The sequence below is a fragment of the Burkholderia pyrrocinia genome (genome assembly GCF_018417535.1).
GTDB classification, from domain to species: domain Bacteria; phylum Pseudomonadota; class Gammaproteobacteria; order Burkholderiales; family Burkholderiaceae; genus Burkholderia; species Burkholderia pyrrocinia_E.
The window spans coordinates 2,739,356-2,854,698 of record NZ_CP070978.1 but is presented as its reverse complement, the minus strand read 5'-3'; the positions used below and the strand labels follow the sequence as shown (position 1 = coordinate 2,854,698).

Below are 115,343 nucleotides of genomic sequence, written 5' to 3'. Positions count from 1 at the left end.
GCGCAACGCGGACGATGCGCACCAGGCTGCGGCGGTACATGCCGATATTGGTCTGCGTCGCCTGCGGGGTGCAGGCATAGTCGGCCACCACGGCCCGCTCGGCGGCGCCGAGGCCCGCGAGTGAGGCAGCATCGGCGTGCCCTGCCCGCGTGACCATCTCGACAAGACCATCGTCGCTGAGAATCCGCCGCCACGTATCCCATACCAGCCTGGCATCCATCACGCCTCCCGTGTTCGAAGAGTCTGGTCGCTCGCGGCAACGGCGATCGCTTGCTCGCAGGGGCCTACTTGATCGCCAGGAACCCCTCGAAACACAGATACTTCATGACGGTCGTGATATCGACGAACCCCGCGCGCTTGAGCAGCCCGAGGTTGCCTTCCGTGGAGAACGGCTCGAGCACGCTCTTGAGGCTCGCTGTCTTGTTCAGGATCTCGTCGGCCGAGAACCCTTCGCGCCGCTTGTAGTCGTTGTAGAGCGACACGACCATGTCCTGGAACCGCGCATCCGGCGCGCGAACCTTCTCGAACAGGATGAAGGCGCCGCCCCAGTTCAGGCGCTCGTAGATGCGGTTGAATACTTCCTGCCGGTCTTTCGGCGGGATGAACTGGATGCAGTAGAAGGACACGATCAGGTCCGACTTCTCGAAGCCGTACAAGCGCGCGTCGCCGACTTCAAGCGCGATGTTGGGCACCTCCACGCAGTGCTGCCGCGCCTTGGCGATCATCGACTCGACCGGATCGATGCCGACCCACGTGATGCCCGGCTTCGACGCATGATGTTCCGCCAGCTTCCGCAGCAGCTGGCCCGTGGACACGCCGATCTCGTAGCAGATGCTGTCGCCGTGGCAGAAGAAATCGCTGAGCTGGCAAACCAGGTCGTGCCCCGCATCGTAGTACGGCACCGACCGGCGGACGTGATCGACGAACGTTTCGGCGACGTTGCCGGAGAACGTCCAGTTCGCCGGTGCGACGTCGATATCGTGGCCAACTTTCACGCTGCCTCCTGTTGTGTGGTTCGGCGGCTGGCGGGGCCATAGGCGCGGTCCCACGCAGCGCGTCCGCGCGCCAGATCGGCAAGGATGACGTCGATGGAGCGGGCGACGTCGAGCGTCTCTTCGCGGCTGCGCAGCGCCTCGGCTTCGTACTCGAGGATCACCGCGCCGGGGCGCGCGCGCGACAGCACGTCGTCGAGCAGGTCCCATACGGGCTCGACGACCTGGGTGTCGTGCAGGTCGTGGTACTGGTTGTCGAACCAGCGGCCGCCGGCCATGTGGATGCAGATAACACGGTCCATCGGGATCGTGTCGAGGAAACGCGCGATCGAATAACCGCTGGCGCCGTGGTTTTGCGCGTTCGCATAGAGGTTGTGCAGGTCGAGGTGCAAATAGGTGCCTGACAGCTCGACGACGCGGGCGAGGAACTCCCCCTCCTCCATGTCGCTTCCGGGGCATACCCGGTAGTAGGCCGCGTTCTCGTGCGCGAGCGGGACGCCATACAGGTCTTGCAGCGCGCGCGCCCGGTTGGCAATCCGAACGACCTCGTCGCGCGAGAACTGCAGCGGGCTGCTCCACACGTCGCACCACGACGCGTCGCTGTAGAAGCAATGGTTCGAAACCCAGGGGACGTTGAATTTCCGGGCGAGCGGCACATGGCGTCGCACCGCCGGCGTGCTCGCCAGATCGTCGAAGCCGAAGTCGCCGCCGTAATTGGAGTGACCGACGAGCGGAAAGCGCGCGGAGACCTCGCGCATCGTGTCGACCATCGCCGGCAACATCAGCCCCGGCCCGTCAAGCGGCGCCATCACGCCGTCGAACAGTATTTCCAGCGCATCCAGGGATTGGTCGAAAAAAGGAAACCAGTCGATCAGCGCCGGATTGAACTGGAGCCCGACGCCCAGCCTTGGGATGCTCATGGCGAACACCTCCGCTTGTTCGCCATGGAGCCGATTCCCATGTGATGCATGTCAGTTTGCCGCGCACTTGGCCGCATTCGCCGCGCAGTGGGCTGCGTTCGCAGCACACTTGGCGGCGGCGGCGGCACATTTTGCCGACGCCGCACGCGCCACCGCGGCATGATAGGCCGCTGCGCACTTCGCCAATTGCGCCGCGCACTGGGCGGCAAGTTCGGCCGCATCGGCCGATTGCACTGACAGCTTCTTCACGTCGTCGTTTGCCATTTCAATCCCCTTCGCCTGTAGTTGAACGCTTCTACTTCCACCACCTCCGCCTGACAACTGAAATTCGTTATAGCAGGAATTCTAAGCAAATCTAGGAATTAGCATTTTCTTTTTCCAGGATTACGAAATATGGAGTTGCTGCATAAAACTCGTCAGCGCCTCGCACTGCAATCCTGACCTATTCTTCCGGTTACTATTTCAAAATAAAATTCCAGAAAGAAAACAATATCGAAATGCTTCACGCGCAACCGCCCTTCGACTGTTCGATCGGCTCACGCAGTGCTTCTGAGCAAGAGCCGGTGAGCTCGAGACGTTCCGGTTCGTTTATTTACATCCGATCAAGCGACAACGCGCAAACATGATCGGCGGGCGGACAGTATTCGGCGAGCCGTTTCAGTGCGCTGTCGTAGTCCTTTTGCTGTTCGGGCGTCAAATTCCCTATCCCCTTTCTTTCGTAGGCCTGCGTCAAGCCGAAATACGCCCAGCCGTTGCCTTTGAAATTCGTGTACAGGTCGCGATTCGGGTCGTCGTCGCCGAGCGACGCGTGGAGCGTGTCGATCGCGTTGTCGTATTGGTCGAGGTCGATCAGGAGTGCGGCGAGGGCCTGCCTGACCGGAACCATCCAGTAAGGCGGCTCGTCGTAGTTCATCGCGTCCTGCAGCTTGACCGAGCGTTCGAGAACGCGTACGCCGCTTCGCGCGTCGCCGTTCATCTGGTCGATACGTGCGTGCGCGACCGATTGCATGATCTGTGCGGCCTGGTGACCCATCACTTCGTCGCGCCGCTCGTTCCTGAACGCGATCACGTCCTTCTCGAGTTGCGCATACGCACTTCGTGCGCCGCTTGCATCGCGTTTGCGGATGTAGGCGAGCACTTGTGCGTAGCCCCAGGAAATGCGTGCAAAGCGCCAGTCCTTTGCCGTCCCGTCAGGCGGTGGCTGCCGGGTAATCTCGTCCGGCGACATGAAATACGGCAGCGACTGGTAATAGACGCCGCGATAACGGTCGGTCCGGAACGTCACGCCCTTGCCTTCCGAAGTCCGGAGCCGATCGGCGGCCCAGGTCATGTCCTCGACGTTGCCTGTCATGATCGCCGAAGCAAGCGCGAAATGGATGTTGTGCCGGTAGTACCTCCAGCGATAGCGGTCGCCGTCCGGGCGATCGATTCCGCCCGCAGTCCCGGCGTCGACCTTCTTGAAATAGGCTTCGTCACTCGCCGTTGCGTTCCGATTCGCTTCGAACGATTTCAGGTGGCCGACGGTTATCCGCGGTGGCGTAGAGCAAAATGATTCCGTCACTCCAGAATCCCCATAGATCAGGGCGTCCGATCCACGAGTTGACGACTTTATTGACAGTCTCACCGAAATAATGTCGTCAATTCGCCTATGTCCGGATTAAATTTGTCAATTCGCGTAGTAGACTTCGCATTTCCGCAGTAAGCCTCTGATCTTGTGGACGCTTTCGCCATTCGGTGCGGTCCGTCACGACGCAGAACTCCGATTGAACGCCTCCAGCCGCAAACTCAATCTCCGACGGCGGAAAGGCGGTGCGGGATCTCCGCAGCCGACGGCTCCCGGTTGAGCGGCTGTTCAGGGTCTGACAGCCCCATCCACGGAAATCCGCGAAGAAACAAAAAAAAGCGCGAACCGCAGTTCGCGCCAAAGAGAGACCTCGCTGAAGACGTCGCTGCTCCACACCACCCTGCTCAGAACGAATGCCGCATCCCGATCCGCACGTCGGCCTGCGTCTGCGTCGTCGACGGCGTGAAGCTGTAGCCGACCACCGCATCCACGCCTTGCGACGCGCGCAGGTAATCGCCGGAGATATACACGTCGGTGCGCTTCGACAGCAGGTAGTGCAGGCCCGCCGTGCCCTGGTTCCAGTGATGGCCTTCGAAGCGCGTGTGCTGGTAGCCCGCGATCAGGCTCAGCGCCGGCGTGAACTGGTACAGGCCGCCGCCTTCATACACCTGCATGTGCGACGACTGGCCGAAACCCTTGATCGTCGTGTACGAGAAGTTGGCGTCGAGCGTCAGCTTGCCGATCGTGTAGCTCGAGCCGATGCCGAACGTGCCTTGACTGTCGACGTTCATCGGCGTGTTCGCGAACAGGTCGGTGCGCGCGCCGGTCGCCGGATCGACGGTGACGGTCTGCTGGCCGAGGAACGTGTGCGTGCCGATCATCGCGTACGGGTCGAACGCGTAGATGCCGTTCGGGTTGTTCAGGCGCGTGTACGCGGCGCCGATCGAGAAGTCGCCCTTCGTGAAGCTCGCACCCGCGCTCCATGCGCTGTTGCGATGGAAGTTGCCCGCGACGTTGCCGAACGAGTACATCGCGCCGAACTTGAAGCCGCTGAGGTCGTTCGACAGGAATTTCACCGAATTCGGCAGGCGGTCGCCGTTGAAGCGGTCGAAGTCGCCCTGGTGGATCGCATAACCGCTGCCCCACGCCGAGATGTTGTAGATCGACACGAGTTCGTTCGTGATGTCGAGCTGGTTGCCGAACGACAGCGTGCCCCAGTCGTTCTGCAGGCCGACATACGCCTGCCGGCCGAACTCCGCGCCGCCGAAGCCGAGCTGCCCGTTGCCGAGGTGGAAGCCGCTCTCGAGGGTGAACACGGCCTTCAGGCCGCCGCCCAGGTCTTCCGTGCCCTTCAGGCCGAAGCGGTTCCCGTATGAGACGCCGTCGTCGAACTTGACCACGTGCGAGCCGCCGGTGTTGTTCACATACGTGATGCCCGCGTCGAGAATCCCGTACAGCGTCACGCTGCTCTGGGCATGCCCGACGGCGGGAATGCAGGCCGCGCATGCAAGCGCGGCGGTTACGGCAACTTTCTTGTGCTTCATTATCGACCACCCTCCCTGAACCGTTCGATGGAAAGAATCTCGTCCCGGCGCGTGCCGCAATACGCCGGTGGATTCAAATTCGGTACGCCCGCTGGCTTCGGCATTTCGTTTTTCGCAATAACGCAGCCATTGACAAAAAGTACAAACCCATATTTCGCGTCACCCGTCTGAAGGCGACACCAAATGGTCACGATGCGACCGGTCGGGAAAACACGTAGACAGGCGGCACGGCAAAAACCGGCCGCCCGAAGGAGGGGTCAGCGGCCGTCGAGGGCCGCGCGCAAGGCCGGCAGGCCCGGTGCGCCGGCGACTGTCGTCACGCCGTCCAGCCAGCCGGCGACCAGCGCCGGGTCGGCCTTCAGCGCGTGCTGCGCCGCGAGCGCGGGCGACGTCTTGTGGTCGAGCATGTCGGCGATCATCCGGTTCTCGACGTCGACGGAGAACGTCATCTGCCGGAACAGCCGCGCAAGGTTCGCGCACTGGCCGGCGAACCCGGCGCGTGCGACCGTATTGACCGTCGCCCCGCCGTAGTTCGGGCCGAAATACGCATCGCCGCCGGACAGATAGGTCAGATGAAACTTCGTGTTCATCAAATGCGGCTCCCAGCCGAGGAACACGATCCAGCGCTTGTCGCGCACCGCGCGCTCGACCTGCGTGAGCATGCCCGTCTCGCTCGATTCGACGAGCGACCAGTTCGCCGTGCCGAGCGCGTGGTCGGACAGCATTCGCTTGATGTTCTGGTTCGCGGGCGCGCCGGGCTCGATCCCGTAGATCTTGCCGCCGAAGCGGTCCGCATAACGCGCGAGATCGGCGAACGTATGCACGCCCGCAGCCGCGACGTAGTCGGGCACCGCGAGCGTGAACTTCGCGCCGCTCAGGTTCGCGTGCAGCACGTCGATCGACTTCTCGTCGACGAACGGCTTCACGAGCGGCGCCTGCGCGGGCATCCAGTTGCCGAGGAACACGTCGACCTGCCCTTTCTTGAGCCCCTGGTACGTGATCGGCACCGACAGGTTCGCCACGTCCTGCCGGTAGCCGAGCGCCTTCAGCACGACGCCCGCCATCGCGTTCGTCGCGTCGATGTCGGTCCAGCCGGGCGCCGCCATTTTCACGTCGCTGCACGTCTGCGGGTCGGCCGCGTGCGCGCCCTGCGCCACCGTCAGGCAGGCCGCCGCGGCGAGCGCCGCGCCGATCCGGATTGCTGCATTGCATTGCCGTTCCATCGCCAGCTTCCTCCGTCGTTCGTCAAGGTTCGCGATGCGGGACGCTCAGCGCCCGACACGCGGAAAACGCGCCATCGCCTCGAGCGTGTCGAGTTCGATGTGATTGCGCATGTAACGCTGGCTCGCGTCGGTGAACGGCTGCCAGTCCCACGCGTGGATGCGGCCCTGCGTCGTCGCCGCGTAATGAAAGCGCCGGCGCCGCTGGCTCGCGCGCACCTGCCGGTCCAGCTCGGGCAGGTTCCAGCGCTGCGCGGCTTGCGTGCGGAACGCCGCGAGCACGTCGGCGGCTTCCGGCAAGCCGGCGAGGTTCGTGAGTTCGCGCGGGTCGTCCGCCAGGTTGTAGAGCTGGTCGGGATCGGCCGGGCAATGCACGTACTTCCAGTCGCCGCGGCGGATCATCACGATCGGCGCGACCGCGCCTTCCGCAAGGTATTCGCCGAGCGCGACATCGTGCGCGGGCGTGCCGTGCAGGTGCGGCACGAGGCTCGCCCCGTCGACAGGGTCCGGCCATCCGGGGTCGGGCCAGCCGCCGGCCGGTGCGGCGCCGGCCAGGTCGACGAGCGTCGGCAGCAGGTCGACGTGCGACACCGGCCCGCGCACGCGCGCGGCGCCGAAGCGGCCCGGCGCATGGACGATCAGCGGCACGCGGCAGCCGCCTTCGAAGAACGTCATCTTGTACCAGAGCCCGCGCTCGCCGAGCATGTCGCCGTGGTCGGACGTGACGATCACGATCGTGTCGTCGGCGAACCCGCACTGGTCGAGCGCGGCCAGCACGCTGCCGAACTGTGTGTCGACGTAGGACGTCGCGCCGTAGTACGCATGGCGCGCGGCGCGGATCTGCGCATCGGTCGGCGGCGTGCGGTCGTTCTCGCAGACGAAGCGCAGCCGCTGCGAATGCGGGTCGCTGTCCGCCGCATCGCGCCGCACGGCCGGCATGTCGATCTCGTCGTCGCGGTACAGGTCCCAGTATTCGCGCGTGATCGCATACGGGTCGTGCGGATGGGTCAGCGACACGACCATGCAGAACGGCCGCGCGTCGTGCCCGGCCGCGCGCTCGCGCGCGACGTCGTACAGCTTCTGCTTCGCGGCGAACGTGACCTCGTCGTCGAAATCGAGCTGGTTCGTGCGCACGCACGGGCCCGCGTCGAGCACCGAACTCATGTTGTGATACCAGCTCGGCCGCTCGGTCGGACTGTCCCAGTCGGGCACCCAGCCGAAATCGGCCGGATAGATGTCGGTCGTGAGCCGCTCCTCGAAGCCATGCAACTGGTCGGGCCCGCAGAAATGCATCTTGCCGGACAGCATGGTCCGATAGCCGCCCGCGCGCAGGTAGTGCGCGAACGTCAGCGTTTGCGCCGGCAATTCGGCGGCGTTATCGTAGGCGCCGATCCCCGACGGCAGCTTGCCGGTCAGCAGCGAGAAACGCGACGGCGCACACAGCGGGCTCGCGCAATACGCGGCGTCGAACACGACGCCTTGCGCGGCGAGCCGGTCGAGCGTCGGCGTGCGCGCGACGCGGTTGCCGTACGCCGGCAGCGCAAACGGCGTGAGCTGGTCGGCCATCAGGATCAGGATGTTGGGTGTCGGGTTCGTCATCGGCGGTCGCAGGGAAAGCGGTGTTCGAATGGAACGGTGCGCCGCTTTGGCGGCGAGTCGTCCGGCATGACGGATGCGGCCCGCAGAAAGTGCCGCGCGTGCCCGCCGCGACTGGCTAGAATCGCGGAAGGCCTGGCGCGGCGGACGTGAAGCGCGCGTGCCGTGCCGTCCGATGCACTATCGCCCGCCCGAATTCGGGCGGGTAGGCGTCCTGCCCTTATGGGGCCATTAGAAGGACTTATGTCGAAACCCGAACCGTTACCGTCGATGCAGGCGCTGCGCGCGTTCGAATCGGCCGCCCGGCTCGCGAGCTTCACGGCCGCCGCGCGCGAGCTCGGCTCGACGCAGCCGGCCGTGAGCCAGCAGGTGTTCCAGCTCGAGGCCGAGCTCGGCGTGCCGCTGTTCGAGCGCAGCCCGCGCGGCGTCACGCTGACGGCCGACGGCCAGTGCCTGTACGAAGCCGTGCGGCTGAGCCTCGACACGCTGCGCGGCGCCACCGCGACGCTGCGCGCGCGCCGCGAGCACGGCGCGCTCACGATCGTCACCGACTTCGGCTTCGCGACCTACTGGCTGATGCCGCGCCTGGCCGGCCTGAAGCGCGTGATGCCGGACGTCGACGTGCGCGTCGTCACGTCACAGGATTACGACGCGCAGCGCGACCACGGCGACATCGCGATCCTGTTCGGCGACGGCCACTGGCCGTCGTGCACGGCCGCACGGCTTTTTCCGGAATCCGTCACGCCGGTGTGTTCGCCCGCGTTCCGCGATGCGCACCCGCATGTCGCGCGGGCCGACCACCTGCTCGCGCTGCCGCTGCTGCACGTGCAGCCGACGCGCCCCGAGCGCTGGCTGTCGTGGTCCGGCTGGTTCGACGCGCACGGCCTCGACACGACGGCCGCCGCGCGCGGCGTGACCTTCAACAGCTACGCGCTCGTGATCCATGCGGCGCTGCTCGGCGAAGGCGTCGCGCTCGGCTGGTCGCCGCTCGTCGACGAGCTCGTCGCGTCCGGCCAGCTCGTGAAGCTCGTCGACGCGCCCGTCGTCACGTCGCGCGGCTACTTCCTGGTGCGGCCGCCGCAGCGACCCGAGCCGGACGCGACCCACGTGTTCCGGCGCTGGCTGCTCGACGCGTGCGCGAGCGCCTGACGGACCCGCCCGCCTCCGCGCACTGGCGCGCCGATACCAGCCACACGGCGCGTTGGTTCTATCCTCGTCAAAATCGTCCTGATTTACTTGAGCCTCCCGCTACCCGCGCGGCGCGGCGCTGTCGTGCACCGCCGCGCGGCCGTGCGCCCATGCCATCCGAGGAGTCTCATGACCGCCGAGCACCGCCCCGATCAATTCGTCCTGACACTGTCGTGCGCGAGCGCGGCCGGCCAGGTCGCCGCCGTCGTCGGCTTTCTCGATCGCCATCGCTGTTATGTCGATGCGCTGAACGTGTTCGACGACGATCTCAGCAACCGCTTCTTCGTGCGCTGCGTCTTTCATCCGACGGATGAAACGCTGCATATCGACGCGCTGCGCCAGGAATTCGCGCCGATCGCGGCCGGCCTGGGCGGCGACATGCAATGGGCGATCCACGACGTGAACGCGCGGCCGAAGGTGCTGATCATGGTGTCGAAGCTCGAGCACTGCCTCGCGGACTTGCTGTTCCGCTGGCGGATGGGCGAACTGAAGATGGACATCGTCGGCATCGTGTCGAACCACCCCGACTTCGAGCCGCTCGCCGCGCAGCACGGGCTGCCGTTCCGGCATTTCCCGATCACGGCCGACACGAAGGCGCAGCAGGAAGCGCAGTGGCTCGACTTCTTCGAATCGAGCGGCGCCGAGCTCGTGATCCTCGCGCGCTACATGCAGGTGCTGTCGCAGGAAACAAGCGCGAAGCTCGCGAACCGCGCGATCAACATCCATCATTCGTTCCTGCCCGGCTTCAAGGGCGCGAAGCCGTATCACCAGGCGCATGCGCGCGGCGTGAAGCTGATCGGCGCGACCGCGCACTTCGTCACCGACGATCTCGACGAAGGCCCGATCATCGAACAAGTGGTCGAGCGCGTCGATCACGCACTGCGGCCCGAGCAATTGCTTGCGGTGGGGCGCGACGTCGAAAGCATCACGCTTGCGCGCGCGGTGAAGGCGTTTATCGAGCGGCGGGTGTTCTTGAACGGGGATCGGACAGTGGTGTTTTCGTAAAGCCGGTACGCTGCAAGCGGGATCGACCGTCCGTCACGCGGACGCCGACGGCACGCGCGAAGGCGCCGTGCCGATTCGCCGCGCCCGGCGCCGCAGGTACAGGTTGTTGAGGATCAGCGCCACGCCTGTCAGCGCGGCGCTGCACCATGACCGGAACTCGTCGCATCGGACGGCGGCGTTTCCGTCAGCGGTGCACGCGCAGCAGGCCGCGCTTCGCGGCCCCCTCAGCCGTTGTCGACGCTGAAATCCGCGCGGACGCTGCGCGACAGCACCGTATCGACGTTGACGAGATCATTACCGTCCAGCTTCGCGCGCAGCGCGGCAGCATCCATCCCGTATCCGTGCCAGCGCTCGACGAGCCGCTCGACGAGCGTCGCGCGCGGCACGTCCAGCATCACGGTCACGTCGAACGACGCATGCAGCGCATCCCACGGCGCATCGCCGAGCAGCAGGTAGTTGCCTTCGACCAGAATCAGACGGGCCGACGCCGGCACGACGTCCGCACCGGCCCGCGCAATCTCCAGCGACCGGTCGAACACGGGCACCGCGATGTCGCGGCCGTCGTCCGCGCGCAAACGCGCGAGCAACGCCGCGAGGCCGTCGACGTCGAACGTATGCGGCGCCCCCTTGCGCGCGCGGTCGCCGCGCGCGCCCAGCACCCGGTCGTCGTAATGAAAACCGTCCATCGCGACGACGGCCGCGAGCCCGGGCGCTTCGTCGTCGATGCGCGCGCGCAACCGCTCCACGAACGTGCTCTTGCCGGCGCCCGGCGCGCCGGCGATCGCGACCACGCGCCGCGCTGCCCGCTGCGTGCGCAGCAGGTGCGCGGCCAGCGCCTCGCAGTCGATGCGTTGCGCGCCCGTCACCGCGCCGCTCACGGCAACCGGCTCCGTTCGGCCTGCTTCAGCGCCTCGCGCGCGGACTTGAGCTGCACGCGCGTAAATGCCAGCGCGTGCGCGGCGAGATCGTGACTGTCTTCCCACAGGTTGCGCCAGATCGCGAGGATGCCTTCGAGCGGCTGGCCGACGACACGCGACGAAAAACTCTCGAACGCGATCGGCCCCGTATAGCCGCCGAACACCAGCGCACGAAACACCGCGGTGAAATCGACGTTGCCCGACCCCAGATACCCGCGATGCGAATCGCCGATGTGCACGTAGCCGAGTTGCTCGCCGGTGTCGCGGATCGCCGACGTCACGTCCGACTCCTCGATATGCATGTGATACGTGTCGAGATGCACCTTCACGTTCGGCCGGCCGATGCGCCGGCACAGCTCGACACCCTGCGACGCGGTGTTGAGCACGTTCGACTCGTAGCGGTTCACGACTTCGAGCCCGAGCGTGATGCCGCTTTGCGCGGCCGTGTCCGCCACCTGCGCGAGGATGTCGGCGGACATCGCGACGCCGGCGGCCGTCGTCGGCGTGAAATTCTTCTGGAACGCCGAATACAGGATCCCGCATACGTGCGTCGCGCCGCAGTCGCGCGCGACACGCAGCGCGGCCTCGAGTTTCTGCTTGCCGCGCGCGGCCTTCTGCGCATCGCCGCTCGAAATGTCGGATTGCGCATCGAGCCCGAGCGAGAACGTGATGCCGAGCCCGTACCGTTCGAGTTCGCGCCGCGTGAACGCGGCGTCGATCGAATCGGGATCGAGCGCGGGTACCTCGATGAAATCGAAGCCCGTCTCGGCCGTATTCGCGATTGCGCGCGCGCATGCGTCGCGGCTCCAGCCGGCCTCCCAGACCAGCGCATGTACGCCAAGCTTGTTCATTTCGTCTCCTTCCGTTGAGGGGGTTCGAGGCCGCCGAGCGCCGGCGTCGCGATTCGATTGCGATTGCGCGGCCGCGACGCATGCCGGGCCCATGCCCAGCGCACCAGCATCACCGCGAGCAGGAACGCACCCCACAGCGCGGTCGCGAGGTGCTGGCTCGCGCCGAGCAGGTTGAGGCCCGATGCGATCACCTGCAGGATCACGAGCGCGATCACGACCGGCGCGACGCGACCGAAGCCGCCGAACGGATCGACGCGCCCGAGAAAGCAGGCGAGCACCGAGATCAGCAGGAACGCCTCGCCGTGACCGACGCGTACCGAGTTGAAGCGCGACAGCATCACGACGCCGGCCACGCCGCACATCAGCCCCGACAGCATGTAGATGCGCGTGATCGCCCGCGTGGTCGAGATGCCCGAGTAGCGCGTCGCTTCCGCATTCGAGCCGATCATCCGCGTGACGAAGCCGAGCCGCGAATACGTCATCACGACGTGCCACAGCAGCGCGCAGCCCGCGAAGATCCACAGCGGCGCCGGCACGCCGAGCCACAGCCCGTTGCCCATCGCGCGGACGACCGGCGGAAACCCGGAAATGTCGCCGCCGCGCGTCAGGAATTCGCCGAGACCGCGCAGGAAGATCATCGCCGACAGCGACACGAGGATCGGGCTCGCGCCCGTATGCGCGATCACCGCGCCGATCAGCCAGCCGGCCGCGGCGCCCGTCGCGAGCGCCGCGGCGATGCCGAGCGCGACCGCCGCGATGCCGGCCTCCGGGCCGCCGTGCGACTGGATCACCCACGCCATCGCGAGCCCCGCGATGTTCGCGGTGAACGTGACGGCGAGGTTGAAGCCGCCGGACACCAGCGGCATCAGCATCGCCAGCGTGAACAGGCCGAGCTCCGGCAGCTGGAACGCGATCGACGCAAACGTGCCGCCCGTCAGGAAACGGTCGGACGCGACGCTCATCGCCGCGACGACGCACGCGAGAAAACCCAGCAGGCCGGCCACGTCGGCCGGAACGGACAGCGCCGGAAAGCGCCGGGATTCGGCGTGTCTCATGATCATGTCCTCGCGCGTGGCGACAGGAAGCGCGAGCCGACCAGCCGCGCGACGCCGTCGCTCGACACGGTGATCGCGACCAGGATGACCGCGCCGACGATCATCTTGAATGCGTACGGCGACACGCCGAGCAGGTTGAGCCCGTTCGCGGTGATCGACACGAGCAGAATGCCGAGGATCGCGCCGAGCACCGTGCCACGCCCGCCGCCGAGTCGCGCGCCGCCGAGCACGACGGCCGCGAGCACGTCCAGTTCGCGGCCGTACAGCGCGTTCGGCACGACCTCCTGCACGTAGTGCGCCTGCATCAGGCCCGCGATGCCCGCCATCATCCCGAGCCAGCCGTATGCGACGTAATGCATCGTCGCGAGATCGATGCCGACGCGTCGCGCGGCTTCCGGGTTGTCGCCGGTCGCATAGAGCTGGCGGCCGAGCGTCGTGCGCCGCAGCAGGAACCACGTCGCGACGACGGCCGCGGCCATCACCGCGACCGGCAGCGCAAGCGATGCGACGCCGCCCGGCGTATCGACCTGCACGAGCGTGACGCGATTCGTCCACCAGTCGGGCAGGTCGTAGATCGACACGCCGCCCGTCACGAACATCAGCCCGCCAAAGAAGAGGTTGAAGGTCGCGATCGTCGCGACGATCGACACGACGCGAAACCGGTAGATGATCGTCGCGTTCACCGCGCCGAGCAGGATGCCGAAGCCGGCCGAGACCGCGAAACCGAGCGCCCAGTTGCCGCCGCCGAGCCGCATGAGCGTGAGCGCCGCGAGGTACTGCACCACCGACGCGCCGACCGCGAACGATATGTCGATGCCGCCCGCGATCAGCACGATCAGCAGCCCGACCGCGAAGATGATGTTGACCGCGCTCTGGTTGAGCAGGTCGAACAGGTTGGACAGCGTCAGGAAGGTCGGCGTCGCGATGCCGAGGCCGATCGCCATCGCGACGATCACCGCGAGCAGCCACGCTTCGGTCGAGCCGATGCCGAATGTGCCGAGCTTACGCATGGACGTCTCGCTCGATGTGATCGATCGGCGTGCCGCCCGGCACGTACTCGGCGACGATACGGCCGTCGCGCATGTGCAGGATGCGGTCCGAGTTGAAGTACACCTCGGGAATCTCGTCGGAAATCAGCACGATCGCCATGCCTTGCGCCGCGAGCCGGTGAATGATCGCGAAGATGCCGGCGCGCGCGCCGACGTCGACGCCGACCGTCGGCGAATCGAGGATCAGCAGCTTCGGCTTCGTCGCGAGCCATTTCGCGAGCACGATGCGCTGCTGGTTGCCGCCCGACAGCGTCGACACCGCGTCGTCGGGGCCACCGATCTTCACCGCGAGCCGGGCGACCCAGTCGCGGATCAGCGCATCGCGCCGCCGCGGCGAAATCAGCCGGGCCGCACCGAGCAGGTCGTCGAGCACCGCGATCGCCGTGTTGTCGCCGATCGATTGCGGCTGCACGAGGCCCAGTTGCAGGCGGTCTTCCGACACGTACGCGATGCCCGCGCGAATCGCGTCGCGATTGGAGCGCAGCGACAGCGGCCGGCCGTCGAGCGCGATCGCGCCGGCGTCCGGCCGCGTCATCCCGAACAGCGACAGCGCAAGCTCGGTGCGCCCCGCGCCGAGACGCCCCGCCAGGCCGAGGATCTCGCCGCGCCGCACCTCGAACGACACGGCCTCGTATTCGCCGCGCCGCGACAGCCCGTCGACACGCAGCATCGCGGCCGCGGCCGACAGGTCGGTCGTGCGCACCGCGTAATCGAAGGTGCGCCCGGTCATCAGCTCGGTGAGCCGCGTCTGCGTCATCCCCGCCGTGGGAAACGTGCCGACATAGCGGCCGTCGCGCAGCACCGTCACGCGCGCGCATACGTCGAGCACTTCCGCGAGCCGATGGCTGACGAACACCACCGCGATGCCGTCGGCCGACAGGCGGCGCACGATCGCGAGCAGCGCCTGCGTCTCGGCATGGCTGAGCGACGCGGTCGGCTCGTCCATGAACACGAGACGCGCGTGGGCGACGAGCGCACGCGCGATCGCGACAACCTGCCGCTGTGCGATCGTGAGCGTACGCACCGGCCTGCCGAGATCGAGCTCGACGCCGAGCCGCGCGAGAATCTGCCGCGCGGCGACCTTCATCCGCGCGTAGTCGACCAGCCGAGGACGCGCGCCGAGGTTCTGCTCGAACGCGATGTTCTCGGCGACCGTCATCTCGGGGAACAACGCGAGGTCCTGCCAGATCACCTGGATGCCGAGCGCGCGCGCACGCGCCGGATCGAGATCGCCGGCCGGCTTGCCGTCGAAGCGCATCACCGCGCCGGACTCCGGGCGATGGACGCCGCTCACGATCTTGATCAACGTGCTCTTGCCGCAGCCGTTCTCGCCGGCCAGGCACAGCACTTCGCCCGGCATCACGTCGAACCGCACCTGCTGCAGCGCCTGCACGCCACCGAACGTCTTCGACACGTTGTCGAGTTCGAGCAACGGCGCGTCGGCCGCGAACGCGGCCGGCGGCGGGCTCGCCCGGCCGGGCGCCGCGGATTCACGGGAATGGGCAGACATCATCGCTACGCTCCGGTGCGGCCTGCTATGAAACCTCGGGAGAGTCGAACGACTTCATCGCACGGCGCGTTGCGCCCGCGTGCATGCCGCTCACAGCCCCTGCTTCGCGAGATCGTCGACGGTTTTCGCGTTCAGCTCGACGAGCTGGTTCACGATCAGGTTGTGGCCTTCCGGATGCACGACGCCGAGCCCCGGAATCGTCATGCCGTCCTTGACCGGCTGCCCCTTCGCGAGCATCGTGCCGAGCGTGACGAACACCTCGCCGGCCTGCGCGGGGTTCCACATGTAGCCGCCGTTCAGCACGCCGTCGTGCACGAGCCGCCGGCCCTGCCCCGGGGAGAACGGTCCGAGCACCACGACCTTGCCCTTCGCCTGCTTCTCGGCGACCGCGCGCGCGGCGCCGATCGGCCCCTGGCTGCCGAACGCCAGGATCGCCTTCAGGTTCGGGTGCGCGCGCATCAGGTCGAGCGCGGTCTTGCGCGACGCGTCCACGTCTTCGGCCACGCCGTAGCGATCGCCGACGAGCTTCATGTCCGGATAGTTGGCCTTCAGATACGCGATCGCGGCATCGGCCCACGCGTTATGCAGCGGCACCGTCAGCGAGCCGACGAACACCGCGTATTCGCCCTTGCCGCCCACCGCCGCGGCGAGGTTCTTCGCGTACGCCTCGCCGAAGCCCTTCGCGGAGGCCAGCTCGAAATTCCAGTCGGTGTTCTTCTGCTTCGGCGATTCGTGCGTGATCACCTTGATACCTGCGGCCCGCGCGCGCTGCAGCACCGGCTCGAGCACCTCGGCATCGTTCGGCACCACGCCGATCACGTCGACCTTCTGCGCGATCAGGTCCTCGATCGCACGCACCTGCAGCGCCGGATCCGCGCTGGTCGGCCCGACCATGAACGCCTTCACGCCGAGTTGCTCGCCGCGCTTCCTGATGCCCGCGTCCATCGCGTTGAACCACGGAATGCCGCCGATCTTCACGACGACCCCGATCACGGGCTTGTCCGGCGACGCCGACGCGATGCCCGTCGCGAGCGCGAACGCAGCCACGCCCGCACATACCGTGCGCAAGAAATTCACTGACATGTCTCCTCCATCCGAAGGCGACCGTCGCCGGGCTTCCGGGCTCCGGCATGGCGGTCAGTTGCTAAATCCATTCAGCAAACCGTTTCGTGTATGCTGAATCCATTTAGCTTCGACGGAAAGCATGGGAAAACCCTGATAGGGCATCGTGTCCCGAAACGCATACCGTCGGCATCATCGGCACAAGAACGCATACGAGGGGAGCGACGACGCAGATGGCCCGCACGACTACCGGACGCAAGTCCACGATCTACGACATCGCGAAAGCAACCGGCTCGTCCACGTCCACGGTCAGCATGGTGCTGAACGGCAACTGGGCCCGCTACCGGATCAGCGAGGAAACGGCCACGCGCATTCTCGACAGCGCCAAGGCGCTCGGCTACAACGTGAACCTGAGCGCGCGCGGCCTGCGCCTGTCGCGCTCGGGGCTGGCGGGCATGGTCATTCCGCACTACCGCAACCGCTTCTTCGCGGGGCTCGCCGAAACCTTCGAGGACGAGGCACGCCGGCGCGGCCTGTGCCCGATCGTCGTCGGCACGCAGCGCGACCCGGACGTCGAACTGAACGTCGCGCAGACGCTGCTCGCGCAGCGTGTCGAACTGCTGTTCATCGCCGGCGTGCGCGACCCGGCGCCGCTCAATGCGCTGTGCGACGCGGCCGGTATCCCGTCGATCAACGTCGACCTGCCGGGAGCAGGTGCGCCGTCGGTCGTGTCGGACAACCGCGCGGGCGCGCGGGCGCTGACCGACGTGCTGATCGACAAGATGCTCGCGCGCGGCAATGCGCCCGGCGAACTGACCCTGCTCGGCGGCATCGCCGGCGAATATGCGACCGAGATGCGGATCGCGGGCTTTCACGACGCGTTCGCCGCGCGCGGCCTGCCGCCGCCGCCGCACGACGCGATCGAGCGCTGCGGCTACGCGCCCGCGGCTGCGCGCGAGGCGCTTGCACGACGCTACGACACGCTCGGCCGGCTGCCGGCCGGCATGCTGACGAACTCGATCACCTCGTTCGAAGGGCTCGTGCGTTTCGCGTCGGAGCTGCCGTGGGACATCTGGCAGCGCACGGCCGTCGGCTGCTTCGACTGGGACCCGTTCGCCGCGCGCCTGCCGTTCGACGTCACGATGCTGCGGCAGGACGTGCAGCGGCTGATCGCGGAAGCGTTCGCGCTGCTCGATGCGGGCGACGCCGGAGACGCCACGCCGCATCCGGTCGTGATGGTGCCGACGCGCTTCATGCGAACCCTCGACGACGACATGCGCGCCAGCGACGAAGAGCCGGCCGGCTGACCGCGCGGGCGCGAAATGAAGAAAGCCCGGCCGGTCGCGCGACCGGTCGGGCTTTGTTCATGCTGCGCGACATCGTGTCGTGCTCGCGGGACCGTGTGCGGTATCCGTTCCCGGCGAACGACGTGGCCGATGCCTACTTCACCCACGCTAGGTAATACGACAGCCAGATCGTCAGCCCCGCACCGATCAGCGCCGCATACGGCATCAGATTCAGCCACATCGCGCGCTTCGGTACCTCGAGCTCCATGTCGCGCTGCATCTGCGCGGGGAACCGGCCCCGGTCCTGCCAGTAGTGGCGATAGAGGAACACCGGCACGATCAGCAGCATCGCGATCAAGCCGTTGCGCAGCGTACCTTCGCCCTGCAGGTTCGCGCCCGCGCCGACATAAACGAGGTTCGCGTACCCGCAGATCGCACCGCCGACGAGCAGCCACGTCGGGCAGCGGAACGGACGATCCCAGTTGCCGCGATCCATCCGGTGGATCCAGCCCGACTGAAGATTCAGGAATACGAACAACATGTAGCAGACGTTCGAGATCGACAGCACCGTCATGTAGTCCGACATCATCAGCAACACGAGGTTGAAGCCGAGATCGGTCCACATCGCGCGCGTGGGCGAGCCGTGCTCGTTCACGTGCGACAGGTACTTCGGCAGCCAGCCGTCGACCGAGGCCTGGTACAGCGTGCGCGACGAGCCCATCATCGACGTCATCACGATCAGCAGGATCGACAGCATCAGCATCACGACGACCGCGTTCGCGACCCACGCGCCGCCGCCGACGATCTTCGCCATCGCGGCCGCGACGCCGGTGCCGTCGCCGATCGCCGGATCGAGCATCGCCTGCGTGCCGAGCGCGCCCTGGAACGCCAGTGGCACGAGCGTCATCACGACGAGACACAGCGCGCCCGACCAGAAGATCGCCTTCGCGGTGTCGCGGCGCGGATCGCGGAATTCACGCGTGTAGCAGACGGCCGTCTCGAAGCCGTACGACGCCCAGCCGGCCATGAACATCGCGCCGAGCGCCATCGTCACGCCCTGCCCGTTCCACGAGCCGAAGGTCGCGGCCGTGACGTTGCCGTGCGCGTCGTGACCGAGCGGCAGCAGCGGGAGCAGGTTCGACATCGGCACGTCGCCGGTGACGAACGGCACGATGCCGACGATCAACAGCGGCGTGAGCGACGCGATGCCGAGAATGCGCTGCGTGCGCGCAGCCTTCGATGCACCGCTGTGCTGAAGCTTGAACGTGATGAGAAGCAGGATCGTCGCGATGATGAACGTCGCGTTGATCCGCAGGGACAGACCCGGCTTGATGAACCCGAGATCCGCAACCTTGAGCTGCCAGTGCAGCACCGCCGCGTTGGCGGGAAAGAGACTCGTGAGCGCATAGCTCGCCGCAAGGCCGCAGCCGAGCGCGAGCATCGGCGACCACGCGAGCCAGTTGCACCACACGGAAACCGGGGCAATCAGCTTGCTGTAACGGACCCAGCCGATCGCGCCATAGACGGACGCGCCGCCCGATTTATGGGGAAATAGCCCCGATATTTCCGCATAAGTCGCGCTTTGGATCAGCCCCATCGTGATCGCGGCGATCCAGATCGCCCACGCGGGCTGGCCGATCGTCGCGCATACGCCGCCGATCGTGAACAGCACGCCTGCCGGCACGCCGCTCGTCACCCAGAATGCATCTTTCCAAGTCAGGCCACGATGCAGCGTGTGGCCCGTCGAATCATGTGAGATGGTTGCCTCAACATCACTGGTGCGGTTCGCACGCAGTCCTGCCTGACTCATCCAATTCCTCCTGTGATGACTCCGCACAAGGGCCGTAGTGTAACAACTTACGGGCTTTTTTGCAGAATCAGTAAAAGAAAACCGGGATATGGCCGCACGAAGTCGCGATTATTTCGGATTCCTGCATGCTATTCCCGGCGTATTGTTATGGTGCTTCGTATGACGAATATTTTTCTGCTTACTGCGCGCCTTCAGTCCACGCATTCACGCGGTCGGCATGGGCCGCAATCCACGCGTCGGCGGCCGCTTCCGGCTTCGCACCGTTCTGGATCGCCAGCATCACGCTGTCGATTTCACCCGGCTTCCACTGGAATTTTTTCAGGAACGCGGCGACCGGCCTGGCCTTCGTTTCGAGCGACGGATTCGCGACGCTGTCGACGTGCTCGGCGCCGCCGAACACCTTCTTCGGATCCTCGAGGAAGCGCAGCTTCCACTTCGCGAACATCCAGTGCGGCGCCCAGCCGGTCACGATGACCGGCTTGTTCGCGTTGACCGAACGCGACAGCTCGGCCGTCATCGCGCTGCCCGAGCTCGGCATCAACGTGTAGTTCAGCCCGTAGCTCTTGATCGCTTCGTCGGTCTTGCGCATTACGCCGGCGCCCGCGTCGATGCCGACGATCCGGCCGCCGAAACTGCCCTTCTCCGCGTTCAGGTCGTCGATGCTCTTCGCCTTCACGTACGCGGGCACGATCAGGCCGATCTTCGCATCCGGGAAATTCGCGCCGAGGTCGACGACCTTGGACTTGTACTCATCCCAGTACGAGCCGTGCGTGACGGGCAGCCATGCGGACAGCGTCGCGTCGAGATCCCCGCGCGCGACGCCCTGCCACATGATGCCGGCAGCGACCGGCACGAGCTGGACCTGGTAGCCGAGCTTCTTTTCGATGACGCGGGCCGCGACGTTCGACGTCGCGACGCTGTCGTCCCAGCCTTCGACGTAGCCGATCTTCAGCGTCGGCTTCGTATCGGCGAGCGCTGACGCGCTCAGTGCCACCATCGCCGACAGTGCGCCGGTCCACAACAGTTTGCCGAACAGTTTCATGGAAGATCTCCTTGATGTGCGCCTGCGCGCGTTGTCTCTCTAGGTTCTTCAACCACAAATCCGCGGTATCGTTGTTTTCCGACGGATGCTTGTCCGGACGCGACGCGCCCGGACAGCCGATGGCGCGTTTTGACTACTTGTCGATCACGAGATCGGACAGCGGCTTGCTGCAGCACAGCAGCACCATCCCCTGGTCGATCTCGCGCTGGCGGATGCCGCCGTTGTGTTTCATCTCGACCTGCCCCGACACGAGCTTCACCTTGCATGTGCCGCACATGCCCTGCGTGCACGAGGCCGGCAGCCGCACGCCCGACTGGCGTGCCGCGTCGAGCACGTGCTGCGCCGAGCCGCACGCGATCTCGCGGTTGCTCTTCGCGAAGCTGACCGTGTACTGCTTCGTCGTTGCGTCGCCGCCTTCGACCGGCGGTGCGAGATCGGCGAGCAGCTCGTCGCTCGCGGTCTGTGCGAGCGTCTCGAACGAGAAACTTTCCTCGTGATACTGCTTGCGATCGAAACCGGCTTCGTCGAGCAGGTCGCGCACAGCCTTCATGTACGGCGCGGGGCCGCACGTGAAGATCTCGCGCTCCATGAAATCCGGCGCGATCAGCTTCAGCAGCGGCAGCGTCAGGAAGCCCGTGACGCCCGGCCAGTTCGTACGCGCGCCCAGGCGCTCGACAACGAACGACGTGCGGAAGTTCGTGTGGTTCGATGCGATCAGGTCGAGCTCGCGCGCGAAGATGATGTCGTCCGGCGTGCGCGCGCTGTGCACGAACAGGATGTCGCGATCCTCGGCGAGATCATGGTGCGCGCGGCTCATCGACATCAGCGGCGTGACGCCCGAGCCGGCCGACAGGAACAGGTACTTGCGCGCCGGATGCCGCGCGCACGTGAATTCGCCGGCCGGGCCGAGCACGCGCACCGATGCGCCCGGCTGCAGGTTGTCGTGCAGCCAGTTCGACACCTTGCCGCCCGGCACGCGCTTGACCGTGATCGACACGGTGTGCGGCCGCGCGGGCGACGACGAGATCGTGTAGCAGCGGTTGATCGTTTCGCCGTCGATGTCGAGTTCGAGCGTCAGGAACTGCCCGGGCTCGAACGAGAACGAGCGGCCTTGCGGCGAACGGAAGAAGAAACTCTTCACGTCGTGCGTTTCCTGCCGCACCTGGCAGCACACCAGCGTTTCCTCGACGTCGCTCGTCCAGCGCTCGGGAAGCGCGTTCCAGAACGCCGGGCGCGTCACCCGGCTGTCCGTCGGCTCGAAATTGGCCGCATCTCGCATCATGTCAGCCTCCGCAGGGCCGCCCCAAGGAGGCTGACCGCCCCCTTGGGGGGCAGGGAACGCAGTGAGCGTGGGGGTCGTTTCATCAATTGCTCCGCTTGTTCGCTGCTATGACCTATTCGCCGGTTTTTTCGGCGAGCCGGCCGATGTACCAGGCCGAGAATTTTTCGACGAGACCTTCCGTGTACGGCGAATACGGGCCCGGCTCGTATGCGCTGCTGTTCGCGCCGCGCTGCGAGAATTCGACGAGCGCGCGATCCTGGTCGTTGGTCGCGTTCCACACGGCCGTGAGGTTCTTCACGTCGTAGTCGATACCTTCCTTCGCGTCCTTGTGCACGAGCCACTTCGTGCGCACGAGCGTCTTGCCGGCCGACAGCGGGATCACCGAGAACGTCACGATGTGATCGCTCATGAAGTGGTGCCACGAGTTCGGCTGCGTCCAGAACGACAGCCCGCCGAGATCGGCCTGGCTGAAATTGCCGAGCAGCTTCTTCGACGCGACCTTCGCATCGAGCGTCTGCGATTCGCCGCTGCGGTCGAGCGGCAGGCGCTGCGTGCGGAAGCCCGTCACATCGTGCAACTTTTCGATCTCGGCGGAAGGCAGGCCCATCTCGGCCCACTCCTTCCCGCGCCTGATGCACGTTTCCGCAAACGCATCCATGCCCTCGGCGTTGGCGTCGGAGCGCTGGTAGCCGAAGCCGTATTCGTACAGCGAGATCGTCAGCTCCGGATGGTTCGCGACGCAGTGATAGCACTCGCGGTTGTTCTCCATCGTGAGCTTCCAGTTGCCTTCCTCGATGATGTCGATCTGCGCGGCGACCTTCGTGCTCGGCAAGTCGTGCGGCAGCAGGTACGGCTCCATCTCGGCGCGCATCTTCGCGAAGTCGACCGGCGGCTCGTCGGCGAGGCAGATGAAGATCAGGCCCGCGAGGTTCTCGACGTGCACCGACTTCAGGCTGTGCTTGCAGCGGTCGAACTTCTCGCCCATGTGCTCGGCGAACATCAGCTGACCCGTCAGGTTATAGGTCCAGCTGTGGTACGGGCACACGATGTTGCCGACCGAGCCCTTGTCCTCGTTGCACAGGCGCGCGCCGCGGTGACGGCACACGTTGTGGAACGCGCGGATCGCCATGTCGTCGTCGCGCACGATCAGGATCGAATCGCTCCCCAGTTCCACGGTCACGTAGTCGCCCGGCTCGGGAATGTCCGGCTCGACCGCCACCTGGATCCAGTGCTGGCGGAAAATCGCCTCCATGTCGAGCGCGAAAATGTCCTCGCTCGTGTAGAACGGTGCGTCGAGGCTGTGCCCTTCCTTGCGCCGCTCGATCAATGCACGAATGTCTGCCGATACTTTCATCGTTTGCTCCGGATTCCTTGCATCCCTGGGTTCTTGCCGACAGGCATCAAAATCAGTAGTCGATGAGCTGATGCTCGCGCAAATACGCGAGGATCACTTGTGCTTTTTCGACCGAACTCCCTTCATTTACGACGTTGCCGCCACGGCTTTCGGTCGTCGTCGCCGACAGCATCCGGGCATGCCCGGAGCGCTTCTCGGCGGCAACCAGCTTGACGGGTTTACGCTCGACCGGACCGACCGTCCACGCGGCCGCGCCGGCGGCCGCGCCGGGCGCCGCGAGCGCCGGCCGGATCGCGCCGGCACGCAGCCGCGCATACGCGTAGCGCGGCTCGGCATTGGCAAGCGGATGGACAGCGACGACGGCCGGCAGCGCCGCATCGACGCGCCGCCGCAGCCCCTTCGGCAAAAATTGCCGGACCGCCGCGCGGCCGCCTTCGATCGTCACGTCGACGGCCGCCCCGACGAGCGGATAGCCGAGCGCCGCGGCGACGCGATACGGCAGCATCCCGGTGTCGTACGCGCCCTCGGCGCGCGTGCCGGTCAGCACGAGGTCGTAGCCTTCGATGCGCGCGGCGAGCGCGTGCACGGCGTCGTCGCCGTCGCGGCAGGCCAGCACTTCGACCTCCCGCGCGCCGAGCGCGAGATATTCGGCAAGCGCCGCATTCGCGGGGTCGCCTGCATGGATCACGTCGAGCTGCGCGCGATGCCGTTCCGCGAGCTGGCGGCCGGTTTCGAGCGCGGCCGCGTCGTTGCGGCTGTAGCGCGCGACGCCGCTGACCGGGTGCCGGCCGACGGACACGAGCACCGCGATGCGTTGCAACTGGCGGGGGGCGTTCATGCTGCGACTCCTTCCGGTTCACGGGCGCCGATCGCGGCCGGCGATTGTCCGCGCGCGACCCGCGCGGCCTGCACCTGTTCGATCAGCGCGGCGATCGTCGCCTGCGCGTCGCCAACCACCGTCAGGTTCGCGCGCTTCGCGATCGGCGCGCTCCCGTCGAGGTTCACCGCGATCACGTGCCGGCAGTCCTTGATCCCCTGCAGGTGCTGCACCGCGCCCGAGATGCCGAACGCGATATACACGCTCGCCTCGACCGTCTTGCCGGTCGCGCCGACCTGCTTGTCGCGCGTGAAGTGGCCGTTGTCGACCGCGACCCGGCTCGCGCCGATCGCCGCGCCGAACGCACCGGCCAGCCGCTCGAACGCGCCGATGTCGGACACGCCGTTGCCGGCCGACACGATGAAATCGGCTTCCTCGAGCGCGACCCGCGCCGCATCGATTTCCTCGAGGCCGAGATCGCGATACGGCTGCGCGGCGTCATGGGCCGGGCGGATGAAGTCGGCGGCCAGGCGTTCGCCCGCGCCGACGAACGGCAGCTTTGCGTCGACCGCGCTCTGCGCGAGCAGGATCACGTCGGGCAGCGCGCGCGTCGCGAACGCGCGGCCGGCCTGCGCATACGCGCCGACATGCTTCGCGTCGATCTCGACGACGTTGGTCGCGACGCTCGCGCCGGCGGCTGCCGCATAACGCCGGCCGAGATCGCCGTCGCCCGTCGCGTTATCGGGCACGAACACGTGTTTCGGCGAGAGCGCCGCCACGCACGCCTGCAGCGCTTGCAATTCGCTTTCGGGATCGAATGCGCGGCGATCGAAGCCGGCGAGTTCAACCAGCTTGTCGACGCCGAGCTCGGCCATGTCGTCCTTCAGTTCGCCGAATGCGAGCAGCGCGACTTCGGTTTGGGCATCGGCGAGCAACGCGGCGGCGGCGATCGCCTGCCGTGCATGATCGTCGAGCGCGCCGCGTTCGCCGTGCGCGACCACCAGCATCACGTGCTTCGGGTCCTGCACCGCGCGGCGCGGCTTCGCGGCAGCCGCGTGGCCGTGCGCGGACCAGTGCGCGGCGCTGGCGTCGGCGCTGCCTTCCTCGCCGAGCGTGATGCGCTTCAGGCCCGCGGCCGTGATGATGAACGGCCGGCGCGGATCGATTCGTTTGATCGTATTCATCGATTCACTCCAGCGAGGCGGCAACGAGTTCGGCCACGTCGAGCACGTCGGGGCGCGGGCCCACGACGCCTTCGAGCATCGCCGTGCAGTTCGGGCACGCAACCGCGACCACGTCCGCGCCGATCGTGCGTGCGTCGGCGATGCGGATGTCGGGAATGCGCTGCTTGCCGGGGATATCGGTCAGCGGCGCACCGCCGCCACCGCCGCAGCAGCGGCCGCGCATGCCGTTGCGTTCCATCTCGACGACCTGGATGCCGATCGTCTTCAGCAGCTTGCGCGGCGCTTCCGTCTCGCCGTTGTAGCGGCCGAGGTAGCACGGGTCGTGATACGTGGTGCGCTTCTCGCGCAGCGCTTCGACGGCCTTCGGCGCGATCTTGCCGCTGTCGGCCAGTTCGGCAAGGTAGGTCGTGTGGTGCTTGACCGTCACGCGCAGCCCGAGCGCACGGTATTCGTTGCGCAGGCTGTGCATCACGTGCGGGTCGGCCGTCACGATCTGCTTGTACGACAGCGTGCCGAGCGTGCCGATCAGGCGCTTCGCCATCTGCTGGAACGTCGCCTCGTCGCCGAGCCGGCGCGCGACGTCGCCCGTGTCGGTTTCGGTCGAACCGAGCACCGCGTAGTCGACGCCGGCCTTGTTCAGCACCTTGACGAACGCGCGCAGCGTGCGCTGGTAGCGCATGTCGAACGCGCCTTCGCCCGCGACGAACAACACGTCGACCGGCTTGCCCGGCTGCGCGACGGGCGCGCTCAGGTCGACCGACCAGTCGTAGCGCGCGGCCGTGTCGTAGCCGCCCATCGTGCCCGTCTCGCGCAGGTTCGCGAGCACTTCCTGGCCCTTGCCCGGCACCGAGCCGTGCACGAGCGTGCGGTTGCGGCGCATGTCGACGATCGCGTCGACGTGCTCGATCAGCATCGGGCATTCCTGCACGCACGCGCGGCAGGTCGTGCACGACCACAGCGTCTGTTCTTCGATCAGGCCCGACACGATCGGGCCGTTCGGCTCGCCGCGATGCTGGCCGACCGCGAGACCCGGCGACGGGCTGCCCGCGTACGCCGCATCGGTGCCGCCCGCCATCCCGACCACGAGATCCTGGATCAGCTTCTTCGGGTTCAGCGGCTGGCCCGACGCGAACGCGGGGCACGCGGCTTCGCACTTGCCGCACTGCACGCATGCGTCGAAGCTCAGCAACTGGTTCCAGCGGAATTCGACCGGCTTCGCGACGCCGTACTCCTGATGCTCGATGTCCGGCAGCTTCAGCGCGGTCGGCGGCGTGGCCGTGCCGTTGCCCGTGAACGATTCGCGCGTGGCCGCGAAACGCTCCTGGCGCGGGTGGAAGGCGAGGTGCAGCAGGCCGGCGATCGCATGCTTCATCGGGCCGCCCTTCGCGGCGCCGACCGTCATCGTGAACGCGCCGATGCCGATCAGCAGCGCGCAGAGCACCGCGAACGCACCCGACATCGCGCCGGTCGGCACCAGCATGAACAGCACGAGGCCGAGCGCAAACGAGCCGAGCAGCCAGGGCAGCGTATTCCACGGGCCGCGCGACAGGCGGGCGGGCACGTCCTTCGCCGCGCGCCGGCGCCACACGAACACCGCGCCGACCAGCATCGCGAGCGCCGCGAGGAAGATCAGCTTGTCGAGCCACGGCGAGTAGATCGCGAGGCCGTAGTTGACGAACACCAGCGCGAGCGCGCCGATTGCGCCGCCGGCGGTCGCGACGTGGGTCTTCGCGATGTACGGATCGCGGGCGACCACGTGGTGCAGGTCGACGAAGTAGCGCTTCGGAATCGCGAACAGGTTCGCGACGCCGAACGAGCCGGGCGCCGTGGCCCGGCCGAGACGCCAGTAGGACGAGCGCTTCGCGACCGCGAACGCGAGCCCCGCCACCGACAGCCACAACAGTGCGGTAATGAGGAAGGACGGATTCATCTTCAGAAATCCTTCACGAGACGCAGCGAGTCGTAGATCGCGCCGTGGACGTTGTGCATCGAGATGCAGTCGCCGACACGGAACAGCAGGAAGCGGCCGTTGCCGAGTTCTTCCGACAGGCACGGCTGCGGCTCGGCCGCAAACAGCGTGTGCGGATCGATCTGGCCGCGGTTCAGCGATTCCGGCTTGAGCTTCCAGTACAGCTCGTCGTTCGGCGACGAACCGTTCTCGATCACCACCTGGTCGACGGCGCGCTCTTCCAGTTCTTCCGTATACTCGTTGCGCAGCACGGCGATCGTCTTGCCGTCTTCTTCATAAACGCGGTCGAGCATGGTGTTCGGCGTCGGGATCACGCCGAGCGCGTACAGGCGGCGATAGAAGATCGGGAACGTCGTGCCGCCGCAATCGTCGGCCACCTTCACGTCGGGCGTGACGACCTCGACCTTCGAGCCGCGGCTCGCCATGAAGTCGGCCACGCCCGCACCCGCATGGGTGCTCACGCCGTCGAACAGCAGCACGTTCTGCTTCGGCTCGACCTTGCCGGTCAGGATGTCCCACGAACTGACGGCCAGGCCGTCGGCCACGCCCCAGCCCGGCACCTGCCACGTGAAGCTCGAACCGCCCGTCGCGAGCACGACGATGTCCGGCTTCTCCGCCATGATCATCTTCTCGTCGGCGGCCACGCCGAGGCGGCGGTCGACGCCCAGGCGCTTGGTTTCCATGTCGAACCAGCGGATGATCCCCGACATCTGTTCGCGCTGCGGCGCCTTCGCGGCGATCATCACCTGACCGCCCACTTCCGCGTTCTTCTCGAACAGCACGACGTCGTGGCCGCGCAGCTTCGCGACGCGCGCCGCCTCGAGGCCCGCCGGGCCCGCGCCCACCACCACGACCTTGCGCTTCGGGCCGCGCGATTTCTCGATGATGTGCGGCATCGTCGCTTCGCGCGAGGTCGCCGCGTTCTGGATGCACAGCACGTCGAGGCCGTTGTACTGGCGGTCGATGCAGTAGTTCGCGCCGACGCACTGCTTGATTTCGTCTTCGCGGCCGTCGCGGATCTTGATCACCATGTGCGGATCGGCAATCTGCGCGCGCGTCATGCCGACCAGGTCGATCATGCCGTTGGCGAGCAGGCGCTCGGCCTGGCCCGCATCGCGGATGCTCTGCGCGTGCATCACCGGAATCTTCACGACCGACTTGATGCCGGCGGCAAGGTGCACGAACGGCTCCGGCGGCAATGCCATCGGCGGCATGCAGTTGGCGATCGTGTTGTGCGTATCGCCGCCCGAACCGACCACGCTCAGGTAGTCGACCAGGCCCGTCTCCGACATCGCCTGTGCGATTTCCTTCAGTGCCTCGTGATCGAGGCCGTCCTCGTGGAATTCGTCGCCGCACATGCGCAGGCCGACGCAGAAATCCTTGCCGACCGCCTCGCGCACCGCCGTCAGCACCTCGATGCCGAAGCGCAGGCGGTTCTCCAGGCTGCCGCCCCATTCGTCGGTGCGGTGGTTCGAGCGCTTGCTCCAGAACTGGTCGATCAGATGCTGGTGGGCGGCCGAGATCTCGATGCCGTCCATGCCGGCGGCCTTCACGCGCTTCGCGGCCGCCGCGAAATCGCCGATGATGCGGCGGATTTCCTCGATCTCGATGATCTTCGCGTTGCCGCGGTGCACCGGTTCGCGCACGCCCGACGGCGACATCAGGTGCGGCCAGTGCTCGCCGTGGAACGACGAGCGGCGGCCCATGTGTGTCGCCTGGATCATGATCTTCGCGCCGTGCTTGTGCATCGTGTCGGCGAGACGCGTGAGCGGATCGATGATCTTGTCGGTCGACAGGTTCACCGATTTCCACCAGCCCTGCGGGCTGTCGATCGACACCGGGCTCGACCCGCCGCAGATCGCGAGGCCGACGCCACCCTTCGCCTTTTCTTCGTAGTAGCGGATATAGCGGTCGCCCGGCAGGCCGCCCGGCTCGGCATACACCTCCGCGTGCGCGGTGCTGACGATCCGGTTGCGCAGCGTCAGCTGGTTCAGCTGCATGGGTTTGAACAGGTGGGGATAACGCATCGCTGGCGACCTCTGGCGTTCGAATGTCTCGTGTTGCGGGTGTTGTTGTGTAGCGGTGAAATCAGTGCATCAGTGCGCGATCGGCGACACTTCGAAGACGCAGTGGTCGTGATGCTCGGCCGCGCACTGCACTTCCTTCGATTGCGCACGCGGCGCGCCCTTGCCTTCCGGCGTCGTGTCGTTGACCCAGTCCATCGCACCGGCGAACCAGCCGGCGAACATGTAGCAGAGCTTGCCTTCCTTCCCCGGCTGCTGGAGCACGAACGACGAGTGGCGCAGCTCGATCTTCGCGCGCGCGCTGGCCGGATCGGCCTCGATGATCGAGAACAGGCCCCAGCCGCGCTGCGACAGGCGCTTCAGGTAGTGCTCGAACACGGCCATGCCGGTCAGGCCGTGCAGCTTCGCTTCCTTGTCGCACCAGTGGTACGCGGACTTGTAGCCGGCCTTGTAGAGGATCTCGGCATACGCGTCGACGCCGAGCGCTTCCTCGACGGCGACGTGGTTGTTCGTGAAGAAGTGGCGCGGCACGTACAGCATCGGCAGCGCATCGGTGGTCCAGACGCCGGTATCGGGATCGACGTTGATCGGCAGTTGCGGTTGCATCGTGGTGACTCCGTGAGGAAATTGGCCGCGCGTCTGAGCGCGCAGGCACGACATCGTCCGCGTGCCCGCGCGGCTGGCGCGGGCACGTCCCGATTTTTCTAGTGTTGAATCGCTGGTAGCGGTCCGGCCGGCGCGGCGCTTACGCGCCCCACACGTCCTTGAACACGCGCACCCAGTTCTCGCCCATCAGCTTGCGAATGCGCGACTCCTTCCAGCCGGCGCGTTCCATCGCCGCGGTCAGGTTCGGAAATTCGCCGATCGTGCGGATACCGTCCGGGTTGATCACCTTGCCGAAGTTCGTCAACTGGCGATAACGACCCTTGTCGTGCGTCAGCATGTCGAAGAATTCCTTCGCGAAATCCTGCGTGAAATCCGTGCCGATGCCGACCGCGTCTTCGCCGATCAGGTTCACGACGTAATCGATCGCCTCGATGTAGTCGTCGATCGTCGCTTCGATCCCGCGCTTCAGGAACGGCGCGAACATCGTCACGCCGACGAAGCCGCCTGCGTCGGCGATCTCCTTCAGTTGCGCGTCGCTCTTGTTGCGCGGATGCTCCTTCAGGCCCGACGGCAGGCAGTGCGAATAGCACACCGGCTTCTTCGAGAACGCGATCGCTTCCGACGACGTGTTGCCGCCCACATGCGACAGGTCGACCATGATGCCGACGCGGTTCATCTCGGTGATCACTTCGCGGCCGAAGTCCGACAGCCCGCCGTCACGCTCGTAGCAGCCGGTGCCGACCAGGTTCTGCGTGTTGTAGCAAAGCTGCACGACGCGCACGCCCATGTCGTGGAACGCCTCGATGTAGCCGAGGTTGTCCTCGAACGCGTGCGCGTTCTGGAAGCCGAGGATGACCCCGGTCTTGCCTTCCTGCTTCGCGCGGAAGATGTCGTCCGTCGTGCGTACCAGCGTCAGCAGCTCGCCGTTGTCGCGGATCTTCTTCTTCATCACGCCGATGTTGTCGACGGTCTTGGTGAAGTTCTCCCACACCGACACCGTGCAGTTCGCGGCCGTGATGCCACCCTTGCGCATGTCTTCGAACACCGGCTTCTCGAACTTCGAGATGTTCAGTCCGTCGATGATGATGCTGTCCTGATGCAGCGTGCTCATATCTGCCTCTCGCTCCAGTCTCTGCTCTTGTGGGGGTCGATCAGTAAATCGGGAAGCGTTCGCAAAGCGCGAAGATCTCGCGGCGCACGCGCTGTTCGGTCGCGTGGTCGCCTTCCGGGTTCGCGCGCAGCGCGTCGAACACTTCAAGGATCAGGCGGCCGACTTCGCGGAACTCCGCGACGCCGAAGCCGCGCGTCGTGCCGGCCGGCGTGCCGAGGCGGATGCCCGACGTGACGGTCGGCTTCTCGGTGTCGAACGGAATGCCGTTCTTGTTGCAGGTGATGCCCGCGCGCTCCAGCGCCTGTTCGACCGGCGCACCCTTCAGGCCCTTCGGGCGCAGGTCGACCAGCAGCAGGTGGTTGTCGGTGCCGCCCGTGACGAGATCGACGCCGCCGGCCTTCAGCACGTCGCCGAGCGCCTGCGCGTTCGCGAGCACGTTGTCGATATAGGTCTTGAAGTCCGCATGCAGCACTTCGCCGAACGCGACGGCCTTGCCGGCGATCACGTGCATCAGCGGGCCGCCCTGCAGGCCGGGGAACACGGCCGAGTTGATCTTCTTCGCGATGTCCTCGTCGTTGGTCAGCACGAAGCCGCCGCGCGGGCCGCGCAGCGTCTTGTGCGTGGTCGACGTGACGACGTGCGCGTGCTCGACCGGGTTCGCGTGGCGGCCCGCGGCGATCACGCCCGCGATGTGCGCCATGTCGACCATCAGCTTCGCGCCGACGCTGTCGGCGATCGCGCGGAAGCGCGCGAAGTCGAGCGCTCGCGGGTACGCCGAGAAGCCGGCGATGATCAGGTTCGGCTTGTGCTCGTGAGCGAGCGCCTCGACCTGGTCGTAATCGATCAGCATCGTGTCGCGGTTCACGCCGTACTGGACCGCGTTGAACCACTTGCCCGACAGCGCCGGCTTCGCGCCGTGCGTCAGGTGGCCGCCCGCGTCGAGCGACATGCCGAGCACCGTGTCGCCCGGCTTGGCCAGCGCGAGCATCACCGAGCCGTTCGCCTGCGCGCCCGAGTGCGGCTGCACGTTCGCATAACCGGCGTTGAAGATCTGCTTCACGCGCTCGATCGCCAGCGCCTCGACTTCGTCCGCGAATTCGCAGCCGCCGTAGTAGCGCTTGCCGGGATAGCCTTCCGCGTACTTGTTGGTCAGCACCGAGCCCTGCGCTTCGAGCACGGCACGCGACACGATGTTTTCCGACGCGATCAGCTCGACCTGCGACTGCTGACGCTCGAGTTCCTTCAGGATGGCGCTGCGCACCGGCGCGTCGCGCTCGGCAAGGGGCTGCGAGAAGAAAGGCTGGGAGTTCGACATAGTGCGTCCGTGACGAAGAATAAAGGGCTGAAACCGAAGCTCAAGGCCCGCCCTGCCTGGGTTTCCTGCTGGCCCAGTGCAAGGCTGCCGACGGCTCTATTCTTGTCGTTCGGATTTTCGGCGGATTGATGAATTTAGACGCGTTCTTTGCCTTTTCCGCCATGCGCGTCCGTTTTATACAAGTGACCGGTCGTGCTTTTCCGGATGACCGATAAAAACGGCGTCGGCTGTTCACCTATGGACACGCACTCCGGCAGTGCCTATGCCGCCCGGTCGGAGTGCGGCGCGTCCCGGATACGGTGCAGTGCAACATCGGCCTTACACCCAGACAACGTATGGAGCTAGGGTTTAGCCGTATGGCACGCTTGTTGCGCTCGCTCACACAATACCGCAGCCCGATCGGTGCCTCGGGCCTATAGCTATTAGAGATTCCAGGAAGCTCCCCATGTCGCCCGACCGCACAGCGTCGCTGTCCCACTTCGCGTTCATGCCGTTACCGAACTTCACGATGATCGCGTTCACCAATGCGATCGAGGTGCTTCGGATGGCGAACTACCTGAGCGGTCAGCCGCTCTACCGCTGGTCGGTGATCAGCCCGGATGGCGGCCCGGTCACGGCGAGCAACGGTCTGACAGTCGACACGGGCCCGGCCGAATGCGTCGGGCAACCCGACATCGTGTTCGTGTGCGGCGGCATCGACGTGCAGCGCGCGACCACGCCCGCCCATCTGTCGACACTGCGCCGCTTCGCGCGCTTGGGGCTGCCGCTCGGCAGCCTGTGCACGGGCACCTATGCGCTCGCGAAGTCGGGGCTGCTCGCGGGCTACGCGTGCGCGATCCACTGGGAGAACATGTCGGCGCTGAAGGAAGAGTTTCCGGATACGCGCTTCCTGAAGGAACTGTTCGTGGTCGACCGCGACCGCGTCACCTGCACGGGCGGCGTCGCGCCGCTCGACATGATGCTGAACCTGATCGCCGCGCGCGTGGGCACCGCGCGCGTCACGCAGATCGCCGAGCAGTTCATCGTCGAACACGTGCGCGACACGAGCGCGCAGCAACGCATGCCGCTCGTCGCGCGCCTCGGCTCGGCGAACAAGTCGCTGTTCGAAGTGATCTCGCTGATGGAGAACAACATCGAGGAGCCGCTGTCGCGCGAAGAGCTCGCGCGGCTCGCGAACATGTCGCAGCGGCAACTGCAGCGGCTGTTTCGCGAGCATCTCGGGATGACGCCGACGCACTACTACCTGACGCTGCGGCTGCGCCGCGCGCGCGAGCTGCTGCTGCAGACCGACATGTCGATCATGCACATCACGATGGCATGCGGCTTCCAGTCGGCGTGCCACTTCAGCAAGAGCTATCGCGACGCGTTCGGCGTCGCGCCGACAAGGGAGCGCCGCAAGCAGGTCGCACCGCTCGCGCAGGGTGCGGCCAGTGCCGGGCCGGCGTTTCCGGCGCATGTGCTGCATGCGTGAACCGCGCAGCGCGTGACGCAAAAAAAACGGCCTCGAAGGCCGTTTTTTTCTTTGCGCTTACGATCCCCACACCTGCATTTCGTAGAGCGAGTAGCCCCACTGCGTCGCGCGCTGCGTGCCGAGCATCCGCACGTAACGACCGCTGCCGTTGAGATTCGGCAGTGTGACGTGGGTATATGAACCACCGTTGCTCGTCGAATAGATCGTCGTCCAGTTCGCGTTGTCGTTCGACGTCTGGATCTGGTAGACGAGCGCGCCCGCATCCCAGTACAGATCGACGTGATCGATGTGCTTCACCGCACCGAGATCCACGGAGATCCATTGCGAACCGACACCGGCGCCTTCCGGCGAATCCCAGCGCGTGCTCGTCGAGTTGCCGTCGAACGCCTTGTCGGGCGTGAGCGACGCGTTGTAGCTCGCCGACGCGGCGGCCGGACGCCCTTGCGACAGCAGCGTCGGCTGCGCGGCGGCCGGGCCGCCGTAGTAGCTCGACCCGAGCTTGGCCTTCGTCGTATCGGCATTGACGCCGAACTGCGACAGGCTCCAGCGCTGGCCGGTCGTCACGTCGCCGACGTAGAGCTGATAACCGCCCGCCGTCGTCGACGAGAAGAACAGGTAGTTCGTGCCGCTCACCGGCGCCGGGTCCGAGTTGTTGCTGATGCAGTCGTTGAGCGACAACGCATTCGGCGTCGAGGCCGGGTCGGCGGTCTTCGAATAGATCTGGTCGGCCGCGCCACTGTCTTTCCAGCGCGCGTAGAACACCATGCCGTCCGCGCGCACGATCGGGTAGTACGTCTGCAGCCCGGCCGGATGATCGAACACGGCGGTCGCACCGGTCGCGATCGTGCGCTTCATCAGCCCCATGTTCGAGCCGGTGCCGGTCGCGTAATACACGGCGCTCGCGTCCGGCGCGAGATACGGCATCGAGTATTCGGCACCGGCCGGCGCGTTCGTCAGGCTCACGACCGACGTGAACACCGGGCCCGCGCTCGTGTACGACAGCGTGGCCTGCTTGACGTCGCCGTTCTGCTTGAACACGAGGGTCTTGCCGTCCGCGCTGAATTTCGGGTCCTCGTTGCGCGTGGCGCCCGTGCTGTTCGTCATGTTGACGGGCGGCGTGCCGGCGCCGAGCTGCAGCATGAACACGTTCCACGCGCCGTTGCTGATGCCCATGAACGCGAGCCACTTGCCGTCGGGGCTGAACACGCCGTTCATCGGATCGGTGATGCCCCACGTGCTCTTGCTCAGTTGCGTCAGCGTATGGGCCGAGAAGTCGTAGAGGAAGAGCTGGCTCGTGCCGTCGCCGTACTTGACGTAGCTGTGATAGACGAGCTTGCCGGTCAGCGCGGCGGGAAACGTCGCGTTCGGCTGGGCCGCGGGATTGCTGATGCAGGCAGCCGTGGCGGCGCCGCTGAACAGGTTGAGGGCGATGCCGGCCATCAGGCCCGCGATGAGGGTCTTCGATTTCACGCTGAATGATTCCGGGTAAGGTAAGGACGCCGCAGACAAGGTCCCGCGCGGGACGCGCGGGGGCCACGGATCCGCCGCCGGGCAGCGCGAACTCCGTATCGTTCGGACATCGGGAATAAAGCTTGCGAGAGCATGCCCGCTCGTCAGACGAAAGAAAAGGATCACAGCCGTTCAAAAACATGCGGATCAGCGATTGGGGCGCAATTGCGCTCGACAGGTGCCGTGCTACTCTTTTTTCAGCAAGGCCCGAGCGGCCGGAGGGCTGGCATGAAGCGATATGCGGCGCTGGCACAGACGATCGCCGACGCGATCCGGCGCGGCGACCTGGCGGCCGGTGCGCGCATCCCCACCGTGCGCGCGGCCTGCCGCGCGTATCGCGTGAGCCCGTCCACCGTGTTTCGCGCGTACTACGCGCTCGAAAGCGAGGGTCTGATCGTCGCGCGTGCGCGGTCCGGTTATTTCGTTGCGAACCTCGAAGACAAACACGTACGGTTCGGCCAGGATCCGCCACGCAAGCCGGCCGCCGCGCAAACCGGCGACGACGATCCGCTGTTCCGCCTGCTCGACTCCCTGAAGTGCGAGGACATCGTCCCGCTCGGCTCGGCATTCGCCAGCTATTCGCTGTTTCCGATGAGCAGCCTGTGGCGCTACGTGGCGTCGGCGGCCCGCAGCATGGACCGCACTAAACTGCTGTCCGGCCTGCCGCCCGGCCAGGACGCGCTGCGCCGCGAGATCGCGTTGCGCTATCTGAATGCGGGCGCGGCCTTGCCGCTGGACGAGATCGTCATCACGACCGGCGCGCTCGAAGCGCTGACGCTCTGCCTGCAGGCGCTGACGCGCCCGGGCGACATCGTCGCGATCGAACGACCGGCATTCCACGCGGTGCTGCAGGCCGTGCAGCACCTGCACCTGAAGGCCGTCGAGATTCCGGTCGACCCGCGCACCGGCCTCGACCTCGACGCGCTCGCCGAGGCGCTCGACACGCATCCGGTGCGCGCCTGCTGGTTCATGACGTCGTTCCACAACCCGACCGGCGCGACGTTGACCGACGAGCGCAAGCGCGCACTGATCGACCTGCTCGCGTCGCGTGGCGTGCCGCTGATCGAGGACGACGTGTATGGCGAACTGCATTTCGGATCGGCACCCACGCGCCCCGCGAAACTGTATGACGACAGCGGGCTCGTCCTGCATTGCGGTTCGTTCTCGAAATGCCTCGCGCCCGGGTTCCGGATCGGCTGGGTCGCGGCCGGACGCTACGTGCGGCAAATCCGGCAGGCGAAAGGCGCGAGCGCGCCGGCGGCGGACGTGCCCGCGCAGATGGCGATTTCGAGCTACCTGCGCGACGGCGCATACGACCGCTTCCTGCGCAAGCTGCGGCGCAACCTCGCCGCGCACCAGGCGCAAATGCTCGCCGCCGTTCGCGCGTATTTTCCGGCCGGCACCGAAGTGTTCGCGCCCCGCGGCGGATATTTCCTGTGGATCGAACTGCCGCCGCGCGTGGATGCGATGCACCTGTTCGGCGATGCGATGGAAAACGGCGTCAGCATCGCGCCGGGGCCGATCTTCTCCGCGACCGGCGGATTCCGCCGCTATCTGCGGCTCAACTACGGCCGGCCGTGGACGCCGGCCGTCGAGCGTGCGATGGAAACCATCGGGATGCTCGCGGCCCGGCAGCGGCACGACGGTTAGCACGGAACGTGCGAATTGCGACGACCGACATGCGCCTTGCGTTTCGCGCGCGAGCGACAAAGAATGAAGCGGAAGGCAGCTACGGACGAACGTGCTCCACGCGTCCGATGTTATGGGGAATGACATGAACACCGCATGCATACGACAGTCGACGACGCGCGCTCCGCTGGATGGTGGCACGCGTGGATCGATTGGCGGGTACGGAACAATCACGATCATCGGCGATCGTTCGTCTTGCTAACGGCACCTGCCGCTTCGAACGATGCGAGTCCTCCCCAACCGGAACGTTCGCGCGCGCGATGCGTGGCGCACCGTGCTGAACACGCGCGCCGACTCGCGGCATGCCGCTTGCTGGCGCTGCAGGGAATGCGGCTTCGTGGCCTTCCGCGCATTCGAGCACTGCCCTGTCTGCGGCCAGTGGAACTGGCCGTTCGACCCGATTCGCCGCGCCTCGGACGACGCGCACGCCACGCATGCGCCGCCGTCTTTCCATACGTGGTCGTCGCGCGTCGCGCGTACGCTGCGCAACGCGGCCTTCCGGCGGCCGCGCGCATCGAGCGCACCGATCCTCAGCATCCTGACGCTCGTGCTGCTGGTCGGCGGCTACGTGATGGTCGACCGGACGTGCAAGGCCGATCCCGTTTGTCGCGGCTCCGGTACGCCTGCCGCGTCGGCGACCGGCGCCGGCCTGCTCGCGTCGAACGATTCCGTGCCGCCGGTCTTGCCTGCGCCCGTCTATCCGTTTCATTCGACTGACGGAACGCAGGTGGCGGGCGCAGGCAAGACCGGCAGCGTCCCTGACGCCAGCGAACCCGTTGGCGGGATATCGGTTGCACAGGCCGCGCCGTCGGCGCGCGAGCCTGACCGGAAGCACAGCGGTGCGGTTCGCGTGGCGGACTGGCGAGGCAGTCGCGATCCCGCGCATCGCACCCATGCGATCCGCCGTGTGAGCCTGCACACCGGCCACGTGCGGCACACCGCACCCGGCAACGCCGACATCACGAAGCTCTATCGCGGCCACTGAGCACGCAGCCACTGCACCCAGTCGCTGCGATCCGCATCCTGCAGCAGCGGATACGACAGGCAGTCGGCCGGCGTTTCCATCGGGCGGGATCGAACAGTCGCGGGCTGCGGCTCCGGCGCCCAGATGCGAAACGACGCGTGCCCGGGATAGCGGCCCAGCCCGTGCCGCTGGGATCGGAGTTCGCCTTCGTTGCGGGCGGTGCCGGCGCATGCGCCGCCCGCCTCGCCGCCCCCGCAACGACAACGGGCGGCCCGTTTCCGGAGCCGCCCGTTTCGCGCTGCGCGTTGCGCGTGTCAAGCGCTAGCGCATCAGGCCGCCAGCAACCCGTGCGGGTCGATGACGAATTTGCGCGGCGCGCCGCCGTCGAACTTCTTGTAGCCTTCCGGCGCCTGGTCGAGCGAGATCACCTCGACGTTGACGATCTTCGCGATCGGCAGCCGGTCGAACAGGATCGCCTGCATCAGGTTGCGGTTGTACTTCAGCACCGGCGTCTGGCCCGTGAAGAACGAATGCGACTTCGCCCAGCCGAGGCCGAAGCGGATGCTCAGGCTGCCGTGCTGCGCGGCCTTGTCCTTCGCGCCCGGATCGTCCGTCACATACAGGCCCGGGATGCCGATCGCGCCGGCCGGCCGCGTGATCTCCATCAGCGAGTTCAGCACCGTCGCGGGTGCCTCTTCCGAGTGGCCCGACGAGCCGTGGCCGTGCGCCTCGAAGCCGACGCAGTCGACCGCGCAGTCGATCTCGGGCACGCCGAGAATCTGCTCGATCTGTTCGCCGAGCGATGCGTCCTTCGACAGGTCGACCGTCTCGAAGCCCATCGCCCTCGCATGCGCGAGGCGCTCCGCGTTCATGTCGCCGACGATCGTCACGGCCGCGCCGAGCAGGCGTGCCGATGCGGCCGCCGCCATCCCGACCGGGCCCGCGCCCGCGATATAGACCGTCGAGCCCGGCTTCACGCCCGCGCTCACCGCGCCGTGATAGCCGGTCGGCAGAATGTCGGACAGGCAGGTCAGATCGCGGATCTTCGCCATTGCCTGGTCGCGGTCGGGGAATTTCAGCAGGTTGAAATCGGCATACGGCACGAGCACGTATTCGGCCTGGCCGCCGATCCAGCCGCCCATGTCGACGTAGCCGTATGCGCCGCCGGCACGTGACGGGTTCACGTTCAGGCACACGCCCGTATGCGTGTCCTTGCACATCGCGCAGCGCCCGCATGCGACGTTGAACGGCACCGACACGAGATCGCCGATCTTCAGCGTCTCGACGTCGCGGCCCACCTCGACCACTTCGCCCGTGATCTCGTGACCGAGCACGAGGCCGACCGGTGCGGTCGTGCGGCCGCGCACCATGTGCTGGTCGGAGCCGCAGATGTTCGTGCTGACCACCTTCAGAATCACGCCGTGGCCGATCGCGCGGCCGCTCGGATCGACCATCTTCGGATAATCGATGCTCTGGACTTCGACCTGGCCCGGTCCAAGATAGACGACACCTCGATTGCTGCTCATCGTATTGTCTCCATGTCTCGTTGGATGGCGCCGCGGCGCGCCGGCTCATGCGGCGCACACGCAACGTGCTGTTCGAGAGTAGTCCGGGAGGCAGGGGCGCCGATGTCTCAAACGCGACATGCGTTTGAACGGCGCCGACATCGATGGCGGAAATGCGAAAGTCGGGGCAGGAAACGACGGGAAGACGGAAAGGCATAAAGACGGGAGGCGCACCGCGCTAGGGCCGGCCCGCCCTGGCGACCGGCCCTGCCCTTTTTCGACGGGCGTTACCCGCCCTGATTCTCGCGAATGACCGCCGCGGCGGCCGCCTCCGCCTCGCTCGCGACCCCATCGTGCACGCGCGTGCTGACGGCCGGCGTCGGCGGTTCGCTGTCGAGCGCGTGGCCGTTGCGGTCGTGCGTGTCGACCGTCGCGCGCATCGACAGCCCCACGCGCAGCGGATGCGCGGCGAGATCGCGCGGATCGATTGCGATCACGACCGGCACGCGCTGCACGACCTTGATCCAGTTGCCGGCCGCGTTCTGCGACGGCAGCATCGAGAACGCGCTGCCCGTGCCCGCCGAGAAGCCCTGCACGCGGCCGCGATAGGCAACCCGTGTGCCATAGAGGTCCGACACGATCTCGACCGGCTGCCCGACGCGCATGTGGCGGATCTGCCCTTCCTTGAAATTCGCGTCGATCCACAGCCGGTTCAACTGCACGACCGACATCAGCGGCACGCCGGGCCCCACCTGCTGGCCGACCTGCACCGAGCGTTGCCCGATCGTGCCGTCCACGGGCGCGACGATCGTCGTGCGCTTCAGGTTCCGGTACGCGAGCTTGAACTGCGCGGCCGCCTGCACGACGGCCGGGCTCTCGTCGACGGGCAGCTTGCTGCCGAGCGCGCGCGCGGCATCGAGCTGCGCCTGCGCGGCCGCGAGATTCGCCTGCGCGCCGGCCACCGCCGCGCGCGCACGTGCCAGCTCCTCGGGCGCGACGATCTCGACCGACGCGCCCGAGCGCGCCGCGAACGCACGCTGCGCGAGCGACAGGTCGGCGCGCCGTGCATTCACGGCCTCGACATACATCGTGTTCGAGATCTTCGCGTTCGCGACCTGCCGCACGGCCTGCGCGAGCTGCGCCTTCGCCTGCGCGAACGCGACGGACGCCTCGGTGTCGTCGAGCCGCACGAGCGTCTGTCCGGCACGCACGGCCTGCGTATCGGCAACCAGCACGTCGGTCACGGCACCCGGGATCTGCGCGGCGACCTGCACGATGCTGCCCGCGACATATGCGTCGTCGGTGTCTTCGTAATAGCGGTCGCTCAACAGCCAGTACGCGACCCACACGAGCGCGGCCAGCAGCACGATCGCGAAGAACACGGTGAAGCGCTTGCGGCGCGTCGCGCGGCGCGCATCGAGTGCCGGGTCGTTCAGCGCGGCCGGCTGCGCGGCGGTGTGAAGGTTGTCGTGGTGCATCAGTCGCTTTGCGTAACGATCAGACGATCGTGCTGGAAGACGGGTATCGCCGGCAAGACCGACGGGCTCGGCACGGGGCTCGCCGACGCCGTGCGCGCGAGAACAGGCGTACCGCGAGGCGTCGCGCCGGGATGGGTTGCACCGACCGTCGACGGACGCACCGTGTCGTCGCGCCGTGCGGGTGCGGCACTCGCCGTGCCGGTAGCCGGCGGCACGTCAGCGCTCGCCGGGCGCGCGTCGTTCGACGTACCCGCCACCGTAGCCCGGCTCGCGGCCGCTGCAGTCGCAGCAGTCGCAGCGGTCGCCGCACCGCGCCTTGCCGCCCCGCTGCGCGCCCGATGCACGGCCGGCGCCTGCGCGACCGTTGCGCCCGCATCGAACCCGCCGCCCAGCGCGCCGATCAGCCCGACGCGCAATGTCCGTTGCCGGCCGAGCAACGCGATCATCTGCGCGCGCTCGTCGATCAGCGTGAGATCCGCGACATCGACATCCTTCTGCATCAGCACGCCGCGCCGGTGGCGGTCGGCCGCGATCTGCACGATCTTCTGCGCGGCCGCCACCGCGCCCTGCTGCTGCGCGACGAGCGTCTGCGCGGTCTGCAGCGACGTGACAAGTTGCGCGACCTGCCCGAGCGCATCGTCGACGGTCTTGTTGTACAGGCCGATCGCGACGTCGGCCTGCGCGACATCCGCACCGAGCTTCGCTTTGAGCCGGCCGCGATCGAAGATCGGCAGCGAGATCGCGGGGCCGACGGAGCCGGCGAGCGAATCGCGCGAAAACAGCGACGCGGGCGTGAGCGCAAACACGCCACCGAGCGCGACGAGGTTCACGTCCGGATAGAACTGCGCGCGCGTCGAATCGGCATTCGCGAACGCGGCTTCGACGCGCAGCCGCGCGGCGACGATGTCGGGCCGGCGGCCGAGCAGGTCGGCCGGCAGCCGCGCCGGCACGGCGGTCCCCGCAAACGCGCCGACGCGCGGCCGCTGCAGCGCGAGCCCGCGCTCGGGGCCTCGGCCCGACAGCACGCCGAGCTGCAGTTGCGCGAGCTTGACCTGCTCGTCGTTCAGCGCGATCTGTTCGAGCAGCCGGCTGCGCTTGATCGACGCGTCGCTCGCGTCGTACGCGTTGTCGAGGCCGCGCGCGGTGCGCTCGCGCAACACGGCCGTCACGCGCTGGCTGACCTTCAGCTTCTGCTGCAGCAGGTCGCGCACCGCGTACGCCTGATCGAGCTGGCAGTACACGGTGACGATCGCGACGGCGAGCGTGAGCCGCACCTGTTCGGCCTCGACACCGGCCGCGTCGCGCAGCGACATCAGGCTCTTCGTCGCCGCACGGTTCTTTCCCCACAGATCGAGCTGGTAGTTCAGCCCGACGAACACCGACGACGGCGACACGACCGGGTCGCCGAAAATCTCGACCGGCACGCGATAACCGCCGGCCGTCACGTCGGCGATGTCGCCGGGCTTCGGCATCCGCGCGCGGCTGACCGTAGCGCCAGCGGTACCCGTCAGCCCCGTCAGCGAATCGAACTGCTGAAGTTGCGCCTGCGCGATCCGCAGCCGCGCCTGCGCGACCTGCAGATCGGGATTGTTCTGCGAGGCCTCCGCCACCAGCTCGTCGAGTTGCGGATCCTGCAACTGCTTCACCCAGTCGGGCGCCGGCCACGCGCCGTTCGCGCCGGGGCCGGCCGTGTGCGCGAGCGCATCGTCGGCCGGCGCGCGCAGCGACAGCGAAGGCAGGAAGCCCGACGGCACGCATCCGCCCAACGCCAGCAGCGCGGCCGCCGCCGCGATCATCGATCCGCCCTTCACGCCATGCGCCCTTTCCGCCGCTTTTTTCACCCGCCGCATCGCGCCCCTCACCCCTGCCGAACGCGCTGCGCGCGCGCGGCCAGCCGCGGCCGCGTGCGTTCGAGCGGACCGAGCCGGCCGAACAGGCCGTCCGCGACACCGAACAGGATGCCGGCGAGCTTCGCGCGCTTGTCGCGCTCGACGAGCGCGATCTGCACGACCTGCCACACGGTCAGCAGGTTCGGCACGATCGCCACCGGAAAGCGCAGCCCGTACTGCATCCCGAGCTGCACCGCATTGCGCGCGCTGTAGTAGCGCCGTTGCCACGAGTGATTCATCGACGTCATTTCAAAAGGGCCGATCGCGTGACGCTGCTTCGCGCCGATCCGGTGCGGCAGCACCAGCGACGGCACGACATAGAGCGGCACGTTGCGCGCGAGCGCGCGGAAGCTGTATTCGGTGTCGACGTGATCGATGAACAGCGTCTCGTCGAACCGGCCGAGCACGTCGAATGCATCGCGCGATACGACGCAGCCCGACGAGATCAGGAATGCACAGCGCTGCATCGGCGTACCCGGCTCGATGCGCAGGCGGCGCAGCCCGATCCCGTTGGTCGCGAGTTCGGGCAGGAACCTGCGCGCGTTCTCGTCGAAGATGCGCGGGCCGGCCAGGAACGCACGCCCCGCGAGCCCCGCGCAGACATCGCGCATCGCCGGGAAATACGCGGCCGGCACCGACGAATCCTGATCGAACAGCGCGACCGCATCGATGCGGTCGCGAAACAGCGCCGCGAGCCCCGCGTTGTACGCGCCCGCGATCCCGCCGCGATTGCCGTGATGCAGCAGCGCGATGCCTTCGCGTGCGCACAGGTCGCGCGCCCGCGCATCGGGCTGCGGCGTGTTGTCGACGACGAGCAGCGCGTCGCACGCATGCCGCCACGCGCCAAGCGCTTCGAGCTGCGCGTCGCTCGGGTGATACAGGATCACGAGTGCGCCGAGTGTCGTCATGTGCCTCTCCTCAATGCCCGAAGGACGCCGCCGCGCCACGCTTCGGCCGCGTCAGCCACATCATCGCCGCGAGCACGAGGCAGGTCATGCTCGCCATCCAGAACATATCGTTCGTCGCCATCATGTACGCCTGCTGCATCACGACCTGGTGCAGCGTCGTCAGCTCGCGCACGCCGTCCACGCCCATCGCGTTCAGCGTGTGGACGAAGCGCTGCGTGTTCGCCGACGCATGCGTGACGGATTGCGACACGACGTCGTAGTGATAGGTCGCGCGGTTGTCCCACAGCGTCACGCTCATCGCGGTGCCGAACGCGGCCGACAGCGTGCGCAGGAAGTTCGACAGGCTCGACGCGGCCGCGAGCCGGTCGTCGGGAATGCGCGACAGCGTCGCGGCGGTCAGCGGAATGAAGAAAAGCGGCAGCCCGATCCCCTGGATCAGGCCGGGCGCGGCGATCTGCGCGAACGTCATCTTCAGCGTGAAATGCGCGTCCCACGCGAGCACGCCCGCGAACACGAGGAAGCCGACCGTCGCGAGCACGCGTGCGTCGAAGCGATGCGCGTACAGGCCGACGAGGATCGAGAACACGAGCGCGAGCACGCCTAGCGATGCGGTGGCGAGCCCTGCATGAAACGCGTTGTAGCCCATCACGGCCTGCATCCACAGCGGGAACACGACGCCGACCACCGAGAAGCTCATCATCCCGAGCGAGATGATCAGCACGCAGAACGAGAACGTGCGGTCGCGAAACAGGCTCAGATCGACGACCGGATGGGCGTCGCCCGCTTCCCAGATCAGCAGCGACACGATCGCAAGCCCCGCGACCACCGCGAGCGTGACGATCAGCGGCGAATCGAACCAGCCGCGGTCGTGGCCGAGATCGAGCATCGCCTGCAGCGAACCGACGCCGATCACGAGCAGCACGATGCCCGGCACGTCGATCGGGCCGGCCGCGCCGCGCCGCGCGTCGGGGCGCAGCATCGCGGTGCACACCGCGAACGAGAACAGCCCGATCGGCAGGTTGATCAGGAAGATCCACGGCCACGAGAAGTTGTCGACGATCCAGCCGCCGACCACCGGCCCGAAGATCGGCGCGAGCAGCACCGTCATCGCCCACAGCGCAAGCGCGATCGTGCGCTTGTCCGGCGGGAACGTGCGCAGCAGGATCGTCTGCGACAGCGGCACCATCGGCCCCGAGCACAGCCCTTGCAACGCGCGGCAGATCACCAGCACATGCAGGTCGCGCGCGAGCCCGCACAGCAGCGACGTCAGCGTGAACAGCAGCACCGCGCCGACGAACAGCCGCAATTCGCCGACGCGGCGCGCGAGCCAGCCCGTCAGCGGCACCGCAATTGCGGCTGCGACCGAATACGAACTGATCACCCACGTGCCCTGGCTGTTCGAGACGCCGAGACTGCCGGAGATCGCCGGCACCGCGACGTTCGTCACGGTCGAGTCGAGCACCTCGATGAAGGTTGCGAGCGACAGCGCGAACGTCAGCAGCGCGAGCCGCATGCCGCGCATCGGCTGCGCGGCCGGCGCGGGGGCCGGCGCATCGAACGCGGACGGCGCGCCGGGCGCATCGCGAAGCGGCGACGCGGTGCTCATGCGCCGGCCACCGCGACATCGGCCGTCACGATCGCCCGCCCGCGCTTCGGCGCGAACCGTTCGATGAAATCGGCGGCCGCGTTGCCGCCGTCCGGCGCGGCTGCGAGCAGCGCGCGCGTGCCCGCCGCATGCGCGGCGAATGCGGGTTCGTCGAGCACGCGCGCGAGCGCCGCACCGAGCCGCGCGCCGTCGACCGGGCCGTCGACGCGCACGCCGCAGCCGCTCGCCGCGACACGTTGCGCGTTGTCGAACTGGTCGTGCGCGAACGGCGTCACGACCTGCACGATCCCGGCCTCGTACGCGAGCGCCGCGGTGCCGATCCCGCCGTGATGCACGAGCGCGCGGCAACGCGGCAGCAGCGTGCGCATCGGCACGAAGCGGCGCACGAGCGACCGGTTGCCGTCCGACGCCACATCGTGCGGCGTCAGCAGGATCCCGCGCGCGCCGGTCGCGCGCAGCGCGTCCGCCACCGCGCGCGCATACGCCGCGTGATCGACCAGCGTCGAGCCGGCCGTGAACACGACCGGCGGCTCGCCGGCCGCGAGAAACGCATCGAGTTCCGCATCTTCGTCGGGCGCCGCGATGTCGTTGAACAGCGGAAAGCCGCTTTGCAGATGATTCGCCGGCCAGTCGGGCTGCGGCGGCGCGAACCAGCCGGGAAACAGGCACAGCACGCCGTCGGTCGAATGCAGCCAGCGGCCGAGCACCCGCCGCGCGGGCGCGAGCCCGAGTTCGCGGCGCACCGCGTCGAGCGCGGGGCCGCATACGCGGTCGAGCACCTGCCGCTCGATCAGCGTCATCAGCGCCGACTTCACCGGCAGCGGCCAGCGCGCGGGTATCGTCAAGCGCGGGTGCGTCGGCGGCGCATGCGCGGACAGCAGCGTCGACGGCGACACCTGCACCGACACGTACGGCGTGCCGTGCAGCTCCTGCATGAAGCGCGCGGAGAACGCCCACAGCGTGCCGACGAGCACCGTATCGCCGTCGGTCAGCGCACGCAGCGCGTCGTAATGCGGCCGCAGCGTCGGCGCGATCACCTGCCACAGCGTGCGGAACGACGTGCGCGGATCCCACAGCGCGGGGTTGGCCATCGCGGCCTCGTATTCGGCCGCGGTGCCGACCGGCACGAACGCGAAACCGCAACGGCGCACGGCCGCCTCGAACGGCGCGTGCGTGCAGAACACGACGTCGTGACCGCGCGCCGCGAACGTGCGCGCGACGCCGAGCAGCGGATGCACATCGCCCGCCGAGCCGATTGCAGTCACGATCATCTTCGCCATCGCGCGCCTCGCGGGAATCAGTAGAAGCCGGGAATCAGCGCCGCGACCTCGCGGCGGTACTGCGTGTAAGCCGGCCCGAAATACCCGGTCAGCCAGCTTTCCTCGACGCGCACCTTGTACGCGAGCGACGCGAACACGAGCAGCACGCCGAGCGCGCCGCGCCATTCGCCGCCGATCAGCGCGGCGCCGACGAGCGCGATCAGGCACCCCGTGTAGATCGGGTGACGCACGAGCGCGTACGGCCCCGTGCGAACGAGTTCGTGATCTTCCTTCAGCGTGACCGACACGCTCCAGTTCGTGCCGAGATGCAGCCGCGCCCACACCGAGAACAGCAGGCCCGCGACCAGCACCGCGAGCCCGCACTGCGCCTGCAGGCCGAAGCGCTGCCAGTCGGGCACCAGCGCCTGCCACGACGGATCGGGCAGGATGATCAGCGCGCCGCCGACGATCAGCGGAATCGACTGCAGCGTGCGCGAGTGCGACGCCTCCTTGCGCACGGTCGTCTTCACGCCCTGCGACGTGGCGATCCAGTACGCGAGCCATGCGGCCCAGGGAACGACGATGGCGATGGTCTGAACGATATTCACGGCTGGCCTGCCTCGTTGGATTGGGAATTCGGATGCGCGGGCCGGGCCCGCGGCACGACGTACGGCGTCACGACGACAGCGCGTGCATCGGCGCGGGCACGCACGCATGCGCGGCGGCGAGCGCCATGCCGGCCGCGACGGGCGACCCGTCGCAGAAGAAATCGAGCAGCGCCGCACGCGTGTATTCGCGCTGCGCGCGGCCTTCGATGTCGAGGAAATGGCCGGCGTCCGGCACCGTCGCGAATCGCGCGCGCTGCACGTGCGCGCCGAGCTGGCGCACGTCGGCCGGCGTCGTGTATTCGTCGCGCTCACCGTTCAGGAACAGCAGTTCGCAGCCGATGTTCGAGAATTCGCTGAAGTAGCGCTCGGGCTGCAGCGACAGGATCTGGTCGACGTGGAACGCGACCTGGTCCTGCTCGTCGCGCGGCAGGCGCGTGAGATACCGGTAGTTGTACAGCTTCATGATGCGCGGCAGGAAGCGGCCGACGGTGTCGTTCAGCAGTTGCGCGGCCTTCAGGTTCTCGCCGGCCGCGATGTGATCACGTGCACGCGTCACGTAGTCGACCATCGCGTCGTTCAGGAACGGCGAGAACGAGCAGATCGCCGCGCGCCGCACGCTCGGGCAGCCGCGCGCGAGCGCGAACAGCGACGCGACGCCGCCCCACGACACCGACACGAGGAACGCGGGCGCGAAGCGCTCGACCAGATGCTGGAGGATCGCGGCTTCGTCGTCCTTGGTCAGGATGAAGCAGCCCGGGTTGTGCTGGCGCGACTGCCCCGCGTACGGCAGGTCGAAGCAGATCGTATTCATCCGCTCGCCGAGATACTGGACGGTCTGCCCGAACGACGCGGTCGTCGCGAGCGCGCCGTTGACGAGCATCGCCGTGTCGAACGCCGGGTCGAACACGTTCCGTTCGACGTAGACCTTCAGACCATTCGGCAGCGGGACCACGTGTTTTTCGGTCGGCATCGTCGTTCTCCGGTGGATGCGGCGTCTCGACGTCGCGGCATGCTGCAGGTGCGCAATGGCTGGCGCCGGCCCCGCGCGCGGTGCATTGCCGCGCCCATTGCCGACGCACCGCGGCAAATGCCGGCGGCGCCCATTCATTCCTCGTAGTGCGGCGCCATACTAATACGGACAATATTACTGACTCAAGTCATCCCAACGATTCCCTCTACTCGGTCCGGAAATACGCCAGATTCAAATTTTTTCATCAATTTATATGGTATGCGGAATCACCACGAGGGCGACGGCAATCGTTTGCGAGTAATCTGTTTCAATGTACGCCAATCCAATATTTCTCTTTATATTCAAATCTATACATCATTTAAATCGCCTGATTTAAACGGCCATTCGGAAATTGTCGACATTCACTGTCAGCATTCGCAATTTCACATCGCGGAGAATATGACAGATCTCGACACTCTTTCGTTTTGTAATAGAAACGGAGCCGGAAATTTTCCGCCGCATTGCGTCATTTCTCACAAACCGTTTTAAACAAACTCCAGTTTAATTAACCTTCTTTCAATGCATTTTTCCGCACCTGCACATCGCGGCGGACACGGTCGATCCACCTGTTGCGGCACGCTTCACACCGTCAGACCCCGATTTTTTATTGATTGAACGATCAATAAAAAACCGCTAAGCTCTCGACTTCGATCCATCAGCCGTTCGAGCGAAGGGAGTCGCGATGCCAAAAGTCGGAATGCGGGAGATTCGCCGCGCACAGTTGATCGACGCCACGCTGCGTTCGATCGACGAGGCGGGCCTGCCCGGCACGACGCTCGCATCGGTCGCACAACGCGCGAACATCTCGACGGGCATCGTCAGCCACTACTTCGGCGACAAGGACGGCCTGCTCGAAGCGACGATGCGGCACGTGCTGCGCGACCTGTGGTCGGCCACCACGCGCCGCCGCGTGGCGGCACGCAAGGATCCGCGTTCGCGGCTGCGCGCAGTCGTCGCCGCGAACTTCGACGACACGCAGGTCAGCGCGCCCGTGATGAAGACGTGGCTCGCGTTCTGGTCGCAGAGCATGCACGACCCGATGCTCAAGCGCCTGCAGCACGTCAACACGCGGCGCCTCCATTCGAACCTGTGCGCCGAATTCGCGAAGGCCTTGCCGCTCGCGAAGGCGCGTGAAGCCGCCAGCGGCCTCGCCGCGCTGATCGACGGCCTGTGGCTGCGCGGCGCGCTCGCCGGCGGCCCGATCGACACCCGGGCGGCATTGAAGCTCGCCCACGATTACATCGACCTGCTGCTCGCGTCCGACTGACGCGTGACGCACTCGCCCTCAAGGAGATCCTCATGTCCGTATTCGGTTTGCAGCGCCTCTACATCGGCGGCGGTTACGTCGACGCCACGAGCGGCAAGACTTTCGACACCTTCGATCCCGCCTCCGGCGAACTACTCGCGCAGGTGCAGCAGGCGAGCGCGGCCGACCTCGACCGCGCGGTCGCGTCCGCACAGGAAGGCCAGCGTGAATGGGCCGCGATGACCGCGATGCAGCGCTCGCGCATCCTGCGCCGCGCGGTCGACCTGCTGCGCGAGCGCAACGACGAACTCGCAGCGCTCGAAACGCGTGACACGGGCAAGCCGATCGGCGAGACGCTCGCGGTCGACATCGTCACCGGCGCGGACGTGATCGAGTACTACGCGGGCCTCGCGACCGCGATCGAAGGGCTGCAGGTGCCGCTGCGCGCCGATTCGTTCGTCTACACGCGCCGCGAACCGCTCGGCGTGTGCGCGGGCATCGGCGCGTGGAACTACCCGATCCAGATCGCCTGCTGGAAAACGGCGCCCGCGCTCGCAGCCGGCAATGCAATGGTGTTCAAGCCGAGCGAAGTCACGCCGCTGACCGCGCTGAAGCTCGCGGAAATCTATACGGAAGCCGGCGTGCCGGCCGGCGTGTTCAACGTCGTGCAAGGCGACGGCTCGGTCGGCGCGCTGCTCACCGGCCACCCGGACATCGCGAAGGTGTCGTTCACCGGCGGCGTCGAGACCGGCAAGAAGGTGATGTCGCTGGCCGGCGCATCGTCGCTGAAGGAAGTGACGATGGAACTCGGCGGCAAGTCGCCGCTGATCGTGTTCGACGATGCGGATCTCGACCGCGCGGCCGACATCGCGGTGACCGCCAACTTCTTCAGCTCGGGCCAGGTCTGCACGAACGGCACGCGCGTGTTCGTGCACCGCTCGATCAAGGACGCGTTCACGCAGCGCGTGCTCGAACGCGTGAAGCGCATCCGCGTCGGCAAGCCGACCGATGCCGACACCAACTTCGGCCCGCTCGTGTCGGCCGCGCAACTCGACAAGGTGCTCGGCTTCATCGACAGCGGCAAGGCCGAAGGCGCGAAGCTGCTGGCGGGCGGCACGCGGCTGACCGACGGTCACTTCGCTGGCGGCCAGTACGTCGCGCCGACCGTGTTCGGCGATTGCCGCGACGACATGAAGATCGTCCGCGAGGAAATCTTCGGGCCGGTGATGAGCATCCTCGATTTCGAATCGGAGGACGAAGTGATCGCCCGCGCGAACGACACGCACTACGGGCTCGCGGCCGGCGTCGTGACGGAGAACCTGTCGCGCGCGCACCGCACGATCCATCGCCTCGAAGCCGGCATCTGCTGGATCAACACGTGGGGCGAATCGCCGGCCGAAATGCCGGTTGGCGGATACAAGCAATCCGGTGTCGGACGCGAGAACGGCATCACGACGCTCGAGCACTACACTCGAATCAAGTCGGTGCAGGTCGAGCTCGGCCGCTACAACCCGGTGTTTTGATTCTTGAAGGAGGAGAACCCGTCATGACGACACGCGAATACGACTACATCATCTGCGGTGCAGGTTCCGCGGGCAACGTGCTCGCAACGCGCCTGACGGAAGATCCGGACGTCACGGTGCTGCTGCTCGAAGCCGGCGGCCCCGACTACCGCTTCGACTTCCGCACGCAGATGCCGGCCGCCCTCGCCTATCCGCTGCAGGGCCGCCGCTACAACTGGGCATACGAGACCGACCCCGAGCCGCACATGGACAACCGCCGGATGGAATGCGGGCGCGGCAAGGGGCTCGGCGGCTCGTCGCTGATCAACGGGATGTGCTACATCCGCGGCAACGCGCTCGACTACGACAACTGGTCGACGCACAAGGGGCTCGAGAACTGGACGTATCTCGACTGCCTGCCGTACTTCAAGAAGGCCGAGACGCGCGACGTCGGCCCGAACGACTATCACGGCGGCAACGGCCCCGTGTCGGTCACGACCAGCAAGCCGGGCGTGAACCCGCTGTTCGAGGCGATGGTCGACGCGGGCGTGCAGGCCGGTTATCCGCGCACCGACGACCTGAACGGCTATCAGCAGGAAGGCTTCGGCCCGATGGACCGCACCGTCACGCCGCGCGGCCGCCGCGCGAGCACCGCGCGCGGCTATCTCGACCAGGCGCGCGCACGGCCGAACCTCGAGATCGTCACGCACGCGCTCGCCGACCGCATCCTGTTCGACGGCAAGCGCGCATCGGGCGTCACGTACCTGCGCGGCAGCGAGCGCGCGACCGCGCATGCGCGCCGCGAAGTGCTCGTGTGCAGCGGCGCGATTGCCTCGCCGCAACTGCTGCAGCGCTCGGGCGTCGGCCCCGGCGCGTGGCTGAAGGAACTCGACATTCCCGTCGTGCTCGACCTGCCCGGTGTCGGCCAGAACCTGCAGGACCACCTGGAGATGTACATCCAGTACGAGTGCAAGGAGCCCGTATCGCTGTACCCGGCGCTCAAGTGGTGGAACCAGCCGAAGATCGGCCTCGAATGGATGTTGAACGGCACGGGCCTCGGCGCGAGCAACCACTTCGAGGCGGGCGGTTTCATTCGCACGCGCGACGACGATCCCTGGCCGAACATCCAGTATCACTTCCTGCCGGTGGCGATCAACTACAACGGCTCGAACGCGATCGAGATGCACGGCTTCCAGGCGCACGTCGGCTCGATGCGCTCGCCGAGCCGCGGCCGCGTGAAGCTGCGCTCGCGCGATCCGAACCAGCATCCGAGCATCCTGTTCAACTACATGGCCGAAGCGCTCGACTGGCGCGAGTTCCGCGACGCGATCCGCGCGACGCGCGAGATCATGCGGCAACCCGCGCTCGACCGCTATCGCGGCCGCGAGCTGAATCCGGGCGCCGACTGCAAGACCGACAAGGAGCTCGACGCGTTCGTGCGGGCTCGCGCGGAGACTGCGTTCCATCCGTCGTGCTCGTGCAAGATGGGCTACGACGACATGGCGGTGGTCGACGAAGAAGGGCGCGTGCACGGGCTGGAAGGCCTGCGCGTCGTCGATGCGTCGATCATGCCGATCATCACGACCGGCAACCTGAACGCGCCGACGATCATGATCGCCGAGAAGATCGCCGACAGGATTCGTGGGAAACAGCCGCTCGCGCGTGTCGATGTGCCGTACTTCGTCGCGAACGGCGCACTCGCGCGGGATGTCGCGAAGGCCGTAAGGCAGCCGGAGACGGTGTGACGACGGCGGGTGCGCCGCCCGTCTTCGACTAATGCACGAAACGCCGCCGACGGTTGCCGTCGGCGGCGTTTTTCCTTTCCGGCTCAGCCGTTGTTGACCTCTTGCCGCAAACGCTCGACGTCGACGTGCTTCAGGTAATTCGTGATGTTCTGCCAGATCGGATGGAACCCGTAGCCGCCGTGCTGCAGTTCGTCGAGCGCCTGCTCGCGCGTCCAGCCCTGGTACACCATCCGGTACAGCGCGGAGACGAGCCCGGTGCGATCGGCGCCGTGCTGGCAATGGATCAGCACCGGGCCGTCCTGGTCGGCGGTCCGCAGCGCCTTCAGCGCGGTGACCATGTCTTCGTCGCGGATGTACCACGTGTTGATCCGGATGCGCTGCATCTTGATCTGCGTGCCGGCCAGGATGCTGTCGTCCGCGTGAAACGCGCGGAAGCTGATGACCTTGCGGATGCCGAGCTTCTGCAATTCCGGCACGTCTTCGCGCGAGAGCTGCGCGCTGCGGTACAGCGTCGGCGTGATGCGATGCAGGTTGTTCACGTGTGCGTCGGCGATGCTTTGCGCCCATTGGATCGGTCGGGCCGCAACGCCGGAAGCCGGGTCTGCATGTGCCGGCTGAACGAGCCCGGCGAGCGTGACGGCGAGCGCGGCAATGAAGGCAATTTTCATGTCGGTTCGGTGTTCAGTGGAATGCGCGCTTGCGCTCGCGGGACAGGATGAACAGGACGATCGCGGCGGCGCTCATGGTCCAGTAGTCGGTCGGTGCCACACCCAGCCAGTGGATATGCCACGGCACGTTGGCCGGGTTGAAGCGGGCAAGACCGTAGGCCGGATTCAGCACGAACCACAGAAAATCCTCGGTCAGCCAGAACACCATGATGCACGCGATGATGCGGGCTTCGATGCGCCACGACCAGCGCCCGTTGAACACGGGCGGCAGGTGGAAGAACAGCGCGACGAACGGGAACACCCACGCGTGGTATCCGGTCATCGGGCGCCCGCCCCAGAAGATGTCGAGCAGCCAGTGCTTTTCGATGCGCCAGGTCGGCAGGTTGGCGGCCCAGCCCGCGCTGCCCTCGATCTGGATCTCGACGTTCGCGAAAAAGAACGCGAGCAACATGACCCATGCGACGACGAACAGCGTATGACGCGTCGGCACAAAACGCGCGACGCTCATGCGGCAGGCTCCAGGCCCAGCACGCGATCGAGCACGAAGCGTCCGGCCAGCGGCCGCCCGAGCGGAGCCAGGCGACGGCGCATGTCGGCCAGGCGCTCCGGCGTCTGCAGCAGTGCGCGGATCCGGTAGACCAGCGCATCGTCGTCGATGGCCTTCAGCGCGACGCCCTGTTCGAGCAGGAAATCCGCATTGCGCTCTTCCTGGCCCGGAATCGGCGAGTTGACGATCATCGGCAACTGCATCGCGAGACATTCGGACGTCGTCAGGCCGCCCGGCTTCGTGATGACGAGGTCGGCGCAGGCCATCAGGCGTTCGACCTGCTGCGTGAAGCCCTGCGGAAAGAGCCGGCCCGGATGCCGCGCGGCAAGCGTCTGCAGCGACGCGAGCATCGCCTGGTTCCTGCCGGCCAGCGCGATCAACTGGAAATCGGCATCCATCTCCAGCAGCCGCGTCGCCAACACGTCGAGCCCGCCGAGGCCCGCGCCGCCGGACATCATCAGGAACGTCGGCCGCGCGGGATCGAGGCCGAATTCGGCCGCGCAGGCCGCGCGATCGAGCGGCTGGCCGAACGCCGGCATGATCGGGATGCCGCTGACGTGCACCGTTTCAGGCGCCATGCCGCGGGCGTGCATGCGCCACGCGATCTCGTCGTTGGCCGCGAAGTAGCCGCGCATGTTCGGCACGACCCACATGCTGTGCAGGTCGAAATCGGTGACCTGCACCCACACCGGCGTGTCGACGCGCCCCTTGCGAATCTCGCGCGACAGCAGCTCGGCCGGCAGGAAGTGTGTGCAGATGATCGCGTCCGGGCGCTGCCGTTCGATCTCCGCGAGCAACTGCCGGCAATTGAGCCGCTCGATCGCGCGCCGGATCTTCTGCGACGGCGCGGCGGGATCGGCTTCGTCGGTCTTCTGGTACAGGAAGCCCCACAGCGCCGGCTGGCTGCTGACGAGCTTGATGTAGAAATCGGTGTACAGCTTGCGGAAGCCGGTGGACACGAAATCCATCACGTCCAGGTGTGTGGCTTCGATGCCGGCTGGATGGTTGTCGGCGAATGCGCGGATCGCTTCGGCCGCGCGGGTATGACCGGCGCCGGCGCTGACGCTCAGGAGAAGGATTTTCTTGCTTTGCTTTGACATCTGACTGACCGTTTCGATGAAGGTGATCCGGACGCGGGTTCGGCAGCGGCGCGCTCGCGCGACTGCGTCCCGTGTCCGGCTTTCAACAAGCTTGGCGAATCTTCGGCGGCGCGGGCGGTCGGGTACTCCGAATCGATCGATCGCCGGCATCGACTGCGGAATCATACTGCGTCCGGTCGATGCGGCCCGGATCTGCTGGTGTCGCGTCGTCAGTCAGGCTGGCAACGCGCGGCGGCGGCGGGAGACGCCGACGGCGTGACGGCTCGGGGCGCCGCCGCTTGGCGCCCCACTCGCGCGTGCGAATGGGGGGCGCATTTCAGCGCGAACGGGTGCTCGCGCGTGGGGTGGGTCGTGTCGTATCTGCGAAGGCCGCGGGTCAGCCAGCCTTCCCTGCGTCGTCGCCGAACCGGGCCATCGACACGGCCCGCGTCCGCATCCGCTTTGCGCGGACGATCGGGTTCCAGCGCGACGTCAGGCTCATCGCGTCGCGCAGGCGTTCGAACGCGACATCCTCCTTCGGCCCGAAGCGGCTGACCATCGGCCACGCGAGCACGTCATCGAGCCACGTCTGCCACGTGTTGCCATGAAAGCGGCGGCCGATGTCCCGCACCGCGTCCGGCGCTGCGATCACGATGCCCGCCAGCAGGTAGTACGCCCAGAAGCTTCCCGCGTCGACGAGTCGGTCGAGCCTGCACACGGACAGCGCCGCGAGCAGCCCGTCCACCGTCGCGAGATCGTCGCGATGCGTGCGGATCGCCCGCGCGACGAGGTTGTGCTGACCACCGTACGCGGCAACGGAAATCCCGTTGCCGGCGGCGAGCGTGGCCGAGAACATCGCGAGCGCGGCCATCTCGTCGATGCGTGATGCGTCGTCGCGCGGGCCGCACGCGCGCAGCACGATCGCGTCGATGATGCCACCGGGACAGGCCGGTGTTTCCGCACTCGTCGCCACGACGACGGCCAGCCGCTCTCTCGGGTTCTTCGCAGGCGGCGCCTCGCGCTGCCCGTCTGCTTCATGTGCCGTGCGTTCGCCTGCGCCTTCGCCGTTGCATTCGACACCGCCGGCAATCCGCTCGAGCGCTGCCCAGCCGACATCGGGATCGTCGAATGCGCACGCATCGATCACGCCGTGCGCCGCGTCGAACACGACGCGCGAGCCCGGGCAGCGGCGTTCGGCTTCGGCGAGCTGCTGCGTGGAAGGACCATGCGAGCACACGCCGAGCGGGTCGGTCGGGTCGCATGCGCAGCCGCCGCCATCCGTGGCGATCCACGGTACGAGCCCGTGAAGAACGGCCGCTGCGTCGCGCGACAGGCTCTCGCCTGCCCGCAGTCGTAGCGCGTTTGACGCGACGACGGTCGCGTCGCCGGCATCGCCCGCCGCCGCACACGCGGCAGCGTCGACATGTTCGATCAGGTACTGCAACCACGCGGCCGTGCGCAGCCGGTCAGGCGTCGCGCCGCGGGCATCACCATACTTCGCTGGGTCGGTGAGCATGGGTCGTCCGGGATAGTTCTGGGCAATCGGAATGAGGTTGCTTCAGCCGAATCGGGCGGCACGGCAAGCCGTGCCCCCGTGTATGGCCACCCGCATCGGATCGCGACACGGGCGGCCAGCCGGCCGTCGCGCCGATACGCGCGACGACTCGAATGCATCGAGGAACCGGAACGCCCGCCGCGCACGCTGCACGGCCCTCGTACGCGGCGGGTGTCCGGCCTCGATCGCGCGACGCTTACTGCACGTGGAACTTCGGCGACGTCGTGACCGTGCCGGACACCGTGCAATTCGGCGTCAGTGCAGCGTTATTGAACGTCAGCGACGAGTTCGGATCGTTCCATGCCGTTACCACCTTGCTCGGGCCGCACGCGCCGAGCAGCGCGACGTTCACCTGCACGTTGTTGATCGACAACTGCGTCGTGCTGTCAGCCTGGCCCGTCCACGGCGACGTGCTGCTCGCGCTGCCGCTGATCAGTCCGCACGTGGCGCCTCCGGCGAACTGCGTCGACGTGATGTTGACGATGCCGGTCGACGTGATCGTCCCGTTGAACGTCGCGGTACAGTTTGCGTTGATCGATCCCTTGCTGAGCGTCGTGAGCCCCGATACGGAGAACGGCTCGCCGTTCGGGTTCATCGGCTGCCCGTCAGCGCGCGAAACGGTGACTGCGAAAGCAGGCGCGACCGAAACCGCGGTGAATGCCACTGCAGCAACAAGCGATGCGATTTTGCGAATGCTCATTTGAACTGCCCCCTCTCTTCACAAATGGCGGCACGCCGCCAGGAACGCAACCGTCCGGCCGGAACAACCCGGCCAGCCGGTCGCAGGAAGCCGCCGGCACGCGTCATGCGCGCCGGACGGCTCAGAACTTGTAGGAAATCCCGACGAACGTGATCAGCGGATCGGCCTTCAGCCGCGTGCGCGTGGTCGCGAGCGTCGAACCGTCCGCCGCCTTGATCACGAGCGACGAGTAGGTCTTCAGCGGCATGTACGTGAGCGTCGCCGTCAGCCCCCAGTGCTTGTCGATCGCATAGCTCGCGCCGACGTTGTAGACCGGCGTGAACGACGACGACGCCTTGCCCTCCACCGACGTCGGCCCCGGCTTGCCGGCGCCGGCCGCGAGCACGCTGCCGAGGTTCTCGTTGATGTCCTTCGCGAAGTTGCCGTTCAGCTCGATGTTGCTGAACCAGCTGTAGGCCACGCCGATCCCGACGAACGGGCGGAACTTCGCCGTCGGTGCATTGAAGTAGTACTGGAGGATGATCGTGGGGCTCCACTGCCGCGCGTTCTTCACGGCCGGCTGGTTCGACGTCTTGTCCATGTCGACCGAGCCGAGCGAGCCGGCCGGGCCCGGTGGCCGGATCACGCCGTGCCCGGTCAGCGTGAACTCGGGCGGCACGCCGAGCACCGACGTCACCGCGATGTGGTCGGTAAAGAAGTGCGTGAGCGTGAGGCCGACCGTATCGGCGTTGTTGACCGTCAGGCTCGTGCCCGGCGACGTGAACGAACCGGGCAGGCGCAGCGGCCCGTTGATCGGCATGCTCGCGAGATTCGTCGTCAGACCGTTGGTCGAATCCTGCGGCATGATGTGCAGCCAGCCCAGCGTCGCGACGTTGTCGCCCGCCTGCTGGGCCGATGCGAGTGTCGACATGCCTGCGACGACACCCGCGACAATCAGCTTCTTCATGAAGTCTCCCCTCATTCTGTCCGGGCGCCGCGCATCCGCGCGCGACGCCGCCGTGTCTCCATCCGGGTGTGGTTACTGCACGAACGCGCCGACCGTGAAGTACGGATTGCTCGTATCGGCCATGTCGAGGAACCCGAACACGCCGCCCGTGAACACGAACTTGCCGGTCGCCGGGCCCGACGCCGCATCCGCATGCACGGTCGTCACGACGCCCGGCACCTTCTGCGTGAAGTCGAGATTCAGTGCGCGCGTGAGCGCGGCCTGCGACGCGTTGAATGGATCGAGCAGCGTGGCCTGCGCGCCGATGAGCGCGGTCGCGCGGTAGTTGAACGCGCTGTCGACCCCCGTGTACTCGCCGTTCTGCGAGCCCAGCGCGATCGCCGTCTGCGGGCCCAGGAACGAGATGCCCGATTCGTCGTCCGCGCTCGGCGGGCCCTGCGTGAGGTCCGCGTTCGCGGCGCCGGTGCGGATGAAGATCGGCACGAGCTGGTTGCGCAGCTTGCCGACGATCAGGATCCCCTTGCCGGCCTTCGCCGGATCGAGCGCGGCGAGCGTCGGCGGAATCTGCGGCTGGTAGTTGAGCGACTGGAACGCCGGCGCATCCGGACGCAGCGTGAACGGCTGGTTCACGGTCGCGCTCGACGCAAGCGGCAGCCCGCCGTTCTTCTTGCCGAAGTTGTCGGTCTCGACGTAGCTGCCGTCCGCGTTGATCGTCACCAGTTGGTCGAGCGCCACCGGCTGGAAGTTCTGCGACGGCACCTGGTGATAGCCGAGCTGGTTGTACGTGCCGGCGATCTTCGTGAGATCGGTTTCCAGCGACGAGAAGCTGATGAACGGGTAATACGGGAACGTCGTTTTCGGAATCTTGCCGACGCCGATCACGCCGTCGAACTGGATCGTCGCGCCGGGGATCGCGCCGCCCAGCACGCCCTCGCCGAGGAACAGCCGCGCGGGGCGGCTCGGGTCGAGGCTCGCGTTCTGCATCCGGAACGTGCACTGGTTCAGCTTCACGGTCGGCAGGCCCGTTTCGTCGGCCAGCGTGCCGTCGACCACGTTGGCCGGCGCCGTGTCGCGCGTCGGCTGCACGGTGCCCGCAGTAGTCGGCACCGGCGACGCGAGATAGGTTATCCGGTACGTCATCTTCGTCGTGTCGAGCTGCACTTTCACGAGCTCGCCCGACCCGGAGCCGCCGACGAACACCGTGTTGTAGTCGATCGTCTGCGGGCACAACCGGACGACAGGCGCGGGCGGCGGGTCGCCGTCGCCGCCGCACGCAGCCAGCACGGGCGCGAGCACCGCCGCGGCCATCCATTGTTTCAAATTCATAGGAATCCTCTTGAAATTCGTTTCGCCGGCGGCGACGCGTGCGCCGCCGGTGTGACTTGTTCAGTGCGCGGTTACTGGACGAACGCGCCGACCGTGAAGAACGGGTTGACCTGGCTGTTGTTGACGACCATCGCGTAGACATTGCCGGCCGTCACGATCCAGCCCGTATCGCCCTTGCCGAAGATCGCCACGTTGCCGTTCGCGCCCTTCGCGTTGAAGTCCTGCGTGGCCGTGACCTTGACCTTGCCGGGCGTTGCCTGCGTGTAGTCGAGCGCGAACTGCGACGTCACCGACGACGTCTGCGGATCGATGAATGCAGCGGTGCCGCCCTGGAACAACGTCGACGTGTAGTTCGCGGAGATCGTCGACACGGCAGTGCCGTCGTTGCAGCTACCCGCTTCCGCCATGAAGAAGCCGTTGGCAAATGTGCCCGGCAGATCCGGGTGCGGCACCTGGTTATTGAAGCTCGGGCCGGACTGCGCGATGGTGTTCCCCACACCGGTAGATGTCACGACACCGCATGCGGATGCGCTCGTCGCGCCGATGTAACCGCCCTTCAGCGAGTTCGCGGCAATCGCCGTGGACGACGAGAGCATCGAGATCCCGACTTCGGCATCGGCGACCGATGCGAGCGGATTGCTCGTATCCACATGGGTATAGCCGACGCGAATCACAATCGGCACCCGTACGCCGTTCAGCTTGCCGACGATCATGATGCCCTTTGCCTGACTCGGCGTCACGATCACGAGGCCCGGCGCCTGTCCGGCGACCGGATACGAAACCGCACCGAACTGATTCGCCACCGCATTGCTCACGAACACGTTGTCCGCCGACCCGTCCGCGTTCTTGCGCAGCGTCCACGGCGACCCGGTCGTCTGGCACGAGTAGTCGCTGCCCTGCGTGATCGTGCACGAACCGTCCGCATTGAACGTCTGGTTCCAGTTGACGACGTCCGGCTCCCAGCCGACAGCCCCGTTCGCGTTCTGGGCGGTACCGCCGACCGGCGACAAATGGATACCGACTTCGTTGTAGTTGCCCGCGACCTTCGTGAAGTCGGTTTCCGTTTCGACAAAGCCGATGAACGGATAGAAATCGAATGTGCGCGACGGCACCACGCCAAGGACGAAACCCGGAATCGGCTCGATGCCCTTGAACGCGATCGTCGCCCCCGGAATCCCGCCGCCAACCACGCCATTGCCGACGAACAGCATCGGCGGATCGGCACGATTGATCGTCACCGAATACGCGCCGTCGCTGGTCGCGCCGCTGTCGAGCACGAACGCGCAGCGATTCTGCTCGGCGGTCGGGAGGTAGGTCGGATGATGGAACGCGCCGCTGACCGTCAGGCCCGCGCGCGTGTCGTTGACCTGCCCCGCCGACGTCGGCACCGACGATTCGATGAACTGCATCTGGTACGTGAGCTTCGTCGTGTCGAACTTCACCTTCACGTACTCGCCGCTGCCGGCGCCACCCGTGTAGGTCGTCGTGTAATCGAGCGAATCGGGGCAAAGCTTCGTGACAACAGGCGGCTGCGTGATCGCGCCGCTCGGCCCGCATGCGCTGCCCGAGCACTGCGGCACGTTGATCGGCCCCGGATCGTCGCCGCCGCCGCAGCCGGCGACGAACGGCAGCACCAGCACCGCGCACGACAGGATCGCCTTCCGCCATTCAGGAATGCAAATCATCAACCCCTCCTTTTCAGGTACGACAAGTCTCGTCCGGACGGGCTGCATGGCCCGCCGGTTGGTATCGCGCCGCCGCAAGAACGCGCGGCGCATGATGGTGTTCGCAATGCAACCGCCCAGCAGTCCGCGCAAATGCGACGAAGGCGGCGGCGGCAGACAAGCGCTCTCCCGCGGCGCCGTCATGCGGCACGGCGCCGTTGGAACGATCGATACGGAAAGTGGTTCGCCGCTACACGGCGATGTGACAACGCAGGCAGGCGACCTGCGTCGCGCCCGCATTCAGCGAAAAACCGGGAAACGGCAGTCCGACTGGCCCCGTGGATACGCGTCTCATGAATTGGTCTCCGTACGTACGCTTGATTCGTTATCGTGATGCGTCGTTTGTCGAGACTATGATCGGACCATTCAAACAAGTAAATGGATGCAGAGTTCCAAACGAACGGAACCGCGCGATCCTCGTGTTTTCACGGTATTTGACAGATTTTCAAACAGCCTTCAATTTATTTGCTCAGACAAATAGATGACCCGCGCGACGGCCAGGCGCGGCAGGCCGCTTCCCGCGCCGGGCGGGCGAGCCGGCGCGGCCGTGCAACCTTACACGTCGACGATCGCGAGCGTGCCGTGGCTGCCGGGCAGCACCGCGTGGCGCGTGCCGGCGAGCGCGAGATACATCTGCCCGGCCTCGACCACGACCGTTTCCGCGCCGACTTCGAGCATCAATTGGCCGTCGAGCACCAGCAGCCCCTCGTTGTAGTCGTGCACTTCCGCTTCGTAGGGCTGCGCATCCATGCGCAACACCTTGATCCTGGCCGGCCCGACCTCGCCGACGATCGTGGATTTCCAAGCGACGGCCTGCGCGGCCGCAACGGATTTGAAATCGATCAGGGACATTCGCGCCGCTCCGTGAACCGTGAAAGGAACGCATTATCGCGAGCGCCATGCCTGCCGTCCCGGTACGGCGTGAAGGCGTTCGGGCAGCACAGTCGGCGGGCCGGCCGCCGCGCTGCCGCGAGAAAACGCGATCGCCGCCCGATTCGCCGAAATCAGCCCGAATTGTTCGCGGAATTCAAATAAAGCGCCGTTTTATTGAGCAATACCCCCACATCCCGAGCAAATCCGGCTCCAGCAACGCACGCCCTTTCCATCAGAATGCATTTCCATCTACCGATTGCTAATATGGCGGTCCCGCGATCCCGCATCACAACGCCGTTCGACATGACGCCCGTTCGCCATGCCGTCCCCGGTCCCGGCCGCTTCGCAGCGGCGGCGACGCCGGGCACGCGCGGCACACACCGTCGCGCCGGCCGGCCGTGCCATCCGTGAGCATGCAACCGATCCTTTCCGTCTCCGACCTCTCCAAGACTTACGCGTCCGGCTTCCAGGCGCTGAAGCACGTGACCCTCGACATCCGCCCCGGCGAGATCTTCGCGCTGCTCGGGCCGAACGGCGCCGGCAAGACCACGCTGATCGGCTCGATCTGCGGTATCGTCACGCCGACCGAAGGCCGCGTGACGGTCGGCGGCCACGACATCCGCGATCAATACCGCGCGGCCCGCGAAATGATCGGCCTCGTGCCGCAGGAACTGACGACCGACGCGTTCGAAACCGTCTGGGCGACCGTGTCGTTCAGCCGCGGCCTGTTCGGCAAGGCGCCCGATCCCGCATACATCGAGAAGACGCTGAAGGCGCTGTCGCTGTGGGACAAGCGCGACAACAAGCTGATGACGCTGTCGGGCGGGATGAAGCGCCGCGTGATGATTGCGAAGGCACTGTCGCACGAGCCGCGCATCCTGTTCCTCGACGAGCCGACGGCCGGCGTCGACGTCGAGCTGCGCCGCGACATGTGGAAGCTCGTCGATTCGCTGCGCGAAAGCGGCGTGACGATCCTGCTGACGACCCACTACATCGAGGAAGCCGAGGAAATGGCCGACCGGATCGGCATCATCCTCGGCGGCGAGCTCGTGCTCGTCGAGGAAAAGCGCGAACTGATGCGCAAGCTCGGCAAGAAGCAGCTCACCGTGCATCTCGAGCATCCGCTCGCGGACGTGCCGCCCGCGCTCACGCCGTTCGGGCTCGAACGCGCGGACGACGGCGCCGCGCTCGTCTACACGTACGACTCGCAGCGCGACGACGCGAGCATCGCGACGCTGATCAACGCGCTCGGCTCGGCCGGCATCGGCTTTCGCGACCTGCACACGACGCAGAGCTCGCTCGAGGATATTTTCGTCAGCCTGATCGACAACCGCCGCAACGGCGTACAAGGAGCCTGACGCACATGAACCTGCAAGGAATCCGCGCGATCTACCGCGCAGAAATGGCCCGCACGCGCCGCACGCTGATGCAGAGCATCATCGCGCCGGTGATCTCGACGTCGCTGTATTTCGTCGTGTTCGGCTCCGCGATCGGCTCGCGCATCAGCGACGTGAACGGCATCGGCTACGGGTCGTTCATCGTGCCGGGCCTCGTGATGCTGTCGCTGCTGTCGCAGAGCATCTCGAACGCGTCGTTCGGCATCTACTTTCCACGCTTCACGGGCACGATCTACGAGATCCTGTCCGCGCCCGTGTCGTACTGGGAGATCGTGATCGCCTACGTCGGCGCGGCCGCGTCGAAATCGCTGCTGCTCGGCGTCATCATCCTCGCCACGGCCGGCCTGTTCGTGCCGCTGCACATCCTGCATCCGTTCTGGATGGTGCTGTTCCTCGTGCTGACGGCGATCACGTTCAGCCTGTTCGGCTTCGTGATCGGCATCTGGGCCGACAGCTTCGAGAAGCTGCAGCTCGTGCCGCTGCTGATCATCACGCCGCTCACGTTCCTCGGCGGCAGCTTCTATTCGGTCGACATGCTGCCGCCCGCGTGGCGCATCGTCACGCTGTTCAACCCGATCGTGTACCTGATCAGCGGCTTCCGCTGGTCGTTCTACGGGCTCGCCGACGTGCACGTGTGGATCAGCCTCGCCGCCACCGGGCTGTTTCTCGTGATCCTGCTCGCGATCGTCGCGTGGATGTTCCGCACCGGATACAAGCTGAAGAACTGACGCATCGCGCGCCGCCCGCCGATGACGCATTTGGGCAAGCAGGCGGCGCTTTTCCTCTGATGCGGCATTTTGTGGTCGCGTCTACTGAATACCGAAGCATCGGGGCCCTGGAGCATGCGCTGCGAGGCCCCTTTTCATTTCAGAGGACGCCATGCCCGCCGCCACCGCTCCCGCCTCCGCCGCCGCCCGGCTCGAACGCCTGCCGTTCTCCGGCTATCACAAGCGGATCTTCTTCATCATCGCGATCGCGTTCTTCTTCGACTCGGTCGACCTCGGCACGATGACGTTCGTGCTCGGCTCGATCCGCAAGGAGTTCGGTTTGTCGACCGCGGCCGCCGGCCTCGTCGCGAGCGCGAGCTTCTTCGGGATGGTGCTCGGCGCGGCCGTCGCCGGCCTGCTCGCCGACCGCTTCGGCCGCCGGCCCGTGTTCCAGTGGAGCATGGTGCTGTGGGGCGCCGCGTCGTATCTGTGCTCGACCGCGCAGAGCGTCGATGCGCTGATCGTCTACCGCGTGCTGCTCGGGATCGGGATGGGCATGGAATTCCCGGTCGCGCAGACGCTGCTGTCCGAATTCGTGCCGACCGAGAAGCGCGGCCGCCTGATCGCGCTGATGGACGGCTTCTGGCCGCTCGGCTTCATCACGGCCGGCATCGTCGCGTACTTCGTGCTGCCGCAGTTCGGCTGGCGCACGGTGTTCGCGCTGCTCGCGATTCCCGCGGTGTTCGTGCTCGTCGTGCGCCGCATCGTGCCCGAATCGCCGCGCTGGCTCGAGCATACGGGCCGGCACGCGGAAGCCGACACGGTGATGCACGCGATCGAGGCGAAGGTGATGCGCTCGGCCGGCGTCACGACGCTGCCGCCGCCGTCGCGGCTCGCCGAACCGGCGGCCGCACGCGGCCGCGGCGCGCTGCGCGAGATCTGGAGCGGCGTGTACCGCCGCCGCACGGTGATGGTGTGGCTGCTGTGGTTCTTCGCGCTGCTCGGCTTCTACGGCCTCACGTCGTGGCTCGGCGCGCTGCTGCAGCAAGCCGGCTTCGAGGTCACGAAATCGGTGTTCTACACGGTGCTGATCTCGCTCGGCGGCGTGCCGGGCTTCCTGTGCGCCGCGTGGCTCGTCGAACGCTGGGGACGCAAGCCGACCTGCATCGCGTCGCTGATCGGCGGCGGCGCGATGGCGTATGCGTACGGCCAGAGCGCGCTGTACGGCGGCAGCATGGCGCTGCTGATCGGCACCGGCCTCGCGATGCAGTTCTTCCTGTTCGGCATGTGGGCCGCGCTGTACACGTATACGCCCGAACTGTACGGCACCGGCGCGCGCGCGACGGGCTCGGGTTTCGCGTCGGCGATCGGGCGCGTCGGCTCGCTGATCGGGCCTTACGTGGTGGGTGTCGTGCTGCCCGTGTTCGGCCAGGGCGGCGTGTTCACGCTCGGCGCGCTGTCGTTCATCGCGGCCGCGATCGCCGTGTGGACGCTCGGGATCGAAACGAAGGGCCTCGCGCTGGAACAGCTCGCGGCGGGCGATGAAGCCGGCGGCAGCGGCCGGTATCCGGCAGCGGCGGACAAGGTGTCCTGATCCGCGGACCGGATGGCGGGTTGCTTTCAGGTCGGGAACGCGTTCGGCGCCGTTCCCGGCCGCCGCGTGAATTGACAGGCGTCACGTGCGGATCGACGCTGCTAGACTGCATCGAGGCACCGGGTCGTGCGGCTGTCGGTGCGTCGCGGCGACCGCGCGGCGGTGCCCCCCCAATGCCCGCGCGAGGATCGCACCGATGGACAGCTCACGTATCGAAGAAATCCGCAGCGGCCTGTTTCGCGCGACGACCTATGTCGACACGCTGAACCTCTGTTTCAGCCAGTTTTTCGTGCGATCGCCGAACGGCGAAGTCGTCTGCATCGAAACGGGTACCCGTTCCAACTTCCCGCAACTGAGCGCGAGCCTCGCGACGGTCGGCATCACGCCGTCGATGGTGAGCAGCGTGATCGTTCCGCATTTCGAGGCCGACGAAATGGGCGCACTGCCCGACTTCCTCGCGGCCAATCCGGCGCTGATCGCGTATGGCCATCCGATGTGTACATGGGGACTGGCGGACGTGTTCGGCGTGCGGGCGACGCCGCTGAAGGACGGCGCGCCGACAACGCTCTCCGGCGTCGATATCGTGCCGATCTTCACGAAGCACGTGCATCAATGGGATGCGCTGGTCGTGTACCTGCCGGCCTACAAGGCGCTGCTGTCGTCGGACATCCTGATGCGCTACGGCGACGCGGCAACGGACGACCCGCTGCCGGCGATCCTCGATTCGATCGCGCGCTCGGACTACCTGCCGTCGCTCGCGCACATGGCGAGCGCGCTGCGCCGCCTTCAGGCGCTCGATCTCGACATCATCCTGCCGATGCACGGGCCGGCCATCACGCACGACATCCCGCGCGTGCTGGCCGGTGCGATCGCGCATTGCGAGGCCGCCGCCGCGTAACAGGCACAGGCGGGGCGAAAGCGGCCGCGCGCGGGCCGGTTCGCCCGCGCGGCATGCATGCGATTTCGACAGGAAAGGCCGCTTGCGCGGCCGGCTCCGGCTATGCGTCGGCGACGACGAACTCTTCCGCCGCCTTGCGCTGGACCGCGGCCATCAGCGCCAGCTCGCGCTTGCTGCGCGGCTCGTCGGACACGACGCCCGTCGCGTGCTTCGCCTTCGCGCCCAGCGGAAAGAACACAAACGACGCGCCGTCCGGGGCATCCGGCTCGGCGCGCAGGCGTTTGTTCAGAATCTTCAGGTACTTTTTCTTCGAGACTTCCTTGGCGGCCATGGCACCCTCCCGCGTGAATGTGCTGCTGATCAGGATACCAGTTTTGACGGCGCACTCCGGGCGACCGCTCGCCTGCGCGCCGGATCGCCGGATCGCCGGCTTCGATTCCTCGTTGATCGCCCAGACGACACTTTATTCACGCACGGTGTCGATTTCCGGCCTCCTCGCCCGTCGTACCATCGCAAGCACCTGTCAGCCGCTTATCCGGTCGACATACCTCTCACCTTTTCCCTTCAAGGAGAAACAACGATGCGCGTCATGGTGATCGTCAAGGCAACCGCCCTTTCCGAATCGGGCACGATGCCCGATACCGAACTGCTGGCCGCGATGGGCCAGTACAACGAGGAACTCGTGAAGGCCGGCGTGATGCTCGCCGGCGAAGGGCTGCATCCGAGTTCGCGCGGCAAGCGCGTGCACTTCGCCGGCAAGGACCGGACGGTGATCGACGGCCCGTTCGCCGAAACCAAGGAACTCATCGCCGGGTACTGGCTGTGGGAAGTGAAATCGATGGACGAAGCCGTCGAATGGGTGAAGCGCTGCCCGAACCCGATGCCCGTCGATTCGGACATCGAGATCCGGCAGGTATTTTCGCCCGAGGACTTCGGCGCCGAATTCACACCCGAACTGCAGGAGCAGGAAGCGCGGCTGCGCGCGGACATCGAAGGCCGGAAAAACCCATAAGGCGTGTGCAACCGGCGTCGCCTTGCCGTCGGCGCGCCGGTCGACCGAATCATCGTAACAAATGAATTGACGCAGCCCTACCGAGTAACGTATCGTTTTGTCACGTTACTCGGTGAACCCTGTTCGTCATGCATTCCCGTTTCGACCGTTTCCGCACCACCGCGCTCGGCACCCAGCTCGAAGCGCTGATCGCGCAACCCGAGCGCTATCCGGAATTCGCGGCGTTGTCGCGCGTCGGCGTCGCCGCGATCGGCGCGATCCAGCACGAGATCGCGCGCACATTCCCCGAAATCGAAACCGACACGACAGCCCGCCAGTTCTGCGGCGCGATGGTCGCGGAAGTCATGCGCCGCCACGGCCACGACGTCGTGCAGGCGCGCGGGCGGCTCGGCGGCACGCTGTTCAGCTATGGCGCGGTATTCAGCGCATATCCGCAACGGCTGCCGTTCGCCGACGTCGTCGCCGCGCTGGCCCGCCTGCCCGACCGGCTCGCCGCGTATGCCGCGCACGTGCCGGCCGCGCTGTGGACGCGTCGCCCGGCCGGCACCGGCTTCTCGCTCGTCGAGCATGCGTGCCACCTGCGCGACCTCGACGCGGTGTTCGCCGAACGCATCGACGCCGTGCGCGCGGTCGAACTGCCGGTGATCGCGTCGGTCGACGGCACCGCGCTCGCCGCGCAGCGAGACTATCTCGCGCAGCCGCTTGACCGTGCCGTCGCGGCATTCCGCACCAGCCGCGCCGCGCTGTGTGCGACCGCCGCCGCGCTGGAACCCGCGCAGCTCGCGCGCTGCGGATTGCGCGACGGCATCCGCCGCATGTCGCTCGACGAACTCGTACGCGAACTGCTCGACCACGACCGTACGCACGTGCTCGAACTCGACGAACTGCTCGCCGAGCTCGAGTTGCCGCCCCTTCCTTCCGCGCCCGCCGAATGACCCAGCCTCCCCCCGTCGTCTTCATTCACGGTTTCATCGGCACGTTCGACGTGCACGGATGGACCGGCACGCATCTCGCCCCCGACCTGCTCGGTTACGGTGCGCATCGCGCGACGCCGTTCGACGCGATCACGCTCGCCGCGCAGGTCGAGCATGTCCGGCAAACCGTCGACGCGCGTTTCGGCCCGCAGCCGGTCGATATCGTCGGCCACTCGGTCGGCGGCGCGATCGCGATGCTGTTCGCGCATGCGCACCCCGAGCGCGTGCGGCGAATCGTCAACGTCGAAGGCAACTTCACGCTCGACGATGCGTTCTGGTCGGCGTCGGTCGGCCGCATGACGCCCGCGCAAGCCGACGCGATGCTCGACGGCCTGCGCGCCGATCCGCTCGCGTGGCTGCGTGGCGCGATCGACGATCCGTCGCCGCGCATGCTCGACGACGCACGCCGCTGGCTCGCGCACCAGCCGGCGTCGACGCTGCGCGCGATGGGCCGCTCGGTGGTCGCGACGACGGGCGTTCCGGGCTACCTGGAGGCGCTCGCGCAGGTGTTCGAGCGTCATCCGGTCTGGCTGGTCGCGGGCGCACGTTCGCGCGCGGGCTGGCATGTGCCGGACTGGGCGCTCGCGCGCTGCGCCGGCTTCGACACGATCGAACGCTGCGGGCACCTGATCCCGGCCGAGCGGCCCGACGCGTTTCGCGACGCAGTCGAGCGCATCGTGTGCGCGCCGCCCGCCTGACAGCCCGTAGGATTCGCCGAAATATGGTTGAAAGGCGCGGTTGCTAGAGTCGTCCGAACAGGGTTTTCCCGGCGCCCGGCGCCGGACGGAGTCGACACATGCGAGGACCGATGTACGTGGCGCGCGCCTTCTGGCTGCTTCTGCTGCTCGCCATCACGAGCCCCGCCTTCGCGTTTCATGCGCGGGTCGTCGCGATCCCCAGCGCCGCGATGAGCGAGACGCTCAAGGCGACCGTCGTGCTGCCCGACGACTACGCACGCGCGAACCGCGACGGCGAACGCTATCCGGTCGTCTATCTGCTGCACGGCTCGGGCGGCGACCATACCGACTGGACGTCGAACACGCACATCGCCGCACTGGCCGACCGCTACCGCGTGATCCTCGTGATGCCCGACGGCGGACACGAAAGCTGGTACATCGACAGCCCGTTCGATTCGGGCAGCCGCTACGAAACCTTCATCGGCGACGAAGTCGTGTCCTATGTCGATTCGCATTTCCGCACCATCGCGACCCAGCGCGCCCGCGCGATCACCGGGCTCAGCATGGGCGGCTTCGGCGCACTGCGCATCGCGCTCGACCGGCCCGACACGTTCGGCGCGGCCGGCAGCATCAGCGGCGCGGTCGATCCGCGCTGCTGCGCGGACGAGCCGGGCATCGACCACGTGTTCGGCGACCCCGGTCGCCATCCGTCGTTCTGGAACCGCAACGTGATCGTCGAAAGCGCACGCGCGTTCGTGCGCGCGCATCTCGACCTGACAATCGACTGCGGTCGCGACGATGCGTTCGTCGGCTCGAACCGCACGCTGCACGAACGGCTCGTCGCGCTCGGCGTGCCGCACGACTATGCGGAGCGGCCGGGCGGCCACACGTGGGATTACTGGTCGAATGCGATCCGCTACCAGATGCGGTTCTTCGCGGCGTCGTTCCAGCATCGCGGCTACGCGTTCCATCCCGCGAACCCGGCGCCGGGCATGACGCGCGCGGGCTGACGCGCGCGCCGCGTCGCCGCGCGGCCCGGTGAACGCGGTGGTACGATGCGCTGGCACCGACCACCCGACTTCCTCCATGCCGCGCGACAACTTTGCGGACCTGCTCGCCTTCATCGCCGTCGCGCGCGAGCGCAACTTCACGCGTGCGGCCGCCCAGCTCGGCGTGTCGCAATCCGCGCTCAGCCATACGATCCGCTCGCTCGAAACACGCCTCGGCGTGCGCCTGCTCACGCGCACGACGCGCAGCGTCGCACCGACCGAAGCCGGCGAGCGGCTGCTGCGCAACCTCGCACCGCGCTTCGACGAAATCGAGGCCGAACTGTCGGCGCTCGCGGAACTGCGCGACAAGCCGGCCGGCACCGTGCGCATCAACGCGACCGACTACATGATCCGCACGCTGCTGTGGCCGAAGCTCGCGCCGGTGCTGCGCGACTATCGCGACCTGAAGGTCGAGTTCGTGACCGACTACGGGCTGTCCGACATCGTCGCGGAGCGCTTCGACATCGGCGTCCGGCTCGGCGACCAGGTCGCGAAGGACATGATCGCCGTACGCATCTCGCCCGACCTGAAGATGGCGATCGTCGGCGCGCCCGCGTATTTCGCGGAACGCGAACGCCCCGCGTCGCCGCAGGATCTCGTCGCGCACGACTGCATCAACCTGCGCCTGCCGACACATGGCGCGCTGTACGCATGGGAACTCGCGCGCGGCGACGACACGCTGCAGGTGCGCGTCGACGGGCAGGTCACGTTCAACGGCACGTACGAAATGCTCGACGCGGCGCTCGCCGGCTACGGGCTCGCGTACGTGCCCGCCGAACTCGCGGCACCGCATGTCGCCGCCGGCCGCCTCGACAGCGTGCTCGACGACTGGTGCCCGACGTTCCCCGGCCATCACCTGTACTACGCGAGCCGGCGGCAGTCGTCGCGCGCGCTCGCACTGATCGTCGATACGCTGCGCTATCGCGCATGAGTTGCACAGGCGTGGGCAACGCGCCGCGATTCATGAATCCGTTCGATAAGTGCATGCGAATTGTCGGGGATTATCGGTAGGCGCGCCTGTCGCTACCATCGTCGAAGTTCCCCACGTTTCCCGGAGCCCTCGATGTCCGAACCGACTTCCGCCGCGCACCAGGCGTTCGGCGCCATCGCGCCCGCGCTCGCCGACTACACCGACAACGTGCTGTTCGGCGACGTCTGGCAGCGCGCCGGCCTGTCGCCGCGCGATCGCAGCCTCGTCACGGTCGCGAGCCTCGTGTCGCTGTATCGCGTGAACGAGCTGCCGTTCCATCTGAAAAAGGCGCTCGACAACGGCCTCACGCGCGACGAGCTGATCGAAGCGATCACGCACCTCGCGTTCTACTCGGGCTGGCCGACCGCGAGCTCGGCATTGCCGATCGCGCAGCGCGTGTTCGACGAAGCCGGCGTATAAGCGCGGCGCGCCTTCATTCAACCGGCGGGTCACACCCGCATGGAGCCTCAAACATGGATTACCGCTATCTCGGGCGCAGCGCGCTCAAGGTGTCGCCGCTGTGTCTCGGCGCAATGATGTTCGGCGGCGAGACCGACGAAGCGACGTCCGCGCGCATCATCGACAAGGCATTCGACCAGGGCGTCAATTTCATCGACACGGCCGACGTCTATCACGCCGGCCGCTCGGAAGAAATCGTCGGTCGCGCGATCGCGCCGCGTCGCGACAGTTGGGTCGTCGCGACGAAGTTCGGCTATCCGGCCGGACCGGACGCGGGGCCGAACCGGCAGGGCCAGTCGCGCAAATGGATCGTCGAATCGGTCGACGCGAGCCTGAAGCGGCTCGGCACCGATTACATCGATATCCTCTATTTCCATCGCGCGCTGACCGACGCGCCGCTCGACGAAGGCATGCGCGCGGTGGCCGACCTGATCCGGCAAGGCAAGGTGCGCTACGTCGGGCTGTCGAATTTCAAAGGCTGGCGCATCGCCGAGATCGTGCGGCTCGCGGACCAGCTCGGCATCGATCGTCCGGTCGCGAGCGAACCGCTGTACAACCTCGTCGATCGCACGGCCGAAGTCGAACAGCTTCCGGCCGCCGCACATTACGGGATCGGCGTCGTGCCGTACAGCCCGCTCGCGCGCGGCGTGCTGACCGGCAAATACGCGGCGGATGCGCAGCCGCCGGCCGATTCGCGCGCGGGCCGCGGCGACCGGCGCATCCGGCAGACGGAATGGCGCCCCGAATCGTTGCATATCGCGCAGCAAGTGGCCGCGCATGCGGCCGCGCGCGGCACGACGTCGGTTGCGTTCGCGCTCGCGTGGGTCATGAAGAACCGTATCGTCAGCTCGACCATCGCGGGGCCGCGCACCGAAGCGCACTGGGACAGCTACATCGATGCGCTGACGCTCGAACTCGGCCCCGACGACGAACGGTTCGTCGATTCGCTCGTGCCGCCCGGGCATGCATCGACGCACGGCTACACCGATCCCGGTTATCCGGTCGAAGGCCGCAAGGTCTGAAGTCGGGATGAGATGAACGACTGGCATGCCGGGCCGCACGCCCGGCATGAAGATGACCGCGCGTCGCCCGACGCGCGAAACAGCGGAAGCGACGGAATCAGTTGCCGCGCGCCGCGTCGGCGCGGACTACGCGGTCGAAGAATTCCTGCGCACGCGCCAGTTCGTCGAGCGCGCGATCGAGGCGCGACATCGCGCGTGCGTATTCGGCCGACGAGGCGTCGTCGTCGCTTTCGCCGCGCACGGCACGAAACGCCTGATCGACGTTGCGCGTTGCTTCGACGAAGCGCTGCGCGGCCCGGGCTTCCCGCGAACAGATGTGGGTCGACATCGACACTTCTCCTACAGGGTTGCAGTGTGAAGCAAGCCGACACTCAGTGTGCGTGGTGCGCATGTCGGCGGCGTGAACCACGGCGCATCGATTGTCGATGCATCGGCCGCCGCGCAGCGCGCTTCGTGCCGATTGTCCCTCCGCGCTCGCCGATCCGCTATGGCGAGATTGCAACAAATTCTTGCGCGACCTGCTCTCCCGCTCTCGTCACGCGCGCCCGACGCGCGGATGCGCAAGGCCACCGAACCCAGCGGGCTCGCCCGGCGACAGGTCGAACAGATCGCCCGTGTGATCGCGCGGATGCTCGGCCGCCGGCCGGTTGCGCAGCCGCGCCGCATGCGTGGGCGCAACATACGCAGCCGCGGTTTCGATCGGCGGCACGTCGAACAGGTCGCGCGTGACGCCGCGCACGGCATCCGTCGGCGAACGGCCGCGCAAGCGTGCAACCAGCTCGACGAAGCGATCGAAATCGCCCGCGCGCGTCGCCTTGTTCACTTCCGCGAGATCGCGCGCCTTCAGCACGCACGGCTGCGCGAGCCGCACGAAATAAGGTGCTTCGAGCTCGACCGACAGCGCGAGCGGATAGCTCTTGCCCGTCTGCTCCTTCGCACGCCCGATGCAATCGACCACGGCCGCACCCTGTGCGGCGCCAAGCGGTTTGCCCGTGCTCACGCTGCGCAGGCGATCGGGAAACACGCGCAACTGCGTGCCGACCGTCAGCGCGGTGGACGACGCGCACACGAGCGCGTAGTGCTGCTCGCGACGCCGGCCCGACGGCAGCGTCGAGCGGCTCGCGATGAACGTGTGCGGCGGAAGCGGCCGAACCTGACCGCTCGCGTCGACCCACGCATTCCATAGCAGCGCGTCCTTGCGCTCGCCCGCGCGCGGACGCGACGCGACCGGCGAAAACAGCGCGAGCAGCGAGCCCGTGCGATGCGCGGCGACTTGCGCGCTGCTGCCGAGCGGCTGGTTGATGCCCCACAGAAAACGCCCGCCCCCAAGCCGGCGCTCCCATTCCTTGCGGAGCACGACGGTCGGCAGTTCCTCGCCGGACTCGGTACCGATCTTCGTCCAGCAGAACGTGGGTGGGAGGTGTTTCAGTGTCATCAACTTTCTCGGGATACAGCCTCGCTGGTGACAGGAAGCCCATTCAACAGCCGTAACTGTATAGGTATAATGCATCGCATGGAAGCCCCGGACCAGGATTTTCCCGTTCAAGACCTGTTGCGCCGCCTGATGGCAGATACACGCTCGTCCAGCGAAATCGCGCGACTTTCCGGGGTCAGCCAGCCAACCGTGTCGCGCCTGCGGCTGTCGAACGGGCATCGGCTGCGCCGCAGCGCGCCATTCAATAAGCTATGCAGTTTCTATGGTGTCGATGCCGGGCCGTCGCGCCGCCGCTATAACGACCTGCTGCGCGACGCGATCGTCGATGCATGGGACGGCTCCGACGAGCATGGGCGCGCGCTGCTGGTCGTGATTCAGGGGTTGAAGGATCTGCAGGCAAAGGCCGACGACGGGTGATGTCGCGGTTTGATTTCGTTCGCCTTGCCGGGCGGCTTGAAGTCGGCCGGAAGCGAAGCTGACCCGGCACGGCAGCACGCAGGCGATGACGATCGATCTCGTCGCCGCCCGTGTTGTATCTGGAGGGGGAACACGCGTTCGTTGCCGGCGAGCGAGCGGCAGCAGGCGTCGGCGCCCGTTCGCTTCGTTGTCGGGTTTCGCTGGCAGCGGGAAGGCCCTTGTTGTACTACTGGCGCAAGGGTTGCCGCGCGGATGCGGGATCGGTGACGAAGCCGATCTTCGCGAGACCGGCCGCTTGCGCCGCCGACAGCAACTTCGCGACGCCGTCGTAGCGGGCCGCGCGATCGGCCGACAGACGCACTTCCGGCTGGGGCGTGGCGCGGGCCGCCGCGGCAAGACGCGCCGGCAGTTCGGTTTCGGACACCGGATGCGCGTCCCAGCTTACGCCGCCGCTCGCGTCGATCGCGACGTCCACGTGCGGCACGCGTAGATCCTCCCGCTGGCTCGCCGCCCGAGGCAATGCAATGCGCGCAGCGTGATGCAGCACCGGCAACGTCACCATGAATACCACCAGCAGCACGAGCATCACGTCGATCAGCGGCGTCATGTTGATGTCGGCCGCGAGCGCCAATCCGTCGTCGCGATCGTCAGGCCCGGCGTTCATGCGCGCACGCCTGCGACGGCCGGCTGCGCGTCGCTCGACGAAGCGGTCATCCGGTCCGGCCGCCCGGCCGTCGCGGGGCTGCCGCCCGTCAGCAACAACAGATGCAGGCCGTGCGCGAAACGGTTCAGGCGCGCGACGATATCGCGCGACAGCCGCGCCAGCGTGTTGTAGCCGAGCACGGCGGGGATCGCGACGCACAGCCCGAGCGCCGTCATCACGAGCGCCTCGCCGACCGGCCCGGCGACGCGATCGAGGCTCGCATCGCCCGCAGCGCCGAGCGACAGCAGCGCGTGATAGATCCCCCAGACGGTGCCCAACAGTCCGACGAACGGCGCCGTGCTGCCGATCGACGCGAGCACGCCGAGCCCGCGCTGCAGCCGTGCCGCCGATTCGTCGACCGACGTCTTCAGGCTGCGCGACAGCCAGTCGCTCGGGTCGATCCGGTCGTGGAGGCGGTGCCGGCTCGCTTCGTGATGTGCGATCGCCGCTTCGCCCGCGCGCACGAGATCGAAGTACGGCATGCCCGGACCGCCGAATGCGCACATTCCGCTGCCGATGCCGTCGGCATCCCAAAAGCGCGCTTCCGCGCGCGCCGCGCGGCGGCGGATGCCGGCGAGTTCGATCGCCTTGATCACGATCACCGTCCACGACGCGATCGACATCGCGACGAGCAACAGCGCGACCGCGCGCGTCATCGGATCGCCTTGCGCCCACCAATGGCTGATTCCGTAGTCCGTCATGATGAAGTGTCCTGTCATTCGTCGAGATTGAACGTGATCGGTGCGCGTGCCCGTGTCGGAATCGGCACACCGTTCTCCCGATGCGGCGCGCAATGGCTCGCCAGCACCGCTTCGCTTGCCGCCGCGTCGAGACGCGGGTAACCGCTGCCGGTCGCGACACGCGCGGCAACGACCTGGCCCGCCGCGTCGGTCTCCAGTTCGACGAGCACGGTGCCGTGCTCGCTCATGCGCAGCGACTGCGGCGGATAGTCGGGCTTGACCAGCGCGCATTCGGGGTGTGCGACGAAGCGTGGCGTCGCGGGCGCGGGGGACGCTTGCGTCTGCGTCTGCGTCTGCGTCTGCGTCTGCGTCTGCGTCTGCGTCTGCGTCTGCGTCTGTGTCTGCGTCTGCGCGGCATTGGACGGCACAACGTTTTGCAGCGTATCGTGCCGCTCGACTGCCGCGGCGTCAGGCACAGGCCGCAACGGCGCAGAAGGCGCGTCGTGCACCAGCGGCCGGGCTCGAACAGGTGCGACCGGCTTTGTCGTTGACGATTCGCTGCTCGCCGACGGTCGGGACACGGGCGTCGCCCGACGCATCGCGTGCGACGCTGCCATCGACTTCGTCGCGGTCGTCGTCATCGTCGAAGCCTCCGGTGCCGGCGCAATCAGCGTCGCCTCCATCACCTGCCGTTGCACAGGCACACTGCGCACGACGTGTTCGCGTGCGATCAGCACAAACATACTCACATGCAGCACACACACGACAGCGACGACCGACGCGACGCGCACTCCGCGATGACAGGTGCGATCGCGGACGACACCGTTCGCCCCGCCCACCGCTCGCGCACCGAAGGCAGCGGTGCTCATCACGCCCCTCGCCCCGCGTTCACACATCCTCGCTCATGCGCACCATCTCGCCGCCATGAAGAGGACTGCGTATCGATCGCCACGATGTTCATCGCTTCGCCTCGTTCGCTCCCGCCGCTGTCGTCGCTGTCGTCGCTGTCGTCGCTGTCGTCGCTGTCGTCGCTGTCGTCGCTGTCGTCGCTGTCGTCGCTGTCGTCGCTGTCGTCGCTGTCGTCGCCGTCGTCGCCGTCGTCGCCGTCGTCGCCGTCGTCGCCGTCGCCGTCGCCGTCTGTCGTCAGCAGTCGCACGCCGCCCCGCATTGCGAGAGCGAATTCTCCTTGCTGCGAAACACCAGCGGCTGCTCGTCGCGCGGCGCGGGTCGCCGCGCGAATTGCACCGCCTGCTCGACCTGACCGTGATGCGCGGACTTCGCGCATACCGGATCGGCTTCCTTCGGGTCGCCGGCCAGCAGATACGCCTGGCACCGGCAGCCGCCGTGATCCGTATGCCGCTCGTCGCACGTGCGGCACGGCTCGCGCATCCAGTCGTCGCCGCGAAACGCGTTGAACGCGTCGCTGTCGTACCAGATTTCCTTCAGCGACCGGTCACGTACGTTCGGCAGCGCAAGCCCCGGCAGCGAGCGCGCGGCATGGCACGGCAGCGCGGTGCCGTCCGGTGCGACGCCGAGAAACACCGAGCCCCAGCCGTTCATGCACGCCTTCGGGCGCGCCTCGAAATAGTCGGGCACGACGAACAGAATCCGGCAGCGCTCGCCGACCAGCTTGCGATAGCGGTTCACCGTTTCCTCGGCCTCGCGCACCTGCTCGACGGTCGGCATCAACTGATCGCGGTTCAGCATCGCCCAGCCGTAATACTGCGTATTCGCCAGCTCCAGGTAATCGGCGCCGAGATCGAGCGCCATCTCTATGATCTGTCCCACGTGCGGCAGGTTGTAGCGATGCAGCACGCAGTTGAGCACCATCGGGTAGCCGTGCGCCTTGATCAGCCGCGCGACGCGGTGTTTCAGCTCGAACGTGCGCGTGCTGGTCAGGAAATCGTTCAGCTCGCGCGTCGAATCCTGCAGCGACAACTGGATGTGGTCGAGCCCGGCCGCCTTGAGCCGCTCGATGCGCGCGACGTTCAGCCCGATGCCCGACGTGATCAGGTTCGTGTAGAAGCCGAGCCCGCGCGCATGCGCGACGAGCGTCTCGAGGTCGCCGCGCTGCAGCGGCTCGCCGCCCGAGAAGCCGATCTGCGCGGCGCCAAGCGCACGCGCATCGCTGATGACCGCGCGCCACGCATCGGTGTCGAGCTCCGCGCCGTGCGTCGCGAAGTCGACCGGGTTGTAGCAGAACGCGCAATGCAGCGGGCAGCGGTACGTGAGTTCCGCGAGCAGCCACAACGGCGCGGACGGACGGGAAGTGTCGGGTGCCATGTCAGTCGAGCCAGCCGCGCAGCCGCGCATGATCGAGGAAACGGTATACGTCGGAGGCAAGGTCCGACGTGCTGAACAGGCACTCGAGTTCACCGATGATGTCGTCGAGTTCGCGCGTGCCGTCGCAGCGCACGAGAATCTCGGCAGCGCTCGGGTTGAGCTTGACCATGCCTTCCGGATAGAGGAGCACATAGGCATCCTGGGCCGCCTCCCACTGCAGGCGGTACAAGCCCCTCAGGCAGGGGCGCAGCGGCACGCCGCTGGCGGCATCGATCGCGTTCATACGGGGTAGGCCTTTTCGACGGCGTCGAGGATCGACCACAGGATGTCCAGCTTGAATTGCAGAATGCCGAGCGCGCGCTGCTGGGCATCCGGCGTCGTGAAATGCTGCAGCGTGACCGCCAGCCCATGCTCGACATCGCGCTGCGCGAGCGGCACGCGGCTGCGGAAGTAATGCAGCCCTGCCGGCTCGATCCACGGGTAATGCGACGGCCAGCCCGCGAGCCGGTCGAGATGGATCTGCGGCGCGAACATCTCCGTCAGCGACGAGCACACGGCTTCCTGCCACGGCGCGCGCCGCGCGAAATTCACGTACGCGTCGACCGCGAAGCGCACGCCGGGCAGCACGTGTTCGAGCGACCACAGCTCGGCGCGATCGAGACCGCACGCCTCGCCGAGCCGCACCCATGCCTCGATGCCGCCTTCGTTGTCGCCCTGCCCGTCGTGATCGATCAGCCGCTGGATCCACCGGCGCCGCGTGTCGCGGTCGGGGCAGTTCGACAGGATCGCCGCATCCTTGAGCGGGATGTTGATCTGGTAATAGAAGCGGTTCGCGACCCAGCCGCGGATTTGCGCGGGCGAACACGCGCCGCTGTTGAGCCGCCGGTTGAACGGGTGATGGATGTGATAGCGCGATTCGAGCGCGCGCAAACGGGCCTCGAATTCGGTCGCGTTCCAGGGCGTCGCGTGCAACGCCGTAGCGGGGATCGGTGCGTTCATGGTCAGACCTGGAATTGCATGCCGTCGTGCGCGACGTCGATGCCGTGCGCGCGCAGGTGTGCGTGCTCGACCGAATGCGGGTCGAGAATCGGGTTGGTGTTGTTGATGTGCGTGAGCACCTTGCGCGTGCGCGCGGGCAGCATGTCGAGCCAGTCGATCATGCCGGGCTGCCCGTGCTCCGCGCACTGCGCGAGATGCCCCATGTCGGCCGCGTGCTTGCTCGACAGGCCGAGGTCGATCATCTCGGTCCCGGTCCAGAACGTGCCGTCCACCAGTACGAGATCGGCGCCGTGCATCGCCGCGCGCACGTCGTCGGTGATGGCCGCGAGCCCCGGTGCATAGAACGCGCGCCGGCCGCTCGCGACGTCTTCGATCGACAGCGCGATGTTGTCGCCGGGCGCGGCCGACGCGCGCCGCGGCGAATAAGGCGGCGCCTTGCTGTCGACGGGAATCGCGGTAAAGCGGATCCCGCTCGCCGCCGGCACCGTGAACGGCTCGCCGAGCGCGATCGTGTGCGCGGCGACGCCGCAGTAGTGGCCGAGCAGCGGCACGAGCGGCAAGCCGGTCGACAAGTCGTCGAGCACCGGCGCGCTCGCGTAGAGCGGCAGCGGCGTCGAACGCTCGCGCAGCATCAGCAGGCCCGTCACGTGATCGATCTGCGCGTCGCACAGCACGACGGCGGCGATGCCGCTGTCGCGGATCGCGCGCGCCGGCTGCAGGTCCGGATCCGCGCGCAACTGGGAAAGAATGTCGGGCGACGCATTGACGAGAATCCAGTCGATGCCGTCGTCGCTGACCGCGATCGACGACTGCGTGCGCGGCAGTACATGGCCGCTTCCGCTGCGCGCGCGGCGACAGTTCGCGCAATTGCAGTTCCATTGCGGCAGGCCGCCGCCGGCTCCCGAGCCGAGTATCTTGATCTTCATGGGCATCAGCTCCCGAGGCCGCCCGCGCCGACCACGGCGAAACGGGCGGCACGCGCGGCGATCAGCGGTTGGCGATATACATCGTGATTTCGAAGCCGAAGCGCAGGTCGGTGTAAGACGGGGTCGTCCACTGCATGATGTGTCTCCTTGTTGAGTTGATGAGTCGCGTCGGTGAATCCGACAACCGCGGCAATCGAGCGGTCGGTTCCTCTTCAGCAAGGAGCGTGCCGAAGCCGTACCTTGCCCGCCCGACGGCGGCACATGGCCGTCACCCGGGCATCGGGACGCAATTCTTACGATTAGCCGACACGATTCGCGCGGATGCGATTCGCCGCCCCGGCGGCACGATGCGCGGGGGCGGTGACAGGTGTTGAAACGTTGAACACCGGTGTTGCAACTTGACACACCGGCTGTGACAGGTCGCGCGCAGCGCACCGGCCGCGCAACCGCGATCCCGCGGCCCGCGCGTCAGCTTTCGTCCGACGGGTGGCGCTCCGCGTCGGCGGCCGGCATCTTCCGGTAGATCGTGTTGCGCGAGACGCCGAGCGCGCGCGCCGCGGCGGACACGTTGCCGCCGTGGCGGGCCAGCGCGGCGGCGATCGCGGACGCGGCGACGTCCTGCAGACGCGCGTCGGCGGGCGGGAACGCATCCACCGCGCACGGTGCGGCGGAAGGGTCGTGCGCGGCCTGCCCGGCGTGGGCATCGCCGCGGCGCAGGTCGTCGAAGAAATCGTCCGGCAGGTGCTCGCGCCGGATTTCGCCATCGTCGTCGACCATCGCCGCCGCCGTGCGCAGCAGGTTGCCGAGTTGGCGGAAGTTGCCGGGCCACGTGCAGCGCACGAACAGCGCCATCACGTCCGGCGCGACCGACAACGGCGGCCGGTCGGGGCCCGCGAACGCTTCGCGCTGCAGCATCTTCTGCACGACGACCGCGAGATCGGTGCGGTCGCGCAGCGGCGGCAGGCGCACCACGAGGCCGTTCAGCCGGTAGTAGAGATCCTCGCGGAAGCGGTTCTGCGCAATCATGTCGCGCAGGTCGCGGTGCGTCGCGCAGATGATCGCGATATCCACGGCGATCGTCTTCGTCGACCCGAGCGGGTTGACGAGGCGCTCCTGCAGCACGCGCAACAGCCGCACCTGCAGCGGATACGGCATGTCGCCGATCTCGTCGAGGAACAGCGTGCCGCCGTTCGCCTGCAGCAGCTTGCCGATCGCCCCCTTGCGGCGCGCGCCGGTGAAGGCGCCCTCCTCATAGCCGAACAGCTCGGATTCGATCAGCGTCTCCGGAATCGACGCGCAGTTGACCGCGACGAATGGCGCGTCGCGCCGCGGCGAGTCGTTGTGGATCGCCTGCGCGAGCAGTTCCTTGCCGGTGCCCGTCTCGCCGGTGATCAGGATCGGAATGTCCTTGCCGATCACCTTGCGCACCTTCGCGATGACGCACGCGACCTGCGGATCGCCGGTGTCGAGATAGTTGAGCCGCGACAGGCCCGCCGACGTGCCCGCCGCCGGCGCCGGCACCGCGTTCGCGCGCGCGGCCGGCGCGAGCGCATCGTGGACGTCCGTCGGCCGGCTGCCTTCGGCGAGGGTCGCACGCCGGAAATGCACGCGCGCACAGACCACCGCGCCGTTGCCGAGATTCAGCATCAGGTGCCGGTCGGTGCTCGCACGCATGCGGTCGATCAATTGCGCGCTCGTGATGTCGAACAGCGACGACAGCGTGTGCGCGCGCAGCGCGGCGAGCGGCATGCCGAGCTGGAACTGCGCACTGCGATTGGCCGACAGGAAGCGGCCGTCGGCGGTGAACGCGACGATCCCCTCCATCAGCGTGCCGAGAAACTCGGGGCGGCCGTGGAACGACACCTGCAGCGTTTCCTGAAAGGTCGTCGTAAACAGGTGATTCTCGATCATCTGCACCGACATCTTCGCGAGCGCCATCGTATGCTGGTGATAGCTCCGGTGGTCGCCCGTCACGTCGAGCACGCCGATCGCGTCGCCGTACGGATCGAGGATCGGCACGCTCGAGCAGGTCAGGAAGCGGTTCGCGGCCAGGAAGTGCTGGTCGCCGTGCACGACCATCGCGCACAGCTCGGCGAGCGCCGTGCCGATCGCGTTGGTGCCCTGCCGGCTCTCCGCCCAGTTCGCGCCCGGGCGCAGCGCGACCTTCTCCGCGCGCTGCAGGAAGTCGTCGTCGCCGATCGAATGCAGGATCAGCCCTTCCGCATCGGTCAGCACGATCATGCTCTGCGTGTTGACGATCTGCTCGTGCAGCGTCTCCATCACCGGCATCGCGTGCACGCACAGCACGCGGCTCTGCTCGCGCTTCAGCACCAGCGCCGCGCTCGACAGCACGTCGTAGTCGGGGCGTGCCGATACCTGCAGGCCGAACGTCTCGGACCGCTCATGGGCTTTCTGGATCGACGGCGCGGGCCAGCCGGCGGGATGCGCGGCCCGTGACCCGGCCGCCTGCTCTACGTCATCGCGCATTGTCTCCTCCGGGGATCCTTCCGGTCATCTGCCGGACTCTTTGCCGTCATTGCAAGCAAGCATTGGGCCACGCGGGCGGCGCGGCGCAAATTGAAAGCACGATGTAAGACACCATCCGATCGTGGCCGCGCATGTCGGGTCGCCCGACAGCCCGGCCTTCGTGATACCGCGATTGCCCGACTCGCGGCTACCCGTGCGATTCCCGATCTTCGCGGCTGGCGCGGTTCTGGCTTTGCTTCAAATCAAGCACAGCGGTTGCCCGGACACACACGCGGCCGAGTGACGGTTGTCCCGATTCCGCCCGAGCCACATCGACATGACGCCTGCCCCGATTCGACCCACACCGTCGCCCGCGATGCCGGCCTCGTCTGCCGCGCCTCGCGCGCCTGTATCACCCGACGCACCCGCCGTACCCGCTACGCCTGCCATACCCGACGCACCTGCCATACCCTCTTTGCCTGCCGCGCCCATACACCGGCGCCTGCACCGCGATGCGCACTCGATCGCGTTCGCCGTGGCCGGCGCCGCGCACGGCCACCCGGTCGTCGTGCTGCACGGCGGGCCCGGCAGCGGCAGCCAGGCCGGTATCCTGCGGCTGTTCGACCTGACGCGCGTGCGCGTCGTGCTCGTCGACCAGCGCGGCGCGGGCGCGTCGGCGCCGCGCGGCGGCACGCGTCACAACAACACCGCGCGGCTGATCGGCGATCTGGAGGCGGTGCGCGAGCAGCTCGGCATCGCGCGCTGGGGCGTCGTCGGCGGATCGTGGGGCGCCGCGCTCGCGCTCGCGTATGCGGGCACGCATCCCGCGCAGGTGACCGGCGTCGTGCTGCGCGGCCTGTTCCTGACGTCGCCACGCGAAGTCCGCCGCCTGTTCACCACGTCGCGCACACGCGCGCCCCGCGAATGGCAGCGCCTGTGTGCGGCGGCCGGCTGCGGCCAGCCGGATCGCCTGCTGTCGTGCTGCGCGCGGCGGCTGCGCCCCGGCGCGGGCGCGGCCCGGCAGCGCGCGGTGGCGCTCGCGTGGCGCGCATACGAAAACGCCGTCCTCGCGTCGTCGCAAACGCGCCGCTCGCCCGCGCACGCGATCCGCTCGCACCAGGTCGTCAGCCGGCTGATCGACAAGTACCGGATCCAGGCGCATTACCTGCAGCGCGATTGCTGGCTCGGCGAGCACCGCGTGCTCGCGCTCGCACGTCGTGCGACAGAGGCAGGCGTGCCGCTGTTCGCCGCGCACGGGATGCGCGATCCCGTTTGCCCGGTCGGCAACGTCGTCCGCCTCGTGCGTGCCGCGCCCGAGGTCGACATCGAGCGCGTGAACGCCGGACACCTGGCAAGCGACCCGGCGTTGGCACGCAGCGTCGCCCGCGCGGTGCATGCGATGTTCGCGGCGGCACCGTTCGCGTGACGGCGCATGGCGAACCCGGCCCGCCATCTGTTCACGTCGTCACGCGACGACACGCATCGCCGCGCAACCGTCAATCCCACGCATAACGCACGCCGACCCACGCGCCGCGCGGCGCGCCCGGTCCGACGAACTGTTCGTTGACCGGATTCGCGCCGTCGAACGTGTGATTCGGCCCGTTGAAGAAGTTCCGGCCGAGCGCGCCGAAGCTCGCGTAGCGTTTGTCGAACAGGTTCGTCACGCTCGCGAATACCTCGAACCGCTTCGTGATCCGATACCGCATGTCGAGATCGACGAGCACGTAGCCCGCGATCCTGCCGTTCACGTCCTGGTTGTTCTCGTCGCCGCGCGCGTACACGCCGCTGCGCCACGTGACGTTCGCGCCGATGTCCCACGCGGGCGTCGCCGCGTAGTCGAGCCGCAGCTTCACCGTGTGCGCGGGAATGCCGGGGATACGGTCGCCCGCCTTGACCGTCACGTTGCCGTGCGCGTCCGCCGCCGAGTTTGCCGCGCTGTGTTCGGTCCACGAAGAACGGTAGGTCGCATCGACATGGCTGTACGAGAGCCCGACGCCGAGCGGGCCGAGCCGCGTGCGGCCCGCGAGCTCGATGCCCTGCCGCCGCGTATCGCCGACGTTGCGGAAATAGCCCTGCGCGCTCGCCGGACTGCCGATGAACTGGATGTCGTCCGTCAGCGTCGTGCGATAGGCGGCGGCGCTCCAGGTCGTCGCGGCGCCGATGCGGCCGCGCGCGCCGATTTCGAACGTCTTCGAGATCACCGGCTTGAGCGCCGGGTCGGCGATGAAGTCGTTCGGCAGCGAGCACGGCGCGGCAGGATCCGCGCACGCGAGTTCGATCGCGGTCGGCGAGCGCATCCCTTCGTTGTAGGTCGCGTAGGCGGTAAAGCCCGCGACCGGGTTCCAGTTGAGCCCGACCGCCGGGTTGAAGCGCGAGAACGTATGGTTGCCGTCGAGCAGCGGCTGCACGCCGCTCTCGTCGCCGATCTGCGACTTCGACCAGTCGTAGCGGCCCGACAGCGTCAGCGTCCAGTGCCGCGTCAGCGACAGCGCATCGCTCAGGTACACGCCGAGGTTCGCGTTGCGCGTCTTCGCGTTCGTTTGCCGGACGAAATCGCCGATGCCGATTGCCGCGCGCGTGTCGGTGAAATACGCGTCCTGCGACGACGCGACGTAGCTCGAGTTCGCGAAATCGGCCGCGACGCCGGCGACGAGCTGGTTCGACATCCCGCCGAGCTTGCCGAGCAGCGTGAGCTGCAGGCTGCCGCCGTAGCTGTCGGTGACGATCGTCGATTGCGCGTTGCTGCCCTGCACCGTGTCGACCGTGCCGTCCGCGCCGACCGAACCGAAGTCCGTATTGTTGTTGCTGCTGAGGTTGGAATTGCGCAGGTGCCGGTAGTACGCGTTGCCGCTCAGCTCGACGTGCTCGCCGAAGAAGCGGTCGCCCGACAGCGTCAGGTACTCGGCGCTGTTGCGGTTCCGGTCCGGATACGTGTACGCCTGCTTCCGGTTGTCGAGAAACGAGCGCGGGATCGTCTGGGTGCCGTACAGCGCGTTGTCCGCGCCGCCCGCGGCGATCGACAGCGTCGTGTCCGCATCGGTGTAGCGCAGCTTGCCGAACGCCTGCCGCACGCGGCTCGCGTTGTGGTCCGCCCAGCCGCCGTCGTTCGCGACGTTCGCGGTCGCGTAGTAGTCGAGGTTCGAGTCGATCGTGCCGCCCTGCTCGATGCCGGCGGTCTTGCGGCCCCACGAGCCGCCCGACAGTTCCACCTCGCCGCCCGGATTCGACTTGCCGTTCTTCGTCGTGATCGCGAGCGCGCCGCCGAGCGTATTGCGTCCGTACACCGGATTCGAGCCCGGAATCAATTGCATCCGGTCGATCGCCTGGGTGGGCAGGATGTCCCAGTTCACGACGTCGCCGAACGCCTCGTTCACGCGCACGCCGTCGACGAACACCGACAGGCCCTGCGGTGTACCGAGCAGCGGCGACGCGGTGAAGCCGCGATAGTTGACGTCCGCCTGGTACGGGTTGCCCTGCGCGTCCGAGATCGTCACGCTCTGCAGGTTCGCCGCGAAGAAATCGGCCAACGTCGCGCGGTGCTGCGCATCGAGTTCCGCCGCGCGCACCGTCTGCACGTTCGCCGGCACTTCCGACAGCGGCGTGCCGATTCCGAGCAGCGGCGTCGTGCCGACGACGACCACCGCAGGCAGCGTGTCGGCTGACGCTGGCGGCACGGTGGCGACGGCCGGCGGCGCGGCGGCGCCCGCCGCTGCGGTGCCGTCCGCATGCTGCTGCGCGCGCACACCACCCGGCGACAAGCCGAACAGCGCGATCGCGCCAAGGGCCGCGCCGACGTGCCCCGCGCGCCGGCCGCCCCGCATCGCGTTGCCCCGCCCGGCTGCCTTTGGCCTCCTGATCATTTCCGTTGTCTCCGTCTTCGTGTCCCGCCGTGGCGTGCCGTGCACCGCGCGGCGATATGTCGTGTTGTCGCAAAGCAAGCTTGCGATAACCGTGCCAACACCGCCGGCGCAGCACGCGCAAGCGTCGCCGCCCACGCCGCGCACCGTTTCCGAGCGGCATATGCGCGTGCGGCGGTTCACCTGTCACGGGTGCGACGCCACCTGTCATGTTTGGCAACACCTCGCGCGCGGCGGTGTACCTGAATGCAACACCTTCGTTGACGCCGCTGCGCGACGCCTTCGACGCCCCACAGCGCGCGACAGGCCCGTGTGCCGCGTTACGCAGCCCTCGCGCCGCGATGGCATGCGACTTGCGTGAACGGCAGCGCACTCGGCCCGGAATCCCACCGTGCCGGCGCGACGAACCGTTCGCGGCGGTGCGACCACAATGACTCAGGAGACAACCATGAAGAAACTCTCGGTTTCAGCGAGCCGGCTGGCGACGATCGGCATCGCGGCGGCAGCAGCCGTCGCGCTGAACCCCGGCCTCGTCGAAGCGGCCACGGACTACCCGGCCGTGACCTACCAGCGGCTGACCGATGCGCACGTCGACCCGGGCTGGCTGACCTACTACCGCACCTATGACGGCCGGTCGCATTCGCCGCTCAAGCAGATCGACACGTCGAATGCGAAGAATCTCAAGCAGGTGTGGGCCTACAAGTTCCCCGCCGACCTGAAGCAGGGCTTCGAAGCCACGCCGATCGTCAACGGCAGCTATCTGTTCGTGACGACGCCGAAGGACAACGTCTACGCATTCGACGCGAAGACCGGCAAGCAGCTGTGGAAATACGAGCCGAAGCTCGGCGCGGCATCGTTCAAGACCGCGTGCTGCGACGTCGTCAACCGCGGCGTCGCGCTGTACGGGAAGAACGTCTACGTCGCGATGCTGAGCGGCGAAGTCGCGGCGCTCGACGCGCAGACCGGCAATCTCGTATGGAAGAAGCAGATGTTCGAGCCGGGCCTCGGCTATGCGTTCTCGCTTGCGCCGCTCGCGCTCGACGGTGCGATCGTCGTCGGCACGTCCGGCGGCGAATACGGCATTCGCGGCTACATCGCCGCGCTGAATCCGGACGACGGCTCGGAGGTCTGGAAACGCTACACGATCCCCGGCTCCGGCGAGAAAGGCGCGGAGACCTGGCCGGACGGAATGCAAAGCCACGGCGGCGGCGCCGCCTGGCTCACCGGCACGTACGACGCCGCGTCCCGCACGCTGTACTGGGGGGTCGGCAACCCCGGCCCGTGGCTCGCGGCGCTGCGCCCCGGCGACAACCTGTATTCCGACTCGCTGCTCGCGCTCGATGCGAAGAACGGCAACCTGAAGTGGCACTACCAGTACACGAGCAACGACACGTGGGACTACGACGGCGTGAACGCCGCCGTCCTCGCGGACATCAAGTACAAGGGCAAGGACTACGACGCGATCATCCACGCGGACCGCAACGGCTTCTTCCATGCGATCGACCGCACGACCGGCAAGCTGATCTATGCGACGCCGTTCGTGAAAGCGCTGTCGGTCACCGGCTACACGGCCGACGGCAAGCCGATCCAGGACGCATCGAAGTTCCCGAAGGCCGGCACGACGATCGAAACGTGCCCGAGCTTCCTCGGCGGCAAGAACTGGTGGTCGATCTCGTACGACCAGGAACGCAACATCGCGGTCGTGCCCGCGCTGCACGCGTGCATGAGCCTGACCGGCAAGTCGGTCAGCTACATGGAAGGCCTGCCGTATCTCGGCGAAGGCTTCGAGATCAAGCCCGAACCGGGCAGCGAGGGCTACGGCGAACTGACGGCAATCGACGTGAACACCGGCAAGAAGCTGTGGAGCCACTGGTCGAAGAAGCCGTGGAACGGCGGCGTCGCGACCACCGCGAGCGGCCTCGCGTTCAGCGGCTCGCTCGACGGCCACCTGTACGCGTTCGACACGGCGACCGGCAAGGTGCTCTGGGAAAGCCCGCAACTCGCGAGCGGCATCATTTCGCAACCCTCGGTGTATGAGGTCGACGGCAAGGAGTACGTCGCCGTGCTCGCCGGCTACGGCGGCGCGAACCCGATCTGGGGCGGCCCGATGGCCGACATCGCGAAGGACGTTCCGCGCGGCGGCACGCTCTACGTGTTCGCGCTCGACTGATCGGGCCAGAGGCCTGTTCGCAGGCCCGCTACCAGCGTGAACAGGCCCCGGCCCCGGTCGCGCCCGCATGCGCCCGATGCGGGCGCGACGCCCCAACCGCTTCAACCGGACACACGATCATGACTACTCGTCTCACTCCCGTTACCGTCGCCAGTCTGCTCGCCGTGGGCGTGGCGCTGACACCGGCAGCCGCGTCGGCCGGCGTGCGCATCTGCACGCTGCCCGGCAGCCCGACCACGGCGCTCGACCGATCCGTTGCGCGCGAAGTGTTCCGCACCGCAGGCATCGCCGCATCGTTCAACAAGCGCGGCGTCGACGACGATGGCGGCGACGACGGCATCTCCGCCAGCGAGCTGAAGAAATCGCTCGAACGCAACTGCGATGTGATCGCCGGCTTCCCGCGCTCGGCGATCGCCGATGCGTCGGCGTCCAGAATGACGTTCTCGCAGGGCTATTTGCGCTCCGGCTACGTCAACGTGTCGCTGCGCAACGCGCAAGCCCCGTCCGGTGCCAAGGAAACGATCGCGGCCACGTATGGCAGCCCCTCGCAGTTGATCGCCGCGCAGCAGACGAACGCCCGCTTCGATCTCGAAAACACGAGCGAGAAAACGATCGGTGCGGTCGCCGCAGGCCGCGCACAGCGCGCCATCGTCTGGTATCCGAGCGTCGTCGCGTATGAGCGTGCGCATCCGAAACAGCGGTTCCAGGTTGCGGCGACGTCGTCGCCGTACTCCGACTGGCAGCTTTCGTTCGCATTCGGCCCGGGCAAGGAAGCGCTGCAGAAGCGCATCGACGCGACGTTGTCGCGGATGAACGGCAACGGCCGTCTCGCCGCGCTCACGCGCGGCTGGGCACTTCCGGAAACGGTCGCGCAAGCGACGGGGATGCGTGCGCCCGGCCGGTTCCTCGACGGCGCGGTCGCATCCGCGCAATCGCAGCCGGCAAAGAGCGGCTTCATCAAGGTTTCGACCAGCGAAGGCAGCGACATACCGCCGTTCGAGCAGGCGCAGGTGCAGCATGGCAAGAAGATCTATGCCGATGCCTGCGCGAAATGCCACGGCGACCAGCTCGAGGGCAATACCGCCCCCGCACTGAGCGGGGAAGCCTTCGCCCCCGAAGGCAAGTCGCACATCACGGTCGGCGGCATCTACCAGTACATGTCGAGCAACATGCCGGCCGATCGCCCCGGCAAGATGACGGAACAGGAATACGAGGACCTGATGGCGTTCCTGCTTTATTCGAACGGCTACGACACGTCGAAGAGCAAGCTGACCGCCGATATCGCCAACGCGTCGAAGGCGCCGCTTATCGCCGGACCGCGCAAGTAACGTTCCCGCCCCTTCGTTTCGGTCGACCCGCCGCGCCGGGAAGCATTCCCGGCTCGCGGGCAGATTTTTTATTTTCATTTCATTCAGGAAAACGACATGATCTCCCGCAATCGCAGAACCTTCATCGTTCAGACCGCCGGCCTGTGTACCGCGCTCGCGGCCGGCACCCGCGCATTCGCGGCAGCGCCGCCCGTCGACGAAAACGACGCGGCCGCGAAGACGCTCGGCTACCGCGCGAAGGCGACGACCGTCGACGCGGGCAAGTTCCCGAAGTACCAGGCGGGCCAGACTTGCTCGAACTGCCGCTTCTACAAGGCCGGCGCCGGCGAATCCTCCGGCACGTGCCCGATGTTCGCTGGCAAGGCGGTTGCCGCCGAAGGCTGGTGCAACGTCTATGCAAAGCTTGCTTGATCCCGGGCACGCGCGCGGACACGACAGTGCGCCGCGCGGCGGCGCGAACGCCGAGCGCGCGGAACATCTGCATGCGCTGATCGCACTGGGCATCGATCGCGGCTACGTGACGCGCGGCGAAATCGTCGATGCGTTGCCCGACGATGCCGCTGACGGCGCGGATTTCGACGCAGCCGCGTCGATGCTCGGCGAGCTGGGGATCGAGATGCGCGAGCACGTCGACTCGCGAAGCGCATGGACGCTCGATCGTCATTTCGCGCGAGCGACGGACGCGACGTCGCCGCTTGCCGACGCATCGGCGCCGCTCGCGACCGCCGATCTGCTCGCGGGCCGCACGAACGATCCCGTGCGCATCTACCTGCGGGAAATGAGCGTGACGCCGCTGCTCGAACGCGACGAAGAGATCGCGCTCGCGCTTCATCTGGAACGCGGCCGCGCAGCGTGTATCGACGCATTGAGCCGCGACCCGGCCGCGCTCGACGTCGTCGCGTCGATCGCCGGCGACATCCGCGCAGGCAAGGCGGCGGCGGCGGTCTACGTGACGGGCTTCGTCGGCGACGCCGAATCGCTTGCGGAAGCGCCCGCGATTTTTCCCGAGGATTCGCCCGGGAACGCAACGGCGCCCGATTCGATCATGGAATCACCGGCGCCGGAAGACGACGCCGACTGCTCGCTGGACAGCCCGGCGTGGCGCGATACCGTCGTTGAATCGCTCGAGCGCGCCGGTGCGCTGGCATCGGCGATGCGGCACGCATTGCGCGTCGACGGTTTCGCGTCGGCCGGTCACCGGGCGCTGCTGCGCGAGGCCGCCGCGTTGACCGGCACGATCCGCTTCACGTCGCGTGCGATCGAACGCATCGGCCACACGATTTGCGAACGCGCGACGCAAGCGCGCAAGTTCGAACAGCGCATCGTCGAAACCCTGGCCGAATCGGGCATACATACCGAATCGCCGCGCCGCGACCTCTTCACGCCGTGCGACGACGTGCGCGCATGGCTGCGCGAATGTGTCGCCACGCATCCCGAATGCGCCACTGCGCTCGCTCGCCGTGCACCGGCGCTGATCGAAGCACGCACCGCGCTCGCGCGTCTCGCCAGCCAATCCGTCGTGCCGCTCGACATCGCGATCGCGATCGACGCGCGACTGTCGCGCGTCGATCGTGCGATGCAGCCTGCGAGAACGAAACTGTTCCAGAGCAATCTGCGGCTCGTCGTGTCGATCGCCAAACGCTATCCCGATCGCGGCTTGCAGCTTCTCGACCTGATCCAGGAAGGCAATATCGGCCTGATGAAGGCCGTCGATCGCTACGACCACCGGCGCGGCTTCAAATTCGCGACGTATGCGACCTGGTGGGTCCGGCAGGCAATCACGCACGCGATCGCCGATCAGGGCCGGACGATCCGCGTGCCCGCACATACGGTCGACGCGATCAACAAGCTGTCCCGCCTCGCGCGAACGCATGCGCAACAGACCGGCCGTGCCGCCGACGCACCGGCGCTCTCCACGCAGATGCAGTTGCCCGTCGACAAGGTCCGCGAACTGATGAGCATCGTGCGCGAGCCCGTCTCCGCAGACATGCCCGTTTCGCCCGATCACGACCTCACGTTGTGCGACGTCGCGATCGACCACGCCGCGCCGACGCCGGAAGAATCCGCGAGCGCCCGCCAGCTCCGCGCCGCGGTGGCGACGCTGATCGACCGCCTGCCGGCGCGCGAAGCGTGGATTCTTCGCTTGAGGTACGGCATCGACGTCGAAAGCGAGTATTCGCTGCGCGAAATCGGCCGACAACTGAACCTGTCAGCCGAACGCGTTCGCCAGATCGAAGTGTCGGCGCTCGAACGGATCAGACAATTCAGGCATGCCCCGGCGCTTCGATCGCTGATCGCCTGACGCGGCCATGCCGCCCCACCGCGCTCCGGATCGCGTGGCCGACCACCTTCCCCGCCGCGCGCCGCCTGTTGAGGACTGCAACACAACGTGCTGCATTTCTGAACGACCGGCCGCATCGCGCCACTAGCCGCAACGTCGCCCGTTCGATCGGATCGATCGGAAAGCGCACGGCTGCCGCGGCTTTCGCTGAATGCGCGCATCGATCGCCGCTGCTGGCATGCATGTTGCGTTTTCTCGAACGCAGCCCGGTATCCCAAGAACGCATGGAGACACGCTTGTCCACGATCGAATCGGTTCTTCACGAAACCCGCCAGTTTGCGCCGCCCGCGGCGCTCGAACAGGCGGCGACCATTTCCGGCATGCCGGCCTATCGCGCGCTCGCCGCCGAGGCCGAGCGCGATTACGAAGGCTTCTGGGCGCGTCTCGCGCGCGAGGGCCTCGCGTGGCACAAGCCGTTCACGAACGTGCTCGACGAGTCCAACGCGCCGTTCTACAAGTGGTTCGACGACGGCGAGCTGAACGCGTCGTACAACTGCCTCGACCGTCACGTCGAAGCCGGCAACGGCGAGCGCGTCGCGGTGATCTTCGAGGCCGACGACGGCACCGTCACGCGCATCACCTATGCCGAGCTGCTGGCGCGCGTATCGCGCTTCGCGAACGCGCTGAAGAAACGCGGGATCGGCAAGGGCGATCGCGTCGTCATCTACATCCCGATGTCGATCGAGGGCATCGTCGCGATGCAGGCCTGCGCGCGCATCGGCGCGACGCACTCGGTCGTGTTCGGCGGCTTCTCCGCGAAATCGCTGAACGAGCGGCTCGTCGACGTCGGCGCGGTCGCGCTCGTCACGGCCGACGAGCAGGCGCGCGGCGGCAAGACGCTGCCGCTCAAGAGCATCGCCGACGAGGCGATCGCGATGGGCGGCTGCGAAGCGGTGAAGAGCGTGATCGTCTATCGCCGCACCGGCGGCAAGATCGACTGGCATGCCGAGCGCGACCTGTGGATGCACGAGGTCGCGGACGGCGAGTCCGACACGTGCGCGCCGGAATGGGTCGGCGCCGAGCATCCGCTGTTCATCCTGTATACGTCGGGCTCGACCGGCAAGCCGAAGGGCGTGCAGCACAGCACGGGCGGCTACCTGCTGTGGGCCGCGCAGACGATGAAGTGGACCTTCGACTGGAAGCCGACCGACGTGTTCTGGTGCACGGCGGACATCGGCTGGGTCACCGGTCACACGTACATCACGTATGGCCCGCTCGCGTGCGGCGGCACGCAGGTCGTGTTCGAGGGCGTGCCGACCTACCCGGATGCCGGCCGCTTCTGGAAGATGATCGGCGATCACAAGGTCAGCGTGTTCTACACCGCGCCGACCGCGATCCGCTCGCTGATCAAGGCCGCCGAAGCCCACGACAAGGTACATCCGAAGAGCTACGACCTGTCGAGCCTGCGCATCATCGGCACCGTCGGCGAGCCGATCAATCCGGAAGCGTGGATGTGGTATCACAAGCACGTCGGCCAGGAGCGCTGCCCGATCGTCGATACGTGGTGGCAGACCGAGACGGGCGGGCACATGATCACGCCGCTGCCGGGCGCGACGCCGACCGTACCCGGTTCGTGCACGCTGCCGCTGCCGGGCATCATGGCCGCGGTGGTCGACGAGACGGGCCAGGACGTGCCGAACGGGCAAGGCGGCATCCTCGTCGTCAAGCGCCCGTGGCCGGCGATGATCCGCACGATCTGGGGCGACCCGGAGCGTTTCAAGAAGAGTTATTACCCGGAAGAACTCGGCGGCACACTCTACCTCGCCGGCGACGGCACCGTGCGCGACAAGGACACCGGCTACTTCACGATCATGGGCCGGATCGACGACGTGCTGAACGTGTCGGGCCATCGGCTCGGCACGATGGAAATCGAATCGGCGCTGGTGTCGCACGAGCTCGTTGCCGAGGCGGCCGTGGTCGGCCGCCCGGACGATACGACGGGCGAGGCGGTCGTCGCGTTCGTCGTGCTGAAGCGTTCGCGTCCGGAAGGCGAAGAGGCCGCGGCGCTCGCGAAGACGCTGCGCGACTGGGTCGGCAAGCAGATCGGGCCGATCGCGAAGCCGAAGGACATCCGTTTCGGCGACAACCTGCCGAAGACGCGCTCGGGCAAGATCATGCGGCGCCTGCTGCGCTCGCTCGCGAAGGGCGAGGCGATCACGCAGGACACGTCCACGCTCGAGAACCCGGCCATCCTCGACCAGTTGAACCGGTCGATGCAGCCCCGCCCGCTCCGCCGGGCGCTCCGCTTCGTCGCGGCGCCGGATCACAGTCGCGTACCCGCTCTCCACGCCGGGCACGCGGCCGCATTCCGGCCCGCACGACGCACCGCCGTGCGTTCCCCGACAGCACGGCAGACAGGCGGCATGCATTGATTCCGCCATCTCAGCATTGATTAGTCATACGTATTACAACACTCAACAAAACGGAGACAGACGATGAAGATAAAGACAGGGACGGTTTGCGCGGTGCTGCTCGGCGCGGCGGTGACCACGAGCAGTTTCGCGCAGAGCAGCGTGACGCTGTACGGCGACCTCGATGCCGCGTTGCTTTACACGAACCGTTCGCTCAACGCGACGACCGGCGCCAACGCCGGCCGCCAGTTCGCGCTGACCGACACGGGCATGACGCCGACCAACTTCGGCATGACGGGAACCGAGGATCTCGGCGGCGGGCTGCACGCGAAATTCAAGCTGGAGAGCGGCTTCAACATCACGGACGGCGCGTTCGGCCATTCGAACGGCAACTTCTTCGGCCGCCAGGCGTGGGTCGGGCTCGGCGGCGGATTCGGCGAGACGAAGGTCGGCCTGCAGTTCTCGCCGTTCGTGCTCGCGGTGCTCGGATCGGATCCTCGCAATGTCTCGCACTTCGGCGCCGCGCTGATCCCGTACGTCGACAACGTGCTCGTCACGGGCCTCTTCAACCCGAACGCGATTTCGTACACGAGCCCGACGATCGCCGGGATGACGGCCAGCGCGATGTTCGGATTCGGCGGAAAGGCCGGGGACTTCCAGGCGGGACGCCAGTATTCCGGCAGCCTCACGTATACGAACGGCGGCTTCATGCTCGACGCGGCGCTCTACGACGGCAACGGCGGCACGTCGCCGACGCCGGTTTCGAGCACGGTCGCGTTCGTCGGCCGTACGATCGGCACTGCATACACGTTCGGGCCCGTGACCGGCAAGGCGTCGTTTACGAGCTACAAGGTCGCCGGCTCGTTCAGCAACAACGTGTACAGCGCCGGCCTCGACTATCGCGTCACGCCTGCCCTCGACCTGAACACCGGCGCGTGGTACACGATCGATCGCAACGATTCGCACAATCATTCGCTGCTCGCCGCGGTCGGCGCCGATTACAGCCTGTCGAAGCGAACGGGCCTTTATGCGCAGGTCGGCGTCGTCAACAACCACGGCGCGATGGATACCGGCCTCGGCATCACGGGCGGCGCGTTGTTCGGATTGCCCGGCACGACGGTCGGCGCCAACGTCGGCATCCACCACGTATTCTGACGCGGCGCATCCGGACGGGCGATCGGCGCTCGCTCGTCCGGCCCCCGCCGTCGGAAGACGGCCGCCTCGAAAGCGGGGAACGCGGGAAACGCGCGGCGCTGGCCCGACCGTCCGGATTGCCGATCTAGACGTTTACCCGATCTCAAGTCGGCGGCCGCGCTGCCGTCAAGTCAGGAGCGCACGCCCAATATCCATCAGAGACCGGGCATGCGTGCCCACAAGGAGACCCAGCAACGTGAACCTCTTCGGAATCGGCCGCGGCCGCCGTTCATCGCGCGCGCTCGTCGGCGACATCGCCGAGCAGGCCGGCAAGCTCGGCATCGAGATCTGCGACGTGTCGGGCCACGTCGAGGAAGTCGCCGCCCGCGTCGCCAGGCAGGCCGAGGTCTGCCACACGCTGCGTGAATCGGCCGCCGTCACGCTGCGCGGCAACCACCGGATCGCCGAGGCCGCGCAGCAGGTGCGCACCGTCAGCGCCAATGCGTCGAGCGCGGTCCAGCAGTCGCAGCAGACGATCGAGGCATCGCTCGCCGACATCCACGGCCTCGTCGAAGGCGTCACCACGGTCAGCAACCAGATGGGCGCGCTGCGCGACGCGCTCGATCACGTGCGGGCCGTGTCCGAGGAGATCTCCGTCATCGCCCGCCAGACCCACCTGCTCGCGCTGAACGCCGCGATCGAGGCCGCGCGCGCCGGCGAGTCGGGCCGCAGCTTCGCCGTCGTCGCGGCCGAGGTCAAGAACCTGTCCGCGAAGACCGGGCAGGCGACGGCCCAGATCGAGACGACCCTCGCGCGCCTGGCCGAGCAGACCGAACACCTGATCGCGGAGGGAACCGACAACGCCGCGCGCGCCCATCGCGTCCGCGAGGGCACGCGCACGATCGGCGAGGTCGTGCATTCGACGGGGCACGCGATCACCGAACTCGCCGGCGAGGCCGAACAGATCGCGTCGCTGACGGACGAGATCGAGACGCAGTGCCACCGTCTCGAGGAACAGGTTGGCGAAATGGCGTCCGGCGTCGAGGATTCGAGCGACAACTTCTCGCAGGCCAAGGACCGGCTCGGCAACCTGCTCTCCGTCTCCGAGACGCTCATCGAACTCACGGCCGCGACTGGCATCGAATCGCCCGACACGCGCTTCATCGAAACCGCGCGGAACACGGCCGCCGCGATCGGCAAGCTCTTCGACGATGCGGTCGCGCGCGGCGATATCGCGCTCGACGCGCTGTTCGACGCGAACTACGTGCCGATTCCCGGCACCGATCCGCAGCAGTTCATGACGCGCTTCACGGCCTTCACCGATCGCGTGCTGCCGGCCGTCCAGGAACCTGTGCTGGAAATCGACGAGCGCATCGTCTATTGCGCCAGCTTCGACAAACATTGCTACCTGCCGACCCACAACCGGAAGTTCTCGCTGCCCCAGCGCGCGGACGCCGCGTGGAACGCGGCGAACTGCCGGAACCGCCGGATCTATACGGACCGGACGGCGCGCACCTCCGTGTCGCATACCAAGCCGTTCCTGCTGCAGACCTATCGGCGCGACATGGGCAACGGCAACTTCGCGCTGATGAAGGACGTTTCCGCGCCCATCGTGGTCGGCGGACGGCAATGGGGTGTCCTGCGGATCGGCTACAGCGCATGAACCGGCGATAGCAGGTCGCGCGCGCGGCGCCCGCACCGCCGCACGGAACGCCCCGCCCGGACAGATCGCACAGCGAGCGCCCGCTCCGGCGGTCTGACCTGCTTCGCCGCGTTTGTCTGCTCGTGGGCGCGATCGCCGCGATCGATTCCGTCGCGCTTACTGTTCGAGCCCCACCGCCAGCGGCCGCTGGTCGCTGCGGCCATGATCGTCGACCACCCGCACCGTAAAGCTGCCGGCCGTACGCGGCTGCCAGAACAGCGCGTCGCCCGGCGCGCTGCGGCCGACATACGCATCGTTGACGAACCAGTACAGCGCGTGCGCGCTCGCGTCGGCCGTCGCATTGAACGCGATACGCGTATCGTCCGTGCGCTTCACGCGCATCGCATACGTACTGCCGCGCAGCGGCGACGTGATGCGCGGCGGATCGCCGTCGACCTGCCCCGCATCGCGGCAGTCCGCGTTCTGCGGCGGCCGCCGGCGCGGAATGCCGGCCTGCGCGAACACCTGCTGCAGGTCCGACGGCCAGAACTCGAAGATCTCCGTGTGCGTACGCTTGCCGTCGTACGGCGGGCATGCGGCCTTCCCCGTCGCGTCGTCGATCACGACGGGCCGGTGCACGGTGCTCACGCGGATCGGCGACGTGCCCGGAATGAACCACGTCCAGCCCTGCTGCGGGCACCACTCGTTCGGCAGCTCGCCGCTCGCAAGGCAGATCCGCACGCGCTTCAGGCGCGGCGGCACCGCGCGCGGCGTCTCGACGAGCGAGCGCTCGGCGTTCAGCGCGTCGACGACCTGGAAGAACAGCGGCGCGGCCGCGTCGACGCCGACGAACGCCGTATTGGTCGAGTTGTCGAAGTTGCCGACCCACACGACCAGCACATACGGGCCGAACACGCCGGCCGTCCACGCATCGCGGAACGACCAGGACGTGCCGGTTTTCCAGTAGACGGGCACGCCCGACGGCTGCGCGCCGCTCGTCTCGTCGGGGCGCAGGTGCTGGCGCAGCATGTCCATCGTCATGTAGCTCGCCTCCGCGCTCAGCAGGCGCCGGCCGGGCGCGGCCGGTCCGTCCGCGCGCAGCCGCAGCGGCCGGAACTCGCCGCGATTCGCGAGCATCGCGTAGAGCGCCGCGAGATCCTGCATCGTCACTTCGCCGCCGCCGAGCACGAGCGCGAGCCCGTAGTGCTGCGCGCTCGCGAGCCGGCGCACGCCGGCTTCCTGCAGGAATCGGTAAAGATCGGGCGACTTGAGCTGCGACGCGACCCACACGGCCGGCACGTTGCGGCTGCGGTTCAGCGCGTCGGTTGCCGTGATCGGCCCGAGGAAATGGCCGTCGAAATTCTCCGGCGCATACGGGCCGAACGCGGTCGGCACGTCGCGCAGCACGGTCTGCGGATGCAGCACGCCCTGGTCGAAGCCGAGCGCATAGATGAACGGCTTGAGCGTCGAGCCCGGCGAGCGCCGCGCGAGCGTGCCGTTCACCTGACCGTCGATCGTGCGATCGAAGAAGTTCGCCGAACCGACCAGCGCCTTCACGCCCATGTCGCGCGTATCGACGAGCAGCGCGGCCGCGTTGCGCACGCCGCGCGTATCGTTGCGTGCCACGTAGCGCGCGATCTGCCGTTCGAGCGTGCGCTGCAGATCGAGATCGAGCGTCGTCACGAGCCGCACGCCGGCATCGTCCGCGGTCGTGCGCCACGCGCGGCGCGCGGCGAGCGCCTGGTCGACCGCGTGCGGCGCGTCGAACGGCAGCGCGGACAGCGGCCGCATCGCGAGCGGCAACGCGAACAGCGGCTTGAGCGACGCATCGCTCGGGTGTGTCATCAGCCAGCGCGCATACAGCCGGTTGCGCGACGCCGCCAGCGCGCGGTTGATCTCGTCCTGCCCGCCGCGCACGCGCCGCGCCGGGTCCTGCGGAATCACCGCGAGCGCGAGCGCCTCGGGCAGCGTCAGCGCGTCGGGCATCCGGTCGAAATAGACGACGCTCGCGGTGCCCGCGCCTTCGACGTTGCGGCCGTATGGCGCGTCGTTCAGATAGGCTTCGAGAATCTGCCGCTTCGAGTAAAAGAGTTCGAGCTGCACCGCGCGCGCGACCTGCTCGAGCTTGCCAGCCGGCGTGCGCGTGTTCAGCCGCCACAGCGAGCGCGCGAGCTGCATCGTCAGCGTCGAGCCGCCCTGCGGATTGCCGCCGCGCACATACGTGATCCACGCGCCGCGCGCGAGCCCGTACGGGTTGAAGCCCGGATGCCACCGGAACCAGCGATCCTCGTGCAGCATCACGGCTTCGACGAGCTGCGGCGACATCCGGTCGAGCGGCACCCACAGCCGGTAGCGGTCGTCCTTCGCGAGCGTCACGCGCAGCAGCCGGCCGTGCGCGTCGACCACCGCGACCGACGACGGCTTCCAGTCGCGCAGCGGCGGATGCGGCCACAGCCGGCACGCGGCCAGCGCGCCGAACACGAGCAGCGCGCCGGCGATCCAGTTCTGCCAGCGATGCAGCCAGCGGCCGGCACCGTGCAGCGCGCGCCGGAGCGCCGATGCGTCAGCCACGCGCGGGCGCTCCTCGCGCCCGGCACGGCTTGCAAGGCCGGTGCAGCCACACCGTCATCGCACACGCTCCACCGTCAGCGTCGTGCCGCCGGGCGCCTGCGCCTGCACGCGGCGGTCGTACATCGACTCGCCGTACGCGGGCGGCGCGACGAAGCGGCCCGCGTTGCTCGCCTTGATCCGGTAGACGAACTCGCGCACGTCGGTGGTCGCGGTGCCGTAGATCACCACGCGGTCCTCGCGCACATCCGCGAACTGCGGCTGCCACGTCGAACCCGTCACGCCGATCGGCGAACGCCACGGCGCATCGGCCACCGGCGCCGGCGCGCCGCCGCCCCCATTGCCGTCGCCGTCCTGCGTGTCGGTCGCGGGCGGCGGCGCAATCACCGGATCGAAGCCGCCCGGCAGCAGGTCGACGATCGCGATGTTGCCGACGTTCGCCGAGCCCGTTGCGCGGATCTTCAGGTGCACGTCGATCTCCTGGCCGAGCGTGATCCTGTCGAGCGGCTTGCCGTTCGTGTCGGTGTAGTCGCGCACGATCTCGAGCCCGTTCCTGATCGCCTTCGTCGACGTGCCGCGGTCGTAGCCCGACTGGCTCGCGACCCACCATGCGGGCAGCGCGCTGCCGTTCACGAGGTCGACGCGCGACGCGCCGGCCGCCCACGTGCCCGAGCGCACGAGGTTCGCCTGGATCGACGACACGTCCTTCGGCGCGACGCCCGCGCGCACCTCGTCGATCGCGAGCTGGTCGAGCTGGCCCGCGTTCGACGCCGCATACGCATCGAGCGCGAGGATCGTCATCGCCGACGACAGCGTGTTGTAGCGGTTGTCGACCAGCGGCGCGGCGAGGTTGTCCATCGCACGCGGCGACAGCTTGCGCACACGCTCGGGGAAGTGCTTCGCGAGCAGGTACAGCACGCTCGCGTCGCGCGTCAGCGGATCGATGTAGTAGCCGGTCGCGTAACCGTCGCCGGACGCACGCTTGCGTTCGAGCAGCACCTGCGGGCCCGCGATCAGCGCGGCAGCCTCCTTGTCCTGCTTCAGCAGTTGATACGACGCGGCCAGCCACGCGGCCGCGAGATCGTTCTTCCAATCGTTCGGATACGCATCCTGCAGGCGCTTCTGCACGGCCGCGAGGCTGTTGGTCGTCACGTTGCCCTGGCGCGTCAGCAGGTACACCGCGTATGCGCGCTGCCGCAGCAGGTCGAGCGAGCCGAGCGAATCGTTCGCCGCGAGCTTCTGCAGATACGTGTTGCCCGCGTCGAGCATGTCCTTCGGCACGGCCGTGCCGCGCTCGCGGGCATCGAGCAGCACGTGCATCGCGTACGCGGACACGAACGGATCGGCATCGGGCGTCGCGCTCCACAGGCCGAAGCCGCCCTGCGCATTCTGCCGGCTGCGCAGCACGCCGAGGAACTGCGCGATCGCGCTCGCGTTTGCCGCATCGGCACCGGCTTCGGGCGCATGCATCGCGCTCGTCAGCGCACGCACCGACAGCCACTTCGACGCGAACACGCGCGGCACGGCCGCGCTCACCATCTGCTCGCTGCAGTAGTGGTCGAAGTTGACGAGATACGACGACAGCCCTTCGGACAGCACGAGCGGTGCGGTCGAGATGCTCGCGTCGCGCGACGCGTATGCGTCGTACATCGGCCGCAGGTTCGGCACACTCGCCTTCTTGCCCGGATCGAGCCGCGCGATGTCGAGCTGCGTGCGGAACGCGGCGGCCGGCCGCACCGACACGTCGACGCGCTGCTGCGCGCCCTTCGCGCCGTAGCGCGCGCCGAACGACAGCATGCCCGAGCCGAGCCTGTCGGTCGCCTTCACGCGGAACAGCGCGACGCCCTCGTGCTGCGGCGCGAGCGCGACGTTCCGCGTCGCCGGCCCGATCACCTGCAACTGCGGGCCCGTCTTCAGCGTGACCGCGACCGGCACCGGCTGGTTGCCGACACCCGTCAGGTTGTTCGCGACACCGACGCTGACGTCGGCTTCGTCGCCCGGCGCGAGCGTCGTCGGCACGTTCGGCGACAGCACGAAATCGCCGCGCACCGTCGTCGCGCCTTCGAACGTGCCGACCAGGTCCGGCGACACCGACACGGCCATCACGCGCAGCTTGCCGTTGAAGTAATCGGGCACCGTGTAGCTCAGGCGCGTGTCGCCGTTCACGTCGACGATCCCCGACCAGTAGACGACCGGCTTGTCGCGCTTGCGCTTGAACGGGTTCAACTGGCGGCCGATCGCATCGTCGGCGTCGCCGCCGGGCGCGGCCATCGCCATCAGCTTCTCGAAGTCCGGCAGGATCAGGTCGAGGATCTGCGACGTGCCGACTTCGAGCATCCGCTTGCGGAAGAAGAACTTCAGCGGATCGCCGAGCTTGTAGCGCGCGACCTGCAGGATGCCCTCGTCGACCGCGAACACGACGACCTTCGCGGGCTTCGCCGAATGCACGGTGAACGTGGCGGTGTCGCCCGGCTTCACGAGCGCCGGCGCATCGACGCTCAGCGCGTTGCGGCGCGCGTCGAGGTTCACCGAGAACGGCACGACGCCGTAGCTCAGCGGGCTCATGAAGATCTCGTCCGACGACGGATCGCGGATGTATTGCACGTTGATGTAGCCGTTGCCCTCGAAGCCGGCCGGCACCGTGATGTGCTGGATCGAGCTCGTGGTATCCGCATGGAACCATGCGTGCGCATACACCTTGTCGCGCTCGATCGTGATCAGGCCGCTGCCCGCGTAAGGCGCGCGGATCGCGATTTCCACCTGCTCGCCCGGCTTGTAGTCGTGCTTCGCGAGGCTCACCTGCAGCTCGGCGTTGCGGTCGAGCGAGCGCGTGACGTTCGCGTCGCCCGCGACCGAATACTCGATCCGGTTCACCGCGGTGCCGTCCGCGCGGCGGATCACGAGCGCATAGCTGCCCGGCTTGTCGGTGCGCAGCGTGAAGTCGAGCCCGGCCGCCGGAATCGTCAGCGGCTTCTCGTCGACCGGTACTTCCTTCAGCCGGGAATCGTATTTGTACGCGCCGGAATCCTGCTTGGTCAGCACCGATACGTAGCGTTCCTCGACGAGCTGCGCGCGCAGGTCCTTCACGTCGATCGCCTTCGCGCCCGGATCGATCGCGACGAGCCGCACCGTGCGCGGGCTGCCGCGCTTCACGTAACCGAGATCGTCGGCCGACCTGTAGCCGACGAGCCAGTCGTTGTTCGACACGAGCGTCTGTGCGTTCGCGGCGACGTTGCGCCCGCCTTCCGCTTCATACGCCTTCGCCTGGAAGTAGAGCTGGTAGGTCGCGTCCGCGTACTTGTCGAGATCGAGGTCGAACTCGGCATGGCCCTTGTCGTCGGTCGTGCCGTCCTGCAGCGTCGTCGTATAGCCCTCTTTCGCGCGCCGTGCATCGAAGAAGTGATAGCCCTGCCAGCTACGGAACGACGGCCATACCGGGCGCAGCGTCAGCGTCGCCGCGACGCGGCGCTTCTCGGCCGGCGTGCCGAACAGGTTCTGCGCATCGACGATGCCCTTCAGCCCCTTCGGCTTCACCCACCCTTCGACGACCTGCTGCGACAGCTTCGCATCGACCTTCATCCGGTCGGGCAGGAACTCCTTCACCTGCACGGTCGTGCTGCCGATCGGCTCGGCACCCGGCTGGCCGTCCTTGACGATGTAGAGATTGACCGTCCACGCGCCGGTTGGCGCCGTTTCGGCCGTCGTATAGCCGAGCTCGGTGAAGCCGGTCGCGTCGACGGTCACCGGCTTGCGTTCGACGGTGATCCCGCGCGGGTCGACGATCTCCGCCTGCAGCGGCACGCCGGCCGGGCTGCGCGCCCAGCTCGCCGCGCGCACGATCAGGCCGATGTGGAACGGATCGCCGGGCCGGTACAGACCGCGATCCGAGAACAGGTACGCGGACAGTTGCCCCTGGCCCGTCGCGTTGCGTTCGCCGTCGACGTCGAAGCGCGAGAAGTCGAGCTGGCGGTCGCGGCCGGCCACCGGCAGGAACGACAGGTCGCCGTCCTTCTTCACGACATACAGTTGCGGACGCTTCTCGCGGTCGAGCCCCTTGAACGCGGGGAAATGCACGACGCCGTCGGCGCTCGTGGTCTGCGTAAACAGCGCCTGGCCGTTCACCGCGAGCACCGACACGGTTGCGCCCGCAACCGGGCGGCCGTTGCGGATCGACTGGATGAACACGTCCTGGCTGCCGTCCAGCGCGCGCTTGACCAGCATCCCGAGATCGGTCACGACGATCAGGCGCGTGTCGCCGAGCGCATTGTCGCTGTCGTCGCCGTTGCCGTGGCTGTCGCCCGAATCCGCGTTGTCGGACTGATCCTGGCTGCCGTCGCCCGACGATGCATCGCTGTCCTTCGCTTCGTCGGCTTTCTTCTTCTCGGCCGCCGGGTCGTACTTCGACAGGTGCAGCAGGAACACGCCGCGCTTGCCGCCTTTCAGGTACTGGCCGAGATCGATGCCTTCGTAATGCGCCTTGCCGGGTTCGCCGGCCGGGAACGCGCGTGTCTGCACGAAGCGCTCGACGATGTGATCCTCGCTGAACGAATACGACAGCTCGGGCCGCGCGTACGTGCCGTTGTTGAAGCTCACGAGATGCTGGAGCTGGTCGGGCACCACGCGGCCGATCTCGACCTTCATCCCCGGCAGGTTGCGCGATACGACCGACAGCCGCTTGCTGCCGCTCATCGACAGCAGCGAGCCGTCGGCCATGAAGCGCAGCAGCTTCGGATAGTCGGGCACCGTGAACGCGGTCGTCACCGGTGCGCCGAGCAGATAGCCGCCGGCCGATTTCAGGTCGCCCTCGAAACGCACGACGATACGGTCGCCCGGCGTCGCGTGATACTTGAAGCTTTGCAGCGTCGCGAAGTCGTTCTCGGTCGGCACCGCTGCGAGCGGCAGCGGCTTCGACTGCTTCAGCACCGCATCGCCGATGTCGGCGACGTTCCATTCGTACGGCGGATCGTCGTCCGACTGATCGACGCCCGGCTTGCGCTTCGGCAGCACCCATGCCTTCGCGCGCGCGGCGAGATCGGCGCTGCGCACGCCGTCGGACGTTTCCGCGACGAGCACCTGCTCGGGCTCGTAGCGCTCGTTGTCGACGAGCGTCGGCGCGACGTTGTCGATTGTCAGGCTGTAGAGCCCCGGCACACCGACCGACGCGTGCAGCACCGCCGGCGTGCCGTCGCCGCCGCGCGCGCTCTTCACGCCCTTGTCGACGTCGAGCCGCACCGACAGCGGATCTTTCGGAATCTCGAGCGACTGCGAATAGACCCACGCGCTCGTCTTCATCTTGTCGTAGTTGACCGTGTAGCGCAGCGGCGACACTGTCTTGCCGTCGCGGCCGACCAGCACGAGGCCGATGCGCTTCTCGAACCCGGCCGGATCGACCGGGTAGTTGAAGCGCACCTGCAGCAGCGCCTGCTTCTCCGCCGGATTGTCGGGGTTCTGGTAGAACTCGTCGTTACCCGACTGCGCAGTGAAGGCCGGCAGGTCGAACGCGAAATGGTCGTCGTGCATCGTTACCTGCGGCGCGAACACCTCGTGCACCGCGAAGCGCACCTCGACGTGCGCGCCGACCGGCCAGTCGGCCGCCGGCGTGAAGCGCAGCGTCTTGTCGTCGACCCACTCCCACGCGCCCTTCAGCGCGGGCGTCATCTCGATGCCCTGCCCGGCCGGCTTGCCGACCCGTTCGATCGGCGCGGCCGATCGAGAGAACGTCAGTTCGAGCGGATGCACGGTGATCTTCGGCTTGTCGCTGTCGTCGACCTCGTAGGTCGTGATCGCCGGCGCCTTCACGGTGAAGCCGACAGTCTCGGGCTCGGGCGGCTTCGGGCGATGCTTGAACCAGTATCCGCCGTAGCCGAGCGCGGCCGCGAGCAGCACGATGCCGCCGGCATGCCACGGGCGGCGGCGCACGGCCGCGGCGGTGATGCCCGCCCACGCGGGCGCCGTCCACGACACGTTGCCGACCAGCGGCCGCAGCACGCGGCCGAGCAGGCGCCAGACGAAGCCCGCCACGCGAATCGGCAGGAGCAGCAGGAAGCGCAGCAAATCCATTTTGTTATTTCCTTGTTCAAGGACGTGCTGCCGGCTTCGGCGGCGTTCCCCGAGATTTATTGGTCTGTGACGGCGCGGCCCTGGTTGCGCCGTAAATGCTTGGAATGGTTTGTTCGACCGAATGCTGGGCGCCATTATGGGTCAGAGCCGAAACGATGGAAATATCGGCGTGCCGGCGCGCAACGCAAGCGGATGACCGGCCGGTCGGACGGTAGTCCGCCCGCCTCCCGACCTCTGCACGCGGTGGCGCTGCGTTCGCTAGAATGCGCGGCTCGACGTGGTTCGTATCGAATTGAAAGGAAATCGCTTGAAACTCCCGTTCGAATGGCAGATCGGGCTGCGCTATGCGCGCGGCGGCCGGCGACGGCTTCGTGTCGTTCATTGCCGGCGCCGCGATGGCCGGCATCGCGCTCGGCGTCGCCGCGCTGATCGTCGTGCTGTCGGTGATGAACGGTTTTCGCACCGAGGTGCGCGACCGGATGCTGTCGGTGCTCGCGCATGTGGAAATCTTCTCGCCGTCCGGCGCGATGCCCGACTGGCGGCTCACCGCGCATGAATCGTTACAGAATCCTTCGGTGCGCGCCGTCGCGCCCTATGTCGACGCGCAGGCGCTGCTGACGAACGCGGGCAGCGTGACGGGCGTCGCGCTGCGCGGCATCGATCCGGTGCTCGAGCCGCGCGTGTCCGAGATCGCGCGCAAGCTGAAGACCGGGCGCCTCGACGCGCTCGTGCCCGGCGAGATGGGCATCGTGCTCGGCACCGCGCTGGCTGAAGCGCTGCACGTGAAGATCGGCGACCGCATCACGTTCTTCGCGCCCGGCAACGCGGCGCGCATCGGCGACGCGCTGCCGCGGTTCCGGCAGTTCAACGTGGTCGGCACGTTCGAGTCGGGCCACTACCAGTACGACAGCGCGCTCGCGTACATCCACATCCGCGATGCGCAGAAGCTGTTCAACGCGCCCGCGCCGACCGGCATCCGGTTGCGCGTCGACGATCTGCAACGCGCGCCGGACATCGCCATGGCGCTGTCGCGCACGCTGTCGGGCGATCTTTATATCCGCGACTGGACACGGCAGAACCGCACGTGGTTCGAAGCCGAGCGGCTGCAGAAACGCATGCTGTCGCTGATCCTGATGCTGATCGTCGCGGTCGCCGCGTTCAATCTCGTGTCGTCGCTGGTGATGACGGTCACGCAGAAGCAGGGCGACATCGCGATCCTGCGCACGCTCGGCGCGCCGCCCGGGTCGATCACGAAGATCTTCGCGATCCAGGGGATGACGATCGGCCTCGCCGGCACGCTGGCGGGCGTCGCCCTCGGCTGCGCGATCGCGGTGAGCATCCCGTGGGTGTTGCCGGCGATCGAGCAGTTGCTCGGCATCCGCTTCCTGACGCCGTCCGTGTACTTCCTCAGTTCGCTGCCGTCGAAGCTCGCGGCGATCGACGTGATCGAGATCGCCGCGGCCGCGTTCCTGATGTCGTGCGTCGCGACGCTGTACCCGAGCTGGCGTGCCGCGCGGGTGCGGCCGGCCGAAGCATTGCGCGACGAATAGGCGCGGCGGCCGGCGTCGGCATTACGCGATCTCGCGGAAACCGACGCTGCTGCCGTCGTCCGGCGTGTAACGGGCGAGCACGTCGAAGCCGACGTCGATGAGTTGCGCGTGCCTGCAGTACGTCTTCTGGCCGTGCCGTCGACGAAAACCGCCGCGCCCGACGACAGTTGCCGCGCGGTATCCGGCAGCGCGAGCGTGTCGCGCGCGCTGCCGGCCGACTGCTCCACCTTCAGCGGCGTGCCGTCCTGCGTGGTGGAGTGTCCGCCGGCCGCCGTGACCGGAATCGTCATTGCTCTCTCCTTTCAGGCTGTTTTTTTATTGCTTACGGATGGATTCCAACGAAGTCGAGACCGATGCCACCCGGACCGGCGACCGCATGCCGCGCACGATCAGAAACTTTGTTTGATACAAACTAAAAAAGTTTGACAGCAAGATTTCACTGAGATAAGTTTGCGCAAGCTTCCGGAAAGAAATCCGGCCAGCCATGCCGACACGCGTCGCGCGCTCCTGCCGTTGCAGCACCGTCGTTCGCAATACCCCCGCCTCATCGCATCATGCCGTTCCGTTTCATCCGAAACCTGAAGGAAGGTCGGGCATGTCCGTACTTGATTCGCACTCCTGCATTCACGTCTTGCCGCCGGCATCGCCTCAACAGCGCGCCCCGTACCCGCCGCTGCGCTGACGATTTCCGTTCGGGGCGACGCGATCGCCCCGACGCTCGCCGAGTGACGCGCGGTATGACGCGCACCGGCACCGGTCGTAACACCCGGGCGTCTCGCCCGGCGCTTTCGAAGGTGCAGTCCCGCTTCATCCGATGCAGCACCCGGCCAGGCCGCAGGGGGCACATATCGCGGACCGGCCGGCTCAGGACAATCACAACAACGAGGTCGACAATGAACATTCATCGAACCGGATTGCGGCGCGCGTGGCTTCCCGCGCTCGTTGCGGCCACGACGCTCGCCGCCTGCGGCGGCGACGACGGCGGCAGCGTGGCGGGTGCGTCAGCGCTCGCGCAGGGCCAACAGGAGGGGGCCGCCGCGTCGGCGGCCGATACGCAGTCGCTGGCGTCACGCATTTCGCCGTCCGGCGTCCCGTACGCCAATCCGGCCAGCGGCGGACGCTACCGGCCCGTGATCGCGAACGGCCAGGTGCAGCCGTCGCTGTCGGGCGGCACGATCGAGGAGAACGCGTGGGTCGACACGCCGGTCGATTCCGACGGCGACGGCACACGCGACCGCATCCACGTGCGTATCGTGCGCCCGGCCGAAACCGCGAACGGCGCACGCACGCCCGTCATCGTGCTCGCGAGCCCGTACTACGCGGGGCTCGCCGACAGCCCGAACCACGACGTCGACGTCGAGCTCGACGGCACGCCGCATCCGGCCGCGAACGCAGCCGCGTCGGCATCGACGTCCGCGCGCATCATGGCCGCCGCGCCGCAGACGCGGATGCTGCAGCAACTCGAAGCGGCCGCCGCCGGGCGCTCGTGGATCGAAGGCTATTTCGTGCCGCGCGGCTTCACGATCGTCTACGCGGATTCGCTCGGCACCGCCGGCTCGGACGGCTGCCCGACGATCCTCACGCGCGACGAATCGGTCGCGATGGCGTCGGTGATCCGCTGGCTCGGCCGCGACGCAACCGCGAAGGACGCAAGCGGCAAGACGGTCGTCGCGAACTGGTCGACGGGCCACGTCGGCATGTACGGCGTGTCGTACGACGGCACGCTGCCGAAGATGGTCGCGAGCCTGCGCACGCGCGGGCTCGATGCGATCGTGCCGGTCGCCGGCCTGTCGAACATGTACGGCTATTACCGCTCGGGCGGGCTCGTGCGCGCGCCGGAAGGCTATCAGGGCGAGGATGTCGACGTATATATCAAGGCGCTGCTGACGAACGCGCATCCGGAGCGCTGCACGCACCTGATCGACGAATCGTTGCAGAAGGAGGACCGCACGACCGGCGACTATTCGCCGTTCTGGGCCGCGCGCGACATCCCGACCGCGTTCGCGGTCGCGCCGGCGCTCGTCGCGCAGGGGCTGACCGACGACAACGTGCGCGTCGACCAGTCGACGTCGTGGTATCTCGCGATGCGGCGCCAGGGCGTGCCGACGCAGCTTTGGCTGCATCGCCTGAAACACACCGATCCGACCCGCGTGCCGGCGATGGCCGACGCGTGGACCGCGGAGGTGAACCGGTGGTTTACGCGCTACCTGATCGGCTTTGACAACGGCGTCGAACGCGATCCGCGCGCGGTGATCGAGCAGGCGGACGGCAAGCTGCTGAAGGAAGCCGACTGGGCCGCGCGCCATGCGACGCCGGTTTCGTATTTCGCGGGCGGCGACGGTACGGGCACCGGCACGCTGCTGCGGATGCCGACCGGCGGCCCGCTCGCACGCTTCACCGACGATGCACGCATTACCGCACTCACGCTGGCGAACGCGCCGACCGGCGAAAACCGCAGCCGCTTCGAGAGCGCGCCGCTCACGGCCGCGACGCGATTGTCCGGCACCGCAACGGCACGTGTCAGGCTGACCTTCACGGGTACGGCCAACGTGACGGCGCTGCTGGTCGACCGCGCACCGGACGGCACGGCGACGATCGTCACGCGCGCATGGACCGACCCGCGCAACCGGCTGTCCGAGTGGCTGTCGGAACCCGTGCTGCCAGGGATGCCGTACGACCTGAAGCTGACGTTCATGCCGCGCGACTACAGGCTCGAAGCCGGCCATCGGCTGGGTCTTGTCGTCCTGTCCAGCGACAACGAGGCAACGCTGCGGCCGACACCGGGCACGGGTCTGACGCTCGATCCGGCCGGCACGTCGGTGACGGTGCCGCTGGTTTCGTCCTGAGCGGGCGCGTGTGACTCAAGGCGGACGGCGACCGATGTCTCTTCGACATCGGCCGCCGTCCGCACTGCCTGATCGCCGCAAAACCTGATTCAACCGTGACTTAAACGGGCGTCAGCACCGGCTGCCCCGCGAAATGCCGCGCAGCGTTGTCGAGAAACTGCTGCACCGAACGATCGAGCGCCTCGGGCGACCAGCCGCCCATGTGCGGCGTCAGCACGACGCTGTCGAGATCCGTCAGCGCGCGCGGCGGCTCCGGCTCGCCTTCATACACATCGAGCCCCGCGCCCGCGATGCGCCCTTCGCGCAGCGCATCCGCCAAAGCAGCGGTATCGACAACACTGCCGCGCGACACGTTGACGACAAAACCGCCGGGGCCGAGCGCATCGAGCACCGCGCGATCGATCAGGTGCCGCGTGCCCGCGCCGCCCGGCGTCGCGACGATCAGGAAATCGGCCCACTGCGCGAGCGCGTCGAGCCGGTCGAAATAGCGGTAAGGAACGTCCTTCGCCGACCGGTTGTGATAACCGATCTCGATGTCGAAGCCGGCCGCGCGGCGTGCGCACTTCTCGCCGATCTTGCCGAGCCCGACGATGCCGAGCTTCTTGCCCGACACGTTCGGCGGCATCGGCAGCCCCTCGCGCCACACGCCCGCGCGGGTTTTCGCATCGAGCCGCACGACGCCGCGCACTGCCGCGAGCAGCAGCGCGAACGCGTGATCGGCGACGCAATCGTCGTTGGTACCGGCGCCCGTCACGACCGTGATGCCGCGCGCCTTCGCATGCGCGACGTCGATATGCTCGTAGCCGGCGCCGAGCGCGCTGACGAACGTGAGTTGCGGAAGCCGGTCGATATCGGCAGCGGCGAGGCCCGTGCTGCCGTTGGTCAGCACCGCGCGAATCGTGCCGCCGGATTCGGCGATCGCGCGTTCGCGTTCTTCGGGAGTCGGGGCATAGCGCACGTCGAACGACGCGGCGATCTCGCGATGCGCGTCGCCGCGCAATGCGATGAGAACCAGCAGCTCGGGCTTCATGTCAGCAATTGTCCGCAGGCGGGAACGGATTTCAGTGTAACAAGCCGGCGTGACGGATGCGGGTTATCCCCACGCGGGCTGTGGGCACGCCGCCGCACGCGGTTTGCCAAAGCCCGCTCAGTCAAGTAACTTTCGGCGTACGCCCCCGTCCTGGAGATTGGCTCATGAAGCTCGCCCTGCCCGCCCGGATCCTGGGCCTCGCGTTCGCCGCCGCGCTCGTCGCGCCCGGCGCGCACGCCGACACGCCCGTCGTGGTGTCGTCGAAGATCGACACCGAAGGCAACCTGCTCGGCAGCCTCATCGCGCAGGTGCTGAAAGCCCACGGCATTCCGGTCACCGAAAAGATCGCGCTCGGCACGACGCCGATCGTGCGCAAGGCGCTCACGAGCGGCGAGATCGACATCTATCCCGAATACACGGGCAATGCCGCGTTCTTCTTCAACAAGGCCGACGATCCGGTCTGGAAGGACGCCGCGAAAGGCTACGACACCGCGAAGCAGCTCGACTACACGGCCAACCATCTCGTGTGGCTCGCCCCGGCGCCCGCGAACAACACATGGGGCGTCGCCGTGCTCGCACCCGTCGCGCAAGCGCAGCACCTGAAGACCTTCTCCGATTTCGGCAAGTGGGTCGCGGGCGGCGGCAAGCTGAAGCTCGCCGCGTCGGCCGAATTCGTGAACAGCGCGTCCGCGCTGCCGTCGTTCGAGAAGGCATACGGCTTCAAGCTGAAGCCCGAGCAGCTCGTCGTGCTGTCCGGCGGCGACACGGCCGCGACGATCAAGGCCGCCGCGAACCAGACCGACGGCGTGAATGCGGCGATGGTCTACGGCACCGACGGCGGCATCGCGTCGAGCGGCCTCGCGGTGCTCGACGACGACAAGCACGTGCAGCCCGTCTACGCGCCGACGCCCGTGATCCGCGAAGCCGTGCTGAAAGCGCATCCGCAGATCGCCGATTACCTGAAGCCCGTGTTCGCGAGCCTCGACCTGAAGACGCTGCAGGCGCTGAACGCACGCATCCAGATCAACGGCGAGCCGGCGGCCGGTGTCGCGAAGAGCTACCTGAAATCGAAGGGCTTCGTTAAATGACGGGTCGCGCGGCGGCGTCCGCGCGGCGCGTGACACCCGACAAGGTCGGCATCCTGATCGGGGTACTGACGATCGTCGCCGTGCTCGGCCTGCCATTCTCGGTGCTGCGACCGAACCGGATCGCGGCCGGCGCCGATCTGTCGGTGTTCGCCGCGCTGCCTGCGGTGCAGGGCGCTGCGCTCGCCGCGCTGTGGAGCGTCGGCGCACTGTGGGCGATGACGGCGAGCCGCCCCGCGTGGCGGCTCGCGGCAGGCTGCACGTGGCTCGCGACGCTCGCGTATGCGGTCGGTGCAGCGGCGACGCACGTCGTCGCGCCCGACGACATGCTCGCGCGCGTGTCGCCCGCCGCCGGTGTCTGGCTGCTGTTGTTCGCATGGGCCGTGCTCGTCGCCGACGCGCTCGCGCGGCTCGCGTTCGGCCCGTGGCGGCGCCTCGTCGCGCTCGTCGTCGCGATTGCAGCGATCTCGGTGCCGCTCGCGAGCGGCTGGTGGGACGGCCTTTCCGTGATGCGCGAATACGCGGTGCGCAGCGACGATTTCTGGCGCGAAGCGATCCGGCACGTATCGCTCGCGGGCGGCTCGGTCGCCGCCGCGCTCGTCGCGGGTGTGCCGCTCGGCATCGCATGCGCGCGCGTCGCGGCGGTGCGGACCGTCGCAATGCCCGTGCTCAATATCGTGCAGACGATCCCGAGCATCGCGATGTACGGGCTGATGATGGCGCCGCTCGGCCTGCTTGCCGCACACGTGCCGCTCGCGGCCGCGCTCGGCATCCGCGGGATCGGCGTCGCGCCGGCCGTGCTCGCGCTGTTCCTGTATTCGCTGCTGCCGATCGCATCGAGCGTCGTGGTCGGGCTTGGGCAAGTGCCGCCGCATGTGACCGAAGCGGCGCGCGCGATGGGCATGACGCGCGCGCAGCGGCTGCTGCGCGTCGACCTGGTGCTCGCGCTGCCGGTGATCCTGAGCGGCGTGCGCATCGTGCTCGTGCAGAACATCGGCCTGACCGCGGTCGCCGCGCTGATCGGCGGCGGCGGGTTCGGCACCTTCATCTTCCAGGGGATCGGGCAATCGGCCGCCGATCTCGTGCTGCTCGGCGCGATCCCGACGATCGCGCTCGCACTGGCGGCCGCCGTCGTGTTCGAAGCCGCGACGTCGCTCGCGAAGGGGCGTGCAGGATGATCGAGATCGAACGGGTCGGCAAACGCTTCGGCGACGTCGTCGCCGTCGACGACGTCTCGCTGACGATGAAGCGCGGCACGATCACCGCGCTCGTCGGCGCATCGGGCAGCGGCAAGTCGACGCTGCTGCGCATGATCAACCGGCTGATCGCGCCCACCAGCGGCACGATCCGCATCGACGGCGTCGATACGGCGAGTGTCGCGCCCGAGCAGCTTCGGCGCGGCATCGGTTATGCGATCCAGGGGCACGGGCTGTTTCCGCACTGGAGCGTCGCACGCAACATCGCGACCGTGCCGCGCCTGCTCGGCTGGCCGTCCGATCGCATCGGCGCGCGCGTGAACGAACTGCTCGAACTGTTCCATCTCGCGCCGGCCGAATTCGCGGACAAGCTGCCGCACGAACTGTCGGGCGGCCAGCAGCAGCGCGTCGGCGTCGCACGCGCGCTCGCGGCCGAGCCCGCGATGCTGCTGATGGACGAACCGTTCGGCGCGCTCGATCCGATCATTCGCGGCAAGGCGCAGGACGACCTGTTTGAGTTGCAGCGCCGCCTCGGCATCACGGTCGTGATCGTCACGCACGATATCGAGGAAGCGCTCAAGCTCGGCGACACGATCGCGGTGATGGACGGCGGACGGCTGCTGCAGGTCGCGCCGCCGGCCGAGATTCTCGGCAAACCGGCGGCCGGCGTCGTCGAACAGCTCGTCGCGGGCGTCGACCGGCCGCTGCGCCTGCTCGCGCTGACGCCGATCGACGCGGTAGCCGAACCCGGTCATGCCGACGGCGAACCGATCGCCGCGACGCGCACGCTGCGCGATGCGGTGTCCGAGCTGCTATGGCGCGGTGTCGATGCGCTGCCCGTCGACGATGGTGGCGGACGCAACGAACCCGGCGCGCGGCGCATCACGCTCGATGCGATCCGCGCGCATGCGAGGAAGCCTGCATGACGACGCCGGATGCAACGCGCGGCGCGCGGCCATCGCGTTCGCCCCTTCCCCGCAGCCTTCCCGCGTTCGCGGCGCGGGCTGCTGCGCTCGCGCTGCTGCTCGTGCTGCTGTTGCGCCCCGCATGGCTGCAGGGGCTGTTCGCGCCGTTCTCGGACAACGGCGCGCCCGTCATCTACGATCGCGCGAGCCTGCTCGACCTCACGCTCGCGCATCTCGGCACGGTCGCGCTGTCGAGCCTGATCGGCACGATTGTCGCGGTCGCAGCCGGCATCTTCGTCACGCGGCCGGCCGGCACGGATTTCCTGCCGGTCGCGCGCAGCGTCGTCGACATCGGCCAGACCTTCCCGCCGGTCGCGGTGCTCGCGCTCGCGGTGCCGGCCGTCGGCTTCGGATCGAAACCCGTGCTGATCGCGCTCGTGTTGTACGGGCTCCTGCCGATTTTCGAAAGCACGATTGCAGGGCTCGAAGACGTGCCGCGCGACGTCGTCGATGCCGCGCGCGGGATGGGAATG

95 protein-coding genes and 2 pseudogenes (2 of these 97 running past the window's edge) are annotated in these 115,343 nt (G+C 67.5%); 37 read left to right on the top strand and 60 right to left on the bottom strand.

The window, feature by feature from the left end:
* The 8 genes from JYG32_RS30915 to betC all read right to left on the bottom strand — a co-directional run.
* Positions 1-220: the 5' end (the start) of a methyltransferase domain-containing protein gene (locus JYG32_RS30915; protein WP_213266129.1), read on the bottom strand. The gene continues 2,387 nt to the left of window position 1, outside the view; only the first 220 of its 2,607 coding nucleotides appear in the window; it begins with the start codon at positions 218-220; the stop codon falls past the left edge of the window.
* A gap of 64 nt (positions 221-284) precedes the next feature.
* Positions 285-995 (bottom strand): methyltransferase domain-containing protein, encoded by a 711-nt coding sequence (locus tag JYG32_RS30910; protein WP_174378547.1) that lies wholly within the window; start codon positions 993-995, stop codon positions 285-287.
* Positions 992-1,912, bottom strand: coding sequence for a DUF692 domain-containing protein (locus tag JYG32_RS30905; RefSeq protein ID WP_213266128.1), 921 nt, complete (start codon positions 1,910-1,912; stop codon positions 992-994). Before JYG32_RS30905 ends, JYG32_RS30910 begins: the two co-directional genes overlap by 4 nt.
* A 51-nt stretch (positions 1,913-1,963) precedes the next feature.
* The gene (locus JYG32_RS30900; protein WP_017335097.1) at positions 1,964-2,176 is read right to left on the bottom strand and encodes a hypothetical protein; all 213 of its coding nucleotides are present in this window, start codon (positions 2,174-2,176) and stop codon (positions 1,964-1,966) included.
* Positions 2,177-2,504: 328 nt separating this feature from the next.
* On the bottom strand, positions 2,505-3,473 hold the full coding sequence (locus JYG32_RS30895) for a hypothetical protein (RefSeq protein ID WP_249744788.1): 969 nt from the start codon (positions 3,471-3,473) through the stop codon (positions 2,505-2,507).
* A 407-nt stretch (positions 3,474-3,880) separates the two neighbouring features.
* Positions 3,881-5,020: a porin gene (locus JYG32_RS30890; RefSeq protein WP_213266127.1), complete on the bottom strand. Its 1,140-nt coding sequence runs from the start codon at positions 5,018-5,020 to the stop codon at positions 3,881-3,883.
* A 257-nt stretch (positions 5,021-5,277) separates the two neighbouring features.
* Positions 5,278-6,243 carry a choline ABC transporter substrate-binding protein gene (gene choX, locus JYG32_RS30885; protein ID WP_213266126.1) on the bottom strand — a complete coding sequence of 322 codons (966 nt, stop codon included), beginning with the start codon at positions 6,241-6,243 and terminating at the stop codon, positions 5,278-5,280.
* Between the two features lie 45 nt (positions 6,244-6,288).
* Positions 6,289-7,839, bottom strand: coding sequence for a choline-sulfatase (betC, locus tag JYG32_RS30880; RefSeq protein WP_174378551.1), 1,551 nt, complete (start codon positions 7,837-7,839; stop codon positions 6,289-6,291).
* A gap of 240 nt (positions 7,840-8,079) precedes the next feature.
* Here betC and JYG32_RS30875 point away from each other — a divergent pair, with 240 nt between their 5' ends.
* Together JYG32_RS30875 and purU are read left to right on the top strand one after the other, a co-directional pair.
* Positions 8,080-8,985, top strand: coding sequence for a choline sulfate utilization transcriptional regulator (locus JYG32_RS30875; RefSeq protein ID WP_174378552.1), 906 nt, complete (start codon positions 8,080-8,082; stop codon positions 8,983-8,985).
* Positions 8,986-9,153: 168 nt separating this feature from the next.
* Positions 9,154-10,029: a formyltetrahydrofolate deformylase gene (gene purU / locus JYG32_RS30870; RefSeq protein WP_213266125.1), complete on the top strand. Its 876-nt coding sequence runs from the start codon at positions 9,154-9,156 to the stop codon at positions 10,027-10,029.
* Positions 10,030-10,253: 224 nt separating this feature from the next.
* On the opposite strand, the gene JYG32_RS30865 is transcribed toward purU, so the two are convergent.
* The 6 genes from JYG32_RS30865 to JYG32_RS30840 form a co-directional block, all read right to left on the bottom strand.
* Positions 10,254-10,907 (bottom strand): nucleoside/nucleotide kinase family protein, encoded by a 654-nt coding sequence (locus JYG32_RS30865; RefSeq protein WP_213266124.1) that lies wholly within the window; start codon positions 10,905-10,907, stop codon positions 10,254-10,256.
* Entirely contained in the window at positions 10,904-11,797 is an 894-nt protein-coding gene (locus tag JYG32_RS30860) for a sugar phosphate isomerase/epimerase family protein (RefSeq protein ID WP_174378555.1), read from the bottom strand. Before JYG32_RS30860 ends, JYG32_RS30865 begins: the two co-directional genes overlap by 4 nt.
* On the bottom strand, positions 11,794-12,852 hold the full coding sequence (locus tag JYG32_RS30855) for an ABC transporter permease (protein ID WP_213266123.1): 1,059 nt from the start codon (positions 12,850-12,852) through the stop codon (positions 11,794-11,796). The genes JYG32_RS30860 and JYG32_RS30855 overlap by 4 nt, the downstream gene beginning before the upstream one ends.
* 2 nt (positions 12,853-12,854) lie before the next feature.
* Positions 12,855-13,862 (bottom strand): ABC transporter permease, encoded by a 1,008-nt coding sequence (locus JYG32_RS30850; protein ID WP_213266122.1) that lies wholly within the window; start codon positions 13,860-13,862, stop codon positions 12,855-12,857.
* The gene (locus JYG32_RS30845) at positions 13,855-15,414 is read right to left on the bottom strand and encodes a sugar ABC transporter ATP-binding protein (RefSeq protein ID WP_213266121.1); all 1,560 of its coding nucleotides are present in this window, start codon (positions 15,412-15,414) and stop codon (positions 13,855-13,857) included. Before JYG32_RS30845 ends, JYG32_RS30850 begins: the two co-directional genes overlap by 8 nt.
* Before the next feature lie 87 nt (positions 15,415-15,501).
* Positions 15,502-16,494, bottom strand: a complete 993-nt coding sequence (locus JYG32_RS30840) for a substrate-binding domain-containing protein (RefSeq protein ID WP_213266120.1) — start codon at positions 16,492-16,494, stop codon at positions 15,502-15,504.
* 212 nt (positions 16,495-16,706) lie between these two features.
* Between JYG32_RS30840 and JYG32_RS30835 the strand changes: the two genes are divergently transcribed.
* Positions 16,707-17,780 carry a substrate-binding domain-containing protein gene (locus JYG32_RS30835; protein ID WP_174378560.1) on the top strand — a complete coding sequence of 358 codons (1,074 nt, stop codon included), beginning with the start codon at positions 16,707-16,709 and terminating at the stop codon, positions 17,778-17,780.
* Between the two features lie 133 nt (positions 17,781-17,913).
* Here the strand turns inward: JYG32_RS30835 and JYG32_RS30830 are convergent, their stop codons facing one another.
* The 11 genes from JYG32_RS30830 to JYG32_RS30780 all read right to left on the bottom strand — a co-directional run bounded on the left by JYG32_RS30830 (position 17,914) and on the right by JYG32_RS30780 (position 32,273).
* On the bottom strand, positions 17,914-19,569 hold the full coding sequence (locus tag JYG32_RS30830; RefSeq protein WP_174378561.1) for an APC family permease: 1,656 nt from the start codon (positions 19,567-19,569) through the stop codon (positions 17,914-17,916).
* Between the two features lie 178 nt (positions 19,570-19,747).
* Positions 19,748-20,611: a glycine betaine ABC transporter substrate-binding protein gene (locus JYG32_RS30825; RefSeq protein WP_213266119.1), complete on the bottom strand. Its 864-nt coding sequence runs from the start codon at positions 20,609-20,611 to the stop codon at positions 19,748-19,750.
* Positions 20,612-20,744: 133 nt separating this feature from the next.
* Positions 20,745-21,893, bottom strand: a complete 1,149-nt coding sequence (locus tag JYG32_RS30820) for a hybrid-cluster NAD(P)-dependent oxidoreductase (RefSeq protein ID WP_213266118.1) — start codon at positions 21,891-21,893, stop codon at positions 20,745-20,747.
* A gap of 112 nt (positions 21,894-22,005) precedes the next feature.
* Positions 22,006-23,247 carry an aromatic ring-hydroxylating oxygenase subunit alpha gene (locus JYG32_RS30815; protein WP_174378564.1) on the bottom strand — a complete coding sequence of 414 codons (1,242 nt, stop codon included), beginning with the start codon at positions 23,245-23,247 and terminating at the stop codon, positions 22,006-22,008.
* A 52-nt stretch (positions 23,248-23,299) separates the two neighbouring features.
* A complete protein-coding gene (locus tag JYG32_RS30810) occupies positions 23,300-24,085 on the bottom strand; it encodes an electron transfer flavoprotein subunit beta/FixA family protein (RefSeq protein WP_213266117.1) in 786 nt (261 codons plus the stop codon).
* Positions 24,082-25,248 carry an electron transfer flavoprotein subunit alpha/FixB family protein gene (locus JYG32_RS30805; protein WP_213266116.1) on the bottom strand — a complete coding sequence of 389 codons (1,167 nt, stop codon included), beginning with the start codon at positions 25,246-25,248 and terminating at the stop codon, positions 24,082-24,084. The genes JYG32_RS30810 and JYG32_RS30805 overlap by 4 nt, the downstream gene beginning before the upstream one ends.
* A gap of 4 nt (positions 25,249-25,252) precedes the next feature.
* Entirely contained in the window at positions 25,253-27,178 is a 1,926-nt protein-coding gene (locus JYG32_RS30800; RefSeq protein ID WP_213266115.1) for a (Fe-S)-binding protein, read from the bottom strand.
* A gap of 2 nt (positions 27,179-27,180) precedes the next feature.
* Complete coding sequence (locus JYG32_RS30795) at positions 27,181-29,244, bottom strand: NADH:flavin oxidoreductase (RefSeq protein ID WP_213266114.1); 2,064 nt, start codon at positions 29,242-29,244, stop codon at positions 27,181-27,183.
* A 69-nt stretch (positions 29,245-29,313) separates the two neighbouring features.
* Positions 29,314-29,847 carry a DUF5943 domain-containing protein gene (locus tag JYG32_RS30790; protein WP_048243292.1) on the bottom strand — a complete coding sequence of 178 codons (534 nt, stop codon included), beginning with the start codon at positions 29,845-29,847 and terminating at the stop codon, positions 29,314-29,316.
* Positions 29,848-29,986: 139 nt separating this feature from the next.
* Entirely contained in the window at positions 29,987-30,958 is a 972-nt protein-coding gene (locus JYG32_RS30785; protein WP_213266113.1) for a dipeptidase, read from the bottom strand.
* A 40-nt stretch (positions 30,959-30,998) separates the two neighbouring features.
* On the bottom strand, positions 30,999-32,273 hold the full coding sequence (locus JYG32_RS30780) for a serine hydroxymethyltransferase (protein WP_213266112.1): 1,275 nt from the start codon (positions 32,271-32,273) through the stop codon (positions 30,999-31,001).
* A 445-nt stretch (positions 32,274-32,718) separates the two neighbouring features.
* Between JYG32_RS30780 and JYG32_RS30775 the strand changes: the two genes are divergently transcribed.
* Positions 32,719-33,744, top strand: a complete 1,026-nt coding sequence (locus tag JYG32_RS30775; protein WP_213266111.1) for a GlxA family transcriptional regulator — start codon at positions 32,719-32,721, stop codon at positions 33,742-33,744.
* Between the two features lie 57 nt (positions 33,745-33,801).
* On the opposite strand, the gene JYG32_RS30770 is transcribed toward JYG32_RS30775, so the two are convergent.
* Positions 33,802-35,214 (bottom strand): discoidin domain-containing protein, encoded by a 1,413-nt coding sequence (locus JYG32_RS30770; RefSeq protein ID WP_213266110.1) that lies wholly within the window; start codon positions 35,212-35,214, stop codon positions 33,802-33,804.
* A gap of 267 nt (positions 35,215-35,481) precedes the next feature.
* Between JYG32_RS30770 and JYG32_RS30765 the strand changes: the two genes are divergently transcribed.
* Together JYG32_RS30765 and JYG32_RS30760 are read left to right on the top strand one after the other, a co-directional pair.
* Positions 35,482-36,903: a PLP-dependent aminotransferase family protein gene (locus tag JYG32_RS30765; RefSeq protein WP_213266109.1), complete on the top strand. Its 1,422-nt coding sequence runs from the start codon at positions 35,482-35,484 to the stop codon at positions 36,901-36,903.
* Between the two features lie 262 nt (positions 36,904-37,165).
* Positions 37,166-37,927 carry a hypothetical protein gene (locus JYG32_RS30760; RefSeq protein WP_213266108.1) on the top strand — a complete coding sequence of 254 codons (762 nt, stop codon included), beginning with the start codon at positions 37,166-37,168 and terminating at the stop codon, positions 37,925-37,927.
* A 308-nt stretch (positions 37,928-38,235) separates the two neighbouring features.
* Here the strand turns inward: JYG32_RS30760 and fdhA are convergent, their stop codons facing one another.
* The 8 genes from fdhA to JYG32_RS30720 all read right to left on the bottom strand — a co-directional run bounded on the left by fdhA (position 38,236) and on the right by JYG32_RS30720 (position 48,129).
* Positions 38,236-39,432: a formaldehyde dehydrogenase, glutathione-independent gene (fdhA, locus tag JYG32_RS30755; RefSeq protein ID WP_129515652.1), complete on the bottom strand. Its 1,197-nt coding sequence runs from the start codon at positions 39,430-39,432 to the stop codon at positions 38,236-38,238.
* Between the two features lie 266 nt (positions 39,433-39,698).
* Positions 39,699-40,889 (bottom strand): efflux RND transporter periplasmic adaptor subunit, encoded by a 1,191-nt coding sequence (locus tag JYG32_RS30750; protein ID WP_213266107.1) that lies wholly within the window; start codon positions 40,887-40,889, stop codon positions 39,699-39,701.
* A complete protein-coding gene (locus JYG32_RS30745) occupies positions 40,889-42,739 on the bottom strand; it encodes an efflux transporter outer membrane subunit (RefSeq protein ID WP_213266106.1) in 1,851 nt (616 codons plus the stop codon). The genes JYG32_RS30750 and JYG32_RS30745 overlap by 1 nt, the downstream gene beginning before the upstream one ends.
* An 8-nt stretch (positions 42,740-42,747) precedes the next feature.
* A complete protein-coding gene (locus tag JYG32_RS30740; protein ID WP_213266105.1) occupies positions 42,748-43,686 on the bottom strand; it encodes a glycosyltransferase family 2 protein in 939 nt (312 codons plus the stop codon).
* Positions 43,687-43,696: 10 nt separating this feature from the next.
* The gene (locus JYG32_RS30735; RefSeq protein ID WP_213266104.1) at positions 43,697-45,292 is read right to left on the bottom strand and encodes a DHA2 family efflux MFS transporter permease subunit; all 1,596 of its coding nucleotides are present in this window, start codon (positions 45,290-45,292) and stop codon (positions 43,697-43,699) included.
* Complete coding sequence (locus JYG32_RS30730; protein WP_213266103.1) at positions 45,289-46,572, bottom strand: glycosyltransferase; 1,284 nt, start codon at positions 46,570-46,572, stop codon at positions 45,289-45,291. The genes JYG32_RS30735 and JYG32_RS30730 overlap by 4 nt, the downstream gene beginning before the upstream one ends.
* Positions 46,573-46,589: 17 nt before the next feature.
* On the bottom strand, positions 46,590-47,159 hold the full coding sequence (locus JYG32_RS30725; RefSeq protein WP_213266102.1) for a methyltransferase family protein: 570 nt from the start codon (positions 47,157-47,159) through the stop codon (positions 46,590-46,592).
* Between the two features lie 67 nt (positions 47,160-47,226).
* Positions 47,227-48,129, bottom strand: coding sequence for an alpha/beta fold hydrolase (locus JYG32_RS30720; protein ID WP_174379810.1), 903 nt, complete (start codon positions 48,127-48,129; stop codon positions 47,227-47,229).
* A gap of 721 nt (positions 48,130-48,850) precedes the next feature.
* Here JYG32_RS30720 and betI point away from each other — a divergent pair.
* From betI to betA, 3 genes are read left to right on the top strand one after another with little or no spacing between them, the layout of a single operon-like run.
* Positions 48,851-49,435, top strand: a complete 585-nt coding sequence (gene betI, locus JYG32_RS30715) for a transcriptional regulator BetI (protein WP_006480642.1) — start codon at positions 48,851-48,853, stop codon at positions 49,433-49,435.
* Between the two features lie 32 nt (positions 49,436-49,467).
* The gene (betB, locus tag JYG32_RS30710; RefSeq protein WP_213266101.1) at positions 49,468-50,937 is read left to right on the top strand and encodes a betaine-aldehyde dehydrogenase; all 1,470 of its coding nucleotides are present in this window, start codon (positions 49,468-49,470) and stop codon (positions 50,935-50,937) included.
* Positions 50,938-50,960: 23 nt separating this feature from the next.
* The gene (gene betA / locus JYG32_RS30705) at positions 50,961-52,661 is read left to right on the top strand and encodes a choline dehydrogenase (protein ID WP_213266100.1); all 1,701 of its coding nucleotides are present in this window, start codon (positions 50,961-50,963) and stop codon (positions 52,659-52,661) included.
* Between the two features lie 83 nt (positions 52,662-52,744).
* Here the strand turns inward: betA and JYG32_RS30700 are convergent, their stop codons facing one another.
* The 8 genes from JYG32_RS30700 to JYG32_RS30665 form a co-directional block, all read right to left on the bottom strand.
* A complete protein-coding gene (locus JYG32_RS30700; protein WP_174379807.1) occupies positions 52,745-53,329 on the bottom strand; it encodes a dual specificity protein phosphatase family protein in 585 nt (194 codons plus the stop codon).
* Between the two features lie 13 nt (positions 53,330-53,342).
* Complete coding sequence (locus JYG32_RS30695; protein WP_174379806.1) at positions 53,343-53,837, bottom strand: hypothetical protein; 495 nt, start codon at positions 53,835-53,837, stop codon at positions 53,343-53,345.
* Positions 53,834-54,976, bottom strand: coding sequence for an MGDG synthase family glycosyltransferase (locus JYG32_RS30690; RefSeq protein ID WP_213266099.1), 1,143 nt, complete (start codon positions 54,974-54,976; stop codon positions 53,834-53,836). The genes JYG32_RS30695 and JYG32_RS30690 overlap by 4 nt, the downstream gene beginning before the upstream one ends.
* 376 nt (positions 54,977-55,352) lie before the next feature.
* A complete protein-coding gene (locus tag JYG32_RS30685; protein ID WP_213266098.1) occupies positions 55,353-56,471 on the bottom strand; it encodes a hypothetical protein in 1,119 nt (372 codons plus the stop codon).
* 235 nt (positions 56,472-56,706) lie between these two features.
* On the bottom strand, positions 56,707-57,210 hold the full coding sequence (locus JYG32_RS30680; RefSeq protein ID WP_213266097.1) for an activator protein: 504 nt from the start codon (positions 57,208-57,210) through the stop codon (positions 56,707-56,709).
* 121 nt (positions 57,211-57,331) lie between these two features.
* On the bottom strand, positions 57,332-58,156 hold the full coding sequence (locus tag JYG32_RS30675) for an OmpW/AlkL family protein (protein ID WP_047902507.1): 825 nt from the start codon (positions 58,154-58,156) through the stop codon (positions 57,332-57,334).
* A 72-nt stretch (positions 58,157-58,228) separates the two neighbouring features.
* Positions 58,229-59,482: a DUF2957 domain-containing protein gene (locus JYG32_RS30670; RefSeq protein ID WP_213266096.1), complete on the bottom strand. Its 1,254-nt coding sequence runs from the start codon at positions 59,480-59,482 to the stop codon at positions 58,229-58,231.
* 71 nt (positions 59,483-59,553) lie between these two features.
* On the bottom strand, positions 59,554-61,167 hold the full coding sequence (locus JYG32_RS30665) for a DUF2957 domain-containing protein (RefSeq protein WP_213266095.1): 1,614 nt from the start codon (positions 61,165-61,167) through the stop codon (positions 59,554-59,556).
* Between JYG32_RS30665 and JYG32_RS30660 the strand changes: the two genes are divergently transcribed.
* Positions 61,157-61,540 carry a hypothetical protein gene (locus JYG32_RS30660; protein ID WP_213266094.1) on the top strand — a complete coding sequence of 128 codons (384 nt, stop codon included), beginning with the start codon at positions 61,157-61,159 and terminating at the stop codon, positions 61,538-61,540. The two genes, JYG32_RS30665 and JYG32_RS30660, sit on opposite strands and share 11 nt — an antisense overlap.
* A gap of 221 nt (positions 61,541-61,761) precedes the next feature.
* On the opposite strand, the gene JYG32_RS30655 is transcribed toward JYG32_RS30660, so the two are convergent.
* Entirely contained in the window at positions 61,762-62,058 is a 297-nt protein-coding gene (locus JYG32_RS30655) for a cupin domain-containing protein (protein ID WP_213266093.1), read from the bottom strand.
* A gap of 434 nt (positions 62,059-62,492) precedes the next feature.
* On the opposite strand from JYG32_RS30655, the gene JYG32_RS30650 reads away from it, so the two are divergent.
* From JYG32_RS30650 to JYG32_RS30635, 4 genes are all read left to right on the top strand, one after another.
* A complete protein-coding gene (locus JYG32_RS30650; RefSeq protein ID WP_174379798.1) occupies positions 62,493-63,437 on the top strand; it encodes an ABC transporter ATP-binding protein in 945 nt (314 codons plus the stop codon).
* 5 nt (positions 63,438-63,442) lie between these two features.
* A complete protein-coding gene (locus JYG32_RS30645; protein ID WP_174379797.1) occupies positions 63,443-64,204 on the top strand; it encodes an ABC transporter permease in 762 nt (253 codons plus the stop codon).
* Between the two features lie 151 nt (positions 64,205-64,355).
* Positions 64,356-65,777 (top strand): MFS transporter, encoded by a 1,422-nt coding sequence (locus tag JYG32_RS30640; RefSeq protein ID WP_213266092.1) that lies wholly within the window; start codon positions 64,356-64,358, stop codon positions 65,775-65,777.
* Between the two features lie 196 nt (positions 65,778-65,973).
* Entirely contained in the window at positions 65,974-66,675 is a 702-nt protein-coding gene (locus JYG32_RS30635) for an MBL fold metallo-hydrolase (RefSeq protein ID WP_213266091.1), read from the top strand.
* Between the two features lie 100 nt (positions 66,676-66,775).
* On the opposite strand, the gene JYG32_RS30630 is transcribed toward JYG32_RS30635, so the two are convergent.
* Entirely contained in the window at positions 66,776-67,006 is a 231-nt protein-coding gene (locus tag JYG32_RS30630) for a hypothetical protein (RefSeq protein WP_174379819.1), read from the bottom strand.
* Positions 67,007-67,255: 249 nt separating this feature from the next.
* Between JYG32_RS30630 and JYG32_RS30625 the strand changes: the two genes are divergently transcribed.
* The 7 genes from JYG32_RS30625 (at position 67,256) to JYG32_RS30595 (ending at position 72,838) form a co-directional block, all read left to right on the top strand.
* A complete protein-coding gene (locus tag JYG32_RS30625; RefSeq protein ID WP_213266090.1) occupies positions 67,256-67,687 on the top strand; it encodes a YciI family protein in 432 nt (143 codons plus the stop codon).
* Between the two features lie 128 nt (positions 67,688-67,815).
* The gene (locus JYG32_RS30620) at positions 67,816-68,622 is read left to right on the top strand and encodes a DinB family protein (protein WP_213266089.1); all 807 of its coding nucleotides are present in this window, start codon (positions 67,816-67,818) and stop codon (positions 68,620-68,622) included.
* Positions 68,619-69,359, top strand: coding sequence for an alpha/beta fold hydrolase (locus tag JYG32_RS30615; RefSeq protein WP_213266088.1), 741 nt, complete (start codon positions 68,619-68,621; stop codon positions 69,357-69,359). Before JYG32_RS30620 ends, JYG32_RS30615 begins: the two co-directional genes overlap by 4 nt.
* A 98-nt stretch (positions 69,360-69,457) precedes the next feature.
* The gene (locus JYG32_RS30610) at positions 69,458-70,348 is read left to right on the top strand and encodes an alpha/beta hydrolase (protein WP_433960866.1); all 891 of its coding nucleotides are present in this window, start codon (positions 69,458-69,460) and stop codon (positions 70,346-70,348) included.
* Positions 70,349-70,424: 76 nt separating this feature from the next.
* The gene (locus tag JYG32_RS30605) at positions 70,425-71,318 is read left to right on the top strand and encodes a LysR family transcriptional regulator (RefSeq protein WP_213266087.1); all 894 of its coding nucleotides are present in this window, start codon (positions 70,425-70,427) and stop codon (positions 71,316-71,318) included.
* 132 nt (positions 71,319-71,450) lie between these two features.
* Positions 71,451-71,777 carry a carboxymuconolactone decarboxylase family protein gene (locus JYG32_RS30600; RefSeq protein ID WP_213266086.1) on the top strand — a complete coding sequence of 109 codons (327 nt, stop codon included), beginning with the start codon at positions 71,451-71,453 and terminating at the stop codon, positions 71,775-71,777.
* A 53-nt stretch (positions 71,778-71,830) separates the two neighbouring features.
* Positions 71,831-72,838 carry an aldo/keto reductase gene (locus JYG32_RS30595; protein ID WP_213266085.1) on the top strand — a complete coding sequence of 336 codons (1,008 nt, stop codon included), beginning with the start codon at positions 71,831-71,833 and terminating at the stop codon, positions 72,836-72,838.
* A gap of 97 nt (positions 72,839-72,935) precedes the next feature.
* On the opposite strand, the gene JYG32_RS30590 is transcribed toward JYG32_RS30595, so the two are convergent.
* Positions 72,936-73,166 (bottom strand): hypothetical protein, encoded by a 231-nt coding sequence (locus tag JYG32_RS30590; RefSeq protein WP_174379788.1) that lies wholly within the window; start codon positions 73,164-73,166, stop codon positions 72,936-72,938.
* Between the two features lie 207 nt (positions 73,167-73,373).
* Positions 73,374-74,273, bottom strand: a complete 900-nt coding sequence (locus JYG32_RS30585; RefSeq protein ID WP_213266084.1) for a hypothetical protein — start codon at positions 74,271-74,273, stop codon at positions 73,374-73,376.
* 78 nt (positions 74,274-74,351) lie between these two features.
* Here JYG32_RS30585 and JYG32_RS30580 point away from each other — a divergent pair, with 78 nt between their 5' ends.
* On the top strand, positions 74,352-74,690 hold the full coding sequence (locus JYG32_RS30580; RefSeq protein WP_174379786.1) for a helix-turn-helix domain-containing protein: 339 nt from the start codon (positions 74,352-74,354) through the stop codon (positions 74,688-74,690).
* Between the two features lie 226 nt (positions 74,691-74,916).
* Here the strand turns inward: JYG32_RS30580 and JYG32_RS30575 are convergent, their stop codons facing one another.
* From JYG32_RS30575 to JYG32_RS30530, 10 genes are all read right to left on the bottom strand, one after another.
* Complete coding sequence (locus tag JYG32_RS30575; protein WP_213266083.1) at positions 74,917-75,354, bottom strand: ExbD/TolR family protein; 438 nt, start codon at positions 75,352-75,354, stop codon at positions 74,917-74,919.
* A complete protein-coding gene (locus JYG32_RS30570; RefSeq protein WP_213266082.1) occupies positions 75,351-76,094 on the bottom strand; it encodes a MotA/TolQ/ExbB proton channel family protein in 744 nt (247 codons plus the stop codon). Before JYG32_RS30570 ends, JYG32_RS30575 begins: the two co-directional genes overlap by 4 nt.
* A gap of 14 nt (positions 76,095-76,108) precedes the next feature.
* Positions 76,109-76,501, bottom strand: a complete 393-nt coding sequence (locus JYG32_RS30565; RefSeq protein ID WP_213266081.1) for an energy transducer TonB — start codon at positions 76,499-76,501, stop codon at positions 76,109-76,111.
* A gap of 440 nt (positions 76,502-76,941) precedes the next feature.
* Positions 76,942-77,241 (bottom strand): hypothetical protein, encoded by a 300-nt coding sequence (locus JYG32_RS30560; RefSeq protein ID WP_213266080.1) that lies wholly within the window; start codon positions 77,239-77,241, stop codon positions 76,942-76,944.
* Positions 77,217-78,356: a pyrroloquinoline quinone biosynthesis protein PqqE gene (pqqE, locus tag JYG32_RS30555; RefSeq protein ID WP_213266079.1), complete on the bottom strand. Its 1,140-nt coding sequence runs from the start codon at positions 78,354-78,356 to the stop codon at positions 77,217-77,219. Before pqqE ends, JYG32_RS30560 begins: the two co-directional genes overlap by 25 nt.
* Position 78,357: 1 nt before the next feature.
* Positions 78,358-78,639 carry a pyrroloquinoline quinone biosynthesis peptide chaperone PqqD gene (pqqD, locus tag JYG32_RS30550; RefSeq protein WP_096473550.1) on the bottom strand — a complete coding sequence of 94 codons (282 nt, stop codon included), beginning with the start codon at positions 78,637-78,639 and terminating at the stop codon, positions 78,358-78,360.
* Positions 78,636-79,355 carry a pyrroloquinoline-quinone synthase PqqC gene (gene pqqC / locus JYG32_RS30545; RefSeq protein WP_213266078.1) on the bottom strand — a complete coding sequence of 240 codons (720 nt, stop codon included), beginning with the start codon at positions 79,353-79,355 and terminating at the stop codon, positions 78,636-78,638. Before pqqC ends, pqqD begins: the two co-directional genes overlap by 4 nt.
* 2 nt (positions 79,356-79,357) lie before the next feature.
* Positions 79,358-80,281 (bottom strand): pyrroloquinoline quinone biosynthesis protein PqqB, encoded by a 924-nt coding sequence (pqqB, locus tag JYG32_RS30540; RefSeq protein WP_213266077.1) that lies wholly within the window; start codon positions 80,279-80,281, stop codon positions 79,358-79,360.
* Positions 80,282-80,342: 61 nt separating this feature from the next.
* Positions 80,343-80,417, bottom strand: coding sequence for a pyrroloquinoline quinone precursor peptide PqqA (gene pqqA, locus JYG32_RS30535; RefSeq protein WP_006485436.1), 75 nt, complete (start codon positions 80,415-80,417; stop codon positions 80,343-80,345).
* Between the two features lie 332 nt (positions 80,418-80,749).
* Complete coding sequence (locus JYG32_RS30530; RefSeq protein ID WP_213266076.1) at positions 80,750-82,768, bottom strand: sigma-54-dependent Fis family transcriptional regulator; 2,019 nt, start codon at positions 82,766-82,768, stop codon at positions 80,750-80,752.
* A gap of 316 nt (positions 82,769-83,084) precedes the next feature.
* Here JYG32_RS30530 and JYG32_RS30525 point away from each other — a divergent pair, with 316 nt between their 5' ends.
* Positions 83,085-84,173: an alpha/beta fold hydrolase gene (locus JYG32_RS30525; RefSeq protein WP_213266075.1), complete on the top strand. Its 1,089-nt coding sequence runs from the start codon at positions 83,085-83,087 to the stop codon at positions 84,171-84,173.
* Between the two features lie 70 nt (positions 84,174-84,243).
* Here JYG32_RS30525 and JYG32_RS30520 read toward each other — a convergent pair whose 3' ends face one another.
* Entirely contained in the window at positions 84,244-86,607 is a 2,364-nt protein-coding gene (locus JYG32_RS30520) for a TonB-dependent receptor (RefSeq protein WP_213266074.1), read from the bottom strand.
* Between the two features lie 445 nt (positions 86,608-87,052).
* Here JYG32_RS30520 and JYG32_RS30515 point away from each other — a divergent pair, with 445 nt between their 5' ends.
* The 7 genes and pseudogenes from JYG32_RS30515 (at position 87,053) to JYG32_RS30485 (ending at position 97,591) form a co-directional block, all read left to right on the top strand.
* A complete protein-coding gene (locus tag JYG32_RS30515; RefSeq protein WP_213266073.1) occupies positions 87,053-88,774 on the top strand; it encodes a methanol/ethanol family PQQ-dependent dehydrogenase in 1,722 nt (573 codons plus the stop codon).
* Positions 88,775-88,893: 119 nt separating this feature from the next.
* A complete protein-coding gene (locus JYG32_RS30510; RefSeq protein WP_213266072.1) occupies positions 88,894-90,102 on the top strand; it encodes a c-type cytochrome in 1,209 nt (402 codons plus the stop codon).
* 96 nt (positions 90,103-90,198) lie between these two features.
* Positions 90,199-90,513, top strand: coding sequence for a high-potential iron-sulfur protein (locus JYG32_RS30505; protein ID WP_213266071.1), 315 nt, complete (start codon positions 90,199-90,201; stop codon positions 90,511-90,513).
* Positions 90,497-92,404 (top strand): sigma-70 family RNA polymerase sigma factor, encoded by a 1,908-nt coding sequence (locus JYG32_RS30500; RefSeq protein ID WP_213266070.1) that lies wholly within the window; start codon positions 90,497-90,499, stop codon positions 92,402-92,404. The genes JYG32_RS30505 and JYG32_RS30500 overlap by 17 nt, the downstream gene beginning before the upstream one ends.
* 275 nt (positions 92,405-92,679) lie before the next feature.
* Positions 92,680-94,656 (top strand): annotated as a pseudogene (gene acs, locus JYG32_RS30495) (acetate--CoA ligase); the annotation flags it as partial.
* Between the two features lie 222 nt (positions 94,657-94,878).
* Positions 94,879-95,949 (top strand): porin, encoded by a 1,071-nt coding sequence (locus tag JYG32_RS30490; RefSeq protein ID WP_213266069.1) that lies wholly within the window; start codon positions 94,879-94,881, stop codon positions 95,947-95,949.
* Between the two features lie 235 nt (positions 95,950-96,184).
* On the top strand, positions 96,185-97,591 hold the full coding sequence (locus tag JYG32_RS30485; RefSeq protein WP_174379784.1) for a methyl-accepting chemotaxis protein: 1,407 nt from the start codon (positions 96,185-96,187) through the stop codon (positions 97,589-97,591).
* Positions 97,592-97,747: 156 nt separating this feature from the next.
* On the opposite strand, the gene pbpC is transcribed toward JYG32_RS30485, so the two are convergent.
* Together pbpC and JYG32_RS30475 are read right to left on the bottom strand one after the other, a co-directional pair.
* On the bottom strand, positions 97,748-100,141 hold the full coding sequence (gene pbpC, locus JYG32_RS30480) for a penicillin-binding protein 1C (protein WP_213266068.1): 2,394 nt from the start codon (positions 100,139-100,141) through the stop codon (positions 97,748-97,750).
* 54 nt (positions 100,142-100,195) lie between these two features.
* The gene (locus JYG32_RS30475) at positions 100,196-106,198 is read right to left on the bottom strand and encodes an MG2 domain-containing protein (RefSeq protein ID WP_213266067.1); all 6,003 of its coding nucleotides are present in this window, start codon (positions 106,196-106,198) and stop codon (positions 100,196-100,198) included.
* A 307-nt stretch (positions 106,199-106,505) separates the two neighbouring features.
* Between JYG32_RS30475 and JYG32_RS30470 the strand changes: the two are divergent.
* The 3 genes and pseudogenes from JYG32_RS30470 (at position 106,506) to JYG32_RS30460 (ending at position 110,594) form a co-directional block, all read left to right on the top strand.
* Positions 106,506-107,748 (top strand): annotated as a pseudogene (locus tag JYG32_RS30470) (lipoprotein-releasing ABC transporter permease subunit).
* Between the two features lie 108 nt (positions 107,749-107,856).
* Positions 107,857-108,174, top strand: a complete 318-nt coding sequence (locus JYG32_RS30465; RefSeq protein ID WP_213266066.1) for a hypothetical protein — start codon at positions 107,857-107,859, stop codon at positions 108,172-108,174.
* 467 nt (positions 108,175-108,641) lie between these two features.
* A complete protein-coding gene (locus JYG32_RS30460; RefSeq protein ID WP_213266065.1) occupies positions 108,642-110,594 on the top strand; it encodes a Xaa-Pro dipeptidyl-peptidase in 1,953 nt (650 codons plus the stop codon).
* 100 nt (positions 110,595-110,694) lie between these two features.
* Here the strand turns inward: JYG32_RS30460 and JYG32_RS30455 are convergent, their stop codons facing one another.
* A complete protein-coding gene (locus JYG32_RS30455) occupies positions 110,695-111,624 on the bottom strand; it encodes a 2-hydroxyacid dehydrogenase (protein WP_174379778.1) in 930 nt (309 codons plus the stop codon).
* Between the two features lie 164 nt (positions 111,625-111,788).
* On the opposite strand from JYG32_RS30455, the gene osmF reads away from it, so the two are divergent.
* The 4 genes in view from osmF to JYG32_RS30435 are tightly spaced (each overlapping or abutting the next) and all read left to right on the top strand, a layout consistent with a single transcriptional unit that may run on beyond the window.
* Positions 111,789-112,712, top strand: coding sequence for a glycine betaine ABC transporter substrate-binding protein OsmF (gene osmF / locus JYG32_RS30450; RefSeq protein WP_174379777.1), 924 nt, complete (start codon positions 111,789-111,791; stop codon positions 112,710-112,712).
* A complete protein-coding gene (locus tag JYG32_RS30445; protein ID WP_174379776.1) occupies positions 112,709-113,887 on the top strand; it encodes an ABC transporter permease in 1,179 nt (392 codons plus the stop codon). The genes osmF and JYG32_RS30445 overlap by 4 nt, the downstream gene beginning before the upstream one ends.
* On the top strand, positions 113,884-114,831 hold the full coding sequence (locus JYG32_RS30440; protein ID WP_213266064.1) for an ABC transporter ATP-binding protein: 948 nt from the start codon (positions 113,884-113,886) through the stop codon (positions 114,829-114,831). The genes JYG32_RS30445 and JYG32_RS30440 overlap by 4 nt, the downstream gene beginning before the upstream one ends.
* Positions 114,828-115,343 carry the 5' portion of an ABC transporter permease gene (locus JYG32_RS30435; RefSeq protein ID WP_213266063.1) on the top strand. The gene runs 273 nt beyond the window's last position, so the window shows 516 of its 789 coding nt (coding positions 1-516); it begins with the start codon at positions 114,828-114,830; its stop codon lies off the right edge, out of view. The genes JYG32_RS30440 and JYG32_RS30435 overlap by 4 nt, the downstream gene beginning before the upstream one ends.

Bases quoted from the DNA above. Each gene is read 5' to 3' on its own strand.
- JYG32_RS30905 (WP_213266128.1), bottom strand. From the start codon at position 1,912: ATGAGCATCCCAAGGCTGGGCGTCGGGCTCCAGTTCAATCCGGCGCTG.
- JYG32_RS30900 (WP_017335097.1), bottom strand. From the start codon at position 2,176: ATGGCAAACGACGACGTGAAGAAGCTGTCAGTGCAATCGGCCGATGCG.
- JYG32_RS30890 (WP_213266127.1), bottom strand. From the start codon at position 5,020: ATGAAGCACAAGAAAGTTGCCGTAACCGCCGCGCTTGCATGCGCGGCC.
- choX (WP_213266126.1), bottom strand. From the start codon at position 6,243: ATGGAACGGCAATGCAATGCAGCAATCCGGATCGGCGCGGCGCTCGCC.
- betC (WP_174378551.1), bottom strand. From the start codon at position 7,839: ATGACGAACCCGACACCCAACATCCTGATCCTGATGGCCGACCAGCTC.
- JYG32_RS30875 (WP_174378552.1), top strand. From the start codon at position 8,080: ATGTCGAAACCCGAACCGTTACCGTCGATGCAGGCGCTGCGCGCGTTC.
- purU (WP_213266125.1), top strand. From the start codon at position 9,154: ATGACCGCCGAGCACCGCCCCGATCAATTCGTCCTGACACTGTCGTGC.
- JYG32_RS30860 (WP_174378555.1), bottom strand. From the start codon at position 11,797: ATGAACAAGCTTGGCGTACATGCGCTGGTCTGGGAGGCCGGCTGGAGC.
- JYG32_RS30855 (WP_213266123.1), bottom strand. From the start codon at position 12,852: ATGAGACACGCCGAATCCCGGCGCTTTCCGGCGCTGTCCGTTCCGGCC.
- JYG32_RS30850 (WP_213266122.1), bottom strand. From the start codon at position 13,862: ATGCGTAAGCTCGGCACATTCGGCATCGGCTCGACCGAAGCGTGGCTG.
- JYG32_RS30845 (WP_213266121.1), bottom strand. From the start codon at position 15,414: ATGATGTCTGCCCATTCCCGTGAATCCGCGGCGCCCGGCCGGGCGAGC.
- JYG32_RS30840 (WP_213266120.1), bottom strand. From the start codon at position 16,494: ATGTCAGTGAATTTCTTGCGCACGGTATGTGCGGGCGTGGCTGCGTTC.
- JYG32_RS30835 (WP_174378560.1), top strand. From the start codon at position 16,707: ATGGCCCGCACGACTACCGGACGCAAGTCCACGATCTACGACATCGCG.
- JYG32_RS30830 (WP_174378561.1), bottom strand. From the start codon at position 19,569: ATGAGTCAGGCAGGACTGCGTGCGAACCGCACCAGTGATGTTGAGGCA.
- JYG32_RS30825 (WP_213266119.1), bottom strand. From the start codon at position 20,611: ATGAAACTGTTCGGCAAACTGTTGTGGACCGGCGCACTGTCGGCGATG.
- JYG32_RS30820 (WP_213266118.1), bottom strand. From the start codon at position 21,893: ATGATGCGAGATGCGGCCAATTTCGAGCCGACGGACAGCCGGGTGACG.
- JYG32_RS30815 (WP_174378564.1), bottom strand. From the start codon at position 23,247: ATGAAAGTATCGGCAGACATTCGTGCATTGATCGAGCGGCGCAAGGAA.
- JYG32_RS30810 (WP_213266117.1), bottom strand. From the start codon at position 24,085: ATGAACGCCCCCCGCCAGTTGCAACGCATCGCGGTGCTCGTGTCCGTC.
- JYG32_RS30805 (WP_213266116.1), bottom strand. From the start codon at position 25,248: ATGAATACGATCAAACGAATCGATCCGCGCCGGCCGTTCATCATCACG.
- JYG32_RS30800 (WP_213266115.1), bottom strand. From the start codon at position 27,178: ATGAATCCGTCCTTCCTCATTACCGCACTGTTGTGGCTGTCGGTGGCG.
- JYG32_RS30795 (WP_213266114.1), bottom strand. From the start codon at position 29,244: ATGCGTTATCCCCACCTGTTCAAACCCATGCAGCTGAACCAGCTGACG.
- JYG32_RS30790 (WP_048243292.1), bottom strand. From the start codon at position 29,847: ATGCAACCGCAACTGCCGATCAACGTCGATCCCGATACCGGCGTCTGG.
- JYG32_RS30785 (WP_213266113.1), bottom strand. From the start codon at position 30,958: ATGAGCACGCTGCATCAGGACAGCATCATCATCGACGGACTGAACATC.
- JYG32_RS30780 (WP_213266112.1), bottom strand. From the start codon at position 32,273: ATGTCGAACTCCCAGCCTTTCTTCTCGCAGCCCCTTGCCGAGCGCGAC.
- JYG32_RS30775 (WP_213266111.1), top strand. From the start codon at position 32,719: ATGTCGCCCGACCGCACAGCGTCGCTGTCCCACTTCGCGTTCATGCCG.
- JYG32_RS30765 (WP_213266109.1), top strand. From the start codon at position 35,482: ATGAAGCGATATGCGGCGCTGGCACAGACGATCGCCGACGCGATCCGG.
- JYG32_RS30760 (WP_213266108.1), top strand. From the start codon at position 37,166: ATGCGAGTCCTCCCCAACCGGAACGTTCGCGCGCGCGATGCGTGGCGC.
- fdhA (WP_129515652.1), bottom strand. From the start codon at position 39,432: ATGAGCAGCAATCGAGGTGTCGTCTATCTTGGACCGGGCCAGGTCGAA.
- JYG32_RS30750 (WP_213266107.1), bottom strand. From the start codon at position 40,889: ATGCACCACGACAACCTTCACACCGCCGCGCAGCCGGCCGCGCTGAAC.
- JYG32_RS30745 (WP_213266106.1), bottom strand. From the start codon at position 42,739: ATGCGGCGGGTGAAAAAAGCGGCGGAAAGGGCGCATGGCGTGAAGGGC.
- JYG32_RS30740 (WP_213266105.1), bottom strand. From the start codon at position 43,686: ATGACGACACTCGGCGCACTCGTGATCCTGTATCACCCGAGCGACGCG.
- JYG32_RS30735 (WP_213266104.1), bottom strand. From the start codon at position 45,292: ATGAGCACCGCGTCGCCGCTTCGCGATGCGCCCGGCGCGCCGTCCGCG.
- JYG32_RS30730 (WP_213266103.1), bottom strand. From the start codon at position 46,572: ATGGCGAAGATGATCGTGACTGCAATCGGCTCGGCGGGCGATGTGCAT.
- JYG32_RS30720 (WP_174379810.1), bottom strand. From the start codon at position 48,129: ATGCCGACCGAAAAACACGTGGTCCCGCTGCCGAATGGTCTGAAGGTC.
- betI (WP_006480642.1), top strand. From the start codon at position 48,851: ATGCCAAAAGTCGGAATGCGGGAGATTCGCCGCGCACAGTTGATCGAC.
- betB (WP_213266101.1), top strand. From the start codon at position 49,468: ATGTCCGTATTCGGTTTGCAGCGCCTCTACATCGGCGGCGGTTACGTC.
- betA (WP_213266100.1), top strand. From the start codon at position 50,961: ATGACGACACGCGAATACGACTACATCATCTGCGGTGCAGGTTCCGCG.
- JYG32_RS30700 (WP_174379807.1), bottom strand. From the start codon at position 53,329: ATGAAAATTGCCTTCATTGCCGCGCTCGCCGTCACGCTCGCCGGGCTC.
- JYG32_RS30695 (WP_174379806.1), bottom strand. From the start codon at position 53,837: ATGAGCGTCGCGCGTTTTGTGCCGACGCGTCATACGCTGTTCGTCGTC.
- JYG32_RS30690 (WP_213266099.1), bottom strand. From the start codon at position 54,976: ATGTCAAAGCAAAGCAAGAAAATCCTTCTCCTGAGCGTCAGCGCCGGC.
- JYG32_RS30685 (WP_213266098.1), bottom strand. From the start codon at position 56,471: ATGCTCACCGACCCAGCGAAGTATGGTGATGCCCGCGGCGCGACGCCT.
- JYG32_RS30680 (WP_213266097.1), bottom strand. From the start codon at position 57,210: ATGAGCATTCGCAAAATCGCATCGCTTGTTGCTGCAGTGGCATTCACC.
- JYG32_RS30675 (WP_047902507.1), bottom strand. From the start codon at position 58,156: ATGAAGAAGCTGATTGTCGCGGGTGTCGTCGCAGGCATGTCGACACTC.
- JYG32_RS30670 (WP_213266096.1), bottom strand. From the start codon at position 59,482: ATGAATTTGAAACAATGGATGGCCGCGGCGGTGCTCGCGCCCGTGCTG.
- JYG32_RS30660 (WP_213266094.1), top strand. From the start codon at position 61,157: ATGCAAATCATCAACCCCTCCTTTTCAGGTACGACAAGTCTCGTCCGG.
- JYG32_RS30665 (WP_213266095.1), bottom strand. From the start codon at position 61,167: ATGATTTGCATTCCTGAATGGCGGAAGGCGATCCTGTCGTGCGCGGTG.
- JYG32_RS30655 (WP_213266093.1), bottom strand. From the start codon at position 62,058: ATGTCCCTGATCGATTTCAAATCCGTTGCGGCCGCGCAGGCCGTCGCT.
- JYG32_RS30650 (WP_174379798.1), top strand. From the start codon at position 62,493: ATGCAACCGATCCTTTCCGTCTCCGACCTCTCCAAGACTTACGCGTCC.
- JYG32_RS30645 (WP_174379797.1), top strand. From the start codon at position 63,443: ATGAACCTGCAAGGAATCCGCGCGATCTACCGCGCAGAAATGGCCCGC.
- JYG32_RS30640 (WP_213266092.1), top strand. From the start codon at position 64,356: ATGCCCGCCGCCACCGCTCCCGCCTCCGCCGCCGCCCGGCTCGAACGC.
- JYG32_RS30635 (WP_213266091.1), top strand. From the start codon at position 65,974: ATGGACAGCTCACGTATCGAAGAAATCCGCAGCGGCCTGTTTCGCGCG.
- JYG32_RS30630 (WP_174379819.1), bottom strand. From the start codon at position 67,006: ATGGCCGCCAAGGAAGTCTCGAAGAAAAAGTACCTGAAGATTCTGAAC.
- JYG32_RS30625 (WP_213266090.1), top strand. From the start codon at position 67,256: ATGCGCGTCATGGTGATCGTCAAGGCAACCGCCCTTTCCGAATCGGGC.
- JYG32_RS30620 (WP_213266089.1), top strand. From the start codon at position 67,816: ATGCATTCCCGTTTCGACCGTTTCCGCACCACCGCGCTCGGCACCCAG.
- JYG32_RS30615 (WP_213266088.1), top strand. From the start codon at position 68,619: ATGACCCAGCCTCCCCCCGTCGTCTTCATTCACGGTTTCATCGGCACG.
- JYG32_RS30610 (WP_433960866.1), top strand. From the start codon at position 69,458: ATGCGAGGACCGATGTACGTGGCGCGCGCCTTCTGGCTGCTTCTGCTG.
- JYG32_RS30605 (WP_213266087.1), top strand. From the start codon at position 70,425: ATGCCGCGCGACAACTTTGCGGACCTGCTCGCCTTCATCGCCGTCGCG.
- JYG32_RS30600 (WP_213266086.1), top strand. From the start codon at position 71,451: ATGTCCGAACCGACTTCCGCCGCGCACCAGGCGTTCGGCGCCATCGCG.
- JYG32_RS30595 (WP_213266085.1), top strand. From the start codon at position 71,831: ATGGATTACCGCTATCTCGGGCGCAGCGCGCTCAAGGTGTCGCCGCTG.
- JYG32_RS30590 (WP_174379788.1), bottom strand. From the start codon at position 73,166: ATGTCGACCCACATCTGTTCGCGGGAAGCCCGGGCCGCGCAGCGCTTC.
- JYG32_RS30585 (WP_213266084.1), bottom strand. From the start codon at position 74,273: ATGACACTGAAACACCTCCCACCCACGTTCTGCTGGACGAAGATCGGT.
- JYG32_RS30580 (WP_174379786.1), top strand. From the start codon at position 74,352: ATGGAAGCCCCGGACCAGGATTTTCCCGTTCAAGACCTGTTGCGCCGC.
- JYG32_RS30575 (WP_213266083.1), bottom strand. From the start codon at position 75,354: ATGAACGCCGGGCCTGACGATCGCGACGACGGATTGGCGCTCGCGGCC.
- JYG32_RS30570 (WP_213266082.1), bottom strand. From the start codon at position 76,094: ATGACGGACTACGGAATCAGCCATTGGTGGGCGCAAGGCGATCCGATG.
- JYG32_RS30560 (WP_213266080.1), bottom strand. From the start codon at position 77,241: ATGCGGGGCGGCGTGCGACTGCTGACGACAGACGGCGACGGCGACGGC.
- pqqE (WP_213266079.1), bottom strand. From the start codon at position 78,356: ATGGCACCCGACACTTCCCGTCCGTCCGCGCCGTTGTGGCTGCTCGCG.
- pqqD (WP_096473550.1), bottom strand. From the start codon at position 78,639: ATGAACGCGATCGATGCCGCCAGCGGCGTGCCGCTGCGCCCCTGCCTG.
- pqqC (WP_213266078.1), bottom strand. From the start codon at position 79,355: ATGAACGCACCGATCCCCGCTACGGCGTTGCACGCGACGCCCTGGAAC.
- pqqB (WP_213266077.1), bottom strand. From the start codon at position 80,281: ATGAAGATCAAGATACTCGGCTCGGGAGCCGGCGGCGGCCTGCCGCAA.
- JYG32_RS30530 (WP_213266076.1), bottom strand. From the start codon at position 82,768: ATGCGCGATGACGTAGAGCAGGCGGCCGGGTCACGGGCCGCGCATCCC.
- JYG32_RS30525 (WP_213266075.1), top strand. From the start codon at position 83,085: ATGACGCCTGCCCCGATTCGACCCACACCGTCGCCCGCGATGCCGGCC.
- JYG32_RS30520 (WP_213266074.1), bottom strand. From the start codon at position 86,607: ATGATCAGGAGGCCAAAGGCAGCCGGGCGGGGCAACGCGATGCGGGGC.
- JYG32_RS30515 (WP_213266073.1), top strand. From the start codon at position 87,053: ATGAAGAAACTCTCGGTTTCAGCGAGCCGGCTGGCGACGATCGGCATC.
- JYG32_RS30510 (WP_213266072.1), top strand. From the start codon at position 88,894: ATGACTACTCGTCTCACTCCCGTTACCGTCGCCAGTCTGCTCGCCGTG.
- JYG32_RS30505 (WP_213266071.1), top strand. From the start codon at position 90,199: ATGATCTCCCGCAATCGCAGAACCTTCATCGTTCAGACCGCCGGCCTG.
- JYG32_RS30500 (WP_213266070.1), top strand. From the start codon at position 90,497: ATGCAAAGCTTGCTTGATCCCGGGCACGCGCGCGGACACGACAGTGCG.
- JYG32_RS30490 (WP_213266069.1), top strand. From the start codon at position 94,879: ATGAAGATAAAGACAGGGACGGTTTGCGCGGTGCTGCTCGGCGCGGCG.
- JYG32_RS30475 (WP_213266067.1), bottom strand. From the start codon at position 106,198: ATGGATTTGCTGCGCTTCCTGCTGCTCCTGCCGATTCGCGTGGCGGGC.
- JYG32_RS30460 (WP_213266065.1), top strand. From the start codon at position 108,642: ATGAACATTCATCGAACCGGATTGCGGCGCGCGTGGCTTCCCGCGCTC.
- JYG32_RS30455 (WP_174379778.1), bottom strand. From the start codon at position 111,624: ATGAAGCCCGAGCTGCTGGTTCTCATCGCATTGCGCGGCGACGCGCAT.
- osmF (WP_174379777.1), top strand. From the start codon at position 111,789: ATGAAGCTCGCCCTGCCCGCCCGGATCCTGGGCCTCGCGTTCGCCGCC.
- JYG32_RS30445 (WP_174379776.1), top strand. From the start codon at position 112,709: ATGACGGGTCGCGCGGCGGCGTCCGCGCGGCGCGTGACACCCGACAAG.
- JYG32_RS30440 (WP_213266064.1), top strand. From the start codon at position 113,884: ATGATCGAGATCGAACGGGTCGGCAAACGCTTCGGCGACGTCGTCGCC.